The sequence below is a fragment of the Streptomyces sp. NPDC048337 genome, from assembly GCF_043201175.1.
Taxonomy (GTDB): Bacteria; Actinomycetota; Actinomycetes; order Streptomycetales; family Streptomycetaceae; genus Streptomyces.
In genome coordinates this window covers 25,444-140,786 of the sequence record NZ_JBICYR010000014.1, presented here as the reverse complement: position 1 = coordinate 140,786, position 115,343 = coordinate 25,444, and the positions used below count along the sequence as shown (strand labels likewise).

85 protein-coding genes and 2 pseudogenes are annotated in these 115,343 nt (G+C 72.1%); 35 read left to right on the top strand and 52 right to left on the bottom strand.

Annotated features, from left to right (window positions below):
• Nucleotides 1–80: 80 nt before the first annotated feature.
• From ACGFYU_RS22750 to ACGFYU_RS22705, 10 genes are all read right to left on the bottom strand, one after another.
• The gene (locus ACGFYU_RS22750; protein ID WP_393829131.1) at nucleotides 81–770 is read right to left on the bottom strand and encodes a response regulator; all 690 of its coding nucleotides are present in this window, start codon (nucleotides 768–770) and stop codon (nucleotides 81–83) included.
• Entirely contained in the window at nucleotides 770–1,855 is a 1,086-nt protein-coding gene (locus ACGFYU_RS22745) for a sensor histidine kinase (RefSeq protein WP_393829130.1), read from the bottom strand. Before ACGFYU_RS22745 ends, ACGFYU_RS22750 begins: the two co-directional genes overlap by 1 nt.
• A gap of 474 nt (nucleotides 1,856–2,329) precedes the next feature.
• Nucleotides 2,330–3,220 carry a DUF5936 domain-containing protein gene (locus ACGFYU_RS22740; protein WP_393829206.1) on the bottom strand — a complete coding sequence of 297 codons (891 nt, stop codon included), beginning with the start codon at nucleotides 3,218–3,220 and terminating at the stop codon, nucleotides 2,330–2,332.
• A 16-nt stretch (nucleotides 3,221–3,236) separates the two neighbouring features.
• On the bottom strand, nucleotides 3,237–4,175 hold the full coding sequence (locus tag ACGFYU_RS22735) for a type II secretion system F family protein (RefSeq protein WP_393829129.1): 939 nt from the start codon (nucleotides 4,173–4,175) through the stop codon (nucleotides 3,237–3,239).
• The gene (locus tag ACGFYU_RS22730; protein WP_393829128.1) at nucleotides 4,172–5,572 is read right to left on the bottom strand and encodes a CpaF family protein; all 1,401 of its coding nucleotides are present in this window, start codon (nucleotides 5,570–5,572) and stop codon (nucleotides 4,172–4,174) included. Before ACGFYU_RS22730 ends, ACGFYU_RS22735 begins: the two co-directional genes overlap by 4 nt.
• A gap of 2 nt (nucleotides 5,573–5,574) precedes the next feature.
• Nucleotides 5,575–5,958, bottom strand: a complete 384-nt coding sequence (locus ACGFYU_RS22725) for a TadE/TadG family type IV pilus assembly protein (RefSeq protein WP_393829127.1) — start codon at nucleotides 5,956–5,958, stop codon at nucleotides 5,575–5,577.
• A gap of 1 nt (nucleotide 5,959) precedes the next feature.
• A complete protein-coding gene (locus ACGFYU_RS22720) occupies nucleotides 5,960–6,319 on the bottom strand; it encodes a TadE/TadG family type IV pilus assembly protein (RefSeq protein WP_393829126.1) in 360 nt (119 codons plus the stop codon).
• Between the two features lie 3 nt (nucleotides 6,320–6,322).
• Nucleotides 6,323–7,591: a CpaE family protein gene (locus tag ACGFYU_RS22715; protein ID WP_393829125.1), complete on the bottom strand. Its 1,269-nt coding sequence runs from the start codon at nucleotides 7,589–7,591 to the stop codon at nucleotides 6,323–6,325.
• 10 nt (nucleotides 7,592–7,601) lie between these two features.
• A complete protein-coding gene (cpaB, locus tag ACGFYU_RS22710; protein WP_393829124.1) occupies nucleotides 7,602–8,303 on the bottom strand; it encodes a Flp pilus assembly protein CpaB in 702 nt (233 codons plus the stop codon).
• 7 nt (nucleotides 8,304–8,310) lie between these two features.
• Entirely contained in the window at nucleotides 8,311–9,210 is a 900-nt protein-coding gene (locus ACGFYU_RS22705; RefSeq protein ID WP_393829123.1) for a hypothetical protein, read from the bottom strand.
• Nucleotides 9,211–9,515: 305 nt separating this feature from the next.
• On the opposite strand from ACGFYU_RS22705, the gene ACGFYU_RS22700 reads away from it, so the two are divergent.
• Both ACGFYU_RS22700 and ACGFYU_RS22695 read left to right on the top strand, forming a co-directional pair.
• Complete coding sequence (locus ACGFYU_RS22700) at nucleotides 9,516–11,210, top strand: chitinase (protein ID WP_393829122.1); 1,695 nt, start codon at nucleotides 9,516–9,518, stop codon at nucleotides 11,208–11,210.
• Nucleotides 11,211–11,338: 128 nt separating this feature from the next.
• Complete coding sequence (locus ACGFYU_RS22695; protein WP_393829121.1) at nucleotides 11,339–12,670, top strand: M14 family metallopeptidase; 1,332 nt, start codon at nucleotides 11,339–11,341, stop codon at nucleotides 12,668–12,670.
• Nucleotides 12,671–12,737: 67 nt separating this feature from the next.
• Here the strand turns inward: ACGFYU_RS22695 and ACGFYU_RS22690 are convergent, their stop codons facing one another.
• The gene (locus ACGFYU_RS22690) at nucleotides 12,738–13,148 is read right to left on the bottom strand and encodes a RidA family protein (RefSeq protein ID WP_393829120.1); all 411 of its coding nucleotides are present in this window, start codon (nucleotides 13,146–13,148) and stop codon (nucleotides 12,738–12,740) included.
• Nucleotides 13,145–13,909: an IclR family transcriptional regulator gene (locus ACGFYU_RS22685; RefSeq protein ID WP_393829119.1), complete on the bottom strand. Its 765-nt coding sequence runs from the start codon at nucleotides 13,907–13,909 to the stop codon at nucleotides 13,145–13,147. Before ACGFYU_RS22685 ends, ACGFYU_RS22690 begins: the two co-directional genes overlap by 4 nt.
• Nucleotides 13,910–14,335: 426 nt before the next feature.
• Between ACGFYU_RS22685 and ACGFYU_RS22680 the strand changes: the two genes are divergently transcribed.
• The 5 genes from ACGFYU_RS22680 (at nucleotide 14,336) to ACGFYU_RS22660 (ending at nucleotide 19,146) form a co-directional block, all read left to right on the top strand.
• Nucleotides 14,336–15,622 carry an amino acid deaminase gene (locus ACGFYU_RS22680; RefSeq protein WP_393829118.1) on the top strand — a complete coding sequence of 429 codons (1,287 nt, stop codon included), beginning with the start codon at nucleotides 14,336–14,338 and terminating at the stop codon, nucleotides 15,620–15,622.
• A gap of 10 nt (nucleotides 15,623–15,632) precedes the next feature.
• Complete coding sequence (locus tag ACGFYU_RS22675) at nucleotides 15,633–17,216, top strand: amidohydrolase family protein (protein ID WP_393829117.1); 1,584 nt, start codon at nucleotides 15,633–15,635, stop codon at nucleotides 17,214–17,216.
• A 5-nt stretch (nucleotides 17,217–17,221) separates the two neighbouring features.
• Nucleotides 17,222–18,229, top strand: a complete 1,008-nt coding sequence (locus tag ACGFYU_RS22670) for a YdcF family protein (RefSeq protein WP_393829116.1) — start codon at nucleotides 17,222–17,224, stop codon at nucleotides 18,227–18,229.
• A gap of 87 nt (nucleotides 18,230–18,316) precedes the next feature.
• The gene (locus tag ACGFYU_RS22665) at nucleotides 18,317–18,502 is read left to right on the top strand and encodes a hypothetical protein (RefSeq protein ID WP_393829115.1); all 186 of its coding nucleotides are present in this window, start codon (nucleotides 18,317–18,319) and stop codon (nucleotides 18,500–18,502) included.
• Nucleotides 18,503–18,675: 173 nt separating this feature from the next.
• Entirely contained in the window at nucleotides 18,676–19,146 is a 471-nt protein-coding gene (locus tag ACGFYU_RS22660; RefSeq protein WP_393829114.1) for a nitroreductase/quinone reductase family protein, read from the top strand.
• Here ACGFYU_RS22660 and ACGFYU_RS22655 read toward each other — a convergent pair.
• The 6 genes from ACGFYU_RS22655 to ACGFYU_RS22630 form a co-directional block, all read right to left on the bottom strand.
• Complete coding sequence (locus ACGFYU_RS22655) at nucleotides 19,143–19,559, bottom strand: hypothetical protein (RefSeq protein WP_393829113.1); 417 nt, start codon at nucleotides 19,557–19,559, stop codon at nucleotides 19,143–19,145. The genes ACGFYU_RS22660 and ACGFYU_RS22655 overlap by 4 nt on opposite strands.
• 186 nt (nucleotides 19,560–19,745) lie before the next feature.
• Complete coding sequence (locus ACGFYU_RS22650) at nucleotides 19,746–20,300, bottom strand: GNAT family N-acetyltransferase (RefSeq protein WP_393829112.1); 555 nt, start codon at nucleotides 20,298–20,300, stop codon at nucleotides 19,746–19,748.
• 992 nt (nucleotides 20,301–21,292) lie between these two features.
• Nucleotides 21,293–25,894, bottom strand: a complete 4,602-nt coding sequence (locus ACGFYU_RS22645; RefSeq protein ID WP_393829111.1) for a putative T7SS-secreted protein — start codon at nucleotides 25,892–25,894, stop codon at nucleotides 21,293–21,295.
• Entirely contained in the window at nucleotides 25,894–26,541 is a 648-nt protein-coding gene (locus ACGFYU_RS22640; RefSeq protein ID WP_393829110.1) for a hypothetical protein, read from the bottom strand. The genes ACGFYU_RS22645 and ACGFYU_RS22640 overlap by 1 nt, the downstream gene beginning before the upstream one ends.
• Nucleotides 26,538–27,035 (bottom strand): hypothetical protein, encoded by a 498-nt coding sequence (locus ACGFYU_RS22635; RefSeq protein WP_393829109.1) that lies wholly within the window; start codon nucleotides 27,033–27,035, stop codon nucleotides 26,538–26,540. Before ACGFYU_RS22635 ends, ACGFYU_RS22640 begins: the two co-directional genes overlap by 4 nt.
• 186 nt (nucleotides 27,036–27,221) lie before the next feature.
• Nucleotides 27,222–27,698, bottom strand: a complete 477-nt coding sequence (locus ACGFYU_RS22630; protein ID WP_393829108.1) for a macro domain-containing protein — start codon at nucleotides 27,696–27,698, stop codon at nucleotides 27,222–27,224.
• Between the two features lie 117 nt (nucleotides 27,699–27,815).
• Here ACGFYU_RS22630 and ACGFYU_RS22625 point away from each other — a divergent pair, with 117 nt between their 5' ends.
• Nucleotides 27,816–28,400: a TetR/AcrR family transcriptional regulator gene (locus ACGFYU_RS22625; RefSeq protein WP_393829107.1), complete on the top strand. Its 585-nt coding sequence runs from the start codon at nucleotides 27,816–27,818 to the stop codon at nucleotides 28,398–28,400.
• A gap of 27 nt (nucleotides 28,401–28,427) precedes the next feature.
• The gene (locus ACGFYU_RS22620; RefSeq protein WP_393829106.1) at nucleotides 28,428–28,958 is read left to right on the top strand and encodes a dihydrofolate reductase family protein; all 531 of its coding nucleotides are present in this window, start codon (nucleotides 28,428–28,430) and stop codon (nucleotides 28,956–28,958) included.
• On the opposite strand, the gene ACGFYU_RS22615 is transcribed toward ACGFYU_RS22620, so the two are convergent.
• Nucleotides 28,955–29,167, bottom strand: a complete 213-nt coding sequence (locus ACGFYU_RS22615) for a hypothetical protein (RefSeq protein WP_393829105.1) — start codon at nucleotides 29,165–29,167, stop codon at nucleotides 28,955–28,957. The genes ACGFYU_RS22620 and ACGFYU_RS22615 overlap by 4 nt on opposite strands.
• Before the next feature lie 34 nt (nucleotides 29,168–29,201).
• Nucleotides 29,202–29,348 carry a hypothetical protein gene (locus tag ACGFYU_RS22610; RefSeq protein ID WP_393829104.1) on the bottom strand — a complete coding sequence of 49 codons (147 nt, stop codon included), beginning with the start codon at nucleotides 29,346–29,348 and terminating at the stop codon, nucleotides 29,202–29,204.
• A gap of 268 nt (nucleotides 29,349–29,616) precedes the next feature.
• On the opposite strand from ACGFYU_RS22610, the gene ACGFYU_RS22605 reads away from it, so the two are divergent.
• Nucleotides 29,617–30,828, top strand: a complete 1,212-nt coding sequence (locus tag ACGFYU_RS22605) for a pyridoxal phosphate-dependent aminotransferase (protein WP_393829103.1) — start codon at nucleotides 29,617–29,619, stop codon at nucleotides 30,826–30,828.
• Between the two features lie 99 nt (nucleotides 30,829–30,927).
• Entirely contained in the window at nucleotides 30,928–31,359 is a 432-nt protein-coding gene (locus tag ACGFYU_RS22600; RefSeq protein WP_393829102.1) for a hypothetical protein, read from the top strand.
• Between the two features lie 197 nt (nucleotides 31,360–31,556).
• Here the strand turns inward: ACGFYU_RS22600 and ACGFYU_RS22595 are convergent, their stop codons facing one another.
• Both ACGFYU_RS22595 and ACGFYU_RS22590 read right to left on the bottom strand, forming a co-directional pair.
• Nucleotides 31,557–32,000 carry a hypothetical protein gene (locus ACGFYU_RS22595; protein ID WP_393829101.1) on the bottom strand — a complete coding sequence of 148 codons (444 nt, stop codon included), beginning with the start codon at nucleotides 31,998–32,000 and terminating at the stop codon, nucleotides 31,557–31,559.
• A 322-nt stretch (nucleotides 32,001–32,322) separates the two neighbouring features.
• Nucleotides 32,323–32,574 (bottom strand): hypothetical protein, encoded by a 252-nt coding sequence (locus ACGFYU_RS22590; RefSeq protein WP_393829100.1) that lies wholly within the window; start codon nucleotides 32,572–32,574, stop codon nucleotides 32,323–32,325.
• A gap of 305 nt (nucleotides 32,575–32,879) precedes the next feature.
• Here ACGFYU_RS22590 and ACGFYU_RS22585 point away from each other — a divergent pair.
• Both ACGFYU_RS22585 and ACGFYU_RS22580 read left to right on the top strand, forming a co-directional pair.
• Nucleotides 32,880–34,307 (top strand): annotated as a pseudogene (locus tag ACGFYU_RS22585) (substrate-binding domain-containing protein); the annotation flags it as partial.
• 13 nt (nucleotides 34,308–34,320) lie between these two features.
• Complete coding sequence (locus tag ACGFYU_RS22580) at nucleotides 34,321–34,917, top strand: hypothetical protein (RefSeq protein WP_393829205.1); 597 nt, start codon at nucleotides 34,321–34,323, stop codon at nucleotides 34,915–34,917.
• Nucleotides 34,918–35,068: 151 nt separating this feature from the next.
• On the opposite strand, the gene ACGFYU_RS22575 is transcribed toward ACGFYU_RS22580, so the two are convergent.
• Nucleotides 35,069–36,913 (bottom strand): phosphoenolpyruvate carboxykinase (GTP), encoded by a 1,845-nt coding sequence (locus tag ACGFYU_RS22575; RefSeq protein WP_393829099.1) that lies wholly within the window; start codon nucleotides 36,911–36,913, stop codon nucleotides 35,069–35,071.
• A gap of 211 nt (nucleotides 36,914–37,124) precedes the next feature.
• Here ACGFYU_RS22575 and ACGFYU_RS22570 point away from each other — a divergent pair, with 211 nt between their 5' ends.
• Complete coding sequence (locus ACGFYU_RS22570; protein WP_393829098.1) at nucleotides 37,125–37,802, top strand: hemolysin III family protein; 678 nt, start codon at nucleotides 37,125–37,127, stop codon at nucleotides 37,800–37,802.
• Nucleotides 37,803–37,806: 4 nt separating this feature from the next.
• Here the strand turns inward: ACGFYU_RS22570 and ACGFYU_RS22565 are convergent, their stop codons facing one another.
• The 7 genes from ACGFYU_RS22565 to ACGFYU_RS22535 form a co-directional block, all read right to left on the bottom strand.
• Entirely contained in the window at nucleotides 37,807–40,245 is a 2,439-nt protein-coding gene (locus tag ACGFYU_RS22565; protein ID WP_393829097.1) for a galactose oxidase-like domain-containing protein, read from the bottom strand.
• A 23-nt stretch (nucleotides 40,246–40,268) separates the two neighbouring features.
• On the bottom strand, nucleotides 40,269–41,408 hold the full coding sequence (locus tag ACGFYU_RS22560) for a glycosyltransferase (protein WP_393829204.1): 1,140 nt from the start codon (nucleotides 41,406–41,408) through the stop codon (nucleotides 40,269–40,271).
• Between the two features lie 69 nt (nucleotides 41,409–41,477).
• On the bottom strand, nucleotides 41,478–43,175 hold the full coding sequence (locus tag ACGFYU_RS22555; RefSeq protein WP_393829096.1) for an ArnT family glycosyltransferase: 1,698 nt from the start codon (nucleotides 43,173–43,175) through the stop codon (nucleotides 41,478–41,480).
• Nucleotides 43,172–44,491 (bottom strand): glycosyltransferase, encoded by a 1,320-nt coding sequence (locus tag ACGFYU_RS22550; protein WP_393829095.1) that lies wholly within the window; start codon nucleotides 44,489–44,491, stop codon nucleotides 43,172–43,174. The genes ACGFYU_RS22555 and ACGFYU_RS22550 overlap by 4 nt, the downstream gene beginning before the upstream one ends.
• A gap of 252 nt (nucleotides 44,492–44,743) precedes the next feature.
• A complete protein-coding gene (locus ACGFYU_RS22545; RefSeq protein ID WP_393829094.1) occupies nucleotides 44,744–46,810 on the bottom strand; it encodes a thioredoxin domain-containing protein in 2,067 nt (688 codons plus the stop codon).
• A gap of 204 nt (nucleotides 46,811–47,014) precedes the next feature.
• On the bottom strand, nucleotides 47,015–48,649 hold the full coding sequence (locus ACGFYU_RS22540; protein ID WP_393829093.1) for a recombinase family protein: 1,635 nt from the start codon (nucleotides 48,647–48,649) through the stop codon (nucleotides 47,015–47,017).
• A 244-nt stretch (nucleotides 48,650–48,893) separates the two neighbouring features.
• Complete coding sequence (locus ACGFYU_RS22535; RefSeq protein ID WP_393829092.1) at nucleotides 48,894–49,730, bottom strand: helix-turn-helix transcriptional regulator; 837 nt, start codon at nucleotides 49,728–49,730, stop codon at nucleotides 48,894–48,896.
• Nucleotides 49,731–49,910: 180 nt separating this feature from the next.
• On the opposite strand from ACGFYU_RS22535, the gene ACGFYU_RS22530 reads away from it, so the two are divergent.
• The 5 genes from ACGFYU_RS22530 (at nucleotide 49,911) to ACGFYU_RS22510 (ending at nucleotide 55,901) form a co-directional block, all read left to right on the top strand.
• Nucleotides 49,911–51,092: an MFS transporter gene (locus tag ACGFYU_RS22530; RefSeq protein WP_393829091.1), complete on the top strand. Its 1,182-nt coding sequence runs from the start codon at nucleotides 49,911–49,913 to the stop codon at nucleotides 51,090–51,092.
• A gap of 54 nt (nucleotides 51,093–51,146) precedes the next feature.
• On the top strand, nucleotides 51,147–52,520 hold the full coding sequence (locus ACGFYU_RS22525; protein ID WP_393829090.1) for a PLP-dependent aminotransferase family protein: 1,374 nt from the start codon (nucleotides 51,147–51,149) through the stop codon (nucleotides 52,518–52,520).
• Nucleotides 52,521–52,627: 107 nt separating this feature from the next.
• Entirely contained in the window at nucleotides 52,628–53,761 is a 1,134-nt protein-coding gene (locus ACGFYU_RS22520) for an NAD(P)/FAD-dependent oxidoreductase (RefSeq protein ID WP_393829089.1), read from the top strand.
• Between the two features lie 22 nt (nucleotides 53,762–53,783).
• Entirely contained in the window at nucleotides 53,784–54,713 is a 930-nt protein-coding gene (locus ACGFYU_RS22515) for a hypothetical protein (protein ID WP_393829088.1), read from the top strand.
• A 27-nt stretch (nucleotides 54,714–54,740) separates the two neighbouring features.
• On the top strand, nucleotides 54,741–55,901 hold the full coding sequence (locus tag ACGFYU_RS22510; protein WP_393829087.1) for a cytochrome P450: 1,161 nt from the start codon (nucleotides 54,741–54,743) through the stop codon (nucleotides 55,899–55,901).
• A 6-nt stretch (nucleotides 55,902–55,907) separates the two neighbouring features.
• On the opposite strand, the gene ACGFYU_RS22505 is transcribed toward ACGFYU_RS22510, so the two are convergent.
• On the bottom strand, nucleotides 55,908–56,660 hold the full coding sequence (locus ACGFYU_RS22505; protein ID WP_393829086.1) for a DUF4344 domain-containing metallopeptidase: 753 nt from the start codon (nucleotides 56,658–56,660) through the stop codon (nucleotides 55,908–55,910).
• 101 nt (nucleotides 56,661–56,761) lie between these two features.
• Between ACGFYU_RS22505 and ACGFYU_RS22500 the strand changes: the two genes are divergently transcribed.
• Nucleotides 56,762–60,001 (top strand): tetratricopeptide repeat protein, encoded by a 3,240-nt coding sequence (locus tag ACGFYU_RS22500; protein ID WP_393829085.1) that lies wholly within the window; start codon nucleotides 56,762–56,764, stop codon nucleotides 59,999–60,001.
• 209 nt (nucleotides 60,002–60,210) lie between these two features.
• Here the strand turns inward: ACGFYU_RS22500 and ACGFYU_RS22495 are convergent, their stop codons facing one another.
• Nucleotides 60,211–60,435, bottom strand: a complete 225-nt coding sequence (locus ACGFYU_RS22495) for a hypothetical protein (protein ID WP_393829084.1) — start codon at nucleotides 60,433–60,435, stop codon at nucleotides 60,211–60,213.
• A gap of 2 nt (nucleotides 60,436–60,437) precedes the next feature.
• The gene (mca, locus tag ACGFYU_RS22490) at nucleotides 60,438–61,319 is read right to left on the bottom strand and encodes a mycothiol conjugate amidase Mca (RefSeq protein WP_393829083.1); all 882 of its coding nucleotides are present in this window, start codon (nucleotides 61,317–61,319) and stop codon (nucleotides 60,438–60,440) included.
• 119 nt (nucleotides 61,320–61,438) lie between these two features.
• Between mca and ACGFYU_RS22485 the strand changes: the two genes are divergently transcribed.
• Together ACGFYU_RS22485 and greA are read left to right on the top strand one after the other, a co-directional pair.
• On the top strand, nucleotides 61,439–61,852 hold the full coding sequence (locus tag ACGFYU_RS22485; protein WP_393829082.1) for a DUF4307 domain-containing protein: 414 nt from the start codon (nucleotides 61,439–61,441) through the stop codon (nucleotides 61,850–61,852).
• A 154-nt stretch (nucleotides 61,853–62,006) separates the two neighbouring features.
• Nucleotides 62,007–62,504, top strand: coding sequence for a transcription elongation factor GreA (gene greA, locus ACGFYU_RS22480; RefSeq protein ID WP_393829081.1), 498 nt, complete (start codon nucleotides 62,007–62,009; stop codon nucleotides 62,502–62,504).
• Between the two features lie 86 nt (nucleotides 62,505–62,590).
• On the opposite strand, the gene ACGFYU_RS22475 is transcribed toward greA, so the two are convergent.
• The 3 genes from ACGFYU_RS22475 to ilvA form a co-directional block, all read right to left on the bottom strand.
• The gene (locus tag ACGFYU_RS22475) at nucleotides 62,591–63,457 is read right to left on the bottom strand and encodes an ABC transporter permease (protein WP_393829080.1); all 867 of its coding nucleotides are present in this window, start codon (nucleotides 63,455–63,457) and stop codon (nucleotides 62,591–62,593) included.
• Complete coding sequence (locus ACGFYU_RS22470) at nucleotides 63,454–64,473, bottom strand: ATP-binding cassette domain-containing protein (protein WP_393829079.1); 1,020 nt, start codon at nucleotides 64,471–64,473, stop codon at nucleotides 63,454–63,456. Before ACGFYU_RS22470 ends, ACGFYU_RS22475 begins: the two co-directional genes overlap by 4 nt.
• 192 nt (nucleotides 64,474–64,665) lie before the next feature.
• The gene (gene ilvA / locus ACGFYU_RS22465) at nucleotides 64,666–65,898 is read right to left on the bottom strand and encodes a threonine ammonia-lyase (RefSeq protein WP_393829078.1); all 1,233 of its coding nucleotides are present in this window, start codon (nucleotides 65,896–65,898) and stop codon (nucleotides 64,666–64,668) included.
• A gap of 260 nt (nucleotides 65,899–66,158) precedes the next feature.
• Between ilvA and ACGFYU_RS22460 the strand changes: the two genes are divergently transcribed.
• The 3 genes from ACGFYU_RS22460 to ACGFYU_RS22450 all read left to right on the top strand — a co-directional run bounded on the left by ACGFYU_RS22460 (nucleotide 66,159) and on the right by ACGFYU_RS22450 (nucleotide 67,444).
• Nucleotides 66,159–66,680 (top strand): MarR family winged helix-turn-helix transcriptional regulator, encoded by a 522-nt coding sequence (locus ACGFYU_RS22460; RefSeq protein ID WP_393829077.1) that lies wholly within the window; start codon nucleotides 66,159–66,161, stop codon nucleotides 66,678–66,680.
• Nucleotides 66,681–66,761: 81 nt separating this feature from the next.
• Nucleotides 66,762–67,193 carry a sigma factor-like helix-turn-helix DNA-binding protein gene (locus tag ACGFYU_RS22455; protein ID WP_393829076.1) on the top strand — a complete coding sequence of 144 codons (432 nt, stop codon included), beginning with the start codon at nucleotides 66,762–66,764 and terminating at the stop codon, nucleotides 67,191–67,193.
• Nucleotides 67,190–67,444: a hypothetical protein gene (locus tag ACGFYU_RS22450; RefSeq protein ID WP_393829075.1), complete on the top strand. Its 255-nt coding sequence runs from the start codon at nucleotides 67,190–67,192 to the stop codon at nucleotides 67,442–67,444. The genes ACGFYU_RS22455 and ACGFYU_RS22450 overlap by 4 nt, the downstream gene beginning before the upstream one ends.
• A 16-nt stretch (nucleotides 67,445–67,460) precedes the next feature.
• Here ACGFYU_RS22450 and ACGFYU_RS22445 read toward each other — a convergent pair whose 3' ends face one another.
• Nucleotides 67,461–67,955 (bottom strand): hypothetical protein, encoded by a 495-nt coding sequence (locus tag ACGFYU_RS22445; RefSeq protein ID WP_393829074.1) that lies wholly within the window; start codon nucleotides 67,953–67,955, stop codon nucleotides 67,461–67,463.
• Between the two features lie 112 nt (nucleotides 67,956–68,067).
• Nucleotides 68,068–69,228 (bottom strand): cystathionine gamma-synthase, encoded by a 1,161-nt coding sequence (locus tag ACGFYU_RS22440; protein ID WP_393829073.1) that lies wholly within the window; start codon nucleotides 69,226–69,228, stop codon nucleotides 68,068–68,070.
• Nucleotides 69,229–69,315: 87 nt separating this feature from the next.
• Between ACGFYU_RS22440 and ACGFYU_RS22435 the strand changes: the two genes are divergently transcribed.
• From ACGFYU_RS22435 to ACGFYU_RS22415, 5 genes are all read left to right on the top strand, one after another.
• Entirely contained in the window at nucleotides 69,316–70,425 is a 1,110-nt protein-coding gene (locus ACGFYU_RS22435) for a hypothetical protein (RefSeq protein WP_393829072.1), read from the top strand.
• 164 nt (nucleotides 70,426–70,589) lie between these two features.
• Nucleotides 70,590–71,069: a hypothetical protein gene (locus tag ACGFYU_RS22430; protein WP_393829071.1), complete on the top strand. Its 480-nt coding sequence runs from the start codon at nucleotides 70,590–70,592 to the stop codon at nucleotides 71,067–71,069.
• A 90-nt stretch (nucleotides 71,070–71,159) separates the two neighbouring features.
• A complete protein-coding gene (gene msrA / locus ACGFYU_RS22425) occupies nucleotides 71,160–71,828 on the top strand; it encodes a peptide-methionine (S)-S-oxide reductase MsrA (protein WP_393829070.1) in 669 nt (222 codons plus the stop codon).
• Between the two features lie 92 nt (nucleotides 71,829–71,920).
• Nucleotides 71,921–72,325, top strand: coding sequence for a hypothetical protein (locus ACGFYU_RS22420; RefSeq protein WP_393829069.1), 405 nt, complete (start codon nucleotides 71,921–71,923; stop codon nucleotides 72,323–72,325).
• A gap of 25 nt (nucleotides 72,326–72,350) precedes the next feature.
• The gene (locus tag ACGFYU_RS22415) at nucleotides 72,351–72,845 is read left to right on the top strand and encodes an SRPBCC family protein (protein WP_393829068.1); all 495 of its coding nucleotides are present in this window, start codon (nucleotides 72,351–72,353) and stop codon (nucleotides 72,843–72,845) included.
• Between the two features lie 10 nt (nucleotides 72,846–72,855).
• Here the strand turns inward: ACGFYU_RS22415 and ACGFYU_RS22410 are convergent, their stop codons facing one another.
• The 6 genes from ACGFYU_RS22410 to ACGFYU_RS22385 form a co-directional block, all read right to left on the bottom strand.
• Nucleotides 72,856–73,503, bottom strand: coding sequence for an NPCBM/NEW2 domain-containing protein (locus ACGFYU_RS22410; protein WP_393829067.1), 648 nt, complete (start codon nucleotides 73,501–73,503; stop codon nucleotides 72,856–72,858).
• A gap of 81 nt (nucleotides 73,504–73,584) precedes the next feature.
• A complete protein-coding gene (locus ACGFYU_RS22405) occupies nucleotides 73,585–74,559 on the bottom strand; it encodes a GNAT family N-acetyltransferase (RefSeq protein ID WP_393829066.1) in 975 nt (324 codons plus the stop codon).
• 33 nt (nucleotides 74,560–74,592) lie between these two features.
• A complete protein-coding gene (locus ACGFYU_RS22400) occupies nucleotides 74,593–75,270 on the bottom strand; it encodes an ABC transporter ATP-binding protein (RefSeq protein ID WP_393829065.1) in 678 nt (225 codons plus the stop codon).
• An 82-nt stretch (nucleotides 75,271–75,352) separates the two neighbouring features.
• On the bottom strand, nucleotides 75,353–76,849 hold the full coding sequence (locus ACGFYU_RS22395) for an ABC transporter permease (protein WP_393829064.1): 1,497 nt from the start codon (nucleotides 76,847–76,849) through the stop codon (nucleotides 75,353–75,355).
• Between the two features lie 150 nt (nucleotides 76,850–76,999).
• Entirely contained in the window at nucleotides 77,000–78,262 is a 1,263-nt protein-coding gene (locus ACGFYU_RS22390; RefSeq protein ID WP_393829063.1) for an Ig-like domain-containing protein, read from the bottom strand.
• 133 nt (nucleotides 78,263–78,395) lie between these two features.
• A complete protein-coding gene (locus ACGFYU_RS22385; RefSeq protein ID WP_393829062.1) occupies nucleotides 78,396–78,698 on the bottom strand; it encodes a hypothetical protein in 303 nt (100 codons plus the stop codon).
• Nucleotides 78,699–78,844: 146 nt separating this feature from the next.
• On the opposite strand from ACGFYU_RS22385, the gene ACGFYU_RS22380 reads away from it, so the two are divergent.
• Nucleotides 78,845–79,156, top strand: a complete 312-nt coding sequence (locus ACGFYU_RS22380; protein ID WP_393829061.1) for a hypothetical protein — start codon at nucleotides 78,845–78,847, stop codon at nucleotides 79,154–79,156.
• A gap of 91 nt (nucleotides 79,157–79,247) precedes the next feature.
• Here ACGFYU_RS22380 and hutH read toward each other — a convergent pair whose 3' ends face one another.
• From hutH to ACGFYU_RS22355, 5 genes are all read right to left on the bottom strand, one after another.
• Nucleotides 79,248–80,789 (bottom strand): histidine ammonia-lyase, encoded by a 1,542-nt coding sequence (hutH, locus tag ACGFYU_RS22375; protein WP_393829203.1) that lies wholly within the window; start codon nucleotides 80,787–80,789, stop codon nucleotides 79,248–79,250.
• Between the two features lie 503 nt (nucleotides 80,790–81,292).
• Complete coding sequence (locus ACGFYU_RS22370; protein ID WP_393829060.1) at nucleotides 81,293–82,408, bottom strand: diguanylate cyclase domain-containing protein; 1,116 nt, start codon at nucleotides 82,406–82,408, stop codon at nucleotides 81,293–81,295.
• Nucleotides 82,409–82,925: 517 nt separating this feature from the next.
• A complete protein-coding gene (locus tag ACGFYU_RS22365; RefSeq protein WP_393829059.1) occupies nucleotides 82,926–83,726 on the bottom strand; it encodes an enoyl-CoA hydratase/isomerase family protein in 801 nt (266 codons plus the stop codon).
• A 61-nt stretch (nucleotides 83,727–83,787) separates the two neighbouring features.
• On the bottom strand, nucleotides 83,788–84,936 hold the full coding sequence (locus ACGFYU_RS22360) for an adenylate/guanylate cyclase domain-containing protein (RefSeq protein ID WP_393829058.1): 1,149 nt from the start codon (nucleotides 84,934–84,936) through the stop codon (nucleotides 83,788–83,790).
• 212 nt (nucleotides 84,937–85,148) lie between these two features.
• Nucleotides 85,149–86,015, bottom strand: a complete 867-nt coding sequence (locus ACGFYU_RS22355) for a biotin--[acetyl-CoA-carboxylase] ligase (protein ID WP_393829057.1) — start codon at nucleotides 86,013–86,015, stop codon at nucleotides 85,149–85,151.
• A gap of 132 nt (nucleotides 86,016–86,147) precedes the next feature.
• Here ACGFYU_RS22355 and ACGFYU_RS22350 point away from each other — a divergent pair, with 132 nt between their 5' ends.
• From ACGFYU_RS22350 to ACGFYU_RS22340, 3 genes are all read left to right on the top strand, one after another.
• Complete coding sequence (locus ACGFYU_RS22350) at nucleotides 86,148–87,734, top strand: acyl-CoA carboxylase subunit beta (protein ID WP_393829056.1); 1,587 nt, start codon at nucleotides 86,148–86,150, stop codon at nucleotides 87,732–87,734.
• 18 nt (nucleotides 87,735–87,752) lie between these two features.
• Nucleotides 87,753–87,962 (top strand): acyl-CoA carboxylase epsilon subunit, encoded by a 210-nt coding sequence (locus ACGFYU_RS22345; protein WP_382644672.1) that lies wholly within the window; start codon nucleotides 87,753–87,755, stop codon nucleotides 87,960–87,962.
• Between the two features lie 225 nt (nucleotides 87,963–88,187).
• Nucleotides 88,188–89,036: a BTAD domain-containing putative transcriptional regulator gene (locus ACGFYU_RS22340; protein ID WP_393829055.1), complete on the top strand. Its 849-nt coding sequence runs from the start codon at nucleotides 88,188–88,190 to the stop codon at nucleotides 89,034–89,036.
• Here the strand turns inward: ACGFYU_RS22340 and ACGFYU_RS22335 are convergent.
• The 3 genes and pseudogenes from ACGFYU_RS22335 to ACGFYU_RS22325 all read right to left on the bottom strand — a co-directional run bounded on the left by ACGFYU_RS22335 (nucleotide 88,925) and on the right by ACGFYU_RS22325 (nucleotide 114,574).
• Nucleotides 88,925–95,395: a type I polyketide synthase gene (locus ACGFYU_RS22335; RefSeq protein WP_393829054.1), complete on the bottom strand. Its 6,471-nt coding sequence runs from the start codon at nucleotides 95,393–95,395 to the stop codon at nucleotides 88,925–88,927. The two genes, ACGFYU_RS22340 and ACGFYU_RS22335, sit on opposite strands and share 112 nt — an antisense overlap.
• Before the next feature lie 70 nt (nucleotides 95,396–95,465).
• A pseudogene (locus ACGFYU_RS22330) lies at nucleotides 95,466–100,820 on the bottom strand (SDR family NAD(P)-dependent oxidoreductase); the annotation flags it as partial.
• A 62-nt stretch (nucleotides 100,821–100,882) separates the two neighbouring features.
• Nucleotides 100,883–114,574 carry a type I polyketide synthase gene (locus ACGFYU_RS22325; protein ID WP_393829053.1) on the bottom strand — a complete coding sequence of 4,564 codons (13,692 nt, stop codon included), beginning with the start codon at nucleotides 114,572–114,574 and terminating at the stop codon, nucleotides 100,883–100,885.
• A gap of 279 nt (nucleotides 114,575–114,853) precedes the next feature.
• Between ACGFYU_RS22325 and ACGFYU_RS22320 the strand changes: the two genes are divergently transcribed.
• Nucleotides 114,854–115,234 carry a YybH family protein gene (locus tag ACGFYU_RS22320; RefSeq protein WP_393829052.1) on the top strand — a complete coding sequence of 127 codons (381 nt, stop codon included), beginning with the start codon at nucleotides 114,854–114,856 and terminating at the stop codon, nucleotides 115,232–115,234.
• Nucleotides 115,235–115,343: the final 109 nt, after the last annotated feature.

The following is a 115,343-nucleotide window of genomic DNA, read 5'->3' as shown; positions in this document are numbered from 1 at the left end:
CGATTCGCGGACGGTACGACTGAACACCAGCAGTTGCAAAGGGCCCCGGGACCCAATTACGGACCCACTGCGCACTCCGTCTACCCATGGCCACTCACCCCTGGACGGGTGGTTCCCAGCCAACGCGCTATCGCCTCGCTCCGCGTAGCGCTCTGGAGCTTCGCGAAGATGCGGTTGATGTGGTTCTTGACGGTCTTCTCACTGATGAAGCAGGTGGCCGCGATCTGCTGGTTGCTCATCCCGGTCGCGATGAGATCCATGACCTCCTCCTCACGCGAACTCAGCCCGAATTCAATGCGGTTGAGACGGTAGCGCTCAGACGACTGTGCCACAGTTCGTTGCGGATGCGAAGAGGTCCGGAGTTCCGCGAGTACCGCGGTCGCCGCCGTCGGGCTGAAATGTGCCCGTCCCGCACGTACATCACGTACGGCCGCCACGAGATGGTCTGGCGTGAATTCGCCGTGGACCAGGTAGCCGCCCGCGCCCAGGAGCAGGGCCTCGCGGACAATGTCCGCTTCCTGGCTGTAGGTCAGCATCAGGACCGGTGCCAGCTGGACGAGGTGCGGCAGGGCGGAGATGCCGTCGACTCCCGGCATGCGGACGTCCAGGAGGATCACGTCGGGCTCGTGGAGCCGGGTCAGGTGGAGGGCCTCGCGGCCGTCCGAGGCGCAGGCCGCCACCTCTATGTCGGGGGTGGTGGTCAGGAGGGCCGCCAGGCCCGCGCGGACGACCGGGTTGTCGTCGGCGATCAGGACGCGGATCGGTGCCATCAGCGGCCTCCTTCCGCGAGTGCGGACAGGGGGAGTGCCAGGTGGACCCGGGTGCCGGGGGCGCCGGCGGGGCGGGGGCCGATGCGGAGGGTGGCGCCGATCGCGGTGGCGCGTTCCCTCATGCCGAGGAGGCCGAAGTGGCCCGGGGCGGGCGGTTCGGCGGGGAGGCCGCGGCCGTCGTCCTCGACCGTGAGGTGGAGGTGGGAGGCGTCGGTGGCCGCCTCCACCGTGATGCGGGCGGTGGTGCCCGCGTGGCGGTGGGCGTTCTCCAGTGCCTCCGCGGTGACCGCCAGGAGGTGGTGGGCCAGTGGGGTGGGTACCTCGGGCAGGGGGCCGGAGAGCCGTAGCTCGGCGGGGCCGGGCGCGGTGGCGATGCGGGCCTGGAGTTCGGTGGCCAGGGAGGTGCCGGGTGCGTCCGGGGCCGGGGCTCGGCGGAGGTCCGTCAGGAGTTCGCGGGACTCCGTGGCCGCGCGGCGGGCCGCGTCGGCGATCAGGTCGGCGTGGCGGCGGATCGTGTCCGGGTCGGTGGTGCGGGAGAGGGCGTCCGCGGCCAGGGCCAGGCCGTGCAGGGTCTTGGAGACCGAGTCGTGCATCTCGCGGGCGAGGTGGTCGCGTTCGGCGCGTGCCGCCTCCGCTGCCGCGAGCCCGGCCCTGGCCGCGCCGAAGCGGAGCAGGAGGTCGCGTAGGGAGGATCCGGCCGCGCCCGCGAGGAGGCAGAGCAGGGCCAGCATCAGGGCCGGGGCGGAGGCGGAGCCCAGGGCCGTCACCGCGCAGGCCTGGACGGCCGCGTAGACCGCCGAGCCGTGCCACCCGTAGACCAGGCCGGCGAGGAGTGGCGTGCAGACGGCTACGAAGCCGAGGGGGGAGGCGGGGGTGGCTGTGGCCAGGAGGAGGGTGCTGACGGCCATGTCCACGGCCAGGAGCCAGCGGTGGCGCAGCAGGAGCGGGCCGAAGCGGGGCCAGTCGCGGAACAGTACGTACGAGAGCATGAAGGTGAGGACGATGGCGGCCGCGACGAGGTACGTCGGGGCGCCGGGGGTGGTGCGGCCGAGGGCCAGGGGGGCGCCTAGGGCGATCATGGCCATGCGGAAGGCACAGGCTTGGCGGCACAGGACCCTTACGGCGTTCGCCTGTAGCCGCAGGGTTGGGGTGGGGGTTGGGCTGCCCTGCGGGCCGCCGCTTCCGGGCTCTGCCCGGACCCGCGCCTCAAGCGCCGGCGGGGCTGGATGTGCCCCGCCTGAGTCCGCCGGTGCGGCTACAAGATCGGGGCTCCGCCCCGCGCCCCGCGCCTCAAGCGCCGGCGGGGCTGGATGTGCCCCGCCTGAGTCCGCCCGTGCGGCTACAAGATCGGGGCTCCGCCCCGTACCCCGCGCCTCAAACGCCGGCGGGGCTGGATGTGCCCCGCCTGAGTCCGCCCGTGCGGCTACAAGATCGGGGCTCCGCCCCGCGCCCCGCGCCTCAAACGCCGGCGGGGCTGGATGGTGCGGCGGCGCTGCCGAGTTGGAGCCCGGCACGGCAGGGGTCGGCGCGGCGGGGATCGGGGGTGGGTTGGGCATCGGTCAGTCGCCCCCGAGCATCGCGGTGAAGTCGACGTTCGCGCCGTACACGAAGCCGCCGATCAGGAGGATCATCGTGCCCGGCAGCATGAACATCGTGACCGCCAGGGTCGCCCTGGGGACGGCTCGCGCGGCCCGGCGGCGGGCGTTCTGGGCGTCCGTGCGGCGCATGTCCTCCGCGATGGCGATCAGGGTTTCCACGATGGGCGAGCCCAGTTCCTCGCCCTGCTGGAGGGCCGTCACGAACTGCGCGACCTGTTCGCTGTCGTTGCGGCGGCGCAGTTCGTCGAAGGCCTGGCGGCGGCTTACGCCCATCGCCATCTGTTGCAGCGTGATGCGGATTTCGTCCGACCAGGGGCCCTTGTACTTGTCCGCCACCCGCTCCAGCGCCGGGCGGAAGCCGAGCCCGGCGCTGACCACGACCGCCAGCACATCCAGGAAGTCCGGCAGGGTCCGCTCGATGTGGTCGCGGCGGATCCGGATGGCCGACCACAGTCCGACCTCGATCCAGAAGAAGCCGAAGGCGACCATGAGCAGGGCCAGGACCAGTTGGCCGTTCAGGAGCATCGAGAAGGCGCCCAGGCCGCCCAGGAAGGCATACACGGCGCGGCGGGCCGCGTAGCGGTCGATGGTCAGGCCCGACGGGTTGCCGGCGGTGTCGATCTGGCGGCGCTTGCGGGCCACCCGATCGGGGCCCATCATCCGCAGTATCAGCGGGGCGTAGCGGATGCCCGCGCGGTCGACGAGGGAGCCGACCACGGTGGTGCGGGTGGCGCCGACTTCCAGGGCCAGCGCCAGGTCGGTCGGGAGTTTGACCTCGGCGCGGTAGAGGCGGATCCCGTGGAAGGCGCCGAGGACCGCGAGGCCCGCGGCCAGGGCAAGGAGCAGAGCGATCATCTTCCCCGCCTCCTCAGACGTCGATCTTGGACAGGCGGCGGATGAGGACGAAGCCGAGTGCGAAGAGGCCGAGGGCGACCAGGACCGCGGTCTGCCCGATGACCGAGCCGGTCATACGGTCCAGGGCGCCCGGCATCAGCGTGTCCACGAGGAGGAGGGAGCCGACTCCCATCGCGGGGACGAGGTAGGCCGTGACCGTGACCTGCGACAGCTGGGTGCGGATCTCACGGCGGGTTTCCTTGCGCTGCTCCAGGGTGACCGTGAGATTGCGCAGGCTGCCTACGATCGCGCCGCCCGCGCGGGAGGACAGGACCAGGGTGGTCACGAGGACGACCAGTTCCCGAGACGGGAGGCGTTCGGCGATCTCGCCCAGGGCTTCTTCCATGGAGTGGCCGACGGCCAGCCGGTCGGCGACGCGCGCCAGCTCCTCCCCCGCGGGCGCCTCCAGCTCCTCGGCCGCCATGCCGATGGCCGTACGCAGGGCCAGCCCGGCCTGGGTGGCGTTGGCGAGGATGCGGGCCAGGTCGGGGAGCTGGTTGATGAACCGCTCGGTGCGGCGCGCCCGCTGCCAGTTGAGGAACGCGTTTGCCGCCCAGAGGCCGAGGAGTCCGGCGACCGGGCCGAAGAACGGGGCCAGGAAGGAGGCCGCGATCAGCCATATCCCGGTGACGGCGGCCAGCATGTAGACGAAGAACTCGCCCACGGTCAGGTCCAGGCCGGTCACCGCCAGCTTGATCTCGATGCGGCGGCCGAGGGCGGTCTTGCGCAGGCGCCGGTCGATCTCCCGGAAGCGGCGCACCCGGCCCGGGGGTTCCGGTACCCCGCTCGCCGAGAGCCGTTCGATGAGGGCGGCGCGCTGGGCGCGGCCGGCCGCGTACGCCTGGAGGCCTACGACCACGAACACGCAGGCCAGCAGGGTGGCGCCGAGGGTGAGGAGGATCAGTGGGTTCACAAGGCGGTCCGGGTGATACGGGGGGCGAGGGGATCGGCCGGTACGGGGGATGCGGGGAGCGGGCCGGTGAGCGGGTCCGCGGTCAGCGGGTCCGGGGGCGCGACCCCGAAGGCCTGCGGGATGGGCTGGTTGCTCATGTAGAGGCGCTCGGCGATCCGGCGCGGCAGCGGGTAGTACGCGAAGTGCCCGTACACGCGCCCGTCCGCCCCCATGGGCTGGGCGACGAAGCGGCAGACCGTGGTGATGCGGAACGGCTCGCGGCCGTGCGATTCGAGGACGGAGATCTCCGTGATGCGGCGCGAGCCGTCGCCGAAGCGGGTGAGCTGGACGATGACGTTGACGGCGCTGTTGATCTGGTCCTGGAGCGCCTCGAAGGGGATCTCGACCTCTGACATGGAGGCGAGGGTCTGGAGGCGCATCAGGGCGTCGGAGGAGCTGTTGGCGTGGACGGTGGCGAGGGAGCCGTCGTGGCCGGTGGACATGGCCTGGAGCATGTCGAGGGTCTCCCCGCCGCGGACCTCGCCGACGATGATGCGGTCGGGGCGCATGCGCAGGGAGTTGCGTACGAGGTCGCGGATGGTGATCTGGCCCTTGCCCTCGACGTTCGCCGGGCGGGATTCGAGGCGGATGACGTGCGCCTGCTGGAGCTGGAGTTCGGCGGAGTCCTCGATGGTGATGATGCGCTCGCCCTCCGGGATCAGGCCGGAGAGGGCGTTGAGGAGGGTGGTCTTGCCGGTGCCGGTGGCCCCCGAGACGATCAGGTTCATCTTCGCCGCCACCAGCCCGGACAGCAGCAGGAGCATCTGCTCGTCGAGGGAGCCGAGGGCGATCATCTCGTGCAGGGTGAAGGCGCGCGGGAAGCGGCGGATGGTGAGGGTGGCGCCGGTCAGGGAGAGCGGCGGGATGATGACGTTGACCCGCTCGCCGCTGGGCAGGCGGGCGTCGACCATCGGATTGGCCTCGTCCACGCGGCGGTTGACGGTGGAGACGATGCGCTCGATGGTCTGCATGAGCTGCTCGTGCGAGGCGAAGCGGAGCGGGAGCTGTTCGACGCGGCCGGCCCGCTCGACGAAGATCTGGTCGGGGCCGTTGACCATGATCTCGGAGATGGAGGCGTCTTCGAGGAGCGGTTCGAGCACGCCGAGCCCGAGGGCCTCGTCGACGACGCGGCGGATCAGCTGGGCGCGCTCGACGGTGGAGAGGACCGGTCCCTCGCGGCTGATGATGTGGCCGAGTACGCGCTCCAGTCGGGCCCGGCGCTCGGCGGGCGCGAGCGCGGACATCTCGGCGAGGTCGATCTCCTCCAGCAGCTTGGCGCGGTAGGAGGAGACCAGGCGGCCGTCCTCGCGGGGGTTGTGGTGCTCGTCCGGGGTGTTGACCCGGGAACGCAGGCTCATGGTCAGGGTCCCTTCGGGTCGGGGTCGTCGTTGGGCATGGTGGCGGTGCGCGTGACGGATGTGCCGCCGACTCCGGGCACGATGGATTTGATCGGGATGGTGACGGTCGCCGTGACCGCGTCCCCGGGTTTCGCGATGGAGATCTGGGTTCCGCCGCGCAGGCTCTCCCTGATGGCGAGCTTGCCCGCCGCGGCTCCCTCCCCCGGCTTACGTGCCTCTACGCGCGCCGCCGTACGGGCCGCGGTCTGCGCCTGCTGGACCACGTACGCGGCCCAGCCGAGCTGGATCCCGCAGACCGCGACCAGGAGCAGGATGGGGATGAAGCCGACGTACTCCAGGACCGCCTGGCCCCGGTCCCGGCCCTGTTCCTTTCGCTGCCGGTACATGTCACTCCCTCTCCTTCGAGGAGCCGCCCTCGCCGACGATGGGGACGCCGATGTCGAGGCCCGGGTAGAGGATCGGGAGGTTGAGGGTGACCGTGGCCTTGTAGACCTCGCCCTCGGCGCCGCAGGTCGAGGTCATGTTCCAGGCGCCGCCGACGTGCTTCTTCGCCGCCGTCGCGCACGCCGCGTCCCCGCTCACCGCCCCCACCCGCGCCCCCTCGTCCGCCGCGTTGCCCGCCAGGGAGAACGCGTACCCGATCAGGACGCACTCCCACACCGCCGCCACGAGCAGCAGGATCAGCGGCACCGTGCCGGCGAACTCGATCGCCAGCTGGCCCCGGTCCCCCCGGCAGAGGCGCCGCATCCGTCAGCCCTCCCGGCCGCGCCGCAGGCGGGCCACCGGGCCGGAGGCGCGGACCGCGAGGGCCGCGCCCGCCGGAGCCGGAGCGGGTTCCTCCGGCGTCGACAGCAGCCCCAGCTCCCCCGCCAGCGTCCACAGGGCCTGCTTCACCGTGGAACGGTTGTCCAGGTCCTGGACCCGGCCCGCGTCCACCACCCCCTGGAGTTCCTTGAAGGCGGCCGGGACCGGGGTCCGGGTGGCGCGGGTCTTGGTGATCTTCTCGATCAGGGCGGGCTGGATCTCGGTGTGCTTGCTCCAGCGGTTGACGACCACCGAGGTCTCCTCGGCCTTGCGCACCTGGAGCCGCTCCCACATCCGGACCATCCGCTTCGCCGCCCGCACCGCGACCACGTCGGGCGTCGTGACCAGCACCGCCACGTCCGCCATCTCCACGGTGGTGGCGGTCGCGCCCGTGACCTGGGTTCCGCAGTCGACGACGACGATCTCGTAGCGGCTGCGCAGGGCGCCGACGATGTGCCGGGCGGCCCGGTCGTCGACCTCCTCGCCCCGTTCGCCGTCGGCCGGGGCCAGCAGCAGCGCGAGCCCGGTGCGGTCCTCGTAGACCGCGTCCTGGAGGACCCGCGGGGAGATGTCCTGGATCCCGGCGAGGTCGGCGATCGAGCGGCGGAACTGCACGTCGAGGTACGAGCCGACGTCGCCCGCCTGGAGGTCCATGTCGACCAGTGCGGTACGCCGTCCCGAGGCGGCCGCGGCCAGCGCGAACTGGACGGCGGTGAAGGTGGTGCCGACGCCGCCCTTGGCTCCGGTGACGGTGACGACCCGGCCGCCGGGCCCGGTGAAGACCTCGGCCGACGCGCCCCTCCCGAGGTGGCGGCGTACGCCCACGGCCCACTGGGCGGCGGCCTGCACCCGCGCGGCGAGCTCCTCGTAGGAGAGCGGCAGGCCGATCAGGCCGCGCGCGCCGGAGTCCATCGCGGCGGAGAAGAGCGCGGGGCCGGCGTCCGAGGAGACGAGGACGACGCCCACCGCCGGGAAGCGCAGGGCGACCTCGCGGATGAGCTCCAGGGCCGGCACCGGGCCGATCCGCTCGTGGACGAGGACGACCTCGGGGAGTTCGTCGATGGAGTCGGCCGCCAGCCGGGCCAGGGTGTCCAGCAGCGAGGTGGAGTCGGGGACGGGGGCGGCCGGTTCCGCCGACGGGAGCTGGCTCAGCAGCGTCACGATGGCCCGGGCGGCGTCCGGGTCGCCGGCCGCGGGGAGGATTCGAGTGCTCATCCGGCCGGCCTCACTTGTCGCCGTCGAGGGTGTACGTACGGTCGCCCGCGCCGGGCGCCGAGTCGGTGCCGGGGGCCACGAGGGCCAGGCGTACGTGCTCCGCGAAGGACTCGGCGTACGCGACGCGCTGGGTGTCCTTGGTGTTCAGCGCGAAGGTGATCGGGACGGCTTCGGCGGGGCCCTTCTTGTCGCTGTCCTTGTCAAGGGAGGTGAGCTTGCCGACGCCCAGGACGCGGGCGTTGGCGACGATGATCACGGAGCGCGAGGGGTCGGAGTCCTTGGCGCCCTTGAAGGTGGCGATGATGTTGACCTTGGCCCCGGAGGTGATCTTGCCCGCCACGCCGGTCGCCGCGTCGATCATGATGGCGATCTCCTGCTCCCCGGGCTGGAGCTGCGGCCGGTCGACGAACATGTCCGCCTGGAGCAGCGAGCCCTTCTTCAGGGTGGTCAGCGCGATCTTGTCCTTGAGCGCGCCGAGGTCGGTCACGGCGGTCTCGGACAGCCACCGCTTGGGGATCCTGACCTCCTCGAACTGGCCTGCCGCGAGCGGGCTGTACGGGGCGATGTCGCCCTTCGCCCGGTAGGCGACGACCTCGGACCCGACCTTGGAGTTGACGTCGCCTATGACCACGAGGACTCCGGCGAAGGCCCCGAGGGCGCACAGGACCGACAGGAGCAGCAGGATGACGCCGCGGCGCTGGCGTGAGTTCATGGCCGTACTACCTCGCCGTTCTTCGTTCGTTCGATGCGGTCAGGGGCTGGCTCGGGGTCTGGCTCTGGCTCTGGCTCTGGAGCGGCGCGGCGCAGAAGCCGCAGCGGTCGCCGATGAGTTCGAAGCCGCACCAGCGGCACTCCTCGCGGCGGACCGAGGCGACGAGCTGGTAGAGCACGGACAGGTCCGGGATGCCGGCGGCGAACTCGACGAGTTTCTGCGTGCCCCACCAGCCCGGGGAGTCGGCGGGCAGCGGGTTCTCCATGACGCCCTGCACCTGCCAGGCGGGGGCGAGTTCGGCCGTCACCCAGTCGGAGGTGAGCTGGCCGCAGGCGAAGGTGAGGTGGGTGGCGAAGGCGGGTCCGGCCGGGAGCGCCGCCGTGCCCTGCGCCCCCGAGGTGCCCAGCCGGGCCAGGTGCGGCTTCGGGTGGGCCAGTACGGCGAACTGCGCGCTCGGCGACCAGGACCTGGCGTGCGCCTTCAGCCCGACCGGGATCCGGTCGAGTTTGGCGACCGAGCCCAGCAGGGCGCCCGCGTAGATGTAGTGGGAGAGCAGGCGGGCGGCGGAGGCGATGACGCCGGGGCTGAAGTCGCAGACGCTGAGCTGACGCAGCTGACGTACCAGCAGGGCCAGGCCCAGGGGCGGCAGATCGATGCCGAGGAGCGCGATCCGGTCGGTTTCGAGGATGGCCCGTACGGTGTGCAGCCGCTGGACGGTGGCCGCGGGCAGCCAGGGCGGTACGAGGGCCACGAGGTGGCCGTGGCGCTCCAGCAGGGCGGCGGCCTCGGCGAGGGCGCCGTCGAGGGCGAGCTGCTCGGGCGGGTGCAGGACGGCGGCCCCGGGCGTGTGCCGGTCGGGGGCCGGCAGCACCAGGTCTGCGCTGGTGACGGCAATGGCGGTCGGCACGCGAATCCCCCTGTTCACCCCGTACTCACCCTGCGCGAGCGCAAACGATCGCCGCACGTCCCCCCTTGCCTCAGCACCATATCCGCGTCGCCCCTGGCAGGGCAGGGCCTTGGGAATTCCCGTGCCGCCAGCACATGTCACAGGTGATCAGAAACCCGTACAAGCGGGATCGGACGGCCGATCAGTTCAAGCCATATCGCAAAGAGTATTGACACGAGGATTGGTCTGGACCAACTTGGCCCACGGGCACCCCACTTGCCCTGAGCCCTCCTTCCCCACCCCTTCCTCCCCCCACCGGAGCCCACGTGAACCGCATACGCTCCCTCGCCCTGCTGGGCGCAGCCACCCTCGCCGCCGGCGGCCTCACCGCCCTCGCCACCGGTACCGCGCAAGCCGCCGACGTCAACGTCGCCCGCAACGGAGGCTTCGAGTCCGGCCTCGCCAACTGGTCCTGTACGGGAGGCAGCGGCGCCGTCGTCTCCTCGCCCGTATACGCCGGGGCCGCCGCCCTCAAGGGCACCCCGGCCGGTTCCGACAACGCCCGCTGCAGCCAGACCGTCACGGTCAAGCCGAATTCGACCTACACGCTGAGCACGCAGGTCCAGGGCAGTTACGTGTACCTCGGCGCGACCGGGACCGGCACCCAGGACGTCTCCACCTGGACCCCGGGCTCCGGCAGCGGCTGGCAGAAGCTCTCCACCACCTTCACCACCGGCCCCAGCACCACCCAGGTCACCGTCTACACCCACGGGTGGTACGGCCAGCCGGCCTACGTCGTGGACGAGTTCAGCGTCTTCGGCCCGGACGGCGGCGGGGGCACCGACCCCGGCCCGAGCGTCCCCGGCGCCCCGGGCGGGATGGCCGTTTCCGGCCAGAGCGCGAACGGGCTCACCCTTTCGTGGAACGCGGTCAGCGGGGCCACCGGCTATTACGTGTATCAGGACGGCGTCCGCGTCCAGACCGTGACCACCGCCTCCGCCCAGATCACCGGACTCGCCGCCGCCACCTCGTACTCCTTCCAGGTGAGCGCGTACAACGCGGCGGGCGAGGGCCCGAAGTCGGCCCCGGTGACCGGCACGACGACCGGCGGCGGCAACCCGAACCCGAACCCCTCGGTCCCCAAGCACGCACTGACCGGCTACTGGCAGAACTTCAACAACGGCGCGACCGTCCAGAAGATCTCCGACGTCCCGGCCCAGTACGACATCATCGCCGTCTCCTTCGCCGACGCCACGACCACGCCCGGCGCCATCGCCTTCAACCTCGACTCGGCCGGTCTCGGCGGCTACACCGTCGCGCAGTTCAAGGCGGACATCGCCGCGAAGAAGACGGCCGGAAAGTCGGTCATCCTCTCCATCGGCGGCGAGAAGGGCACCATCTCGGTGAACGACTCCGCCTCCGCGACCAACCTCGCGAACTCGGCGTACGCCCTGATGCAGGAGTACGGCTTCTCCGGCATCGACATCGACCTGGAGAACGGCCTCAACCCGACCTACATGACGCAGGCGCTGCGCGCCCTGTCGGCGAAGGCGGGCCCCTCCCTGGTCATCACGATGGCCCCGCAGACCATCGACATGCAGTCCACGCAGGGCGGCTACTTCAAGACGGCCCTGGGCATCAAGGACATCCTCACCGTCGTCAACATGCAGTACTACAACAGCGGCTCGATGAACGGCTGCGACGGCAACGTCTACTCCCAGGGCTCGGTGGACTTCCTCACCGCGCTCGCCTGCATCCAGCTGGAGGGCGGCCTCGACCCCTCCCAGGTGGGGATCGGCGTCCCGGCCTCCCCCAGCGGCGCGGGCAGCGGCTACGTCTCCCCGACCATCGTCAACAACGCGCTGGACTGCCTGACCAGGGGCACGAGCTGCGGATCCTTCAAGCCGTCGAAGACCTACCCGGGGCTGCGCGGTGCGATGACCTGGTCGACCAACTGGGACGCCAAGGCGGGTAACGCCTGGTCCAACGCGGTGGGTCCCAAGGTCCACGGGCTCCCGTAGGCGGTAGGTGTGTGGGGGTGGCTGATTCGGGACCGGGGAACGCAGCGGGTTCTTGACCTGAACATGCCACGAGAGCACGCTGTGCGCGTCCGCACGGCTACCCCCACACTCCCCACCCAGGAGAACGCATGCGGCTCCACACCCGCCGAAGGGCCGCCGTCACGGCGGCCCTGCTGGCGCTCGCGCTCGGCGCACCCGCCTACGGCATGAGCGCGACGGCCTCACCACCGCCCACCCCGTCCACCGCCACCCAGGACGAGGCGATCGTCCAGTACGAGATCCAGGGCCCGTCCACGCCGACCGAGCGCACCGCCCTGCTGCGCACCGGCGTCTCGATCGACGAGGTCGACGCCCGCTCGGTCGTCGTCAGCGCCGACACCATGCAGGCCAGGAAGCTGCGGTCGCTCGGCTACGAGCTCACCGCGCTGGCCGGACCGCCGGACCGCTCGCTGCCCGGCATCGCGGCGAGCCCGATGGACTTCCCCTCGGCGGACTCCAAGTACCACAACTACGCCGAGGCGAACGCGGAGATCGACCAGCGCACCGCCCAGTACCCCTCGATCATGAGCAAGAAGGTGATCGGGAAGTCGTACCAGGGCCGCGACCTCATCGCGATCAAGATCAGCGACAACGTCGCGACGGACGAGGCCGAGCCCGAGGTGCTCTTCACGGCGCACCAGCACGCGCGCGAGCACCTGACGGTCGAGATGGCCCTCTACCTGCTCAACGAGTTCGGCTCCAAGTACGGCACCGACGCGCGCGTCACCAATGCCGTCAACGGCCGCGAGATCTGGATCATCCCGGACCTCAACCCGGACGGTGGCGAGTACGACATCGCCACCGGCTCCTACCGCTCCTGGCGCAAGAACCGCCAGCCCAACTCCGGCTCCTCCTACGTCGGCACCGACGAGAACCGGAACTGGAACTACAAGTGGGGCTGCTGCGGCGGCTCCAGCAGCAGCAAGAGCTCCGAGACCTACCGGGGTTCCGCCGCCGAGTCGGCGCCCGAGGTGAAGGTGGTCTCGGACTTCGTCCGCAGCCGCGTCATCGGCGGCAAGCAGCAGATCACCGCCGCGATCGACTTCCACACGTACAGCGAACTGGTCCTGTGGCCGTTCGGGTACACGTACAACGACACCGCTCCCGGCATGACCGCCGACGACCTCGCCGTCTACAAGAAGATCGGCACGAGCATGGCCGCCAGCAACGGCTACACGCCGGAGCAGTCGAGCGACCTGTACATCACCGACGGCACGATCGACGACTGGCTGTGGGGCAACCAGAAGATCTTCGCCTACACCTTCGAGATGTACCCGGAGAGCGGCGGCGGCGGCTTCTACCCGCCGGACGAGGTCATCGACCGCGAGACCGCCCGCAACAAGGACGCGGTGCTCCAGCTGCTGGAGAACGCGGACTGCATGTACCGCTCGATCGGCAAGGAAGCCCAGTACTGCGCGTAGGCACGGATGGTCCGGGGCGCCCCACCGCCAGGGGGGCGCCCCTCCCGTGTGCGCTATCCGCTATCCGCTATCCGAGGACGGCGAGGGCGTCGATCTCGATGAGCAGCCCGGCCGGCAGCCCCACGTAGACGGTGGTGCGGGCGGCGGGGGCCTCCTTGAGGCCCTGCTCCTCGAAGTAGGCGTCGTAGAGCTCGTTCATCTCGGCGAAGTGCCCGGTGTCCGTCAGGTAGACCCGGATCATCATCACGTCGTCCCAGCCCGCGCCGCCCGCCTCCAGTACGGAACGGACGTTCTCCAGCGTCTGGAGGGTCTGCTCGCGCAGGGTCGGACCGGCGAGGGTGGGCGGCTGCCCGTCCACGTGCGGGAGGAAGCCGACCTGGCCGGCGACCTGGAGGATGTTCCCCTTGCGGACGCCGTGCGAGAACTTCGCGGGCGGGGTGGTGTGGGTGTCGGGGGTGATGGCGATCTTGTCGCTCAACTTCTCTCCTCTGCCTGTGTTCCGGATCCGGAATAGTCCCGGCTGATGTCATCGGCGGTACGCAGCACCAGGGGCAGCAGCTCGATCAGCCCCTCGGCGGTGAGGACCACGCTGGGCGCGGAGACGGACAGCGCGGCGACGACCCGCCCGTCCGGCCCGTGCACGGGCGCCCCGAGGCAGTTGATGGACTCCTCGTGCCCGCCGAGGTCGGTGGCCCAGCCCTGTTCCCGTACGAGTTCCAGCTCGCGGAGGAACGCGGCGGCGTCGGGGGTGGAGCGGGCGGTGTAGCGGGGGTACTCGATCCGCTCGGCGAGTGCGCGGCGCTCGCCTTCGGGAAGGTCGGCGAGGAGCAGTTTCGCGACGGCGGCGACGGTGAGGGGGACGGGCTTGCCGATGCGGGAGTACATGCGGACCGGGTAGCGGCTGTCGACCTTGTCGATGTACACGACCTCGTCGTCCTGGTGGAGGGCGAGGTGCACGGTGTGGCCGGTGGCCTTGTTCAGCGCCACGAGGTGGGGGTGCGCGACCTCGCGGACGTCGAGGTTCTCGATGGCCTCGGCGGCCAGGGCGAACAGGGTCGCCCCGAGCCGGTAGCGTCCGTCGGCCTGCCGGTAGACGAAGCCGTGCTCGCGCAGCGTGCGGAGGAGTCGGAGCGCGGTGCTCTTGTGCACGCCGAGCCCCTCGGCGACGTCGCCGAGCCCCGCCGGCCCCCCGGCCAGCACCGGCAGGATCCGCAGCGCCCGCTCCACGGACTGGCTCATCCCTCTTCCTCTCTTCGCCTCCGGCGGCGCCTCAATCGCCGGCGAGGCTGGATGCGCCGGTGCGGCGCCGTTCCCGGGGGCGCTGCCCCCGGACCCCCGCGCCTCAAACGCCGGCGGGGCTGGCTTGCCTCCGGCGGCGCCTCGAACTCCCCCAGCTACCGCTGGGAGGTGCCCCCAGGCGGGGCTGAAATTGCCCTCCGGGCAATCCAGCCCAGCTGGACAGACGGCATCAGCCAAATCCAGCCCCGCCGGCGTTTGAGGCGCGGGGTCTGGGGCGGAGCCCCAGGTCCCGGCGGAGCCGGGCTCCCCCGCCCCCGCTTCCGCGGCGGGCGGCACCGGCGTTGACCCACCGTCACCCGGGATGTTAGACAGCATGCAGCGGCACACGCAACGACCATTGCACACAATGCAACCGGAGGCATCCGCATGGCCAGCGCCAGCGACCCCGTCCAGGAACTCGCCGACGAACCGGTCGACCACCGGTTCAAGGGCCTCCCGCCGGACGCCCAGACCGCCGGCCTCACCGTCGGAGCGCTCGCCGCCCAGCGCCGCGGGATCCACACCGGCGGGTTCACCACCCCCGTCCTGACCCTCGACGCCGACGCGCTGGAGCACAACCTCACCACCCTCGGCACCTACGCCGCCCGCCACTCCCTCGCCTTCGCCCCGCACGGCAAGACCTGCATGGCACCGCAGCTCTTCCGCCGCCAGCTGGAGCACGGCGCCTGGGGCATCACCGCCGCCGTCCCCCACCAGGCGCGCGTCTACCGCACCTTCGGCATCCAGCGGATCTTCCTCGCCAACGAGCTCGTCGACCCCGCCGCCCTGCGCTGGGTCGCCGGCGAGCTCGCCGGCGACCCCGACTTCCGCTTCGTCTGCTACGTCGATTCCGTGCGCGGGGTGCACCTCATGGACCGGGCCCTGCGGGACGCGCCCGCCCGCCTCGACGTCGTCGTCGAGCTCGGCGCCGGCGAGGGGGCCCGTACGGGAGCCCGTACCGACGACGACTGCCGCGCCGTCGCCGACGCCGTGGCCGCCACCGGCACCCTGCGCCTCGTCGGCATCGCGGGCTACGAGGCCGAGGTCCCCGACGCCGACCCGGCCCGCGTGCACGCGTACCTGCGCCGCCTCACCTCCCTCGCCGTCGAGTTCGACAAGGCCGGCCGGTTCCCGGCAGACCTCGACGAGATCATCGTCAGCGCGGGCGGCTCCTCCTGGTTCGACGCCGTCGCCGACGTGTTCGCCGAGATCCCCGAACTCTCCCGCCCCGTCCTCAAGCTGCTGCGCTCCGGCGCGTACGTCTCGCACGACCACGGCTGGTACACCCGCCTCACCCCCTTCAACCGCCACCCCGAAGAGGGCGGCCTGCGCCCCGCGTTCCGGCTGTGGACCCAGGTCGTCTCCCGCCCCTCCCCCACCCAGGCCTTCGTCAACGCCGGCAAGCGCGACATCGCCTACGACCTCGGCCTGCCCGAGGCCGAGCTGGTCCGCGACGCACTCACCGGGGAGGAGCGGCCCGCCGCCGGCGTCCGCGTGGTCAAGCTCTCCGACCAGCACGCCTGGCTGGAGACCGATTCCGCCGACGCCGTCGAGGTCGGCGACTGGGTCGCCCTCGGCATGTCCCACCCCTGCACGATCTTCGAGAAGTGGCCGCTGATCCCGGTGGTCGAGGCCGACGGCACCGTCACCGACTACGTCCGCACCTTCTTCTAGGGCCGCGGCCGTGGACCTGGTCATCCGCGGGGCCCGCGTCGTCGACGGCACGGGCGGGCCCTCGTACACCGCGGACGTCGGCGTGCACGAGGGCCGGATCGTCGAGATCGGCCGCCTGCCGGGCGGCGGGCGCCGGACGCTCGACGGGCACGGCCTGGCCCTGGCCCCCGGCTTCGTCGACATGCACGCCCACAGCGACCTCGCGCTGCTCCGCGACCCGGACCACAGCGCGAAGGCCGCGCAGGGCGTGACCCTCGAAGTCCTCGGCCAGGACGGCCTGTCGTACGCGCCCGCCGACGATCGCACCCTCGGCGAGGTGCGCGCCGCCATCGCCGGATGGAACGGCTCCGGGGACGACGTCGACTTCGACTGGCGCACGGTCGGCGAGTACCTCGACCGGCTGGATCGCGGCATCGCGGTGAACGCCGCCTACCTCGTCCCCCAGGGCACGGTCCGCGCGTACGCCCTCGGCTGGGACGACCGTCCGGCGACCCCCGCCGAGCTCGGCCGGATGCGGCAGCTCGTCGCCGACGGCCTCGCGCAGGGGGCCGTCGGCCTGTCCTCCGGCCTCACCTACACCCCCGGCATGTACGCCTCCGGCGCCGAACTGGCCGAGCTGTGCCGGGTGGTGGCCTCGTACGGCGGCTACTACTGCCCGCACCACCGCTCGTACGGGCGCGGCGCGCTGGCCGCCTACGCCGAGATGATCGGGCTCGCCCGGGAGGCCGGCTGCGCGCTGCACCTCGCGCACGCCACCATGAACTTCGCCGAGAACGAGGGCCGCGCCCCGGAGCTGCTGGCCCTGCTGGACGCGGCGCTCGCGGAGGGCTGCGACATCACCCTCGACAGCTACCCGTACACCCCCGGCTGCACCACGCTCGTCGCCCTGCTGCCCAGCTGGGCGAACGAGGGCGGGCCGGAGGCGGTCCTGGCCCGGCTGCGCGACGACGCCACCGCCGAGCGGATCCGGTACGCGCTGGAGGTCACCGGGGCCGACGGCTGCCACGGGGTCCCCGTCGACTGGCCGACGATCGAGGTCTCGGGGACCGCGGACCCGGCCTTCTCCGCGTACGTCGGCACGCGCCTGGACGGCTGGGACACCGCCCGGCGGCTCCTGCTCGGCGACCGGCTCGCGCCGACGATCCTCCAGCACGTCGGCCACGAGGAGAACGTCCGCGCGATCATGCGCCACCCCGCGCACACCGGCGGCTCCGACGGCATCCTGCGGGGCGCGAAGCCGCACCCGCGCGCCTACGGAACCTTCCCGCACTACCTCGGCCACTACGTGCGCGAGCTGGGCGTGCTCTCCCTGGAGGAGTGCGTGGCGCACCTGTCCGGCCGCCCGGCGGCGCGCCTGCGCCTGCCCGACCGGGGCCTGGTCCGCGTGGGCCACCGCGCCGACCTGGTCCTCTTCGATCCGGCCACGGTCGCGGCCGGGTCCACGTACGAGAACCCGCGCGCCCTGCCTACCGGCATTCCGCACGTCCTGATCGACGGGCGCTTCGTCATGCGGGACGGCCGGCGCACGGACGTCCTGGCCGGCCGATCGGTGAGGCGAACCCCTCTTCGTGCGCCTGTCCGACATCTACGATGATCAGCATGGTCGCCTTCGCCCTTGCTGCCCTGTTTTTCCTCGCCTTGTGCCTCAGCGCCCGAAAGGACCGCCGCCGCTTCCGCAACGCCGTCCTCTTCGGCCTGACCTTCATCACCCTCTCGTTCGCCCTGCTCCTCCAGGTGACCAAGCTGCCCGGCTGGGCCGGCACGATCGTCCTCGCGATCGTCTTCCTCGTGCCCGCCCTCGGCATCCTGGCGCTCGGCGTCTTCCTCATCGCCAACGGCGTGACCATGGTCCGCAAGGAGGGCCGCCGGCCGGCGAACCTGCTGTCGATGCTGGCCGGGCTCGGGATCTTCGGGATGATCGCGCTGCTGGCCACGGTCGGCCGGCTCGGCTCCCCGCTGGTCGACGCCGCCGTGGCGGCCCTGACGCTGATCGTCGCGTACGTCTCCTTCGTCTTCATGTGCTTCCTCGGCTACGCCTTCCTGTACGGGCGGATCAAGGTGCGCGGCGACGTCGACCACGTGGTGATGCTGGGCTCCGGCCTGATCGGCGGGGACCGGGTGCCGCCGCTGCTGGCCTCGCGGCTGCGCAAGGGCCAGGAGATCTACGAGGCCCAGCTGGCCCGCGGCTCGCGGCCGCCGGTGCTGCTCACCTCGGGCGGGAAGGGCGGCGACGAGAAGGTCGCGGAGGCGCGGGCGATGGCGGACTGGCTGATCGAGCGGGGCGTGCCGGCGGAGCACGTCGCACTGGAGGACCGGTCCCGTACGACCGAGGAGAACATGCTGTTCAGCCGGGAGATCATGACGGCCGCCGATCCCGGCTACCGGTGCGTGGTGGTCACCAACAACTTCCACGCCTTCCGGGCGGCGATGATGGCGCGCAAGGCCGGGGTCAACGGGCAGGTCCTGGGCTCGCCCACGGCGCGCTACTTCTGGCCGAGCGCCACGATCCGCGAGTTCGTCGCCGTCTTCTGGGAGCACAAGGCCGTCAACCTCTCGATATGCGGGCTGCTGGCCGCGGCGGTGGCGCTGGGGGCGGCGACGTCCTGAAACGGAGCCGGGCCCGACGTGCGTTCATGGGGCAGCCGCCGGAGGATGGGGCCAGGGGGAAGCCGGAGCACCCGGAGGAGGTACACGATGGACAGTGAATCGGCCGAGCAGCCGACCCGGTCGGACCGGCTCCACACGGGCGGGGACCGACCGTACGACCCTGAGGACCTCGTGATGGCGACCGGACACGACCCGACTCCGGAGCAGGTCGAGAAGGCGCGCAAGCTGATCGCGAAGGAGGGCCCGCAGGTCATCGAGCGCTACCTGCCGTAAGGCTGCGTAACGCTCCGCAAGGATGCCGCCGACGCCCCAAGGCCCCGGCCCCTGGTACATGCCAGGGCCGGGGCCTTTTGCCGTACGCACGGACGTGCGCGACCGGCCTCCCGCATCCAGAATCGATGAATGCTCGTTGTCCGCCGGGGGGCGAAATCCCTAAGGACAGGTAAATGCACATGCAGCACGCAGTCGATGTGGACTGGGACTGGGACCACCCCACGGACCCGCTGCCCGGCCCGAGACTCGACCACGTCCGCTCGTACGTGGCCACGGCGGGCGCCGACGGCCACCTCTGGCACGGAGTCCCGACCCTCCTCCTCACGACGGTCGACCGCGAGACGGGCCGCACCGTCCGTACCCCCCTCATCTACGGCGAGGACGCCGACGCCGGCCGCCTGATCCTCGTCGCGGCGGCCTACGGCGCTCCGCACCACCCCGCCTGGTACCTCAACCTCGTCGCCCACTCCGAGGTCCGCGTCCAGCTCGGCGCCGCGTCCTTCAGGGCGACGGCCCGCACGGCCACCCCCGTCGAACGGGAGACGTACTGGGAGGCCATGACGGCCCTCTGGCCCGCCTACGACGACTACCAGGCGGCGGCCGCCCCCCACCGCGAGCTCCCGCTGGTCCTGGTGGAGCGCTAGCGGATACGAGCTCGACGGCGGTCGAGGAACCGGATCACCAGGTGGGTCAGGACCACGGCGGGGACGAGCATGCCCACCATCCACAGCACCCTGTTCCGGAAGTCGTGCCAGGTCAGCACGGACCACCCGTTGTGCGGCGCCCCCACGATCACCCCGGTGACGAGCAGACACAGCCCGAGGGAGCACACCAGCCCGGCACCCGCGTACCGGACCCACTCCGGAACCGGCAGCCGCTGCCACCGCCGCGTCCGCGCGAGCGCGAAGGCGGGCGCCACGCAGGCGGCACTCACGTAGAGCGCGGCGAACGGAAGCAGGTAGGGGGCATGCAGCCCGGCCCCCACCCACACGGGCACGAGCATGACGCTGAGCACGGCACCGCCGACCAACACCACGCGCAGGAACACCCGATCCACGCCGGCCGCCCCCCTCGATCCCCCTGATCCTCCATCAGGTGGCGCAAGTGTCCACCGGGGGCGGCAGGCAGGGAACCGGCGGCGCCATAACGCTTCGGCCCTACGCACCGCCCCTCACATCACACAGCACCGACCGCGAGCACCGACCGCCGGCACCGGCCATACCTCAAGGCCCGTCACCCGCGCCTACCCGCCCACCGGGGCGCCGACGGCCCGATATCCGCGCCCACCCACCACATACCGCCCCAGCGGCGTCATCCCGAACCCCTCGACATGCACCTTCCACGAGGGCAGGTTCCCGTCCTCGATGAACGCCACGATGACCTCGGCCCGCCCGACGGCCTCCGCGACGGCCATACGGAACAACCCCCGGGCCACCCCGCGCCCCCGATAGGCGACATCCACCACCACGGGCCCATAAAGCAGCCAAGGCACCTCCCCCAGCGCCCGCCCGCCCCACTCCAGCTGCCCCTGCGCCTCCAGCAACCCCACCACCGCCGGCGACGCCTCCCCCAACGCCCCGGGCTCACAAAGCCCCAACAACCCGGCGACCCGCCCCGAGTCATCCGCGACGAGCAGCGCCCGCTCCCGGACCATCCCGGTCAACGCACCGGCCCCGAAATCCCCCTGCACAAACCCGTACTCAGCCCGCTGCCGCTCAGTCAGCGCATCCCGCCGATTGGCCGCAAACAACGCGGCCATCTGCCCCACATCACCCTCACCGGCATACCGATACTCCATGCCCGGATCCTCCCACGCCCCCACAACTTACCGAGGCACCGTCACGCAGCCACTGGGCAGATGGGCGATCTGCGCGCTACCGGCTACATATCCGGCGACGCTTCATCTCGAACTGAGATCTCCTTCACAGAAGACACAAACAAACCAACCATCTCGCACAATATTAAGGCCCTCACATTTCTTGCACGTCCGGAAAATGATCTCTTGGGTAAATCGCCCTGGGTGGCGAACTCCGGCACCATCCAGAGCTCGCGCAACAACCGGCCAGGACGTTACGTCAGGGCAGTAGCCCGTGGACTGGTTGCTGACTTCACTGACAGTCCACCCCTCAGCGTCTCTCGCAAACTGGATTTCCCCGGCACTCAAGACAGGCTCTCCCCCAGCACAAACCACGTGCTCGCTGCGGCGGGGCGCCAGCCGAAGAGCTCCGCTCCTGTCAATGACGAACGTGTGATATTCACCCAGATCGTTCGGCGTGAGATCCGCCTGAGACCGAATGAGGCGGCCCTTCCCATCAGCCCGGACAAGCCGCATCAGCTCCGGCGGTCCCACATAGACGAATTCGAGCGAATAGGTCACGTTTCAGCAATTCCGTTCACGAGTTCCGAGAGTCCATCAGGCCCAAAAGTCCTTATCGGCCAGCAACTCCCCCAAGGTGGCATTTACCACCATAGGCGCTTCACCCCGCACTCCGCCACCCGGGGGACCCGGAGTTCCGGGACCCCAAGATGTCCAACCATCGAAGAAGTAATGCTCTTTCAACGCAGGCCCAAACGGTCCGTCAATCATTCCCCCTCCTTCCTCAATCGCTACCGCTAGCCGCTCTGTGAATTCCTTGAAATCACTAGCCGAATCGACGGAAATCGGGCGACTCCACGACCCGAGGCCAACCCCCCTGTCCCCGCTCTTGAGCGTCACCCATACACTTCCGTCCACCAGCGTGCAGCTCAATACGCAACCCTGCCCTGGCAGCTCAATACAATAGGTAGACATCATTTCCTGATCGCGAACTCAATGAGGACGCCTGGGTCGAATTCTCCTGTTGAGATGCGGCGCACTATTTCTGCAGTCCTGTGATGCCCTCCCGTGATGTGGATCTGCGACCCAGGATATTGGATCGAATCCGAAGCAGCCCAGTCCCTGAACCCGCTGATCGGGTCATTTCCCTGAGGCCCTCCAAATCTCACCAGCTCATCGTTGGTCAGATTCCTGACACCGCCGTGTCCCACAACGTCGCCGCCATGCATCTGCACGTCCGTCAATGGGTGGCTCGCAATCCGGTTTTCGACTAGTTCGCCGGCCCGGACGTAGAAGCGGTCCAGCTCTGTGTGGACGGGTAGATCCCCAAGGTGGGCGTTGGGAGGACAGGCAGAAAGCCCTAGGGGGTCAAACCAGGTGAACGGGTTGTGGACGTAGGTGGCCGGGTTCGGGGCCGGGGCCAGGCCCAGGGGGTCTGGGGAGAGGTAGCGGGCCGTTTCGGGGTCGTAGGTGCGGAAGAAGTTGTGGTGGAGGCCCGACTCCGGGTCGAAGTACTGGCCCGGGAAGCGGAGCGGGGTGTAGGCCGTGGCGTCGCGGGTCCAGGTGGTCGAGCCCCAGAGGGTGGAGCGGGTGCGCCAGGCGATCTCGCCCGACTCGTCGATCAGCTCCTTCGGGGTGCCGATGAGGTCCGTGACGATGGCGAAGAAGCGCTCGTCGGTGGTGCCGAGGACCCGTTCGGCCTGGGTGAGCGGGTGCAGGCCGTCGTGGGTCCAGGTGAGGGTGACCGGGCCGGTGGTCTCCTCGCAGAGGGTGGTTTCGTCCCAGGTGAAGAGGGTCTCCTCCGCCACCTCGCCCGTCGGGGTGAGGCGCTGCTTGGCGGTGCGGCGGGAGAGGGCGTCGTAGCGGTAGCGCCAGACCGTGCCGTCGGGGGTGGTGACCCCCGTCATGCGGTCTTCGGCGTCCCACGTGTAATGCCAGGTCTCCGGCTTGCGGGAGAGGCGGGTCCGTTGGCGCAGGACGGTGCGGCCCAGCGCGTCGTGCTCGTAGCGGACGGTGCCGGCTCGGGTGATGCGGGTACCGGAGTAGGACCGCTCGCCCTGGGCTTCCGAGCCCGGGTGGCGCTCCGGCCAGGAGGCCGAGGTCTGGTTGCCGGCCTCGTCGTAGGCATAGCGTTCCGACCAGTTGGCGGCGTCGACCGCCGTGACGCGGGCTGCCGCGTCCAGGGTGAAGGTGCGGACGCCTGAGAGTGCGTCGTCGATCGCCGTGAGGGAGCCGTCCGCGCGGTAGCTGTAGCCGCGGCGCTGGAGGGTGCGGCCGTCTTGGCCGAGCACGTGCTGGGCGGTGACGCGGCCCAGTGGGTCGTACTCGTGGAGGAGGGCCAGGTCGGGGCCGATCGTGCGGGTGAGCTCGCGGCCCGCCGCATCGCGCTCGAAGGCGATCGTGCGGCCCGAGGTGGTGAGCGCGGTGCGGTGGCCTGCCGCGTCATACGTCCAGGTGGATCGTGCCCCGGTGGGGGTGGTGCGTCCGGTGCGTCGGCCCAGGAGGTCATAGGTGTACGAGACCGTTCGGCCGTCGGTGGTTTCCGAGACGAGGTGTCCGTGCGGGTCGCGCTCCCGTGTCAGGACGGTGCCGTCCGGGGAGACGGCCCGCGCGAGCTCGCCGAAGGCGTCGTACTCGTAGGAGGTGATGCCGTCCGCCGTCTCCTTGCGGAGGAGCTGGGAGAGGGTGTTGTGCTCGTACGTCGTCGTGGCGCCGAGTGCGTTCGCACGGGCGAGCAGGCGGCCCGCCGGGTCGTAGGCGTACGTGAGGGTGCGGGCGTCGAAGTCTGTCTCCTCGGCCAGGCGACCTGCCGGGTCGTAGGCGTAGGTCCAGGTCAGGCCCTGGGGGTTGGTGACGCCGGTGAGACGCAGCTCGGTGTCGTGGGTGAAGGAGTAGCGGACGCCGTCGGGGCCTGTGCGGGCCGTGAGGAGGTCGAAGTCGCCGTATTCGGAGACCGTGGTCGCGCCGAGGGCGTCGGTGTGGAGGGTGCAGTTGCCCTCGCCGTCGTAGGTCCAGGATTCGGTGCTTCCGTCTGCCCCTTCCCGGCGGAGCAAGCGTCCTTCGATGCTCCAGGTGAGGTGGGTGGTGTGGCCGAAGGGGTCGGTGACGGTGGCTGGGCGGCCGAAGGCGTCTCGGGTGTAGGTGGTCGTCGCGCCCATGGGATCGGTGGCTTCCAAGAGGAGTCCGGCCGGATCGCAGCGGACGCTGGCGACCGCCCCCAGGGCGTCCGTCACAGAGGCCAGGTGGCCGTGGGCGTCGTAGGTGAAGTGGTTCGTGGCACCGGCGGGTCCGGTTACCGAGGTGCGGTTGCCTCGGGCGTCGTACGTCAGCCGGGTGACCCGGCCGTCCGGCTGGATCACCCGCAGCGGCAGGCCCAGGTCGTCGTACTCCGCCCGGACGGCGCGGCCGTCCGGGCGGACCACCGTCGTGAGGCGCCCCTGCTCGTCGTAGTCGAAGCGGGTCGTGTGGCCGAGCGGGTCCGTGCGGGTCAGCAGGCGGTTGTACGCGTCCTGGGTGAACTGGGTGACGGCTCCCGTCGGGTCGATCTCCGCGGTGATCTGGGCGCGGTCGTTGACGAGGTAGCGGGTGACGTGGCCGAGGGAATCGGTGAGGGTGGTGACGCCGTCCTCGTAGGTGAAGCGGACGTTCAGGTGGCCGTTGGTGCCGGACTGGGCGATACAGCGGTGTCGCTCGTCGTAGACGTAGTCGAAGTGGCGGTCGTTGGTGTCGGTCCACGAGGTGATCCGGCCGAGGTCGTCGTAGCCGAAGCGGAGCGGGCGGCCGGAGGAGTTGGTGACGTGGGTGAGGTGGCCGTCCGTGTAGGCGTAGCTCAGGATCTGGGTGCCGTCGGCCAGGGCGAGACCGGTTATCCGGCCTTCGGAGGAGGTGAGGGTGAGCTCGTAGCCGCCGCTGTGGGACAGGGCGGTGGGGGTGCCGGCCTCGTCGTACGTGAAGGCGATCCAGGCGCCGTTGCGGTCGTCGAGCTGGCTGAGCAGGCCCTCGTCCGTGAAGTGGCGGACGTGACCGGTCTCGGGGTCCGTGACCGTGTACCCGCCGTCCGCGTCGAGGGTCAGCGGCCAGCGCTGGCCGTGGTCGGGGAGTACGGGGGGCCCGGGCTCGGCGGGGTTCGGGTTCGGGTGCGGGTACGCGAGCAGGCTGCCGTCCTCGCGGACGAGGACGATGCCTTCCTCGTCGATCTCCAGCCGCTGGTCGACCGTGGACGCCCAGGTCGGGCCGAACCATCGGCCCGTACGGTAGGAGGACTCGAAAGTACGGTTGAAGACGAGTGGCAGTGAGCCCGGGAGGACCAGGTCGGTCTGCGGCAGGACCATGCGGCCCGTCGCCATGTCCACGGGGTCCTCCCTGCACGTCCGCTCGGAGCAGGCGCGGGACCTGTCGTGGGGCTCGGTCTCGGCCGCGCCGCGGGCCGTGCTCTTGCGGCCGGCGGCCTCCGCGGCGTCCTCCCCGAGGCGCACGGCCGTCCGGGCGGGGCCGAAGCCCTTCGTGCCGAGGAGTTCGGGGATGAGACGGCCTACGAACTCGCCTCGGTCCTCGTTGAACTTGTCGATCACCGGGCCGGGGATGCGCTCGGGGTGGGAAGCGGCGGAGATGAACCCGGCGAGGGTCGTGCTGACGTTCTGTCCGTACTCGGCCGGGTGCGTCAGGTTGTACGGATCGAACGGGTTCAGCCCGCGTCCGAAGTTCAGCAACCCGGCCGTGCCCTTGACCACTCCGCCCGCGACATGGGTGAGCTCCATGGCCCGGCCGGCCTCGCTGTCCCACAGCGTGAACAGCGCCTGCTTCGCCGCCGATGGCGCGGCCGGCGCGTGTTCCATGGCGGCGCTGAGGGAGCTCTCGACCTCCGCCGCCGTGCCATTTCGCTGTTTGCGGGCCTCGTTCAGGATCTCGTGGGCCCGCTGGCGGGCCTCCTCGCCCGGGTCGGCACCCTCCACCGGCTTCGGGCCGGGATCCCGGCCGGCCTGCACCTCCGCGTCATACGCGCGGGCCTTCTCGATGTGGGCCGCGTGGGCGTCCTTCGACGCTTTCTCCGCCGCCCTGTACAGGTCGATGGCCTGCTGTGCCTGCTTCTGTGCCCAGCGCACCATCTCCGCGTAGCGGAGGAGCGCGTTCCCGGCCGCCTCACAGGCGTCGGCGGCGTGCAGCCAGTCGGTCGGATGCATCGCGAACTTCTCGCGGAAGGCGTCGGCGGCCTGGCCCTTCCACTGATCCGAGTCGAGGGCCTTCATGCCCTGGCCGACGCGGTCGAAGGCCGCCTTGAAGTCGGTGAAGTGCCCGGCCGACTCCTCTATCGCGGAGGGCTTGCCGTGGATCAGCTCATCGGCCCGCTCCGTCTGCCCGAGCTGCCGCTCGCCGACCGAGACCCCGTGGGCGGCGGCGTAGTTGTCACCGAACGCCTCGACCGCGTCCGCCAAGTCGTGCGCGCCGACGCGCTCCAGGCCCTCCCCGAGCCCGTCGGTGACCTTGTCGACTCCCTGCCCGATGACCTTCCCGGCGGAACGGAACGTGTCCCCGACCTTGCCGATACCGTCGCTGAGCGCCTCGCCCCAGTCCGCCATCAGCCTTCACCGCCGGACTTGGACGGCTCGGACTGTTCCCCGGGCGCCGGACCGAACACCTGCTCCACCGCGGCGTCCCTCTCGCCCCGAAGACCTGCGGCATCGACGACCTGGTTCGACAGCAGCATGTCGGAGCTGTTCACGTCCCGCGCCGTGCCCCTCCATGCCTCCTTGATGTTCTCCGAGGCCTGGCTGAAGGACTCCCGGCTGTACTCCGCGTCCCTGACCTGCGTGTAGGGATTGTCGGAGAGGACCCCACCCCAGTCCTTGTCGATGACCTCCTGCTCCGAGGCGTACGGATTGCCCAGCGCGGCGTTCGTCAGCACTTTGAAACTGCCCTGGACGTACTGGTCCTGTTCATGGATCAGCCCCGCGGAAAGGCCGACGTCGAAGGCGAACTCGTTCGCCTGCTGCACCAGCGAGCGCACGCCCCAGCCCCAGCGTTCGCAGAACGTGCTCAGCGTGGACGTCAGACTGTCGTGTCCCGTCTGCGTCCTCGACAACGCCAGTTCCGTGAACCCCCGGCCCATGACGGCCGAGGCCTCCGGCCCGAGCTCCTTCAGCTCGGCCAGGCTGTCCGTGATCCCCTGCGCGATCTGCGCCAGCGCCTGCTTCGAAACGTCGAGGTCCGCACCGTCCCTGCTCATGCCGCTTCCTCCGCATCGATCGCGACCGCGTCCGGCACGATGCCGCGCATCGGCGGAAGGACCATGCCGTCGGGTCCCGCCGCGTTCAGCGCCACCCCGCACGGGAAGTCCAGCGCCGGAATCACCTCGTCCAGCAGCCGCGCACCGATCACCCGCCGGTACGGCCACTCCCGCTCGGCCTCGCCCCGGGCCTCGGCGAACCGGGCCAGCGCCTCCTCCCCCGAGAACGCGCAGATCCATGCCAGTCCGCCGAGTTCGGCAGTCCAGAGGCCGCCGCGTTCGTCCATGGGCACAAGCACCAGACGGTTGCGGAAGTCCGCGAACCGCTCCAGCACCGCCTTCCGGGCTGCGGCCAGCGGATCGGCTGCCGACGGGTGAGCGACCGGTTCGGCCGTCGGCTCAGTTGCCGGCTCGGCCAACACGGCGTGCGGAACCGCTACCGCGCGCTGTGCCGCCTCCGCCCGCAGACGGCCCCACTCCTCGTCGAACCCCATCCGTGAACTCCCCCCACTGGTCCGCTGATCCGCCGCGCCCCCGCCTGATCGAATCGAACGCACATTTGCACGGCTTGACCATGTGTGCCAATTTCATCGTTCGACAGTGCTCACATTCGGCCAGCTCCGTGGGCGAACTTGCTCGTCAACCAGCACGCCGCGCGCGTTGCGTGAGCAATCGACGGCTCAGCCGTGGTCGTAGACGGTCACCTCGACGTCGCGTGCGCACAGTGCGTCGGTGATCAGCGGTTCGATGCGTGACCAGGTGCCGCCGGCCAACCCGCAGCCGATGCGGGGCATGTGGACGGTCGCGCCCAGCTCGACGGCGTGATCGGCCAGCGCGGCGAGGCAGCGCGCTACGGCGTCGTACCGGATCGGCGGGCCGCCGCTGCCGGTGCGTATGCCGCGCTGGCCGACCATGTTGGCCACCCAGGTGTCCGGCTTCACCCGCACCACCTGTACGGCGCCCAGCCCGAAGTCGTTCCCGCTCCGCCCCCGGTGCCAGGCACGGAAGGCCGCCTCCGGCTCGGGCCACCGTTTCGAGACGGCGAGGACAAAGCCCTTCCCCCACCCCCCTAGGTCGTTGCAGACATGGGCGATGACCTTGGGCCCCTTGGCCTGGGGGCTCGTCGCGTCACCGGGGATGATCCTGATCGGCTTCATGGGGGAACGGTAGGCGGGGGGACCGACAGCCCCCCTCGCAATACCCCGCCCTTGCCTGGATCCGCCCCTCCCGGTTTAATGAATGAGCAGTCATTTATTAATGCGGAGGTGTTGAGCGTGGCCGGACGTCCTCGGGGGGTCGATGACGCCGCGATCCTTCAGGCCGCCGTGCGTGTCATGGGGCGGACCGGGCCGGGGCGGATGACGCTTGCCGCCGTGGCCGGTGAGGTGGGGCTCGTGGCCGGGACGCTGGTGCAGCGGTTCGGGTCCAAGCGGGGGATGCTGGTCGCGCTCGCCGAGCACAGTGCGCGGGAGGTCGGGGAGCTGCGCGTACGGGTGCGGGCCGAGCACGCCTCGCCGCTGGCCGCGCTCGCTGCGCTGACCGCCGGGGCCTGGAGTGCGGTGGCGACCGCGGAGGAGTTCGCGAATCATCTGGCGTTCCTGTGCGCCGATCTGGCGGACCCCGAGCTGCGGCGGCTCGCCCTCGCCTCCCAGGAGGCCGAAGAGGCCGCCGTGCGCGCTCTGCTGGAGGAAGCGGTCGTCGCCGGCGAGTTGAGGCCCGGGACCGATGCCGATCTGCTGGCCCGGGCGGTCCAGGGCGCCACGACCGGGGCCGGGGTGCTGTGGGCCGTGGACCGGGAGGGGACCCTCGCCGGGCGTCGGCTCGTCGCCCTTGATACCGCCCTGCACCCGCATCGTTGACATCCCCATCGTTGAGAGGAAGAGATCTTGAGCGCGCTTGCCTTTCATACCGCCACCACCATCGGCGTCAGCCTCGACGGGTTCATCGCCCGCCCCGACGGCGACATCGAGTGGCTGACCGGGTACGGCGAGGAGGTCGGGAACACCGGCTACGAGGAGTTCATGGCCGGGATCGACACCCTCGCCATGGGGCGCAACACCTACGAGAAGGTGCTGACCTTCGGGTTCTGGCCGTACGAGGGCAAGCGGGTGGCCGTCCTGAGCACCACGCTCAACACGGAGGACGAGCGGATCAGCGTCTACCGCTCCCTCGACGAGCTGCTCGCCGGGCTCACCGCCGCCGGGGCGAAGGGCGTCTACGTGGACGGCGGGCGGATGGTGCAGACGTTCCTGCGGGAGGGGCTGCTGGACGAGCTGACCGTCACCACCGCGCCCGTGCTCATCGGGACCGGCATCCCGCTCTTCGGCGAGCTCGGCGGGCGGGACGTCAGGCTCACCCTCCGGTCGGCCAGGGCGCTCGGCGCGGGGTTCACTCAGGCTACGTACACCCCCGCCTAGAGGTACTCGCGGGCGAACTCCACCGCCCACTCCACCGCGGCCACCGGGACGCTGCCCGACTCGGGGCCGATGCTGAGCCGGGCGGTCTCCCAGCCCTGGCCGTGTTCGCGGTGGATCGCGAAGCGGCCCTCGTCGGTCGCGCCCGGCGGCGTGACCAGGAACTCGATCGCCCGGTCGTCGCCGTCCGTGCCGACCGTGGTGATCGCCATGTCACCGACTGTGAATCGCACCGTCTCGCGCCCCTCAGTAGATGCCGTGCAGGGAGAGCAGCAGGAGCCCCATGAAGGCCGCCCCCGCCGCCAGGAGGCCGCCGGCCGTCGCCACGATCACCGTGCCGACCCGTTCGGTGCGGCGCCGGTAGTGCGCCGGTTTCCACTCGCCCTGGTTCATGCGCCCAGCCTCTCCGGCGCCCCCGCCGGCCGCATGAGCCCGCGTACTCAGGACTCGTACTCAGCCCCCCGGAGTGACGAGCGCAACACCGCCGGACGGCCCCGATCCCGCCCCCACCCATTCCGCAGGCCGGAACGGCGGCCCGGCCCCCGTTTCCAAGGGCATAGCGCGCCGCCACCCTCCCATCGCGCGAAACGGGACATTTCGCTCCCGCCCCACCCGCCGAAATGCCTCGGCGGGCGCGCACCGGGGCCCGTAAGCTCCCGTCATGCAGGTGATCCAGTCAACGAAACTCGCCAATGTCTGCTACGAGATCCGCGGCCCCGTGCTCGAAGAGGCGATGCGGCTCGAAGCAGCAGGTCATCGCATCCTCAAGCTCAACACCGGCAACCCCGCGGCCTTCGGCTTCGAGTGCCCGCCGGAGATCCTTGAGGACATGCTCCGCAACCTGGGCACGGCCCACGGGTACGGGGACGCGAAGGGGCTGCTCTCCGCGCGCCGCGCGGTCATGCAGCACTACCAGACCAAGGGCATCGACCTGGACGTCGAGGACATCTACCTCGGCAACGGCGTCTCCGAGCTGATCCAGATGTCGATGCAGGCGCTGCTCGACGACGGCGACGAGGTGCTGGTTCCGGCGCCGGACTACCCGCTGTGGACCGCCTCCGTGTCGCTCGCCGGCGGCACCGCCGTGCACTACCGGTGCGACGAGCAGTCCGACTGGATGCCGGACCTCGCCGACATCGAGCGCAAGGTCACCGACCGCACCCGCGCGATCGTGATCATCAACCCGAACAACCCGACCGGCGCCGTCTACGACGACGAGATGCTGCGGGGCCTGACCGACATCGCCCGTCGGCACAACCTCGTCGTCTGTTCGGACGAGATCTACGACCGGATCCTCTACGACGGCGCCACGCACACGAACACCGCCGCCATCGCGCCGGACCTGCTCACCCTCACCTTCAACGGGCTGTCCAAGAACTACCGCGTGGCGGGGTACCGGGCGGGCTGGATGGCCGTCTGCGGGCCGAAGAAGAACGCCTCGTCGTACATCGAGGGCCTGACGATCCTGGCCAACATGCGGCTGTGCGCCAACGTGCCCTCGCAGCACGCGATCGCCACCGCGCTCGGCGGCCGCCAGTCGATCACCGACCTCGTGCTTCCGGGCGGGCGGCTGCTGGAGCAGCGCGACACGGCGTACGAGCTGCTGACGCAGATCCCGGGCATCACCTGCGTGAAGCCGAAGGGGGCGCTGTACCTCTTCCCGAAGCTCGACCCCTCGGTCTACAAGATCAAGGACGACCGGCAGATGGTCCTCGACCTGCTGCGGGCCGAGAAGATCATGGTCGTGCACGGTACGGGCTTCAACTGGCCCGAGCCCGACCACTTCCGGATCGTGACGCTGCCGAACACCAAGGATCTGAGCGATGCGGTGACGCGGATCGGGAACTTCCTGGACGGGTACGGCCAGCCGTGACCGGGCGCTAGGGACACGCTCAAGGCTGTCCAGGATCGAACTCAACTTTAGAACGGATCCAATGTAGGATGGTCTCCTGACCACGCAGGAGGCCACCTCATGTACGAGCCGATCCGCCCCAAGTCGGTCGTCCACCGCATGGGTGGCAGCCCGACCACCGAGCCCGACTACCCGCACCGCAGCCGCGGCGAAGCGCTGGACATCCAGCTCGCCGGGCACCTCGCGGCCCTGCTCGCCGTGACCGACGAGCTCGGGCTCGGGCTCGACGAGGGCGCCACCCGCATCGCCGCGCAGGTCGCGCGGCTGCGCGGGGCCCAGCCGACGCGGGTGACGCAGCAGGGCCCGGCTCCGGCCGGGGACGGTGCGGTCGCCCTGCACCGGCGTGCGCATGATCTTGCCGCCCGTGCGCTGCTCGTCGCCGCGTCGCGCGCCGACACCACCGTTGCGATCCTCGCCGCCGAGCGGATGGATGCGCATGCCGCCGCCCTCGGGTCCCTGGACTCCTCCCTGGACCTGGCCGGCGCCCACTGACGGCCCCGGTCCGGGGCCGCGGAGGCTCCGGACCGGGTGCCATGCCCCTGCGGGGGGCTTGGCGGATGTGCGGGTGCGGCTCAAGGATCGGGGCTCCGCCCCGGACCCGGCGCCTCAAACGCCGGCGGGGCTGGATGTGGCCCGCCTGAGTGCACGGGTGCGGCTCAAGGATCGGGGCTCCGCCCCAGACCCGCGCCTCAAACGCCGGCGGGGCCGGATCTGGTGAAGGTCGCGGAGGCGACTCCGCACCAGGGGGTGGTGGCCGGGGGCCAGACCGGGCCGATGGCTTCCGCGTATTCGGTGGCCCCCGCCGCCACGCCCGGGACTTTCACCAGGGACTCCGCCGTGCGGGAGCCCGGGTCCGGTGGGGCCGCGTCGCGGAATTCCACCGTCACGATGTACTCGCCCGGGCCCTCGGGGCGGCCCGTCGCCTCCACCCCGGCCACCACCCGCCGGCTCGCCGGATCGATTCGGCAGCCGGTGACCCGTACGTACTCCACTGCCGCCCGCTCCGCGGCGACCGGGCCGCCGCCGCTGGCCCACACGTACAGGCCCAGCGGGGCGAACACCAGGAGTCCGGCCAGTGTCACCAGACCCACCAGCCACCCCTGCCACTTCAACGCGCTCGTGCTCACGCCCATGGCACGATCCTCCTCGCGTGCCGCCCCTCCCACCAGCACCCACGGGCTCACACAGCATTTCGAAGTGGGACCGCCTGGACACCTGACGTTCATTCAACTCGTCACGGAATGTGGGTTTCCGCGAGCACCCTGCACCCGTGAGACGCAACCTAGGAATCGTCCTGGGCCTCCTCCTGATCGGCGGCGTTGTCTTCGTCGCCTTCTTCAAGGGGCAGGAAAACCCCGGACCGCCGGCAACGAAGACCGTGCGTGGCGTCATCGGCTCGGAGAAGTCCGAATTCTTCCGCGACCCGGACGTCGTCAAGGCCCTTGCCGCCAAGGGCTACACCGTGAAGACGGAGACCTCGGGCTCCTGGGCGATGGACCAACTCGCCCTCAAGGACTTCGACTTCGCCTTCCCCAGCAGCAGTGAACCGGCCAAGGAGGTGGAGGCGGCCGCCGGGGTCAAGGGGGCCCAGGAGACCAAGCCGTTCTTCTCCCCGCTCGTCGTCATCGCCCGCTCCAACGCGGCCAGGGTCCTCGCCGACAACGGCCTCGTGAAGATGGGCGGGAAGAACTCCGGGACCCTGCTCATGGGGCCCTTCCTCAAAGCCGCCGGCGAGGACCGGACCTGGCAGCAGCTGCCCGGTTCCGCCGCCCACGCCGAGCTGACCGGCACCGTGTTCATCAAGACCACCGACCCGGCCACCTCCAACTCCGGCGCCCTGTTCCTCGCCGCCACCTCCAACGTCGCCAACGGCAACACCATCGTTTCCGATGACGCCGGGATCGCGCGGACCGCGCCCCTGCTGCGCAAGCTGATCTCCGTACAGGGCGCCCTGGAGCCCAGCACCGACGACCCCTTCCGGGCCTTCATCAGCGGCAGCGGCGAACCGCTCATCCAGGAAGGCGACCGGGGTCACCGTGGACCTCACCTGGTCCGGGACCCTCGATGCCGCCGAGCAGGTCGCGTCCGGGAGGGCCGACGGGAAGTACGACGCGATCTGGCTGTCCTCCAACGACTACCTGCGGCTGCGCCCCGAGGCCTCCGGGAAGCTCGCCAACGAGACCCCGGTGATGTCCTCACCCGTGGCCCTCGGGGTCAAGCCGGAGGCGCTGGCCCGGCTCGGGTGGAAGCCCGAGGAGGTGACCTGGTCGGCGGTGCACCAGGCCGTCGCCGCCGGGAAGCTGACGTACGGGATGACCGATCCGGTGCGGTCCAACTCCGGGTTCTCCGCGCTCGTTTCGGTGGCCTCCGGGCTGTCGGGGGCGCAGGCCGCGCTCACCGATGCCGATGTGAAGACCGCCGCACCCAGGCTCAAGGAGTTCTTCGCCGGGCAGAAGCTGACCTCCGGGTCCTCCGGCTGGCTGGCGACCGCGTACGGAAAGCGCGGGGACGTGGACGCGCTGGTCAACTACGAGTCCGTACTGCTGTCCATGAACCGGGACGCGAAGACGGGGCTGACGGTGATCAGGCCGAAGGACGGCGTGGTCACCGCGCACTACCCGCTGACCCTGCTGACCTCGGCCCCGGCCGGGGCCCGCGAGTCGGGGCGGGCGCTGACGGAGTACCTGCGCGGGGCCGAGGCGCAGCAGGCGATCACCGGGCAGACCTTCCGCCGGCCGGTGGCCGCCGGGGTGACGCCGGCCGCCGGGCTGGACGGGGAGAAGCGGCGCGAGCTGCCGTTCCCGGGCTCGCGGTCGGTCGCCGACGGGCTGCTGGCCTCGTACGAGAACGAGCTGCGCCGACCCTCGCGGACGGTGTACGTGCTGGACACCTCGGGCTCGATGGCCGACGGGGACCGTATCGGGCGGCTGAAGACGGCGCTCACCGAGCTGACGGGAACCGGGAGTTCGGGGACCGGGGAGCGGTTCCGGGACCGTGAGGAGGTGACGCTGCTGCCCTTCGGTGACCAGGTGAAGAAGGCGCTGACGCACGTCGTCGAGCCCGGTAATCCGGGGCCGGCCCTGGAGGCGGTCCGGGGCGACGTGAAGTCGCTGGAGCCGGAGGGGGGTACGGCCATCTACAGCAGCCTGGAGGCGGCCTACCAGCACCTGGGGCAGGGCAACGCGGACGCGTTCACCTCGATCGTGCTGATGACGGACGGGCAGAACACGGCGGGCGCCGGGGCCAAGCACTTCGACTCCTTCTACGCGGCGCTGCCCGAAGGGCAGAAGCACACTCCGGTCTTCGCGGTGCTGTTCGGCGACTCGGACCGCAAGGAGCTCACCCACATCACCGAACTGACCGGCGGGCGGCTCTTCGACGCCACCGACGGGAAGGGTTCGCTCGACGGAGCCTTCGAGGAGATCCGTGGCTACCAGTAGAGCCGACAGAGCCGTGAGAGTGCGCGCGTATCTTGAGTCGAAGAAGAACCTCGCCGGCTCCGCCTGCGGCGTGGCAGGTCTGGGCCTGAGTCTCGCCGGGGTGGCCGGGTCGTACTGGCCGGTGGTGGTCGCCGGGCTGTACGGGGCGGGCGCGCTGATCGCCCCGCCGGACGTGCCGGTGAAGCCCGATCCGCCGGACCTGAGCGAGGAACTCGGCGTGCTGCGGGAGGACTTCGCGCGGCTGCGGGAGTACCTCGACGAGGTGGAGCTGCCGCCCGCGGCGGGCGGCAAGCTGAGCGAGCTGCTGGAGCTGTACGGTGCGCTGCTCGATCCGGGCTGGGTGGCCGATGTCCTGGCGGGCGACGCGGAGTCGGTGCACGTGCTGTCGCGGGCGATCCGGCAGGACCTGCCGGACTGCGTGGACGCCTACAACCGGGCCCGGTGGTGGAACCGGCTGACCCCGGGGACGGAATCGCCCGAGCGGCACCTGGAGCGTCAGCTGTCGGTGCTGTACGACGAGGCGGAGCGGCTGACGGCGGCCCTGCGCGATGCGGACACCCGTCGGCAGCAGACGCACACGACGTATCTGGAGGACCGGGGCAGGTCCTGACCCCCCGCCTGAAGAACAGGCACATGAGAACGCGCCCGGCGGAAGGCCCCGCCGGGCGCGTTCTACGTGTACCGGCCCGGGTGTTCGTGCACCCGGACCGGAGGTTCCCCGACCCGGGTGTTCGTGCACCCGGGTCGGGAAGATCACATCATCAGCCCAGGCGCTCGACGAGCGCGTGGTACTGGTCCCACAGCTCCTTGGGAGTGTGGTCGCCGTAGGTGTTCAGGTGCTCGGGGACCAGGGCGGCCTCCTCGCGCCAGACCTCCTTGTCGACGGTGAGGAGGAAGTCGAGGTCCGCGGCCGGGAGGTCCAGGCCGTCGAGGTCGAGGGAGTCCTTGGTCGGCAGGATGCCGATGGGGGTCTCGACGCCTTCGGCGGTGCCGTCGAGGCGGCCGACGATCCACTTCAGGACGCGGCTGTTCTCGCCGAAGCCGGGCCACACGAACTTGCCCGCGTCGTTCTTGCGGAACCAGTTCACGTAGTAGATCTTCGGGAGCTTGGCGGCGTCCGCGGAGGCGCCGACCTTGACCCAGTGGGCCATGTAGTCGCCCATGTTGTAGCCGCAGAACGGCAGCATGGCGAAGGGGTCGCGGCGCAGCTCGCCGACCTTGCCCTCGGCGGCGGCGGTCTTCTCGGAGGCGATGTTCGAGCCGATGAAGACGCCGTGGTTCCAGTCGAAGGACTCGGTGACCAGCGGCACGGCGGAGGCGCGGCGGCCGCCGAAGAGGATCGCGGAGATCGGGACGCCCTTGGGGTCCTCCCACTCGGGGGCGATCGTCGGGCACTGGGAGGCCGGGACGGCGAAGCGGGCGTTGGGGTGGGCGGCGGGGGTCTCCGAGTCCGGAGTCCAGTCGTTGCCCTTCCAGTCGATGAGGTGCGCGGGCGCCTCTTCGGTCATGCCCTCCCACCACACGTCGCCGTCGTCGGTGAGCGCGACGTTGGTGAAGACGGTGTTCGCGTACATCGTCTTCATGGCGTTGGCGTTGGTGTGCTCGCCGGTGCCGGGGGCGACGCCGAAGAAGCCGGCCTCGGGGTTGATCGCGTAGAGGCGGCCGTCCTCGCCGAAACGCATCCAGGCGATGTCGTCGCCGATGGTCTCGACCGTCCAGCCGGGGATCGTGGGCTCCAGCATGGCGAGGTTGGTCTTGCCACAGGCGGACGGGAACGCGGCCGCAATGTACTTCGGGGTGGCCTCCGTCTCGCCCTCGCCCTGCGGCGGGGTGAGCTTGAGGATCAGCATGTGCTCGGCGAGCCAGCCCTCGTCACGCGCCATGACGGAGGCGATGCGCAGCGCGTAGCACTTCTTGCCGAGCAGGGCGTTGCCGCCGTAGCCGGAGCCGAAGGACCAGATCTCGCGGGTCTCGGGGAAGTGCGAGATGTACTTGGTGGTGTTGCACGGCCACGGGACGTCGGCCTGGCCCTCGGCGAGCGGAGCGCCGAGGGTGTGGACGGCCTTGACGAAGAAGCCGTCGGTGCCGAGCTCGTCGAGGACGGGCTTGCCCATGCGGGTCATGGTGCGCATGGCGACCGCGACGTAGGCGGAGTCGGTGATCTCGACGCCGATCGCGGAGAGCTCGGAGCCGAGGGGGCCCATGCAGAAGGGGACGACGTACATCGTCCGGCCCTTCATGGAGCCGCGGAAGATGCCCTGCTCCCCCGCGAAGATCTCCTTCATCTCGGAAGGAGCCTTCCAGTGGTTCGTGGGGCCCGCGTCCTCTTCCTTCTCGGAGCAGATGAAGGTCCGGTCCTCGACGCGCGCGACGTCGGACGGGTCGGAGGCGGCGTAGTACGAGTTCGGGCGCTTGGCCGGGTCGAGCTTCTTGAAGGTGCCCTTCGCGACGAGCTCCTCGCACAGGAGCTCGTACTCGGCCTCGGAGCCGTCGCACCAGACGATGCGGTCCGGCTGGGTGAGGGCTGCGATCTCGTCCACCCAGGAGATCAGCTCCTGGTGGTTCGTCGGGACGGAAGAGGTGGGAGCCGCGTTGTCGCGCGCCACGATTGCTCCTTGTTGAGGGGTTTGTTTGGTGTATGCCCCGTGGGGGCCGCGACCCGGACGCTTCGCGCTCCGCTCATCCGGTGTCGACCGCACTCATCTGATCATCCGGTGCGTGTGCGCATATGTCCAGGGGGCCTCTCACGTGAGCATCGCCACGTCCGTCAATCTTCCGTAAAGAGGACTAACCGAAACCTACGGACCCGTAGGTAGCATGTGGACCATGACTTCTGACGCCGCCGCCGCACCGGCCGAGCCGGAGGCCAAGCCGCTCATGCGCGGCTGGCTGCACACCGGGATGTTCCCCGCCGTGGTGGTCGCGGGCCTGGTGCTGATGGCCTTCACCGACTCGACCCGGGCACGCGTGGCCTGCGGGGTCTACGTCCTCACGGCCTGCCTGCTCTTCGGCGTCAGCGCGGTCTACCACCGCGGCACCTGGGGCCCGCGCGGCGAGGCGATCCTGCGCCGCCTCGACCACGCCAACATCTTCCTGATCATCGCGGGCACCTACACCCCGCTGACCGTCCTGCTGCTCCCGCCCTCCACCGGGCGGACCCTGCTGTGGGCGGTGTGGATCGCGGCCGCCGCCGGCATCGCCTTCCGCGTCTTCTGGGTCGGCGCCCCGCGCTGGCTCTACACCCCCTGCTACATAGCCATGGGCTGGGCGGCGGTCTTCTTCCTGCCCGACTTCATGCGGACCGGCGGCATCGCCGTCCTGGTCCTGGTGATCGTCGGCGGACTGCTGTACAGCGTGGGAGGGGTCATCTACGGGATGAAGCGACCCAACCCCTCCCCACGCTTCTTCGGCTTCCACGAGGTCTTCCACTCGCTGACCCTCGCGGCCTTCGTCGCGCACTACGTCGGCATCTCGCTCGCCGCGTACGCGCACTGATCTCCTAGCAGGCGTACCCGTCCCGGTCGGGGTCCAGGCGCAGCGGGTCGCTGCCGTTGACCTTCATGCGCTTCGGGTACTGGTGGGCGGCCAGCCAGTCGCAGCGGGCCTTCGTGGTCTCCTTCACCTCCGCCGGGAAACGGGTCGGCACGCACAGGTTGACCGTGCCGTAGTGGCGGTCGCAGCCCGCCACGCTGGGCGCTACCGGGACCGAATCCCGCTTGGCCCCCTCTTTATCGGACACAGTCTCCTTGGCGGGGCCCAGCTTGTCCGCGAAATTGTGCTCGTGCGCCGAGGGCTGCTCCTCGGCGGCGGCGGCCAGGGCCGGGGCCCCGCCCAGGTGCACCCACTGCGCGATCGACGGGATGCCGTTCGCGTCGACCGCGAAGAGCATGTACCAGCCGGGCGGCGCCAGGTTCGGGTTGCTGGTGACGTTGAGGTCGACGGTGGTGTTGTTGACGACCGTCATCGGCAGGTCCACGAACCGCTGGTTCGGGTCCGAGGAGTGGGTGACCGCCGCCGGACGGATCAGCTCCGCCTTGGCGATCGGCCGGTTAACGGTGATCCGCTGCGTGTCCCCGTACACCCACTGCGCGTCGATCACCGAGGTGATCTGCGGGCGCGCCCCCTTGAAGAGGTAGGGCGGGGTGTAGATCGACACGTTGTGGTTGTAGGTGCCGTTGCCCGGGTTGTCGCCGACCGACATGACGCGGCCGTCGGGCAGCAGGAACGCTCCGGAGTGGTACGTCCGCGGGATCGGGTCGGCGGCCAGGCCCGCCTGGTAGGTGTTGGTCGCCGGGTCGAAGAACGAGGCCTCGTACACCGGGTCGGCCCGGTCGTGCAGGCCGCCGCCCGTCTCCAGCACCTTGCCGTCGGGCAGCAGCACGGCGGACACGTACATCTTGCCCTCGGCGCCGGTCTGCGGCCGCTTGCCCGTACCGGTGTCGACCAGGCCCTGCGGGAGGTCCGGGCCGGCCGTGTAGGCGGGGCTCGGCTTCTTCAGGTCGATGATGTCGGTGATGCGGTTCGCGGCCGGGTTGGTCTCGTTGTTGCCGCCGCCGATGGTCAGGACCCGCTGGTCCTGCGCCGGGGGCAGCAGCACGCTCGCCGACTCGTCGCGCTCGTCCTTCTTCCGCAGTCCGGGCACGTCGGTGATGGTGTTGGCGTCGTAGTCGTAGATCGAGGAGCCGGAGCCGGCGGTGTTGTTGCCGAAGGTGTGACTGCCCGAGTAGAAGAGCCTCCCGTCCTGCATGAGGATCATCGACGGGTACAGGCCCCAGTAGGACCAGGTCTGGTTGACCTCGTTCATCGGCAGCCACTTGTTCTGCGCCGCCGAGAACTTCTCCGCGGTCACGTTGCCGGTCGAGTCCTCCTTCAGACCGCCGAAGGAGATCACGTCACCGTTGCCGAGGATCGTCGCCGACGGGTACCAGTGCCCGCCGTTCATGTCGTTGGTCTTCGTGTACTGCTCGGTCGCCGGGTCGAAGACGTAACTGTCCTTCAGCCCCTGGTAGCCGATCTTGCCGTCGGCGGACGGATAGCCCTTGTTGCCGCTCATCACCAGCACCCGGCCGTCCGCCAGCTGCACGTGGCCCGAGCAGAACATGTCCACCGGCGTGGGGATCGTCTTGAAGGAGCCGTTCGCCGGGTCGTAGACGGCCGAGGTGAAGGTACCCGCGTTGAACTGGGCGATGTCGTTGCCCGAACCCGCGATCAGCAGCACCTTGCCGTTCTTCAGGACCACGGCGTGCATCGAACGCACCGGGTTCTTGGCGGGGATCACCTCCCACTTGCCCTTGGCGCACTCCTCGGCCGTGCCCGAGCAGGTGGGCTGCGGCGGGACCGCCCCCACCTCCTGCAGCGCGTAGTCGTCGGTGGTGAGCGTGCCCACCCCGTAGACCGACAGCCCCCACGCGATCTTGTCGGTGCCCGGCGGGACGGCCGGCGTACGCACCTCCGTGCGCGCCCACGCGGCGCTGACCGGCGGATTCTGCAGGTCGGTCCAGTACTGCCAGGTCCCCGTCGTGGCCTCCCGGCGGAACACCGTCACCGAGACGTCCGGGGTGTTCGACTTGTACCAGGCGGACAGGTCGTACTGCTTGCCCGGCGTGACCGCCGGGGCGCAGGTGGTGTTCTCGGTGACCAGGGCCTTGCGGTCACCGTCCACGCGGCGGGTGAGCGAGACCTTCATCGCCTTGGTGCCGCTGTGCGCGTCGGCGACGGTCGTGAAGGTGAAGTCGTTGTCGCCCCAGCCCGATTTGGACCAGCAGGACGGCATGTCGGCGCCGGGCGCGCCGGCGGTCTCGAAACCGGGATTGGTGAGCAGATTGGGCGGTCCGGCCGTGGCCTGCTGCGGTGCGGTGAGCAGCAGGCCCGCGGTCATCGCCCCGACGGCCAGCAGGGCGGCCCGCCGCCCGGCCTTCCGCCGGATCTTCAGTCGCATCGAAAGGTTCCCTTCTGTGCGGCTCAACTCTTGGGAGTGCGCCCGGCGTTGTGCACCTTGCGCTCCTTGTTCCCCTTGCGTGGCAGGTAGACGAGCGCCTCGGTGGCCGCGAACCGCAGGACGAAGGTGGTGACCAGCGCCAGCGCGGTGGCGGGCAGCACCGCCATCCCGAACTTGGCGACGAACACGGCGATGAGCGGGATCCGCAGCAGCAGATCGGCATTGGCGAGCAGCGCGAAGCGCCCGACCCGGTCCGCCCAGTGCCGGTGCCGGCGCCGGTCGCGGAAGAGCAGGGTCTCGATGAGGAGGAAGTTCCACAGCACCCCGGCCTGGTTCGCGACGATCTCCGCCGGGAGGTAGTGCATCCCGGCGTGCGTGAGCAGCCACAGCGCGGCCAGGTTCGGTACGAAACCGGAGAGCCCGATCAGCCCGAAGCCGATCATCCGGGCCAGCGGGGCCGCGGAGCGCAGCGCGGCCAGGTGGGTCAGGAAGCGCATGCCCTCGCGGGCGGTGGACTTGGACTCGCCGGAGTAGCGGTCCTGGAAGACGAACGGGATCTCGGCGACCTTCGCCGGGCGGCAGCGCACGGCCAGCTCCAGCAGGATCTTGTAGCCCAGCGGCTTGAGCGCTTCCGCCGTGACCGCCGAGCGGCGCATCGCGAAGAAGCCGCTCATCGGGTCGCTGATCCCGCGCAGGGCGCGCGGGAAGAGCCCCTTGGTCAGCCAGGTCGCACCGCGCGAGACGGCGATCCGGTAGCTGCCGGCGAGCCCGGCCCGGCTGCCGCCGCTGATGTAGCGGGAGGCGACGACGAGGTCGGCGCCGGTGCGCTCGCCCTCGCCGACGAGCTCGGGCACCAGGTGGGGCGGGTGCTGGAGGTCGGCGTCCATGACGACGATCCAGTCGGTGTCCGCCCGCCTGATCCCTTCGACGACCGCTCCGCCGAGGCCGCCCTCGGCCACCTCCCGGTGCAGGACCGCCACGGGAAAGGGGTGGTCCCCGGCCGCCTTCTCGATGACGGCCGGGGTGTCGTCCGTGGAGTCGTCCACGAACAGCACCGCGCAGGGCAGCTGCTCGGGGAGCGCGTCACCGAGCCTGCGCAGCAACTCGCCGATGTTCCCCGCCTCGTTGAAGGTCGGGATGATGAGGGTGACGCTGCCGGTCATAGCCTGCGGAGCGGTCAATTCCGCATCGATCGGGGCAGGGAGGGACCACAGGTCCTCGCTCATGGCGGATCAGCTCCCACTCTCGCGGTCGGTCCGGCGTATCTCGATGCGGTCCTCACCGGAGCCGAAGACGGCGACCGCCGTCGAGTGCTCCAGCGCGGCCTTCACGTTCGGCAGGTCCACCGCGTCCCGGCGCACCGTGGGCGAGGAGACCACGTAGTCGATGTCCCGCCAGCCGCCCGGCAGGGTCTTGGTGACGGCTGGGTCGAGATCGGCCTTGTAGAACCAGATCGCACCGAGCCCGGGCTCGAAGCCCCGGTGGACGGCGTCCAGCCACAGCGCGTCGTCGAGCAGGACCCGGGTCTTGCCCGGCTCGGCGACCTCGCTCCCCAGCCAGGCCGCGGCCTGCCGGTACGGGGCGTTCGCGTCGACCGTGAGCGCGGTGCGGTTGCCCTCGTACCAGCGCGGCAGCACGTACACCGCGGCGGCCGCGGCCAGTACGCAGACCAGGACCCGGCGCGCCCACACCAGCTGCCGGCGCTCCCCGGCCGAACGGCGGCGGCGCAGCACGGCGTGCGTGATGCTGGCCGCGCCGCCCGCGAGGACCAGCGCCAGGAACGGCAGCGCCTGGATCACGTACATCGCCGGGAGGTAGCCGGAGGGCCGCATCGCGACGAGGCCCAGGATCACGGCGGCCAGCGCGGGCCCGGCGAGCGCGCGGGCGGTGACCGACCACCGTACGGTGACCAGCAGCAGGACGGCGCCGGCCAGCCCGCCGAGCGGCAGGACGGTGTCGTAGTAGAGCCAGGACCGGAAGACCCCGTTCGAACCGGAGCCCGGGGTGAGGATGAAGCCGGAGCCCGGACGGCTCATCTGGTAGGTGATGCCGTCGACAAGCGAGACGTGGCCGGAGCCGGGCAGCAGCTCGCTGTTGAGCAGCGCGAACAACGGATACGCCAGCCCTATCAGCGCGCAGGCGGTGATGGCTCCGGTGACGGCGAACTTGCGGGTGTCGCGGTGGCTGTGGCGCCACATGGTCACCAGCAGCGCCGGGAGCACCACCAGCATCGTCTCCTTGGTCAGGACGGCGGTCGCGGCCGCCAGTCCGGACCCGAAGTGGTGCCACAGGTGGCGGCTGGGCGACGCGGCGAGGCAGAAGGCCAGCAGCATCCACATCACGGCGAGGTTGTCGAGGAAGATCTCCCGCTGGAGCACGACGGACAGCGGCGACAGCCCGAAGAGGGCCATCGCGAGTCCGGCGGCCCAGCGCGGCAGCCACAGCCGGCGCGCGAGGACGTAGATCAGGACCGAGCTCGCGGCCGAGACCGCGAGCATCGAGAACCGCATCGGCGCGACGGTCATCCAGTCGGGCACGAAGAGGGACGGCAGGTAGGTCAGGCCCGCGATCTGGATCCAGCCGAGCGGCGGGTGGTCGTACCAGTACGTGTAGTGGGCGAGGCCGTCGCCCTGCTGGACCGCCCACGCCTGGGCGAGGTAGGTGCCCTCGTCATCGCTGAGGGTGGGGAAGTTGGTGATGTTCCAGCCCTGGACTAGGACGATCACCAGCAGCAGGGCCCCGCACAGGAGCAGGTCGGGGCGGGAGCTGCGGAATCGGACCAGCGGTCTGGCGGGCGCGGGCGGGCGGACGCCGAGTCCGCCGGAGCCTTCGCCCGGCAGGGGCCGGACGGGCAGGAGCTGCGCCTCGGTGGCGGTGGCCGTGGCGGTCGCGGACTGGGGATCAGTGGCCGTGGGCAGGGTGGCGGTCACTGGTGGCTGTCCTCTCGGATCGCGGAGGCGGAGGAGGTGGCGGCGGCCGGGGCGGCGGCGGTGGCCGTCGTCAGGTGGGCGCCGGTGTGGCTGGTCAGTTCCCACTCGTTGCGGCCGCGCTGCTCGCGCCAGACGGCGCGGATCGCGGCGCCGGCGAGCATCACCTGGTAGAAGGGGCCGCCGACCACGAGCTTGACGTAGTGCACGAAGCGGACGCGCAGCCCGTACTGGCGGCCGAAGTCGTGCAGGCCGACGATCTCGAAGACGAAGGTCACCATCGCCGTGATCATGGGGAGGAAGGTGATGATCGCGATGCCGACCGGAACGTCGAGGAAGACCGCGACGGCGAAGTTGACCGGGATGATCACCCCGGAGGCGGCCTGCATGAACGGGGTCATCAGCGTGTAGCGGGCCAGCCAGCGCTGCCCGCGGCCGGGCAGCTGCTGCCAGTCCTTCTTCCGGTACACCTGGAGGAAGCCCTGGTTCCAGCGGGTCCGCTGCTTGAGCAGGCTCATCAGCGAGCCGGGCGTCTCCTCGCGCGTGACCATGTCGGAGTCGTACGCGACGACCACCTTCTTGCCGACCGACGACAGCCGCACCCCGAGGTCGCAGTCCTCGGCGAGGCAGTTCTGGTCCCAGCCGCCCGCCTCGCGCAGCACCTCGGTGCGGACGAAGACGGTGTTGCCGCCGAGCGGGATGAAGCCCTTCTCGGCGTGCAGGTGCAGCCGGGAGCGGAACCAGAAGAAGTACTCCAGGCAGTTGCGCAGGCTGTACCAGCTGGAGTGGAAGTTGATGAGCTGGACCCCGCCCTGGACCACGTCGGCGCCGGTGGCGCGGAAGGCGTGGTCGACGTGGGCGAGCAGCTCGGGATGGACCTGGTCCTCGGCGTCGAAGACCCCGACGATGTCGCCCCGGCAGTGCGGCAGGGCGGTGTTGAGTGCCTTCGGCTTGTTCTTGGTCTCGTGGTGGTCGACGACGACGCGTACGAGGCCGGGCGCCCGTTCGGCGGCGCGGGCGGCCGCGCGCTCGGCCACGGCGGCGGTCTCGGGGTCGTCGTGCCCGACGATCACGATGATCTCGTAGTCGTGGTGGCTCGACTCCAGCAGCCGGTCGATGGTGTGCTCCAGGACCGCCTGCTCGTGGCGGGCCGGCAGCAGCAGGGAGAAGGCCAGCCGGCCGCCCCCGTCAGGGCGGTCGAACCGGGTGGACGCCAGCGTCTCGGGCGTCCGCCACGCGTGCATCTGCCACCACAGCGTGAAGGCCGCGATCCCGAAGAGCGCGAGCGAAATCATGGAAATGAACACAGAGGTGTACAAACGTCCCCCCACAGACGTGCCGCAACCCCGAGCGGCGAACCGTGAAACCCCCTGGAGGCTCACGGCGGGCCCCCCGGCCCGCCGTCCTCCGCTTCCCCCCTGCGCACCCCCCAGCGCGCCGTGTCGATGTGTCGATGACTCCCGAACGACACGAGACTAGGCATCGGGAATGAAAGTCAGGAGCCGTCCCGATAAAAACTGTGTTTCTGAACAAAAGTCCGAGCAACCGGAATTGACGGTACTCCGGTCGGTTCAGGGACGAACCGCACCCAACTGCTCCGCCAGCTCGACCGGATCTGTCGTAGGCCGCGTGCAGACGAAATGTCGACACACATACGCCGTCGGAAGGTCGCGTACGAGTGTGCGCTCGGCCAGAAGGGGGAACTCGCCCCCGCTCCCGTCCGCCGCACGCGGCATGCCCGTCGCCACGACAGCACCGGGAGCCGTCCCCAGCAACGCCGTTCGGTGCAGCAGGACCCGGGCCGGGTCCTCCGGATGACCGACCACCGCCACCTCGCGCGGACCGTCGAGGAGCGCCTCCGCGACCGCCAGCCCGTGCCCGATGAACCGCGGGGCACGCGGCCCGAGGGCGTGCACCACCCCCAGCGCCCGCTCGGCCGCCGTCCGGTGCGCCTCGGAGCCGGTGTGCGCGGCGTACGAGAGCAGCGCTCCGGCGGCCGCGGTCCAGCCGGAGGGAGCGGCGTTGTCAGTCGGGTCCTGGGGCCGCCTGATCAGCTTCTCGGCATCGTGCGCGGTGTCGTAGAGGGATCCGTCCTCGGCGGTGAACCGGTCCAGCACGAGATCGACCAGGAACCCGGCGAACTCCAGCCACACCCCCTCCCCGGTGACGGAGGCCAGGGTCAGGAACCCCTCGGCGACGTCCCCGTAGTCCTCCAGCACCCCGGCATTCGCCCCGACCTGACCGTCCTTGCTGGTCCGCGCCAGCCGGGCCCGCCCGTCCATGTGCACACGGACGAGCAGATCGGCGGCCTCGGTGGCCCGCTCGACGAGATCCGGCCGCTCGAAGAAGGCCCCGCACTCGGCGAGGGCGGCGATGGCCAGCCCGTTCCACGCGGCGACGACCTTGTCGTCCCGCCCGGGCGCGGGCCGCGCCTCCCGCGCGGCGAGCAGCCGCGCCCGGATCGACGCGATCCGCCCGGCGTCCGCCGCCGGCCCGTCCTGGGGCAGCTGCAGCACGGACTTCCCGTGCTCGAAAGTCCCCTCCTCGGTCACCCCGAAGCAGGCGACGGCCAGCTCCCCGTCGTCCTCCCCCAGCACCTCCCGCAGCTGGGCGGGGGTCCACGCGTAGTACGCCCCCTCGACGTGCTCGCCGCTCAGCGGATCCTCACTGTCGGCATCGAGCGCGGAGGCGAAACCACCCTGCTCGGTCCGCAGCTCCCGCACCATGAAGTCAGCGGTCTCCAGCGCCACGCGCCGCGCCAGATCCGACCCTGTGGCCCGCCACAGATGCGCGTACACCCGGCACAGCAGAGCATTGTCGTACAACATCTTCTCGAAGTGGGGTACCAAAGATCCATTGGGACGCGCGCGGAGCACGTAACGATGGAACCCGCCCCCCACCTGGTCGAACAGGCTGGACCGCACCATGGCCTCGCAGGCGCCTTCCGCCATCTCGCGAGCGCCCTCGGAGCCGGTCCGTGCATGGTGGCGGAGGAGGAACTCCACGACCATGCTCGGCGGAAACTTCGTGTCGCCTCCCCCGAACCAGCCGCTCACCGGGTCATAATCGCGGGTCAACTGGAGCAGGGCGTTGCCCTGGGACTCGGCGGTCGGCAGACCCTTACCCCCTGCCCCGAGTGCACGGTCGGCCAGGTCGCGGGTGATCTTCCGCGCGACCTCTGCCACCTCCTCAGGCCGGCCGACCCAGGCGGTCCGCACGCCTTCGAGGACCTGCATGAAGGCGGGCATCCCGTGCCGGGTCTCGGGCGGGAAGTAGGTGCCGAAGTAGAACGGCTCTCCTTCAGCCGTCATGAAGACGGACATCGGCCAACCGCCCTGCCCGGTCGCCGCCTGCACCGCCTCCATGTAGACGGCATCGACGTCCGGCCGCTCCTCCCGGTCCACCTTGATGTTCACAAAGTGCTCGTTCATATAGGCGGCCGTCAGCTCGTCCTCGAAGGACTCGTGCGCCATGACATGACACCAGTGACAGGAGCTATAGCCAACGCTCAGGAACACGGGCACATTGCGCCGGCGGGCCTCCTCGAACGCCGCCGGCTCCCACGGCCACCAGTCCACAGGATTGTCCGCATGCTGGAGAAGGTACGGGGACGTGGCGTGCGCAAGTCGGTTGGGCATACCCCCATCCTTGCGCACCCACCGAAGCGCCGCCCACATGCCACGAGGGGACAGAATCGGCAGAGCGAAGCGCTGATCATCTCGTGCCCCGCCAGCTGCCGTGGGGGTGGTTCCGAAGCTCCACATCTCGTCACTTCATCACCAGGCGGAAGGCGCGGCCCCCACGGCCCCGCATTGGCCATCTCAGACTTCGGCAGCTCCCCTCTACGAGAGCCAGTCGAACTCAAGTCGTTCAAGAATCGGCGTGGGGTCCCCCTGCCGTACTGCCGGCCTGACCGTGATCCCCTTCTTCCCAAGAGCGCACTTCAAGAGCATGCGCTTGTCCGCCATGTCAGCCTCCCCCCACGCTTCCCGCAGATTCTCGATCTGCATGAGGGGGGTGAGGTCGGCTTCAACGTGCAGGACTTCCAGAGTGGCGGTCGTGCTCTCGATGACGGCGCGCTGCCCATCACTCAGTTCCTCGAAGCGCTCTTCGTCCATCTTCCCGAACACGTAGAAGTCCTCTTCGAGCTTCTTCACGCGTTTCTGGGCGGCTTCAAGCGCCTTCTGAGCCTCTTCCTTCCTCGCCTGCGTCTCAGGGTCCGCGAAGGCGAGCCACCGGCGGGCTATCTCCGTGATCACCGGGTCATCCGGCTCAAGCGCGGTGATGTGGTTGACCCACGCCTGCCCAACCGCGTGGTCGATACGATCGGCGAGCGTCACAACGCCCTCACAGATGGACTTGCCACGTGTTTGCCGGACCTCGCACCGGTAGCGCCCTCCGCGGTGACTCATCGAGCCACCACACCGCTCAAGCTCCCCCGTGCCGTTCTTGTCTCGCATCCGGCCGCACCGGTAGCTGCCCGTGCCCAGGTACTTCGCCTCCGGCTTCCCCTTCGCCCAACGGTCATCGGTCCGCTCGGCAATGAGTGCCTTGATTCTGAACCACTCCGCGGGGGTCACGACTCCCTCGCCACACATGATGATCTCGCCCCCTTCATTGCGCAGGGGCTCTCCGTAACCCTCCCAACTGTCCAGGGGATTGCCATGCTCGTCCGTCTTGCGTCGCCGGACCGGGGCCATGCCCGCGAACAGCGGGGACTGCGCGAGCTTACTCACGGCCGTGGGTGACCAGGTGGCCCCGCTACGGGTTCGGTGGCCCTCCTCATTGAGCTTGTGGGCCGTGTCCTTGGTGGTCTTCTTGTCGAGCAACAGATCCGCGAGCCGACGCGCGGTCTCGTACTCGTCCCTGTGGTGTTCGACCGTGCCACTTCCTGGAGCGCTATAGAGCCCGAACGGCGGTCTACCCGTTCCGCGTCGCCCCTCTGCCTTGTGCGAGTCGTGGCCGATCTTCACGCGCTTCGCGATGTCCTTCGCCTCCTCCCTGGCGCGCTCGCTCAGGATGGCGAAGACCATGCGCCCGCCCCTGGACGAGTCCAGCCCCTCGGAAACAGACACGAGTCGGGATTGCCGGCGGTCGAACTCGTCGAGCATCCGACCGACAGCCCCCATGCCCCGACGGTCGAAGCGGTCCGTCTTCCACACCCCGAGCGTCTTGGACCTGCCGTCCATGACTGCTTGCGTGGCCTTCTCGAACTCCTGCCGTCGTACGTAGGCCTTGGACGCTGAGAGCTGTTCGAACCAGACATGCCGGATCTGGAGCCCGTCCGCCTGCGCCCAGCGCACCAGGTCACGCAGATGCCCCCGGAGGGTGGCCAGGTCTTCCTTCTTGTTGCTGCGTCGCAGGTAGGCATCCATCAGCCCGGACGGATCCGCCGTTACGGGCTTGTCCAGCCCCATGGCTTCCAGTTCCTCTTGACTGAGCCCCAACCCGACCAGCGTCGCGTGATCCTCGCGCACCTCAACCCCCTTCGCTTTCAAGCAAAAGGGTACGGAAGGAATGGACCTTAGACGTTTACTTTCTCGAAGTGCGGCACGATCCACTCGCGATCCACGGAGTACCGCGCGAACCCGCCCCCGAGCTGGTCGTAGATGCCGCCCCACCAATGACACGCGGAGGGTACGCTCCGCCGCTTCGCCTCCTCGAAGGTCGCCTGCTCCCAGGGCCACCAGTCCACCGGAGGGGCTCCGCAGCGTCACCGTGTCACGAAATGGACCGCAGCCGGCCGTGGGACTGGCGCTGGAGTTGATCGATGGCCTGGGCCGTTTGGTCGCACTCGGGGAGGAAGATGACGAGCTGCTGGTCGTCCATGGGCAGTTCGAGCGTCTCGCGGAGCAGTCGCAGTCGGTGCCCGGCCGGGTGGTTGAGCCTGAGGACGCCGCGGCGCGGTAGTTCATGGCGGCAGAGACGGTTGGTGAACTCGGGCCCGGCGATGGGGAGGAGCTCGGAGATGAGCCATTCGAGGTTTTCGAGGGACGGCGCCTGCCACAGGTCGAAGCCGTGCTCGTCCGCGACCTCGTCCCAGTCGGCGAAGAACGTCCGGGCTCGGGGGTCGGTGAACAAGTAGCGGTTGAGGTTGGGCTCGGCGTCGTCGAGCAGTCCGGTGCCGCTGGTGATGGCCTGGTAGCCCGTGGTGTGGGCGAGGATGTCACCGAGCCGGTTGGTCACGACGGCGACGCCGGGTTCCAGCAGGCAGAGCGTCTGCAGGACGGACGGCCGCACGCGTCGGGGCGGTGGCACGGGCCTGATGTGGACCGAGCACGCGTCGCCGGAGATCTTCGCGAGGTAGCGCAGGTGGTTGCGCTCCGAGGGGTTGAGGCAGAGCGCGTCGGCGAGCGAGTTGATGACCGTGGGCGATGGGTTGCGGTCGCGCCCTTGCTCGATACGGGCCAGGTATTCGACGCTGATACCGGCTCGGGTGGCGAGGTCCAGGCGGCGCAGCCCGGGCGATCGGCGGCGGCCGTCCCTCAGCAGGCCGAGGAATTCCGGCTGGATGCTGTCACGCTTGGCCCGGATGAAGTTCCCTAACGGCGTTCCCATTCCGCCAGGTTAGCGGTGTCGACGGGGTGGCCGAGGCGGCTCGCGAGGACTGAGGGTGGCCCTGCGGGGGCTAGCTTCAGTACGGCCTGGTTAGCCCCACTGTGGCGCTTGATGATGACGGTCATGGACAACACATCGACACGCCGGTCCGGACAGGTGTTACTGGTGTGGGGGTTGCTCGTGGCAGCGGCCAACCTCCGGGCGAGTCTGACCGGTGTCGGGCCGTTGCTGGACCGCGTGCAGGCCGACCTGGGGTTGGCCCCGGTCGCCCTCGGCCTGCTGAACACCCTGCCGTTGCTGGCGTTCGCGGCACTGTCTCCGATGGTGCCCCGGCTTGCCGTGCGGTGGGGACAGGAGCGGCTCCTGGGCGGTGCGCTCGTCGTGCTGACACTGGGGATCGCGGTTCGGTGGGTGCCCTCGGCGGTCGGCCTGTTCGCGGGAACCGTGCTGATCGGGGCGGGCATCGCCGTGGGCAACGTCCTGCTGCCGAGCCTCATCAAGCGTGACTTCCCCACCAAGGTGGGGCTGCTCACCAGCGCCTACGCGACGGTGATGGGTGGTGTCGCCGCGGTCGCGTCCGGGGTGGCGGTGCCGATCAGCGAGATCGCTCCGGGCGGCTGGTCCACCGCCTTGGGCTGCTGGGTCCTGATCGCGCTGGTGGCCGTACTGCTGTGGCTTCCCCAGATGCGCACCGCGCCGCCCGCCCCGCAGGCGGCGCGCGGGCAGCACCGGCTGCCCTGGGGGTCCGGCCTCGCGTGGGCGGTCACGGCGTTCATGGGGTTGCAGTCCTTCGGCTTCTACGTGGTCGTGACGTGGCTGCCCCAGATCTTCCAGGACAACGGTGTCAGCCCGGCCACGGCCGGATGGCTGCTGTTCCTGTTCCAGGCGGTCGCGGTGCTGACCAGCCTGGCGGTGCCGGGCGCGCTGCGCTGGGCACGTGACCAGCGGGCGCTGGCGACGATCTGCTCGGCCATCCTGCTCCTCGGCTACCTCGGGCTCCTGGTGGCCCCCGGCCTGGCGCTGCTGTGGAGCATCGTCCTGGGCCTGGGCGGCGGGGCCTGCCTCGTGCTCGCGCTGGCGTTCCTCGGCATGCGTGCCCAGGACGCGGCCGGGGCGGGCGCGCTGTCCGCGATGGCGCAGTCGATCGGCTATCTCCTCGCCGCCGCCGGCCCCGTGGTCATCGGGCTGCTGCACAGCGTCAGCTCCGGCTGGCAGGCCCCACTGGTGCTGACGTGCGTGGCCGCGGCCGCTCAGACGGCGGTCGCGCTGGTGGCCGGACACGGCACGGTGCGGCGGGCCGAGGTCCGGGAGCCCGGCCCGGTCCCTGCGGCGCCGGAGCGCGCCTCGTCACCCGGGCACTGATCGTCCGGCGAAGGCCGGCGAAGGCCGGCGAAGGCCGGCGCCAACGGGGGAAGAATGTTACCGATCGCCATAAACCGGAAGTTATCGCTACCCATAACCACGCAGATTCAGGCGGCCATCCGCGAACGCATAAAAGACGGGACCCTGCATCCGGGTGTCCGATTGCCATCGAGCCGGAATCTCGCCGGAGATCTCGGGGTATCGCGCAGTGTCGTGGTCCAGGCCTACGAGCAGCTGGTGGCCGGAGGATATCTGCGGTCCACCCAGGGCTCGGGCACCAGGGTGGCGACCCACCTGCCGCGCCGCGACCGCGGCGCGGCCGAGCCGGCCCGGCGCGCGGAGGCCCGCTACGACCTGAGGGTCGACGCGACGAGCTCGGCGCTGTTCCCGTCCCGTGAATGGCTGCGGGCCTACGAGTACGTGGGGCAGTCGATCGGCGGCGCCGGCACCCGGCGCTACCCCCTCGGTGTTCCGGAACTCCGGGAAGAACTCGCGGCCTACCTCGGCCGTTCGCGGGGGGTCCTGACGACCGCCGCCGAGATCGCCGTCACCGCCGACTTCGACCACACCGTCGACGTGGTGTGGCGCGTCCTGCACGACCTCGGTGTCGACCACATCGCCGTGGAGAGCCCCGGCGCGCCCCGGCAGGCCCGGATCGCCGAGCGGGCGGGGCTGCGGGTCAGCGGAATCCCCGTGGACGACGCGGGCATCGACGTGGACGCCCTCGCCCGGTCCGGAGCCCGCGCCGTGCTGGTCACCCCGGTGTCGCAGGTGCCGACGGGGGCCGTGCTGTCGCCGGGGCGCCGGGAGGCCCTGCTGCGCTGGGCGGCCGACGTCGACGGCTGGGTGATCGAGTACGACCGGGACGGGCACTTGTGGTTCGGCGCCAGCAGCGGCCCCCTCGCCCTGCAGCGGCACCGTCCGGAGCGCGTGGTCTACGTCGGCACGACCGGGGCCGTCTTCGGCCCGTGCATACGGCTCGGCTGGGTGGCGGCGCCCGAGCCGGTGGCGGAGCGGCTCGGCCGGACACCGCTCGGCGTCCCGGACCCGCTCACCCAGCTGACCTTCGCCCACTTCATCTCCTCCGGCATGCTGGACCAGCACATCCGGGAGATCCGGACCCTCCTGCGGGCACGGCGCGCGGCGCTTCGGGACGCCGTCGAAAAGCACCTGCCGGGCGCCCGGATGACCGGCGAGCCGACGGGCATCCACGCCTACGTCCGGTTGCCCCAGGGCGTCGATGACGTCCGCCTCGCCGCCCTCGCACGGGCCAAGTCGGTTCTCGTCCATCCCGGCAGGCACTTCCAGCTCGGCCACCGGTCGCCCTCGTCGGGGATGGTGCTCGGCTACGGCGCGGTGCGCCGCAGCCTGCTCCCGGAGGCGGTCGGTCTGCTCGCCCGGGCCATGGGCCAGGTCAACGCCCGGTAATTCGGCAAACAAGAAACGAATGTCGGCCAGACCATTGGCCACTCCATCGACCGGGCCACTCCGGGAATTCGTTGCTCCCCGGACGGAGATCGTGTTGGTCTGCGTCCATGACGAAAACCGTAGGGGTCGTGGGGGCCGGCGTCATCGGGGCCTGCGTGGCTTTCAGTCTCGCCCAACGCGGAATGCGGGTGCACTGCGTGGAACGCGCGCAGCCCGGACGCCTGACCACCGATGTCAGCTTCGCGCGGCTGAGTGCCTTTCAGCAGCCCACGTACGCGAGGTTCGAGCTGAGTCACACCGGAATGATCGAACACCTCCGGTTCGCCGGGCAGTTCGACTCCGCCCCCTGGTGGCACCCCACCGGAAGCCTCGCCTGGGGCGACGACGAGGACGGCGGCGACGGCAGCGGCCCGTCGTTCGCGGACGTGGCCCACCGCCTCAGCGCCTGGGGCTACCGGACCGTGTGGAGTGACGCGGCCCGGGTGAACCGCGAATGGGAGCCGGGCATCGCGTTCCCGCACCCCCGGACACCGGTCGCGCTGTTCCCGGACGAGGCCTGGATCGACGGGCCGAAGCTGGTCTCCAAGATGCTCGCGGCGGCCCGGGACACCGGGCTCCTGACGCTGTGGAACGGCGCGGTCGACGGCATCGAGGTCCACGACGCAGAAGTGCGCGCCCTTCGCCTCGAAGCCGGCGACCGCATCGAGGTCGACGCCGTCGTCAATGCCGCCGGGCCGCAGGCGCCCACTGTGGCCGCGATGCTCGGAGCCGCCCCGCTCCGGGGCGTCGCGACGCGCAGCAGCCTCGTGATCGACCTGCTCACCGAAGGCGATCCGGTGCGCCACGCCCTGCGCGGCGCACAGGCCCACGCCAGGTCGGCGGGGCCGGGGCGGGTGCGCGTGCGGTCCGAACAGGTCGACGCCCGCCTCCCGGCCGGAATGCGGTCCGATCCCGGCGACGAGCTCGTCAAGGACCTGCTGGAGCGCGCGTACCGCACGGTTCCGGCGCTCGAGTCGGCCAGCGTCGACCGGGTGCGCATCGGTACCGCCGTGTTCCCGGCGGACGGATTTCCCAGCGTCGGCGCGGTGTCCGCCGTTTCCGGCTACTACGAGGCTTTCGCCAACAGCGGTATCACCCTCGCCCCGCTCATCGGGCGGACCCTGACCACTCACATCGCCACCGGGGAGATTCACCCGGCGTGGGCCCGGTCCTCTCCTGACCGGCTGAGGACGGCACCGTAACCATTACCGAGAGAGGGAAGCAATGTCTGCATTTCCGGAGCTCCGTAAGCTGATCGAGAGCTACGTATCCCAAGAACCCCCGGAGATCCATGAGATACGCACGGGAACCCTTCCCGAGCTGCCCGGGTCGTACGGCCAGTACTTCACCGCCTGGGATTTCGCGAACAGCATCGTCCGCGACTACTCGATGAACCTCTACCAGTTGACGAGGATGGCGACGGACGAGAGCCTCTCCGTCGAGAACGTGCTGACGGTCTTCCGCACGCTGGACCCCATCTACAGCACCTTCCTCGGCTACAACGGATTCCCGACCCTGGCGAAGTACGCGGAAGAGGTCGGGCAGCCCGCGGACAGCCGTGGCGAGCTCGTGGACAGGCTGGCCACGTTCACCGAATACGCGAACCGGCTCACGGCCTGGTCGCACCACTACTTCCCGTGGGACCTGGGCGAGCACTACCGCTACCCGACGAACGGTGCCTCGGTGCCGCCCGAGTACACCCCCGCGCCGGTCTCCGTCGAGGATTCGCTCCAGCGGATTCCGGTCAGGCTCACCTGGCAGCCCCTGGGCGTGGAAGTCGAGGCCGAGCTCTACGGTGATCTCAATCAGCAGCTCTGCATGGACGTCCTCAAGGCCCTGCCGTTCACCGTCCTGCAGGACCACGCGGTGGTCAGCGGTGAATCCATGTACGCCTGGGCTCCCTTGGTGAGCGTGGCGCCGACGCCGGTGCGCGAGCGCATCTGCGACGCGCCGGTCGGCCGGCTCAGGTTCAGCCAGGCGACGGGCAACAAGGTCATCGTCCAGTACGGGCCGACCTCGGAGACGCTCAGCAGCCCCGTCCTCGGCAAGGTGATCGACCGTCACACCGACAGGCTCGCCGAGGTCGGCAAGGCCGTATGGGAAAGCACGTTCAGCACGAAGGAGCCCATCTGGCTCACGGTGGAACGTATCTGACCACGGCCGGCCGGAAAGGGTGAAGGAATGACGAGCACACCGAGCAAACCGACCAGGGACCTGCTGTTCCCCGAACTGGGCGACTCCATCGAATCGCGGATCGCCTGGTTCCAGCACATGCAGAAGAACGAGCCGTTACGCTTCCGTCCGGAATACAACCTGTGGGAAGTGTTCCGGTACGACGACGTGCAACACGTACTCAAGAACCCCACCGACTTCTCGGTGACCAACAAGACCCACATGGGGCTGCCGTTCTCCTTCGGCAGAGCGGACATACCGGACCACCGCTATCTGCGGGGGTTCGTGGCACGCTCGTTCCAGCCCGGCAGCATCGAAAAGATGGCCCCCGAGTTCACGGCCATGGTCGACTCGCTCCTGGAGCCCGCCCGCACCTCCGGAAGGATGGAGCTGCTCGGCGAGCTCTGCTACCCGATCATGGAGCGTGCCGTTGCCCACATGTTCGGCCTCCGGATCCCCGGCGCCGACCGTTTCCGGGAATGGTCCGACCAGATGTTCGGCCAGCTCATCGGGGTCCGCTCCCCGGACCACGCCGACGTGGTCGACCTGTTCCAGGAGCAGCTCGACGAACGCAAGCGCAACCCGCGCGACGACCTCATGAGCGCGCTGCTCGCGGAGCGGCGCAAGGACGGACGACTGGCCGAGGAAAAGATCATCCACATGTGCCTGGACCTGGCGACCGCCGGGAACGCGCCCATGGCCCTCATGCTCGGCTACGCCTTCGACCGCTTCTGCCGGGACCCGGAGTTCTTCCAGACCCTGCGGCGCGACCCCTCACTGATTCCGGGGGCCATCGAGGAGATCCTGCGCTTCGACTTCTCGTGGTTCAACCTCTGGCGCACGGCCCGGCACGACACCGTACTGGGCGGGCAGGAGATCAAGGCGGACCAGTACGTGGTGGTCTGGGACTCGTCGGCCAACTTCGACGAGAGCCACTTCCCCCGGGCCGACCGGTTCGACATCAGGCGCTCCCCCAACCCCCATATGACCTTCGGGCAGGGCATGTACATCTGCCTCGGCCTGCCCCTGGTCCGCACCCTGGGGCGCGTCGTGCTGGAACGCGTCGTCGCCACCTTCTCCGACATGCGCTCCGACCCGGAGAACCCCATGCGGACCCTGGACCGGATGAAGGACTACATCGTCTCCCTCGACGTGGTCCTGACACCGTAGACCGGATCAGTGCCGGAGGAGCGGGGCCAGGTCCCGGGTCCAGCTGTCACGCGTGCGCGTCCAGACCGCGGAGCAGTCGGCCCGGGCCGGGCCGGCGAGCTCCGGGTGGCGGGCGGGGCCGGCCCCGTAGACCGCGCAGCGGTGGGACGCGGCGCGGGTGGCGGGCGGGGCGTGTTCGTCCGCGGGGTCGGGGGCGGGGTCGGCGGCCGCCTCCGCGTCGTAGGAGCGGGCGGCGGCGAGGAGGGTCTGCTCGCCTTCGGGGTCGCCGGCGCGCAGGAGCATCACCTGGGCGAAGCGGTCGGCGGCGTCCTCTTCGGCGCGGTCGTCGAGGGTGCGGTGCAGGGCGTCCAGGAGGGCGTGGCCCGCCTCGTGGTAGAGCGTCTCCCGGACGATGTGGGACAGGTCCTCGTCCGGGTGGGCGGAGCCCGATCGGCCGATCAGGTCCCGCTCCTCGGCGAGGTCGTCGTAGCAGAGCTCGATGCGGTGTTCCTCGGGGTCGTAGCCGGTGCCCCCGCCGTCGCAGGAGCGGGCTACGACCTCCACGCCGCGGGGCAGGGCGAGGTGGCCGTTGAGGTCCGCGAGGACCGCTTCGGCGGGGGCCCGGTCCTTCAGGAAACGGTGGTGGTCCCGGTCGGCCGCCGCGGGCTCCTCGTAGCGGAGGGTGAAACCCTTGCCGCTGCCGGGCGGGTCCTGCTGCCCGCATGCGGCGGCGAGCAGGAGCAGGACTGCCCCGAGCATCGCTCGGTGACGGGTGATCATAAGCGCCAACTCCCTCTGAACTAGCTCAGATTCTCTCGCGCTCTCGGGCGTCCCGACGGACACTTGTGGCACGTTGCCGGAGCTCTCTGAGGGGATTGCCGATGCGGGACAGCCATCGCAGTGAGGCCGAGCGGCTGTTGGGGCGGGCCGTGGACGAGGAGGCCCGGCGGGCGGCGGCGGGGGTGCCGGTCGACAAGGCGGTGCTGCTGGCGCGGGCGAGGGAGGCGCTGGATTCGCTCGCCGCGAGCGCGGCCCACGAGTACGAGGCGTACGTACGGGCCCTGGACGAGGCGGCGGCCGGGGAGCAGTCGCTCGGCGAAGCCTTCCAGCGGGGCAACTCCTCAACCGCCTTACTGGTGGCGGCTGTTGCCGCGGCCGCGGCCGTCGGGGCGGATCTGGCGCTCGGTGTGGCGGCCGGTACGGCGCTGGCCGCGGGGGCGGTGACGGGCGTCGCCGGGGCGGTGGCGACCGTGGCGAAGGTGACGGCACTGCACCTGCCGGCCGCGAACCGGCGGGCCGGCGAGCGGGGTCGGCCCGGCGGTCCTGAGCAGTTGAGGCTGCAGTGGCTGTCGGCGCTGGAGGTACGCGGGATACGGCCCTTCCTGGAGCAGCAGCGTGCGGTGGCCGCGGCGGCGCGGGCACCCCGCGGCGCGGCCCGGACGGCGCCGCCGCGTCGCGGGACGGACCGCAGCGCGGAGGCCAGGCGGCGCAGTGTGCTGGAGCAGTCCTTCGGCCAACTTCCGGAACCGGCCGGGCTGTTCGCCGGACGGAAGGCGGAGCTGACGCGGATCGCGCAGTGGGTGCAGGCGGCCCGGGCCAGTACGGAGACGCGCCCGGTGGTCGTGGTGCTGCACGGCGAGCCGGGGGTGGGCCGTACGGCGCTCGCGCTGCGGACGGCGCACGGGCTGCGGGACCAGTTCCGCGGTGCGTGCGTGGTGGATCTGCGGGGCGGGGACCTGGGCGGTGCGCCGCTGTCGACGCGGGAGGCGCTGCTGCACCTGCTGAACCGGCTGGGTGCGCCACGCGAGCAGTTGCTGTTCCGCGAGGGGTCCTCGGCGGAGCAGCAGGTGCGGCGGCTCGGGGAGCTGTACCACCAGCACCTCCAGGGGTTGCCGGTGACGGTGGTCCTGGATGACGCGGTGGACCCGGCGCAGGTGCGGATGCTGGTGCCGGAGCGTTCCGAGAGCCTGGTGCTGGTGACGGCGCGGGAGCCACTGGAGCTGCCGGCGGATCTGGCGGCGTGGGTGTACCAGTTGCCGGTGGAGCCGTTGCCGGAGGCGGAGGCGGCGGAGCTGGTCCGTGCGGCGGCGGCCACCCCGGAGTCGGCCCCGGGTCCGGGCGATGACGCCGACCTCGGCGCCGATGCCGAGGACGCCCTCGCCACCGCCGTATCGGCGGCCGTGGAGTCGGGCGGCGGGCTCCCCCTCGCGCTGCGGATGCTCGCTCCGGCGGCCCGTGAGGGCCACGCGCCGGACGCCGGGGAGGGCCACCCGGTGGAGCGCGCCCTGCGGGCCGCCGACGCCCGGCTGCCCGCGCCCGCCCGCCGGCTGCTGCGGCGGCTGCCCCTGGCCGGGCGGGCCTCCCTCGGCGGCGCGGCGGCGGCCGCGCTGGCCGACGTACCGGAGCAGGCGGCGCTGCGCGCGCTGGAGGAGTTGTGGGAGGCCGGGCTGATCGAGCGGGTGCGCGGTCAGCGGTTCCGCATGCACGACGCGGTCCGCGCGTACGCCGCGGGCCGACTGGCGCAGGAGGAGGACCGGGCGGAGGCCGTGGCGGCGCACGAGCGGCTGATCCGCAACTACGCGCAGCTCGCGGACTCGGTCATCCGGATGGTCGACGGGAAGATGTCGACGCGGGCCAATCAGTTCGGGGGCCACGGTTTCACCTCGCTGGACGCGGCGCTGCGCTGGCTGGACGACGAGTCGAGCTTCATCACGGCGGCGCTGCGGCAGTCGGAGGGGGTGGACCAGCAGGTGGTGCTCGACCTGCTGGGCGCGTTGTGCGACTTCTGCCTGCTGCGCGGGGACCTGTACCGGCTCGGGGAGATCGACGAGCTGACGCAGGCGGTGGCGGCGGGCCGGCAGGGCGAGCAGGGCCGGCTGGTGCGGTCGGTGCAGTGGCGTACGGGTATCGCGGCGCGCCAGCTGGGCGAGCTGGACAAGGCCCGCACGACGCTGACCTCGGTGGTCGACGGGTACATGGAGGCGCACCAGGAGGCGGGGGCGGCGATGGCCCTGGTCTCGCTCGGGATCACCCTGCACCACCAGGGGAACCTCCCGGAGGCCGCGGCCCGCATCCGCGAGGCGCTGGCGCTCCAGGAGCCGGCGGAGCTGGCCGGCGACCGGGCGTGGGGCCTGCACGCGCTGGCGGCCGTCGAACGGGACCGGGCCCGCCTGGCGGAGGCGATGCGGCTGCTGGAGCAGTCGCTCGCGCTGCACCGGGAGAGCGAGAGCGTGCACGGCGAGGCGTGGGCGCACTTCCAGCTGGGCCAGGTGTACCTGCGGGTCGGCGACGTGCCGCGGGCGGAGGCGGAGCTGCGCCTCGCCCTGGACCTGTACGGGCGCACGCGCGACGGCCGCGGCGAGGCGTGGGCGCTGACGCAGCTGGGGCGGGCCCGGGTGGTGGACGGGGATCCGGGGCCGGCGCTGGAGCGGCTGCGGGAGGCGCTGGCCCGGCACCGGGAGCAGGAGGACGCGCGCGGTGAGGCGTGGACGCTGTACTACCTGGGCCAGGCGCTGGAGGAGGGCGGCGAGCGCGATCAGGCGGTGCGGGAGCTGGAGCGGGCGCGGACGATGTTCTCGCGGATGCGGGACGTGTACGGGCTGGCGCACGCCCGGCACCATTCGGGTCGGGTGACGCGGGACCAGCGGGCGGCGCAGACGGGGAACCTGAAGAACTCCGGTTTCGCGCGTCAGCTGCTGGTGGACGCGCGGGCGGACTTCCGGCGGATCGGGCTGGCCCACGGCGAGGCCTGGACCTGCCTGGAGCTGGCGGTGGTGGACGCGGGCAACGGCCGGGTCTCGCAGGCGCTGGGGCTGTGCGAGGAGGCGGTGCGGCTGTTCATCTCGTACGGGGACCGGCGCGGGGAGGACTGGGCGCGGTTCCTGCGGTGCACGATGCTGCCGTACGCGACGCCGGCCGCGCCGGAGGAGGCGCGGGCGGAGCTGGCCCGGCTGGCGCGGGCCCCGCATCCGGCGCGGGACGGGCGGCTGGAGGACGGCCTGGAGACGTACGGGGTGATCCTGGGCCGGGGCGTGGACCCGGTGGAGGGCTGGCAGGCGTGGCGGCTGGGCCTGGTGCCGAACCTGCACTCGCGGGAGATCATGGGCGTCCCGCTCCCGTGACGCCCGCGGCGGGCCGCGCCGTGATGCGCAGGACACCCCTGCGGCGACGGCGGCGAAGTGCCCGCCGCCGCCCGGGGGGTCGTCTCCGTAGGACCCGACGGCGACTCGTCGTCGAGGTCCCGCACCCGACCCGCGCCGCCGATGATCATGCACAGCGCGAGCCCGCCGCCCCACCGGTTCACGGGCGGGTGGCGGTCACGCGAAGGGTCCTACGGAGCCCGGGTGCCGTCCGCGCTCGCGGAACCCGGCTCCGGGGCCTCCTGGAAGTCGACGCGGCCCATGTGCCGGCTCATGGACTTCATCAGGCCCCACACCCCGAGGGCGAGGGCGGCGAAGACGATGAAGCCCAGGATTCCGGGGGTCACCTTGTTCTTGTCGAAGGTGTCCCCGGCCAGCGGGAGGAACTGGACGATTGCTGCCTGCGTAGCGCTCATGGCTACGCATTCTCCCGGATGCCCGAGAAGAGGTCGGACTCGGGGAGGGAAGTGTCGACGAGCGACTTGGCGAGCTCGTACTCCTCGGTGGGCCAGACCTCCTTCTGGATCTCCATCGGGACGCGGAACCAGCCGCCGTCCGGATCGATCTGCGTGGCGTGCGCGATGAGCGCCTTGTCACGGATCTCGAAGAAGTCCGAGCACGGGACGTGCGTGGTCAGGGTCCGCTCCTTGCGCTCGAACTCCTTCCACCGCTCCAGCCACTCCCCGTACGGGGAGTCCATGCCGCGCTCCAGCAGCGCCTCGTGCAGCGCGATGGTGCGCGGCTTGTTGAAGCCCTGGTTGTAGTAGAGCTTCTGCGGCTGGTAGGCGGGGCCGAATTCGGCCTCCGGGAACTTCTCGGTGTCGGCCGCGCCGTCGAAGGCCACCATCGAGATCTTGTGGGTCATGATGTGGTCGGGGTGCGGGTAGCCGCCGTTCTCGTCGTAGGTGGTGATCACCTGCGGCTTGAAGGCGCGGATCTTCTTCACCAGCTCGCCGGCGGCCTCCTCGACGTCCGCGAGGGCGAAGCAGCCCTCGGGGAGCGGGGGCAGCGGGTCGCCTTCGGGCAGGCCGGAGTCGACGTATCCCAGCCACTCCTGCTCGATGCCGAGGATCTGGCGGGCCTCGTCCATCTCCTTGGCGCGGACCTCGTGGATGTTCTCCTCGATGTACTTGTCACCCTGGAGCTTGGGGTTCAGGACCGAGCCGCGCTCGCCCCCGGTGCAGGTCACGACCAGTACGGGTACCCCTTCGGACACGTACTTGGCCATGGTGGCCGCGCCCTTGCTCGACTCGTCGTCGGGGTGGGCGTGGACGGCCATCAGTCGAAGCTGCTCGGTCAAGACGGGATCCTCTGCGATTCGGCGCGACGGTCGACCTCTATATTGACCGAATCGGGGGACGGAAAATTCCGGGGGCGGTCCGCAGGGATCCGGCCCCGCCCTCTCGGAAGGAACGATCGATGAGCGCGGTACGCGAGGGCCTGCCCGAGGGCCGTTATGGCCGGTCGGCGGACGAGCGTGCGGACCGGAAGCTCAAGGTCGTCGGGTCCGTGCTCGGGGTCGTGCTGCTGGGTGTGGTCGGCTGGATCGGCTGGGACTACGTCGCCGGGCAGAGCGTCAGCGCCGAGGTGATCAAGTTCCAGGTGGTCTCGGACGCCGAGGTGAAGGTGCACCTGGAGGTCCGCAAGGAGTCCTCGGTCACCGGGGTGTGCACGCTGAGCTCGCAGGACAAGGAGCACAACGAGGTGGGCCGAGCGGACTACACCTTCGCGCAGCCCGAGAGCCGGGTGGACGAGATGGTCTCCCTCAAGACGACCGGCCGGGCCACGATGATCGAGCTGGTGGGCTGCCAGCCCGCCACCGGCTCCCACTGACGGTCACCGAGAGTCACCGGGGGCGCGTTCTCGTCACCCGTGATGACACACTTCATACACATCACGTCCTCCCCCTTTTCCTGCCGAATTGTTAGGCTCGTGGTTTCGCCCGCCGCTGGCGGCCTGTAGTCCCCTGTACCGACGAGGAGCACCCGTGACCCAGACGAGCGAGAGCGTCACCTGGCTGACCCAGGCGGCGTACGACCAGCTGAAGGCGGAGCTGGACTACCTCTCTGGTCCCGCACGCACGGAGATCGCCACGAAGATCGCAGCCGCCCGCGAGGAGGGCGACCTGCGGGAGAACGGCGGTTACCACGCGGCCAAGGAGGAGCAGGGCAAGCAGGAGCTGCGCGTGCGCCAGCTGACCCAGCTGCTGGAGAACGCCAAGGTCGGGACCGCGCCCGCGTCCGACGGTGTGGTGGCCCCTGGCACCCTCGTCAAGATCGCCTTCGACGGCGACGAGGACGACACCCTGGAGTTCCTGCTGGCCTCCCGTGAGTACGCCTCCACGGACTTCGAGACGTACTCGCCGCAGTCCCCGCTCGGCAGCGGTGTGCTGGGCAAGGCGATCGGCGAGGACGCCGAGTACGAGCTGCCGAACGGCAAGAAGGCCTCGGTCAAGATCCTCGACGTCAAGCCCTTCACCGGCTGATCACCCACCCCTTTCGCACACGCCGATGCCCGGCCGGGTTCCTTCTCCGGCCGGGCATCGGCATGCGTACGGGCGTGCGTACGGGCCTACGCGGTGGCCGAGCGGTACTTGCGGACCGCCAGGGTCCGGAAGACCGCGATGATCAGCAGGGACCAGAGCACGGACGCCGGCACCGGGTGCTGCATCGGCCAGGCCTCCGGGACCGGATAGCCCTCCGGGAGGTTGCCGAAGAGCTCGCGGGCCGCCTGGACGGTGGCGCTGAACGGGTTCCACTCCGCGATGTGCCTCAGGAAGGTCGGCATGTTCTCGGAGGGGACGAAGGCGTTCGAGATGAACGTCAGCGGGAAGAGCCAGATCAGCCCGCCCGAGGTGGCCGCCTCCGGGGTGCGCACCGACAGGCCGATCAGGGCGCCGATCCAGGAGAAGGCGTAGCCGAGCAGGAGCAGCAGGCCGAAGCCGGCGAGCACCTTGCCGAGGTTCTCGTGGGTGCGCCAGCCGACGATGAGCGCGACGACGGCCAGCACGACCACGGTGAGCGCGGTCTGGACGAGGTCGGCGAGGGTGCGGCCGGTCAGGACGGCGCCGCGGGCCATGGGCAGCGAGCGGAAGCGGTCGATGAGGCCCTTGTGCATGTCGTCCGCGATGCCCGCGCCGGCTCCGGCGGTGGCGAAGGTGACGGTCTGGGCGAAGATGCCGGCCATCAGGAACTCGCGGTAGGCGGCGGGTGAGGTGTTGCCGCCGACGCTGATCGAGCCGCCGAAGACGTAGCTGAACAGGACGACGAACATCACCGGCTGGATCACGCCGAAGATGATCATCTCGGGGATCCGGGACATCCGGATCAGGTTCCGCTTGGCGATCACCAGCGAGTCGCTGATGCCCTGGACGATGCCCCCGCGCGGGCGGGGTGCGGCCAGGTCCGGGGTCGCGGAGGTGGTGGTCGTGGTGGTCACTTCGCCGTCTCCTTCCGCGCCGCCTTGCGGCTCTTGGCGTCCTGCGGGGCGGCCTCGCCGTTCTCCTCCGCCGTCAGCTCGGCCGCGTGGCCGGTCAGGGAGATGAACACGTCGTCGAGGGTGGGGCGGCGCAGTCCGATGTCGTCGATCTCGATGCCCCGGCCGTCCAGTTCCCGGATGACCTCGGCGAGCAGCTTGGCGCCGCCCGACACGGGGACGGTGAGCTTGCGGGTGTGCTCCTCGTAGGTGGTCTCGCCCTTGCCGAAACCGGCGAGCACCTCGCGTGCGGTGGGGATGTGCTCGCGCTCGTGGACGACGACCTCGACGCGCTCGCCGCCCGTGCGGGCCTTGAGCTGGTCGGAGGTGCCGCGGGCGATGACCTTGCCGTGGTCGACCACGCAGATGTCGTGCGCGAGGTGGTCGGCCTCCTCCAGGTACTGGGTGGTGAGCAGGAGGGTGGTGCCGCCGGCGACCAGCTCCTGGATGATCCCCCACAGCTGCTGGCGGTTGCGGGGGTCGAGTCCGGTGGTGGGCTCGTCCATGAACATCACGGGCGGGCTGACGACGAGGGCGGCCGCGAGGTCCAGGCGCCGGCGCATGCCGCCGGAGTAGGTCTTGGCGGTGCGGTCGGCGGCGTCGGAGAGGTTGAAGCGGTCCAGGAGTTCCTCGGCCCGGGCCTTCGCCGCCCTGGCCTTCATCTGGTAGAGCCGGCCGACCATTTGGAGGTTCTCGCGGCCGGTCAGGTACTCGTCGACGGCGGCGAACTGGCCGGACAGGCCTATCGCGCGCCGGACCTCGTTGGGGTGCTTGAGGACGTCGATGCCGGCGACGACGGCCTTGCCGCGGTCGGGGCGGAGGAGGGTGGTCAGTACGCGCACGGTCGTGGTCTTGCCCGCGCCGTTGGGGCCGAGCAGCCCCAGGACGGTGCCTTCGGGGACATCGAGGTCCACGCCGTCCAGAGCACGTACATCGCCGAAGGTCTTGACCAGACCTTCGGCGTAGATGGCGCCTGGCATATGGATTCTCCCAGTGTTTTCGGGTGTTTCCTACGCAAATCGTATGGGCGCCGGGCCTGCCTCGCCCGGCCGAACGGGGGACGCACCTCTGCCTCCCCTCCGCCCGGGGCGCACGCTATCGCGTTATATCGCGTACCGCCCATGGGGTCGCGGTGACGCCCTCGCCCGCCTCGCCGATCGGCGCCGGGCCGACTAGCTCATCACCCTGTACCCCGCGTTGTGCAGCGACCGCGCGACCTCCTTGCAGTGCTCCGGGCCCTTCGTCTCCAGGTGCAGCTCCACCTCCACCTCGGTGAGCCCGAGCCGCGGGTCGGTCCGTACGTGACTCACGTCCAACACGTTCGCATCCACCACTGACAACACCCCCAGGAGCCCGGCCAGGGCCCCCGGCCGGTCGGCCACGCGCAGCCGCAGAGAGAGGTACCGGCCCGCCGCCGCCATGCCGTGGCGCAGGATGCGCTGGAGCAGCAGCGGATCGATGTTCCCGCCCGACAGAACGGCCACCACCGGGCCTCCGCCGTACAGTTCGGGCTCGCTCAGCAGGGCGGCGACCGTACTGCACCCGGCCGGCTCGACCACGAGCTTGGCCCGCTCCAGGCAGAGCAGCAGGGCACTGGAGAGCGCGTCCTCGGAGACCGTACGCACGTCGTCGAGCAGTTCGCCAATGATTTTGAACGGGATGTCGCCGGGCCGGCCGACCTTGATGCCGTCGGCCATCGTGCTCGGGTTGTCGATCGACACCGGGTGCCCGACGAGCAGCGAGGGCGGGTAGGCGGCCGCGCCCGCCGCCTGGACGCCGATGACCCTGACGTCCGGCCGCAGCGCCTTCACGGCGACCGCGACACCGGCCGCGAGACCGCCGCCGCCGATGCCGACGAGGATCGTCCGCACCTCCGGGCACTGCTCCAGGATCTCCAGACCCACCGTGCCCTGGCCCGCGATGATGTCGCGGTGGTCGAAGGGGTGGATGAACACCGCCCCCGTACGGTCCGCGTAGTCCTGGGCGGCGGCGAGGGTCTCGTCGACGACCTGCCCCTCCATGCGCACCTCGGCGCCGTACTCCCGGGTCGCGGCCACCTTGGGCAGCGGCGCCCCGACGGGCATGAACACCGTGGAGCGGACCCCGAGGAGGGAGGAGGCCAGGGCCACGCCCTGCGCGTGGTTGCCCGCGCTGGCCGCCACGACGCCGGCGGCGCGCTGCTCGGGGCGCAGACCGGCGATGCGCACGTAGGCGCCGCGCAGCTTGAAGGAGCCGGTGCGCTGGAGGTTCTCGCACTTGAGGTGCACCGGGGAACCGGTGAGCGAGGAGAGGTGCCGGCTGCCCTCCATCGCGGTGACCCGGGAGACGCCCGACAGCATCTTCTGGGCTCCCCGGATGTCGTCGAGGATAACCTGCGGAACGGGCTGGGGCGCGCGGTAGCTCATGCCGCAAGTCTCGCACCCGGGCCGGGTCCGGACCCCCTGCCGGACCCCCTACCGAACCCCTGCCGAACCCCTGCCGGGCGGCCCGCACCACGGGCCCGTACGCGGGCCCGCAGTGGGGTGAAATCCGGCCATCCCGGACGGGGCTCCGGGCTCGTTCCCCGGCAGCCGTATCAGTTGTCAAACGGGGCGTACGAGCCGCCGCACGGCCGCGTACTCTGTCCCCCATCCTTGTCGGACCCACGCGAAGAGAGCCCACGGCCATGCCTTCCACCCCGGCCAATTCCGACCTGCCCACGGCGGCCGAAGCGCCCGCCGGAGGCGGTCTCCTCGACTCGCTCCAGCACCAGGTGGCGGTCTTCGCCCGCCGCGCCGAGCAGACCCGCCTGGGCGGTGTGGGCCAGGCCCGCAACTCGATGGACCGCGCCGCGTACCTGCTCCTGAACCGGCTCGACCTGGAGGGCCCGATGGGCGTCAAGGCGCTCGCCGGCGGCATGGGCATCGACTCCTCCACCGTGACCCGGCAGGTCGCGCCGCTGGTCGACAGCGGCCTGGTCAAGCGGACCTCGCACCCGGAGGACGGGCGGGCCGTGGTGCTCGCGCTGTCCCCGCGGGGGCTGGCGCGGCTGGAGGAGGTCCGGTCCTCGCGGCGGGAGCTGATGGCGCGCGTGACGGACGGCTGGAGCGAGGACGAACGCGAGTCCTTCACCTCTCTGCTGACCCGCTTCAACCTGTCGCTGTCGGAGCTGATGGCGGCCGTGGCCGAGGCCGGCCCGGCGTCCTGAGCCGGCCCCCACGTCGGGAGCCGAGCCGAGCCTGTCAGACCCCTTGACCAGGGTCCTGCGACTGCCCGCACTATGTGGACTATGCGAGCGGTCGGGCACGGGGGCCAACAGGCGGTCCCCTACGCGGAGTTCGAGGCCTTCGTCGCGGGTGCGGCGGGGCGGCTCCTGTACGTCGCGGTACTGCTGACCGGTGAACCGGAGTCCGCACGGCGGTTGCTGGCCGGCGCGCTCGCCCGTACGTACGCCAACTGGCGGCGGCTGCGCGGGGACGACCCGTACGACTTCACGCGCCAGGAGCTGTGCAGCGCCTTCGCCCGCACCGGCCGGCGCCACCACGGCGGCAGCGGGGTACTGGCCCGGCTGAGCCCGCAGGAACGCCTCGTCCTGGTCCTGCGGATCTACGAGGGGGTCGCCGAGGAGGTCACGGCGGCCCAGCTCGGGCTGCCCGTGGAGCGGGTACGGGTGCTGTGCAACCGGGCCGTGGCCGTGCTGCGGGCCCGGGAGGCGGCGTGAGCGGGGTCCCGGACCGCAAGGAAGCCCAGGCCAGGCGCCTGCTGGAGGGCCCCTACCCGGTGGTCCCGGCCGGCTTGGCCGCGGGCGCGGCGGCCCGCGGCGACCGCCTGCTGCGGCGCCGCCGGGTACTGCGGAGGTTCGGCTGGGCCGTCCTCTTCGCGGCGGCGGTGGCCTTCACGGTCTGGGCCGCCCTGACCCACCCCTGGACCACCCCACCGAGCGGCATCTCGCCGCCCCTGGAGGGCTGGTAGCCAGGAGCTTGAGTCCCTAGGGGGTGTCCGAGCCCACCGCGAGCTGCAGCGCGGTGGGGGTCTTGGTGACCCGCACGTTCACCTTCCCCTTGACGGCCTCGGTACCGGCCGCGGAGTCGTCCACCTCGAACCCGGCGGACTTGAGAGCGGCGGTGTAGGAGGTGAGCGCAGAGGCCGGGTCTGGGGTCGTGTACATGAGGACATAGGTGCCGTCGGCACCGGTGACCGAGGTCAGCTCACCCTGCGGCAGGGGGAGATCAGCCGGCAAGTCCGAGGGCTTCTGCTTGCCGTTGACGATGACGCCCGGTGTGGCGCTGGGGGCGGCGCTGGGCTTGGCGCTGCCGCCCGCCGCCGGGGCGCTCGCAGCCGCGGACGGCGAGGCCGCCTTGTCCTTCGACGTGTCGGAAGACGACTGCGAGCAGGCCGTGAGGCCGAATCCGGCGACGACCACGGCGACGAGCAGACGTGCGGCGCGCTTCTTGAGCATGGCCAGCCAATCTCGTGAGGGCATGAAGGGTTTACAAGCCAAGTGAGACTGACACATGAAATCCGCCTGCACGAGCGAAATCCGGACGTCCATCGTGACTGAGGCCGCAGCCCGGTCGGCTGCGGCCTCGTCGCGGTTACTCGCCCAGCGCCTGCGTCAGGTCCGCCAGGAGGTCGTCGGCGTTCTCGATGCCCACCGACAGGCGGACCAGGTCCGCCGGAACCTCCAGCGCCGAGCCCGCCACCGACGCGTGCGTCATGCGGCCCGGGTGCTCGATCAGGGACTCGACGCCGCCGAGGGACTCGGCCAAGGTGAAGATCTTGGTGCGGGCGCAGAGGGCGACCGCCTCCTCCTCGCCGCCGGTCACCTGGAAGGAGATCATGCCGCCGAAATTCCGCATCTGCTTGGCGGCGACCTCGTGACCCGGGTGCTCGGGCAGGCCCGGGTAGAGGACCTTGTGCACCTTGGGGTGCCGGGTCAGCATGTCGGCGATCTTCGTCGCGTTCTCGAAGTGCCGGTCCATGCGGACCGCGAGGGTCTTGATGCCGCGCAGCACGACCCACGAGTCGAACGGCCCGGCCACCGCGCCCATCGCGTTCTGGTGGTAGGCCAGCTCCGCGCCGAGCGCCGCGTCCGCCGTGACCAGCGCGCCGCCGACCACGTCAGAGTGCCCGCCCATGTACTTCGTCAGCGAGTGCACGACCACGTCCGCACCCAGCGCCAGCGGCTGCTGGAGGTAGGGCGACGCGAAGGTGTTGTCCACGACGAGCTTCGCACCGGCCGTGCGCGCGATGTCGGCGACGACGGCGATGTCGGTGATGCCGAGCAGCGGGTTGGACGGGGTCTCGACCCAGATGACCTTGGTCTTCGGGGTGAGGGCGGCCCGCACCGAAGCCGGGTCGGAGGTGTCGGCCACCGACCACTCCACGCCCCAGCGGGAGACGACCTTCGCGAAGAGGCGGAAGGTGCCGCCGTACGCGTCGTTCGGGATGACCACGTGGTCGCCCGGGGCCAGCAGCGTACGCAGCAGGCAGTCCTCGGCGGCGAGACCGGACGCGAAGGCGAGGCCGCGCCGGCCGCCCTCCAGCGCCGCGAGGTTCTCCTCCAGCGCGGTACGGGTCGGGTTGGCGCTGCGGCTGTACTCGTAGCCGCCGCGCAGTCCGCCGACCCCGTCCTGCTTGTACGTCGATACCTGGTAGATCGGGGGTACGACCGCGCCGGTCAGCGGGTCCGCCGTGTTGCCCGCGTGGATCGCGCGGGTCTCGAAGCTCTGGTGCTCGTGGCTGTCGTCGCTCATGGGCAGAGCCTATGCCCCGCCTGGGCTCCGCTCCTCTATTGGCCTGCCATTGGCCTGCGGGCACCCGAGTCTGGTTCGCTTGGCGGTATGGAGATTATCTGGGTCCTGATGGGGTTCGCCCTGCTCGCCGCCATGACCTTTTCGTACGTACGGGCCCGGCGCGGGGGCTCCATCCGTCTGGTCGCCCCCGGCAGCCCCGACGCCGCCGACCCCGCGAACTACGGATTCGACCGCCAGGAGGACCTCGACATCCGCGTCCCGGGGCCCGACCAGGACCTGATGGACGCCCTCGACAACGTCCGCCGCACCGGCCAGTGGCAGGCGGCCTCGCAGCTGCTCGCCGGCACCCCGAAGGAGGGCGAGCAGCGCTGGCAGCGCGTGCAGGCCTTCGGCGGCTCGGCGGCGCTGGAACTCGTACAGCAGCCGGGCACGGGCGCACAGTGGCTGAAGGGCTGGCGGCTGGAGGCGGAGAAGGACGCGGGCGGCGCGCAGGTGCACGCGGAGCTGCTGGTGCAGCAGGCGTGGCGGGCCTCGGGCGGTGTCGGTTCCGACGACCACCGGATCATCCTGGAGGAGGCGCGGGACGCCTGCCGCAAGGCGGCGCTGCTGTCCCCGGGCGACCCGGTCCCGTACATCACGGAGCTGGCGGTCGCGCGCGGCCTGGCCTACCCGGAGGCGGAGTTCGACGAGCTGTGGGCGAAGGTCATCGACCGGGCCCCGCAGCACATGGGCGCGCACCTGGCAGCGCTGCACTACTGGTGCGAGAAGTGGCACGGCTCGCGGGAGAAGGCCGACGCCTTCTCGCACGCGGCGGCGGCCCGCGCCCCGCAGGGCTCGCTGCTGGCGGCGCTGCCACTGTTCGCGCTGTACGAGAACCTGCCGGACGTGATCCTGACCGGGGGCTTCTACCAGAGCGCGTCGGTGACGCGGGCGGTGGAGGGCGCCCTGTACGCGGTGCACACGGCGCGGCAGGACGACCCGATGCTGGCGCACGTACGGCACCTGCTGCTGCTGTTCCTGGTGAACATGGAGCGCTGGGCGGAGGCGATGGAGCAGGTGCGGCACGTGGACGGCTACGTGGGCGCCCTGCCGTGGTCGGCCTCGGAGGACCCGGCGGCGCAGTACGCGATCTACCGGGCGCTGGCGGTGGCCGGGTACGAGGCGAACGGCGGCTCGCCGGCCACCCTTCCCCGGTAGGGGTCGGGCTCACCGGGGGCCGGGCGGGGCTCCGCGGTCCGGGCGTGGCTCTGGGCGGTGCGGCCCCCCACCAGCGGAAACGGCCCTCGGCGAAGTTGCCCTGGGCACCCCCGGGGCCGCATGATGCGGAACCGCACCGCACTTCGTCCCGGGGGGATCTGTACATGGGCGCTTCGCTGCGCGCTCTCCGCGCGCTCGTCCTGCTCGCCGGCTTCTACCTGCTCGGCGTCTTCCTGCTCGCCGTCCTGGCCGGCATCGACTACGCCGCCGTCGCGGCCGGCTCGGGCGCCACCGCCGGCAAGGTCGTCGTCTTCTCCGTCGTCCTCGCGATCCCGATCGTGCGCGGCCTGTTCATGCTGCGCACCCCCAAGGCCGAGCCGCCGTCCGGCGTCACCTTCACCGTCACCGAGGCCCAGGAGCCCGCGCTCTGGGAGGCCGTGCACGACGTCGCCCGGAAGGTCGGCACCGGGCGGGACGGCTGCGGCACATGCTGGCGTGGGTCCTGTACTGGCAGGACCGGTACGAGGAGGCGCTGGAGCAGTTCCGGGCCGTCGACGGGTACATCGGCGCAACCCCGTGGACGTACGCGGCGGACAGCAAGGCCCGCTACCTGCGGGCGCGGGACTTCAGCGTGCGCCAGGTGACGCGGAAGGCGTGAGGAACGCAGCGGGGGCGGGTCGGGGGGAATCCCTACCCGCCCCCGCCCGTTGAGGGAGTACCGAAGGAGGCGACCCATGTTCTCGTACCGCCGCACGCCCGAGCTCCCCACCCGCGAGGAGGCCCTGACGGGCCGCGCGGAGCCGCTGTTCTCCGTCCCCGAGCGCCACACGGTCCTCGGCAACCCGCTCGCGGGGCCCTACCCCGCCCACCTTGAAGTGGCCGACTTCGGTTTGGGCTGTTTCTGGGGCGCGGAGCGCAAGTTCTGGCAGACCCCGGGAGTGTGGACCACCCTGGCCGGCTACCAGGGCGGCTTCACCGAGAACCCGACGTACGAGGAGGTCTGCTCGGGCCTGACCGGCCACACGGAGGTCGTCCGCGTGGTCTTCGACCCCTCGCAGGTCTCGTACGCGACCCTCCTCAAGCTCTTCTGGGAGTCCCACGACCCCACACAGGGCTTCCGCCAGGGCAACGACGTCGGCACCCAGTACCGCTCGGCGATCTACACCCACTCCCCCGCCCACCAGCAGGCGGCGGAAGCCTCCCGCGCGGCCTACCAGCAGGTCCTGACCTCCTCGGGCTACGGCGACATCACCACGGCCGTCCTCCCGGCGACGGACCGCCCCTTCTGGCCTGCCGAGGCGTATCACCAGCAGTACCTCGACAAGAACCCCGGCGGGTACTGCGGCATCGGCGGGACGGGGGTGAGCTGCCCGATCGGCGTGGCCCAGGCGCCCGGGGTGTGACGCCGGGCTGATTTGACGCGCCGGTGCGGCAGGCGTACTCCGGGAGGAGGGGACTCATCCACAGCTCGGGAGGGCAGGAGAGGGGTCTCATCATGCTCGGCGAACTGATCGGCGAGGAACAGGGCGAGATCACCGGCACGCGAGTGCTGGCCACCGACGGCGGACACGCCGTCGTCGAGACCACCTTCCAGGCCGCCGGCACGCTGCTCGGCACGGCGGAGAAGGACATGGGGACGTACGAGGCCGTCATGCAGGCCGACGGCACGCTCTTCGGCGAGGGCCAAGGGGTGGTCATGACCCAGGACGGTGGCTCGCTCACCTGGCACGGCTCGGGCGTCGGCCGTTTCACCGACTCGGGCACCGTGCAGTGGCGCGGCGCGATCTACTACGAGACCACCGCCGCGGCCTTCGAGCGGCTCACCGGGATCGCGGTCGTGTTCGAATTCGATACCGAGGAGAGCGGGAAGACGGCCGCGCGGCTCTACGAGTGGAAGTAGGCCGCCCGCTGGGCGGAGGTGTGTGGTGACACTGTCCGAGATCACTGAGAGCGTTCACGTGGACGCGACGCCCGCCGAGGTGTGGTCCGTGGTGGCGGACGTGCGGCGGCACACGGAGTTCGCCGGGCCCAAGAGCATCACCAAGGAGATCGAATTCGACGGGCCGCTGGAGGTGGGGGCTCGCTGGATGGCGCACGAGAAGTTCGGGCCGTCGCGGTTCGACGCGCCGTCCGAGGTGATGGTGGTCGACCGCGAGCACGACTTCGCGTGGGTCTCGTTCCCTCCCATGAAGGAGGAGAAGCGCGGGGCCGGCGGGCGCGCGTACTGGGCCTACCACCTGGAGCCCGAGGACGGCGGCACCCGGCTCTCCCACCACATGCGGGTGGAGGAGCCGGCCAAGGGCGCGCTGTCGCTGAAGGCCATGTACAAGGTGCTGAACCTCCCCAAGAAGCAGCGCGCCGCCATCCTCACGACGCTGGGGAACATCAAGGAAGCCGCGGAGCACCACCCGGCCCGATGAGCCGGCCGCGTCAGACCACCGTCACGTAGGGCCGGGCCCAGGAGGTGTGGTCGAAGGAGGAGCGGGCGTTGGCGTCCTCGACCACCAGGTGGAGGAGGCGGATCCCGGTCACGTCCAGGTCGATCGGGATCGGGCCGCCCGCGCCCGTCAGGGTGGGCGTGGTGAGGAGGGTGCGGCCGTCGCCGCGGACGATGGCGCGGGTGGCGCCGGCCGAGGACTGCTTCGTCGAGAAGTCGTCGATGCCGACGAGGGCGGTGAAGCGCGCCGCGCGGCCGCCGAGGTGGTAGACGACCTCCGACGGGGCGTGCACGCCGAGGCCCTTCGGGTACGTCACCCCGTCGAAGGCGATCGGTGTGCCGTCGCCCGCCGCCTGCTTGCCGTTGGAACGGTCGATCTCCACCGGGCCCCAGCCGTTGGTCGCCGAGACCCACTGCAGGTCGCTGAGGTAGCCGTCCCGGGTGGGCGGTGCGGGGAGCGGGGTGAACCGTGCCGACGCGGTGAAGCGGTAGGCGGAGGTCGTGGCGGTGGCCGTCAGCAGGGCGGACGGCGCCGTCACGGGCGCGGTCACCGCCCAGGTCGTGGTCAGGGCGGCGCCGGGGGCCCGTACGGCGCTGGGCCGGGCCGGCCGGGCCGGTCGGATCGCCGAGGCACCGGTCACGCAGCGGTAGCGGACGCCGCTCGCCGGGCCCCGCTCGTACGCCTCGTTGACCTGGTCGGCAGCGAGCGGCCCGAGGTCGGGCTAGAGCTTCAGCTGGAAGACGGCCGCGCCGCGCTCCCGCCGGTAGCCCAGGGCCTCGTTCACCGCCCGCATCGGGGTGTTCTCGTCGGCCACCGTCGTGCCGATCTGCCGCAGGGCCGGGTACCGCCCGGCCGCTTCCGCCTCCATGTGGCGCTTCACCGCCCGGCCGAGGCCGTGGCCGCGGTGGCCGGGGACGACGACCGTGTCGTACTGGAGGGCGCGCGGGCCGGCCGGATCCGGGAGGACCAGTTCCGTGTACGCGGCCACCTCGCCCCGCGGTGTGACGGCGGCGACCGTGGTGAGCTCGCCGCCCCGGTCGAGGATCAGCCGCTGGATGGCGTGCAGCCGCTCGGCGGTCCAGGACGGGACCCGCTCGTCCATGTCGCCGCTCGGCGCGTCCTCCATCGCCCCGTGGGCGGCGGCCAGCGACTCCGCCCGGTCGTCGGGCGCCAGGCCGTGCCAGGTGCGCAGCTCGTACCCGGGCGCCACCGCGCCGTCCGGGGCTTCGGCCGCCGCTCGCCGGGCCGCGGCCGCCAGGTCCTGCACGTACCACGCCATGGGCAGGACGTTGTCGAATCCGAGGGACCGCGCGAACGCCTCCCCGGGGCCGCCCAGGTCGACCACCGCCGAGACGGAGCTCCGGCCCTGCGCGAGCAGCTCCTCGCGGACCCGCTGCCACAGGGCCGTGCCCAGGCCGCGCCGCCGCGCGTCCGGGCGTACGGTCAGCACGTCCAGGAACGCGGTGTGCGTATTGCCCTCGTCGGTGAACAGGAGCAGGCCCGCCACGCCCGCCTCGGCCGCCCAGAGCGCGGCGCGGCCGCGGGCGGGCGCCACGCACAGCCGGCCGGCGACCTCGACCCGGGACGGGGCGGCCGGCAGCTGCGGCAGGTCGGCGGCCTGGGCCGCGACCAGCACCGCCCGCCAGGCGTCCACGTCGGCGTCGGTCGGGGGCGCGGGGAGCTCACGGATCATCATGCCCCGACCCTAGGCGGGACCCACCGGACGCGCTCAGGGGTTTTCGGTCACCGTGACCCGGCCGCGGCGGATCGTCGCCACGCGCGGGGCCCGCTTCGCGAGGGCGCTGTCGTGGGTGACCATGACGAAGGTCAGGCCGTGTTCCTTCCAGAGCCCTTCCAGCAGGTCCATGACCTCGTCGCGCATGGACTCGTCGAGGTTGCCGGTCGGTTCGTCGGCCAGCAGCACCTTCGGCCGTTTCACCAGGGCCCGCGCGATCGCCACGCGCTGCTGCTGGCCGCCCGACATCTCGCCGGGGAGGTGGCCCATGCGCTCGCCGAGCCCCACCGACTCCAGTGCCTCGGCGGCCCGTTCGCGCCGCTCGCGGGCCTTGAGGCCGAGTGGGACGAGGGCCGTTTCCACGTTCTCCTGCGCCGTCAGGGTCGGGATGAGGTTGAAGGACTGGAACACGAAGCCGATGTTCTCCGCCCGGACCCGGGTCAGCCGGGCCTCCGAGACCGTCGCGAGGTCCAGGCCGTCGAGGACGACCTGCCCCTGCGTCGGCCGGTCGAGTGCGCCGAGCATCTGGAGCAGGGTGGACTTGCCGCCGCCCGTGGGGCCTTGGATGACGAGCCGGCCGCCGTCCTCGATGGTCAGGTCGACCCTGGCGAGGGCGTCGACGGCTTCCTTGCCGCGCTGGTAGCGCTTGGTGACACCGGTGAGTTGGTACATGTCGTTTCGTTCCCTCGGTCGCTGTGTGGTGCGTGCCTGCGTGCCGCGTACGTACGTGATCGCGTACGGGCGGACGTGCGCGTTATTCGACGCGGCGCAGGGCGTCCGCCGGCCGCAGCCGGGAGGCGCGCCAGCCGCCGAAGCCGCCCGCGATCAGTCCGCCCAGGACGGCGAGGCCCACGGCCAGGCCGATGGTGGCGAGCGAGACGGGCGCGGTGAGCGCGACGTCCAGGGCCTTGCCGGCCGCCTGGCGGGCGCCGGGTCCGGCCATGCGCAGGCCGCCCCCGGGGCCGCCGCCGCGCGACGCTCCGCCCGCGAGCTGTGCGGTGAGGGTGGGGCTGACGGCGGTGATCAGGTAGGCGGCGCCGAGGCCCAGGGCGATGCCGAGGGCGCCGCCGAGCAGGCCGTTGGCGAGGGCCTCGCCCGCGACCTGGCGGGTGACGCGGCCGCTCCTCCAGCCGAGCGCCTTGAGGGTGCCGAACTCGCGGACGCGGCGGCTGACGGCCGAGGAGGTGAGGAGCCCGGCGACGAGGAAGGCCGCGGCGAGGACGGCGTACGAGAGCCAGGTGCCGACGGTGGAGGCGAGCGAGGCGGCCGTGGACAGCGAGCCGGAGACGGTGTCGGCGAGGTCGGCGGAGGTGGTGACGGTGGTGTCGGGGACGTTCTTCTGGATGGCCTGCTTGACCGGGCCGATGGCCTGCGAGTCCTTGGCCTGCACGTAGACCGTGGTGATCTTGTCCGGGGTCTCGGCGAGGGTCTGGGCCTGCTTCAGCGGGATGTAGACGTTGGCGGCGGCGTCCCCGCTGTCGGCGGTGGCGATGCCGACCACCTTGAACTTGGTCTTCTTGACGGTGAGTTCGGAGCCGACCTCCAGCTTGTTCTTCTTGGCGTGGGCGCTGTCGACGACGGCGACGGCCGCGTCGGTCTCGCCCGCCTCGAACCCGCGGCCCGAGGTGATCTTGGAGGTGGTCAGCGGGCCCAGCTTCGGCTGGGTGACGTCCATCCCGTACACGGAGAAGGAGTTGACGTCGAAGTCGGCGCCGCCGCCCTGGACGGTGCCGCTCGGGCCGCCGGCGCCGCCGCCCGTCGCGCCGCCGGTGGCGCCCGGCTTGGCGGCCGTCGCGCCGCTGCCCTCGGCGCGCTGGAACTCGCCGCGCTTGAACTGGCCGTTCACCTTCATCACCTGGAGGCTGAGCCCGCCCACCGCCCGGGCCACCCCGCTCTGTCCGGCCACCTTCCCGACGGTGGCGGCGTCGAGGGTCTCGAAGCCCTGGGGCAGCACCATGTCGCTGCTCTGTTCGGCGTCGGCGCCCTCGTCCCCCTCGCCCTTGGCGTCGAACCTGAAGCGCGGCCGGGCGGCCGTCCCGCCCTCTCCGGGCGGGGTCTGGGCCTTGGTGACGGTCATGTCCGTGCCCACCCCGTAAAGGGACTGGAGGACCTTGCCCTGAGCCTGCGTCATGCCCGCCGAGACGGAGGTGACGACGATGACGAGGGCGATGCCCAGGGCGAGGCCGGAGGCGACGACGAGCGCCGCCTTCCGGCGGCGGCGCAACTCGCGCCGGAGGTAGGTGAGGAACATGCGGCCGAAGCTAGGGAGCAGCCGTGATGGCCGGATAAGGCCGGCGTGAGAGTCCCATGAGAACGGCGGGACGGAAAGACGGACGGCGGGGAGCCCCCGAGGGGCTCCCCGCCGTCCGTCACCATCAGGAGGTGGGGCGGGTCGGTCGGCTCAGACGGCCGCGCCGGCCTTCCACTCCGCCCAGCTCATGTTCCAGCCGTTGAGGCCGTTGTCCGGCTTGATGGTCTTGTCCGGGGAGTTGACGACGGTGACCACGTCGCCGATGAGCGAGTTGTCGAAGAACCAGGCCCCCGGCTGGTTCGGGTCGTTCGCGCCCTTGGCGTCGTTCAGGCCGACACAGCCGTGGCTGGTGTTGACACTGCCGAAGATCGAGTCCGAGCCCCAGTAGTTGCCGTGGATGAAGGTGCCGGAGGTCGACAGGCGCATCGCGTGCGGTACGTCCTTGATGTCGTACTCGCCCTTGCCCTCTTCGTTCTTGAAGCCGACGGTCGAGCCGTCCATCCGGGTCTCCTTGAACTTCTCGGAGATCACCATCTGGCCGTTGTAGGTCGGGTTCGCCGGGGAGCCCGCCGAGATCGGGATGGTCTTGAGGACCGCGCCGTCCCGGGTGACCGTCATCTGCTTCGTCTTCGCGTCGACCGTGGAGATCTGGCTGCGGCCGATCTTGAAGGTGACGGTCTTGCTCTGGACTCCCTGGACGCCGGGAGCGCCCTGGACGCCTTCCAGCGCCAGCTTCAGCGTGACGGTGGAGCCGGCCTGCCAGTACTGCTCGGGGCGGAAGTCCAGCCGCTGCGAGCCGAACCAGTGGCCGACGACCTCCTGGCCGCTGCTGGAGGTGACCGAGATGGCGGCCTGGACGGCCTTCTGGTCCTTGATCGGCTTGTTGAAGGTGATCGAGACCGGCATGCCGACGCCGACGGTCTGCCCCTCGTCCGGGACGAAGGAGCCGACGAAGCTGTTCTCCGGGGAGACCGTGGTGAAGGAGGAGTTCTCGTGCGCCTCGCGGCCGGCGTCGTCCTTCGCCGTCGCCGACAGGGCGTACTTGGTGGAGCGCTTCAGCGCCGCGTCGGGCTTCCAGCTCTTGCCGTCGGCTGCGATCTTGCCGGCGACGGCCGTGCCCTCGGAGGTCTTCAGCTCGACGTTGGTGAGCGTGCCGTCACTGACGGCCACGTTCGCGGAGTCGTTGAGGCCGACGTTGGTGGCGCCGTCCTTGGGCGTGATGGCTATTCGGGCCTTGGAGGCGTCCTTGGCCGCGGCCGCGTCGACATCCGCCTGGGCCTTGCCGGTCTCGGCCGCCTTCGGCTTGTCGTCGCCCCCGCACCCCGTGAGCACCAGTACCCCGCCGAGCACGGCGGACACGGCCGCCAGGGACCTTCTGCGCCGCTTGCTGTCCGTCCTCACACGCCACTCCATCGTTGCCGGAAACCCCGGGGCTGCCGTCCAGGGGTTGGCCGGGCAGGGGGAGTCACCCCCTGCCTCGCCAGTGACAACGCGTTAACGACGCGGATCGGTTCCACATTCCGTTGGGATGTGGGCCACCACACGGTCAGGCGTTGTCGGTCTGTTCGTCGAAGTCTCCATCTTCCTCGCCCAGGTCCCACTCCATGGACTCGGGGTCGTATTCCACGGGCTCGCTGCTCCAGGAGGCCTGCGCCAGCTCCACGCCGGGGATCTCCGCGACCAGGTCGGTGGGGTCGACCAGGTAGGCCAGGGCCTCCGATTCGTCCTCGCGGACGGCGGACTCGGCGTGGCCGCGCTCCTCGTCCGGCATGAACTCGTCGGCCTCGATGTGCGCGAGGGCGGCTCCGGTCAGTGCATCCGGATCCGGAACCTCCAGTACCAAATCCACCCGAAGGCGTACGAATCGTGATGTCTCAGAAGGGTTCATACGACGGAGAGTAAGCCCGCGGAACCCCCGGCTTTCCCACGACCCGCCCCTTTCCGTAGCATCACCGCACACGGCCAATTCGCTGCTGCCGCAAGGGGGATCGCACCGTGTCCGCACGCCGTCCGCTGCTCACCGCTCTCGGGGCGACCACCCTCCTCGGCGCCCTCTGGTTCGTGCCCTCGGCCAACGCCACCGCACCCGGGGCCGCCGAAGGCCGCTCCGGCGTGCCCGCGGCCGCGAACAGCGGGGGTGCGGAGGGGGCCGGGGCCGAGGCGCAGGAGGGTTCCGCTCCGGTTCCGCTCTCGCTCGCCGACACCGGCTCGATCGACACCACCCCGTACCTTCTGGGCGGTACGGTCTGCCTCGGCATCGGGGCCGGCTTCGTCACGTACTCCGTACGCCGCTCCCGCGCCCTGTAGGGCCGGGCCGGCGTACCGGGCAGGCGCACACGAAGAGGGCCGCCCCGGTCGGGGACGGCCCTCTTCGCTGAAGCTGGATCCGGGGGGTGGGTCAGGCCAGCGGGCCGGTGACGCCCTCCACCGCGGCGACGAGAGCACCCGTACGGATGAACTCGTCGGCGGCCGCCAGGTCAGGGGCGAGGAAACGATCCGGCCCGGGACCCTCCACACCCGCCGCGCGAGCGGCCTCGATCGCGGCCCGGCTGGCCGGGGCGGCGGTGAGCCCGTGGCGCAGCTCGATGGCGCGGGTGGCCGCGTACAGCTCGATCGCGATGATCCGGGTCAGGTTGTCGACGGCCGTACGGAGCTTGCGCGCGGCCGACCACCCCATCGACACGTGGTCCTCCTGCATGGCGGAGGAGGGGATCGAGTCGGCGGAGGCCGGCACCGCGAGCCGCTTCATCTCGCTGACCAGGGCGGCCTGCGTGTACTGGGCGATCATCAGACCGGAGTCCACGCCGGCGTCGTCCGCGAGGAAGGGCGGCAGGCCGTGCGAGCGGTTCTTGTCGAGCAGCCGGTCGGTGCGGCGCTCGGCGATGGAGCCGAGGTCGGCGGCGGCGATGGCGAGGAAGTCGAGCACGTAGGCGACCGGGGCGCCGTGGAAGTTGCCGTTCGACTCCACGCGCCCGTCGGGCAGGACCACCGGGTTGTCCACGGCGGCGGCCAGCTCGCGGGAGGCGACCAGGGCAGCGTGCGCCATGGTGTCGCGGCCCGCGCCGGCCACCTGCGGGGCGCAGCGCACGGAGTAGGCGTCCTGCACGCGCGGGGCGGACTCCTCCTGGAAGTGCCCGGTCAGGCCCGAGCCCTTGAGTACGGCGGCCATGTTGGCGGCGGAGGCACCCTGGCCGGGGTGCGGGCGGATGGCGTGCAGCTCGGGCTGGAGGACCTTCTCGGTGCCGAGCAGCGCCTCCAGGGTGAGCGCTGCGGTGATGTCGGCGGAGGTGTAGAGCTTGCCGAGGTCGGCGAGGGCCATGATCAGCATGCCGAGCATGCCGTCGGTGCCGTTGAGGAGGGCGAGGCCCTCCTTCTCGCGGAGCTCTACGGGCTCGATGCCGTGCTCGGCGAGCAGCTCGCCGGCGGGGCGGACGGTCCCGTCCGGGCCCTCGGCGTCACCCTCGCCCATGAGCGCGAGCGCGCAGTGGGAGAGGGGGGCCAGGTCGCCGGAGCAGCCGAGGGAGCCGTACTCGTGGACGACGGGGGTGATCCCGGCGTTGAGCACGTCGGCCATGGTCTGCGCGACGGAGGGCCGCACGCCGGTGTGGCCGGAGGCCACAGTCTTCAGCCGCAGGAACATCAGCGCGCGGACCACCTCCCGCTCGACGCGCGGGCCCATGCCGGCGGCGTGCGAGCGGACGATGTTGCGCTGGAGCTGGGCGCGCAGCTCGGGGCTGATGTGGCGCGAGGCGAGGGCACCGAAGCCGGTGGACACCCCGTAGACGGGCTCGGGCTTGGCGGCGAGCGCGTCGACGATCTCGCGTGCGCGGCCGAGCGCGGCGAGCGCCTCGGCGGACAGCTCGACCCGCGCGTTGCCGCGGGCGACGGCGATGACGTCCTCGGCGGTGGTCCCGGACGTCCCCACCACGACAGTGTGCATATCCATATTCAGCACCCTACGGATTGAATCGCTTCATGTCACCCCTTCACGAGCTTCCGCTGCGCGGGGCGGAGGCGTGGGCTTTGAGATATCCGGCCTCGGGGGTGTTTTAGGGGTGATCGCGTGGGGCGGGGGCGGGGTGCGGGGTGCGGGGTGGAGCCCCGGGCTTTGGCACATCCGGGCTCGCCGGCGCTTGGGGCGCGGGCGGCGGGGCGGAGCACCCGTCTTTGACACATCCGGGCTCGCCGGCGCTTGAGGCGCGGGGGCGGGGCGGAGCCCCGGGCTTTGGCACGTCCAGGCTCGGCGGCGCTTGAGGCGCGGGGGCGGGGCGGAGCCCCCGTCTTTGACACATCCGGGCTCGCCGGCGCTTGGGGCGCGGGGGCGGGGCGGGGCGGGGCGGAGCCCCGATCCTTGACGGACGGACGACCGGCCAGGCGCACCCAATCCAGCCCCGCCGGCGTTTGAGGCGCGGGGTCTGGGGCGGAGCCCCAGGGGGCCCGGGGTCACTGCCGACCCCGGAAGCGGCGGCGTTCGCCCGACGCGGCTTCGGCGGCCGCATCGGCAAGGCGCACCACCGCGGTGTCGCGCCCCGCGACAACCGGCTTGGGGGAGCGCGCCGCCTTCGCCTTGTACTGCGCGGCATCCGCGAGCCGGAACAGCCGCCGGGAGGACTTCACCAGCCCGATCGGATCCCCGGTGGAGGCCACCCCGCAGGCCACCCCCTCCCCCAGCTCCAGCTCCGCGGCCCGCGTACACAGCTCCTCGGTGACCCGTACGACCTCGTCCGCCGTCGGCCCGACCCCGACCAGGCAGAACTCGTCACCACCCAGCCGCGCGACCAACGCACCCGGCAGCATGGCCCCGCACAGGCTCAGCACCGACCCGAACCGCTCCAGCAGCCGGTCGCCCATGGCATGACCGAGGGTGTCGTTGACCGTCTTCAGGCCGTTCAGGTCGCAGACGACCAGGCTGACCACCGCCCCCGTCCGCCGGTGCTCCTCCAGGGCCTCGTCGAGCCGCATGTCGACGGCCCGCCGGTTCGCGAGCCCGGTCAGCGGGTCGGTGAAGGCGAGCCGCCGGGCCTCCTCCAGCCGTTCGTTCTGCGCGAGCCCGGCCGCGACCACGGCGGCGAGGACGGTCGCGAACTCGGCGTCGTCCTCGTCGAAGTCGGGCAGCCCCTCGTCGCGGGCGACGTACAGCTCGCCCCAGGCCCGCCCGCTGAGCACGATCGGCGCGACCACGCAGGTCCCGCGCCCGCGCCGGCGCAGGGCGTCGCCGCGACGGCCGGGCCGGTCGCCGACGGCGTTCTCGACCCAGGCGTGCGGGCCTCCGCCGCCCGCCCACCGCTCGTGCAGGAACTCGGTGATCTCCGGGAAGTCGTGCACCGGATAGGACTCGTCCTCGGGGAACTCCTCCTCCCCGGGCCGCCGCTCCCCCTCGTTCACGAGGACCCGCAGGCGCCCCCGCTCGCGTTCCCATGCGGAGATCGCGGCGAACGATCCGTCCAGCGCCACCCGCGCCCCCCGCGCGGCCGCCCGCACACTGTCCCGCGGCGCGTTGGCCGCGGCCATCGCCTGCGCGAGGCCGACCACGGCTCGCAACCGCCCGTCAACTCCCATCACCCCAGGTTAGGGAGTTTTGTCCGATTTGGTGACCGAAGGCGCGACTTCCGGTGGCGCCAAGATCACGAGGGGTGATCGGGGGTGGTTTGGGAGTGGTCGCGCGGGGCGGGGCCTACATCCCGGACGTGCGGGCCCGCTTCCCCAGGCCGGCCAAGCCCACCACCCAGGCCGGGCAGCGCCAGGGGCCCGGGCATCAGGCACACCGCCACCCGGGGCCCACATGCATGCTCCGCGCCGGGCGCGGCAGATCGCTACGCGCTCCTCCTTGACGGCGTCCGGCGGCCGTCTCGGGCTGGTCCCACATGGGGGCGGGATGGGCCCAACCCGCACCAGACAGCGGCGAGAAGCGCATCGGGGGGCGGGGCGCGGCAGATCGCTACGCGCTTCTCGCGTCTCGGCGTCCGACGGCCGTCTGGGGCTGGTCCGGCACGGACCGGGCGGTCCGGGCGGCCTCGGCGGACGCGCAGTCCCGGGGGGCGGTACCGGAAGCAGGGGCCGGAGGCCGGAAGCGGGGTTAGCGGGTCGGCCAGATTGGGGGGCGCTTTTCGTTGAAGGCTGCTACGCCCTCCGCGCGGTCGGCGGAGAAGGCCACCGTGCGCCAGGCCGCGTCCTCGATCTCCAGGCCCGCCGCCAGGTCCATCCCGTGGCCCAGGCGCAGCGCCCGCTTGGCCGCGCGCAGGCCCACCGGGGAGTTCGCCGCCATGCGGGACGCCAGGGCCAGTGCCTGCTCGCGGTCCTCGCCCGCCGGGACCAGCGAGTCCACCAGGCCCAGGGAGCGGGCCTCGGCCGCCTCCACGCGTCGGGCCGTGAAGATCAGCTCGGCCGCACGGGCCGCGCCCACGCGGCGCGGGAGGAGCTGTGTGCCGCCGCCGCCCGGGATCACGCCCACGGACACCTCGGGCAGGCCGACCACGGCCGTCTCGTCGGCGACGATCACATCGCAGGCCAGCGCCAGCTCGAAGCCGCCGCCGAGCGCGAAGCCGTGCACCGCGGCGATCGTGGGCATGGGGAGCTCCAGCACGCCTCCGTACGCACCCCGCGTGGTCGGCCGCTGCCGTACCAGCTCCGCGTCCGAGAGGGAGTTGCGCTCCTTGAGGTCAGCGCCCACGCAGAACGCCCGTTCCGCGGTGGAGGAAAGAACGACCACCCGTACGGAAGGGTCCGCCGCGAGCGCCGCGCAGGCCGCGCCGATGGAGCGGGCCATTTCGGTGGACACCGCGTTCATCGCCTTGGGGCGGTCCATCGCCAGCTCCGCGACGTGGCCGTCACCTTCCCGACGTACCGCGACGAACTCTCCGAAGCGCTGCTCAGACATGCCGACCCTCCCGGTTAACGAGCGTTATCGGCGCACTCTAGTCCGCGGGGCTCCCGCCGGGTCAAGGCTTGGGCTTGCGACGCGTCAGCGACCAGGGCTCCACGACACCCAGTCCACGCACCGGCCGCTGCCACATCGGCTGGAGCGCGAAGCGGTACCCGCCGCCGCCCTCCTCCGACTCGGCCTCCTTCTCCGAGACGGGCGCGGCCCCGGTCCGGCCCAGCTCCTCGGCCATCGCCCCGTCCACCAGGACCGCGTCCTTCGGGGCTATCGAGGTCAGCCTGCTCGCCAGGTTCACCGTGGTGCCGAAGACGTCGCCCATGCGGGTCGTCACCGTGCCGAAGGCGATCCCGACGCGCAGCTCCGGCATCTGCGCGTCCGCCTCCATCGTCTCGATCAGCCGCAGCGCGATCTCCGCCGCCGTCGCCGCGTCGTCGGCGCAGTACAGCACCTCGTCGCCGAGGGTCTTGATCAGCCGGCCGCCGTGCGCGGCCACCAGGTCCGCCGAGGTCGTCTCGAAGGACTCGACCAGCTCGCCGAGCTCCTCCTCCTCCAGCCTGCGCGTCAGCCGGGTGAAGCCCACCAGGTCGGCGAAGCCCACCGCGAGGCGCCGGTCGACCATCTCCTCGTCGTCCGCCGCCTGCACCACGCGCCCGGTGGCCGCCGCCAGCTGGCGCCGCCACACGTAGACGAGGAACTCCTCCAGCTCGGGCAGCAGCAGCTCGACGAGGGGGTACGTGACCTCCGTACGGGTCATGCCAGGCTCGGGCGGCTCCGTGAGCCCCTCCAGGAAGGAGTCGATCTGCCATTCGGCCAGCCGGGCGGTGGTCTGCCCGGTGGAACGGGCCACCTGCACGGCCATCGGCTCCGACAGCAGTCCGGCCTCCACCAGGCCGGCGAGCCGGCGCAGCGCCAGTACGTCGGCCTCCGTCAGCGCCTTGGCCTGGCCGATGTCGGCGAAGCCCATGGCCCGCCAGAAGCGGGAGGCGAGCTCCATCGAGACCCCGGCGCTGCGGGCGGCCTGGAAGGGCGTGTAGCGGCGGTCGGCGCCGAGGATGAGCTGCTCGAGCCGGATGGCGAGGGGGTCCGCGGTCGGCTGCGCCGTGTGGTCGACCTCGTGGTGGGGGGTGTGCTGGTCGCGCCCGATCGGGGTGCCGGGGCCGGTGGGCCCGGGGGCGGACGCGCTGGACGTAGGGTCGTCGACGGTCAAGGGCCGCCTCCTGTCCATTCCGTGCGCAATGCCCTGCGAACCGGTTGATCACCACGAGCACCGGGATCGCCTAAACCATACGGCAGGTGTGCCGTAGCTCACTCCCCCTCCCCGTGGAATTCAGCCCCTACGGCATTCGGGGCGCCGGGGGCTCGGGTGCGGGGCCGTCGCGGGGGCCCCGCACCCACGCCCGATCCGTGAGAACCCCGAGGTCAGTGGACTGACCGCAGGTGGACCACATCACCCGCACCGACGGCCTCGTGCGCCCCTTCGGCCGTACGGATCACCAGCCGTCCGTCGGCGTCGACCGCTTCGGCCGTTCCGGTGAGCGTGCGGCCGCCCGGGAGCTCCGCGCGGACGTGGCGGCCGAGGGTGGCGCAGCCCGCCGCGTAGGTCTCCTGGAGGCCGCTGGCGGCGGGGTCCCCGCCGGCCGCGCGCCAGTTCCCGTACCACTGCTCCAGGGCCCGCAGTACGGCCTTCAGCAGCGGGTCCCGGTCGGTCACGGCGGCCTTGGCCAGGGCCAGCGACCCGGCGGCGGGCACCGGCAGCTCGTCCTCGGTCAGCGTGACGTTGAGCCCGATCCCGATGACCACGCCGTCGGCGACGCGCTCGGCGAGGATCCCGCCGGTCTTGCGCTCCTCCCCGTCCACGGTGACCAGCAGGTCGTTGGGCCACTTGAGGGCGGTGTCCACTCCGGCCGCCCGGGACAGCCCGGTCGCGGTGGCCACCCCGGCCAGCAGGGTCAGCCACCCCCACCGCTCCTCGGGCACGGCCCGGCCCGGCTTGAGCAGGACGGAGAAGAACAGCCCGGACCGGGCGGGCGCGACCCAGCTCCGGTCGAGCCGCCCGCGCCCGGCCGTCTGCTCCTCGGCGACGAGCACGGCCCCCTCGGGCAGCTCGGGGGCCCGCGCGGCGAGGTCGGAGTTGGTCGACCCGGTGGCGGTCACCACCTCCAGGGAGGTCCACAGCCCTCCCTCGACGACCAGGGCCCGCTGAAGGCCGGCGGCGTTGAGGGGCGGCCGGTCCAGGCTCGACCAACGACCGGCGGAGGCACCTGCTGAAGCATCTGATGGCGTCATGCAAGCCAGATTAGGTGTGTCAAACGCCGCACTGCCGAGTGCCATGCCCGCCGATACGCTACGCACCAGTAGCCAGCCGTAGTCAGTCACATTGACCAGGCAGTTGACACCACGCAGGGAGCCGCGACCCCGATGTCACAACCGTCAGAGCCGATCGACATGCACACCACCGCGGGCAAGATCGCGGATCTGCAGCGCCGCATCGACGAAGCCACCCACGCCGGGTCCGCCCGGGCCGTGGAGAAGCAGCACGCCAAGGGCAAACTGACGGCGCGTGAGCGGGTGGCCCTGCTGCTGGACGAGGGCTCCTTCGTCGAGTTGGACGAGCTCGCCCGGCACCGTTCCACCAACTTCGGGCTGGAGAAGACCCGCCCCTACGGTGACGGCGTCGTCACCGGCTACGGCACCGTCGACGGCCGCCCCGTCGCGGTGTTCTCGCAGGACTTCACCGTCTTCGGCGGGGCCCTCGGCGAGGTCTACGGGCAGAAGATCATGAAGGTCATGGACTTCGCGCTGAAGACCGGCTGCCCCCTCATCGGCATCAACGACTCCGGCGGCGCCCGCATCCAGGAGGGTGTCAGCGCGCTGGGCATGTACGGGGAGATCTTCCGCCGCAACGTGCACGCCTCCGGGGTGATCCCGCAGATCAGCCTCATCGTCGGGCCGTGCGCGGGCGGCGCCGTGTACTCCCCCGCCATCACCGACTTCACGGTCATGGTCGACCAGACCTCGCACATGTTCATCACCGGCCCGGACGTCATCAAGACGGTCACCGGCGAGGACGTGGGCTTCGAGGAGCTGGGCGGGGCGCGCACGCACAACAGCACGTCCGGCGTCGCGCACCACATGGCGGGTGACGAGAAGGACGCCATCGAGTACGTGAAGTCGCTGCTCGCCTACCTGCCGTCGAACAACCTCTCCGAGCCGCCCGCCTTCCCGGAGGAGGCGGACACCGAGGTCACCGACGTCGACCGCGAGCTCGACGTCCTGATCCCGGACAGCGCGAACCAGCCGTACGACATGCACGCCGTGATCGAGCACGTGCTGGACGACGCGGAGTTCCTGGAGACGCAGGCGCTCTTCGCGCCGAACATCCTCACTGGCTTCGGCCGGGTCGAGGGCCACCCGGTGGGCATCGTCGCGAACCAGCCGATGCAGTTCGCCGGCTGCCTGGACATCAACGCCTCCGAGAAGGCGGCCCGTTTTGTACGGACCTGCGACGCCTTCAACATTCCGGTGCTGACGTTCGTCGACGTCCCGGGCTTCCTGCCGGGCACCGACCAGGAGTACAACGGAATCATCCGGCGCGGCGCGAAGCTGATCTACGCGTACGCGGAGGCGACCGTGCCGCTGATCACCGTCATCACCCGCAAGGCCTTCGGCGGCGCGTACGACGTCATGGGCTCCAAGCACCTCGGCGCGGACCTGAACCTGGCCTGGCCGACCGCGCAGATCGCCGTCATGGGCGCGCAGGGCGCGGTGAACATCCTGCACCGGCGCGACATCGCCGAGGCGGAGAATGTGGAGGAGACCCGCGCACGGCTCATCGCCGAGTACGAGGACGCGTTGCTCAACCCGTACACGGCCGCCGAGCGCGGTTACATCGACGCGGTGACCATGCCGTCCGAGACCCGGGCGCACGTGGTGAAGGGGCTGCGGCAGCTGCGCACCAAGCGGGAGTCCCTGCCGCCGAAGAAGCACGGCAACATCCCCCTCTAGTCCCTCCAGGAGGTCTCTGTGGTGATCAAGGTCGTCAAGGGCAATCCGACCCCGGAGGAGCTGGCCGCCGCACTGGCGGTGGTCCAAGCGCGCGCGGCGGCGCTGGCCTCCACGCCGTCGGGCGCGCCCCGGGTCGCGGACGAGTGGTCGACGCCGGCCCGGGTGGCACGCCGCCGGCTGCCGCGGCCGGGGCCGCGCGCGTGGGGTCGTACGTACTGGCCCGGCTAAGGCCTGCCCGGCCGCCTGGCCGCCCGGCCGGCTCTCTCCTTACAGATGGCCGTACCCCGTACCCGGGGTACGGCCATCTGGCTTACCCCGGGTACGGGCGGGAATCACACCGGAACCCGTCTGTCCATTGATTTTGCCGTCCCATGGCTTGACATGTAGTGGTCAGAATCGGACTTCTGCGAGTTCCCTCTATGCTCGAAGATCCAAAAAAAAAGGGGGAACCACGTGCTGAAGTTCCAGTTGCTGGGCCATTTCCAAGTCGTCACCGAGACCGGCGAGATCTGCCGTGTGGGCTCGCCCAAGGTCACTCAGACCCTGGCCGTCCTCCTCTCACGCGCCAACGAGTTCGTCTCCTCCGAGATGCTCATCACCGAGCTGTGGGGAGACTCTCCGCCCCGCTCCGCGCTCAACACCATCCAGACGTACATCCACCACGCCCGACGGTTCCTCGCCGCCGCCGACACCGGCGCCCCGGCCGCCGTACCCCCGGTGCTCTCCACCCGCTCCGCCGGCTATCTGCTCCGGGTCGCCGACGAGGACGTCGACTACAAGCTCTTCGAACTCCACGTCAGCCGGGGCGCCTCGGCCCTGCGGAACGCGCAGTACGAGGCCGCCTGCGACCACCTGCGGCAGGCGATGTCCCTGTGGCGCGGGTCGGTCCTGTCGAACATCGCGACCGGGCCGCTCCTCAAGAGCCACATCACCCACCTCGAAGACTGCCGAGTCCAGGCCCTGGAGATGCGCATCGAGGCACGCTGTGCGCTGGGCCTGCACCGCGACTCCATCCCGGAGCTGCGCACGCTGGTGCACGACTACCCGCTGCACGAGGGGTTCCACAGCCAGCTGATCAACGCCCTGCACCATACGGGCCGGCGGGCCGAGGCCCTGGAGGCCTACCAAGCCGTACGGGGTCTGCTGCGGGACGAACTGGGCCTGGAACCCTCCGCGCTGGTCCAGCGGGCTCACGAACGCGTGCTGTCCTCCGACGGCGGGGCGGACTGGGCGGAGGCGTGCGCGCCGCGCGTACCCGATACCGGCGGGAAGTGGCCGACCTCGACGAAGAACCGTACGTAGCGGGCGAAGAGTCCCTCGGTCAGCGGCGGGCAGACGATGCCGCTCTCCGCGAGGTCACGCTCCGTCTCCGACGTGTCGATCGGAGGGTAGAAGGCGTCGGTGTCCGACGTCATCATCTCGAAGGCGTGCAGCAGCGGCTGGAGCGCGTTGTCCCGATCCGCCTGAACGGATCCCTTCCAATCGGACCAGTCTTTTTCGGCCAATTCGTATCCGAGTGATCGCAGGTGGCCGACGCTCTGCTCCAGACTCAGCGAACTCTGATTGAAGAGGTGGAAAGTACGGCCTACGGTGCCCCCGCGCCCGGACAGGCCGATGATCGCAGCACTCACGTAGTCCACCGGCAGGAGATGGAAGCGGCCGCCGACGCCGACCGGCACCGCACCCGCCTGCAGAATGCCCTTGAGGCTCAGCCAGACGAAGTCCCGTGTCTGGCACGCGCCGTTCTCCGTGTCGCCCGAGATCACGTCGACCCGGTAGACGGAGACCGGCAGCCCCCGGTCCCGGGCCAGCCCGATCAGCTGCTCCGCCACCCACTTGCTCTGCAGATAGCCGCTGGGCAGTGCCTCGGCCGGGCCCGTCGGGTCCGTGACCTTCAGCGGGACGCCCTCCTCACGGACCCCGTCGAAGACGCCGACGGTCGAGACGTAGTGCACGGGGACCGTGCGGTGCCGGGCCGCGAGGCGCAGCACTTCCTCGGTGCCGGTCACGTTCGCCGCTCGCAGCGCCGTGTACGGCTCCAGCCAGTGCACCTTGGCGCCGTTGTGGTAGACGACGTCCACCATACGGGCGAGGGTGTCGAACTCCTCCTCGGACAGGCCGAGCCGCTCCTCGCCGAGGTCACCGAGGACGACCGACAGCCGGCTCTCGTCGACCTGGTCCGCCAGCCGGTACCACTCCATGTTGGAGCGGACCCGGCGCAGAGCCTCCGCCCGGTCCGCGCCGCGTACGAGGACGTGGACGGTGGCCGTGGTGGTGCGCATCAGGTCCCTCAGCAGGAAGGCGCCGAGGAACCCGGTGGCTCCGGTCAGCAGGACGTGACGGGGGTCGGTGGAGTCCCGGACCACCTCGGCCGCGGGCCGGATGTCCTCGGCGAGGGTCACCTCGGCGGCGAAGTCCACCGTCTGGCGGGCCCCTGCCGCGTCGGAGCCGGAGCCGTCGGACAGTTCCGCGAGCAGGTACCCGGCGAGGGCGCCCGGTGTCGGGTGGTCGAAGACCAGGGTCGCGGGCAGCCGGAGTCCGCTGATCCCGTTGAGCAGGTTGCGCAGCTCCACCGAGGTCAGCGAGTCGAAGCCGAGCTTGGTCAGCGGCTGGTCGGCTTCGATGCCCGAGGGGTCCGCGTGCCCGAGCACCGCCGCGATCTGGGCGCGTACGGCGTCCAGTACGGCCGCCGCGCGCTCCGCCGGGCCCGGCAGCCCGGCCAGGACGGCGGCGAGGGAGACGGCCGCGTCCCGGTCGCCGGCGGCGGTGCGGCGCAGCGGCACCCCGGCGAGCCGGGACAGGACGGCGGAGGTGCGGGCGCCCTGCTCGCGCAGCGCCGCCACGTCGACCGGGGAGACCACGGCCGTCGGCCGGCCGAGCCCGAGGACCAGGTCCAGCAGCGCGGGACCGTCCTGTTCGGGGACGGGCCGGAAGCCGCTGCGGGCGATGCGGAGCAGGTCGGTGTGGCCGAGGTGGCCGCTCATGCCGCCGGTCTGCTCCCACAGGCCCCAGGCCACCGAGGTGGCGGGCAGGCCGAGGGCGTGGCGGTGGTGGGCGAGGCCGTCGAGGAAGGCGTTGGCGGCCGCGTAGTTGGCCTGGCCGACACCCCCGACGACGGCGGCGATCGAGGAGAAGAGCACGAAGGCGGTCAGGTCGGCGTCGCGGGTGAGGGAGTGCAGGTTCCACGCGGCGTCGGCCTTGGGGCGCAGGACCGCCGCCAGGCGCTCCGGGGTGAGGGCGCTGATCAGGCCGTCGTCGAGGACGCCGGCCGCGTGCACGACCCCGGTGAGGGGGTGCGCGGCGGGGACGGCCGCCAGGACGGCCGCGAGCGCGTCGTGGTCGGCGGCGTCGCAGGCGGCGATCGTGACCCGGGCGCCCAGGGCGGTGAGTTCGGCCTCCAGCTCGGCGGCACCGGCGGCGCCGCGGCCACGGCGGCTGGTCAGCAGGAGGTGCTTCACGCCGTGCTCGGAGGCGAGGTGACGGGCGAAGAGCGCGCCGAGGCTGCCCGTGCCGCCGGTGATGAGCACGGTGCCGTCGGGGTTCCACACGGCGCCTTCCGGGGCCGGGGAAGAGGGCGCCGTGCGGGTGAGGCGGGGCAGGTGGACCCGGCCGGCGCGCAGGGCGGCCTGCGGTTCGCCGGACAGGGCGAGGCGGGCCAGCGCCCGCTCCTCGGCGGGGCCGCCGTGGGGGGTGTCGGTGTCGACGAGGACGATTCGGCCGGGGGCCTCCGACTGGGCGGAGCGCAGCAGGCCCCAGACGGCGGCGCCCGCGAGGTCGGTGACGTGCTCGTCGTCGGCGACGGCCACCGCTGCGGAGGTGACGACCACCAGCCGGGTCCGCTCCAGCCGCTCGTCCGCCAGGAACGCCTGTACGAGGGCGAGGGTGCGCCCGGTCCTCTCGTGGACCGCGGCGGTGCGGGAAGCACCCGGGGAGGGCTCGATGCGGGCCACGACGAAGGGGAGGTCCGCGCCCGCGGCGACGGCGTCCCCCACGGCGGCCACGGCCTCCGGGTGCGCGGCGCCTTCCGGGGCGAACGCGCCGAGGACGGCCCACGGGTGGCCGGCGGCATCGGCCGGGGCGGCATCGGCGGCATCGGTCAGCGGCGTCCAGTGGACCTCGAACAGCATGCCCGCGCGCCGCCCGGCCGCGACGTCCGGCTCGGCGGCGGAGACGGTGTCCACGGCCAGCGAGCCGACGGACGCCACGGACCGGCCGGCCGGGTCGGCGAGCCGGACCGCGTACGTGCCGGGCTCCTGCGGCCGCGAGGTCAGTCGTACCCGCAGGGCCGAGGCCCCGGTCGCGTACACCCGTACGTCGTCCCAGCGGGCGGTCCGCACGTCCGGACCGGGCAGCAGCGGGCCGACGGCCGCGTCCAGCAGCGCGGGGTCGAGGAGGAACCCGGCGGCGTCCGGCACGGTCCGGCCCTCGGGGAGGCGCACCTCGGCGTAGATCTCCTCGCCCTTGTGCCAGAGCGCGGTGATGCCCTGCCCCTCGGGGGTGGCCTCCACGGCTTCGGCCGGCGGCCAGGCGGTGAGGTCGAAGGGGGCGGCGGGGGCGGCGGCGCTGAGCCGGCCGTGGGCGTGCCGGGTCCACGGGGAGCCGGCGTCGCCGCGGCTGTGCACGGTGACCGACCAGTGTCCGCCGCCGGACCCGGCGAGCGGCTCGACGGTCACCTGGAGGTGGATCGCGCCGGTCGGCGAGAGCAGCAGCGGCCGCTCGATGACGAGTTCGTCGAGGGCGTTGGCGCCGGGCACGTCCCCGGCGCGGACGGCGAGTTCCACGAGGGCGGCGGCGGGCAGCACCGGGGTGCCGTGGACGAGGTGTGCGGCGAGCCAGGGGTGGCTGTGCAGCGAGAGGCGGCTGGTGAACACGGACCGGTCGGAGCCCGCGAGGGTGACGGCGGGGCCGAGCAGGGGGTGTCCGGTCGGGACGAGGCCCAGGTCGGCGGGGTCGGTGGTGGCCGCCGCCGACTCGACCCAGTACCGCTCGTGCTGGAAGGCGTAGGTGGGCAGGTCGACCCGGCGGGCGCCGGTCCCGGTGAAGTACGCCGTCCAGTCGACGGGGACACCGTGCTCGTACAGCCGCCCGAGGGCGTCCACCGTGGCGGCGGGCTCGGGTCGGTTGCGGCGCAGGACGGGCAGCGCGGTCGGGATCCGCTCCCCCGCCGCCCCGGCGACCAGGGCGGACAGCACCCCGTCAGGGCCCAGTTCCAGGGCCGCCGTGACGCCGAGGTCCGCGAGGGTGGCGACCGCGTCGGCGAACCGGACGGCGCCCCGGACCTGGGCCACCCAGTAGTCCGCGGAGCGCAGTTCGTCGCCCACGGCCAGGGTGCCGGTGAGGGTGGAGACCACCGCGATCCGCGGAGCCTCGTAGCTGACCGATGCGGCGACCTTGCGGAACTCCTCCAGCATCGGGTCCATCAGCGGCGAGTGGAACGCGTGTGACACCTTGAGGCGGGTCGTCTTACGGCCCTGCCCCTCGAAACCGGACGCGATCGCGAGCACCGCCGCCTCGTCGCCGGAAAGGACCACCGATCCGGGCCCGTTGAGGGCGGCGATGGACACCTGCTCCGACAGGAGCGGGAGGACTTCCTCCTCGGTGGCCTGGACCGCGACCATCGCACCGCCGGCCGGCAGGGCCTGCATCAACCGGCCGCGTGCAGCGACCAGTTCGGCCGCGTCCGCCAGCGACAGCACACCCGCGACATGCGCCGCGGCCAGCTCACCGATCGAATGGCCGGCCAGGAAATCGGGGCGCACACCCCACGACTCCACCAGCCGGAACAGCGCCACCTCCACCGCGAACAGCGACGTCTGCGCGAACACCGTCTGGTTCAGTAGCTCCTGGTCCCCACCCCACACGACCTCCCGCAACGGCCGCTCCAGATGGCGGTCCAACTCCGCCGCCACCGCATCGAAAGCGGCTGCGAACACGGGGAAAGCCGCGTGGAGTTCACGGCCCATGCCGATCCGCTGGGCGCCCTGACCGGTGAACACGAACCCCAGCCGGCCACCGCGCACCCCGACCGGAACACCCGCCGACGCCAGAGCGGCCAGCAGCTCTGGCCGGTCCGCACCCGTGACCACGGCCCGGTACTCCAGAGCCGCCCGGCCCGAAGCCAGCGACAGGCCCACATCCACCGGCCGGAGCCCCGCATCGGCCTCCGCCCACTGTCCCAGCCGCGCCAACTGCCCGCGCAACGCGTCCGCCGTCCTTCCCGACACCACCCACGGCACCACCGGGAGGGACGCCGGAGCGGGCTCGTCGGCCACGGCCTGTTCGGTGTGCGGCCGTTCCAGGATCACGTGCGCGTTCGTACCGCTGACTCCGAAGGAGGACACGGCCGCGCGGCGCGGCGCGCCGGTCTGCGGCCAGGTCCTGGCCTCCCGCAGGAGCTCCACCGCGCCCGACTCCCAGTCGACCATCGGCGTCGGCTCGTCGATGTGCAGGGTGCGCGGGAGCACCCCGTGTTCCATCGCCTGGATCATCTTGATGACACCGCCGACGCCGGCGGCGGCGACCGAGTGCCCGATGTTGGACTTGAGGGAGCCCAGGTACAGCGGCCGGTCCGCCGGCCGGCCCTGCCCGTACGTCGCCAGCAGCGCCTGCGCCTCGATCGGGTCGCCCAGCCGGGTCCCCGTCCCGTGCGCCTCCACCGCGTCCACGTCCGACGCCGACAGGCCCGCGTCCGCCAGCGCCGCCCGGATCACCCGCTCCTGGGAAGGCCCGTTCGGCGCCGTCAGACCGTTCGAAGCGCCGTCCTGGTTGACGGCGGAGCCGCGTACGACGGCCAGGACCCGGTGGCCGTTGCGGCGGGCGTCGGACAGCCGCTCCACGAGGAGCAGGCCCACGCCCTCCGCCCAGGACGTGCCGTCGGCCGCCGCCGCGAAGGACTTGATCCGGCCGTCCGGTGCCAGGCCGGACTGCCGCGCGAAGTCCACGAAGCCGCCGGGCGTGGCGGTGACGGTCGCGCCGCCCGCCAGCGCCAGGTCCGACTCCCCGGAGCGGACGGACTGCACGGCCAGGTGCAGGGCGACGAGCGAGGAGGAGCAGGCGGTGTCGACGGAGACCGCCGGGCCCTCCAGGCCGAAGGTGTAGGAGATCCGGCCGGAGGCGACGCTGCTGAGCTTGCTGGTCAGCAGGTAGCCCTCGAACTCGGCCGGGCCGTCGAGGCCCAGGTAGCTCTGCTCGATGACACCGGCGTAGACGCCCGTCCGGGTGCCCTTGAGGGACAGCGGGTCGATGCCCGCCTGCTCGAAGGTCTCCCAGGCGGTCTCCAGCAGCAGCCGCTGCTGCGGATCCATGGCCAGCGCCTCGCGCGGGGAGATCCCGAACAGTCCGGCGTCGAACAGCCCGGCGTCGTGCAGGAATCCGCCCTCGCGGGTGTACGAGGTGCCGGGCCGGTCCGGGTCCGGGTCGTAGAGCCGCTCCAGGTCCCAGCCGCGGTCGGTGGGGAAGTCGGTGATGGCGTCCGTCCCGGTCGCCACCAGCCGCCACAGGTCCTCCGGGGAGGACACCCCGCCCGGGAAGCGGCAGGCCATGCCGACGACGGCCACCGGCTCGGGCTCGGCCGCCTCCAGCTGGGCGATCCGGCGGTTGGCCTTCTGCAGATCGACGGTGACCCGCTTGAGGTATTCGACCAGCTTCTCTTCGTTGGACATCGGGGTTCCTGTTCTCTCCTCGTGCGGTGGGCCGTCGGATCGGCCGGGTCGGGGTGTGGTGCGCCGGGAATCAGTCCGCGGAACGCCCGAGTTCGGTGTCGATGAAGCTGAAGATCTCGTCCACGGAGGCCCCGGCGAGGACGTCGGCCACCTCGTCGGCGGCGTCGTCCGGGGCCGGCCCGGCCGCCTCCAGGCGGTTCAGGAAGGCGCGCAGCCGGGCGGTGACGGCGCCGCGGTCCGGGTCGTCGCCGGGGAGGCCGGACAGCAGCGGGTCCAGCCGGCCCAGTTCGGCGAGCAGGGCCTGACCCGGGTCCGGCTCCTTGGGCACGAGCCGGTCCCGGAGGTATCCGGCGAGGGCGGCCGGCGTCGGGTGGTCGAAGACCATGGTCGCGGGGAGGGTGATCCCGGCGGCGGTGCCCAGCCGGTTGCGCAGGTCGAGGGCGGTCAGGGAGTCGAAGCCGAGCTCCTGGAAGGGCCGTTCGGCTTCGATGCCGCCGGGTCCGGTACGGCCCAGGGCCGCGGCGGACTCGGCTGCGACCAGGGTGAGCAGCCGCTGCTCCCGCTCCAGCGGGCTGAGCGCGGCGAGCTGCCCCGCGAGGGTCTCGCCGGGCTGTCCGGGCTCCGCGGTGCGTGCCGTGGCGGCGCCGGTGCGGCCGCGCAGGCCGGGGAGCGCACCGAACAGGGCCGGGACCCGGGGCTGCGCCCGGAGGGCGGCGAGGCCCAGCGGTACGGCGACGAGCGCGGCGTGGTCCTCGCGTACGGCCCGGTCGTACAGCGCGAGCCCCTCTTCCCGGGTGAGGGGCCGCAGCCCCTCGTGGGCGAGCCGGTCCAGGTCCGGGCCGGTCAGGTGGCCGTTGATGCCCGGGGTGTCCTCGCCGGGCTGCCAGACGCCCCAGGCGAGGGAGGTGGCGGGCAGGCCGTGGGCGCGCCGGTGGGCGGCGAGGCCGTCGAGGAAGGCGTTGGCGGCCGCGTAGTTGGCCTGGCCGGGGCCGCCGAGCACGCCCACGGTCGAGGAGAACAGCACGAACGCGGTCAGGTCCGCATCGCGGGTCAGCTCGTGCAGGTGCCGGGCGCCGTCCGCCTTCGGGCGCAGTACGGATTCCAGCCGGGTGGGCGTGAGTTCGTGGAGCAGGGCGTTGTCGAGGACTCCGGCCGCGTGCACCACGGCGGTCAGCGGGTGCTCGGCGGGGATCGCGGCCAGCACGGCCGCGAGCGCGTCCCGGTCGGTGACGTCACAGGCCACGGCCTCGGCGTACGCGCCGAGTTCCTCCAGGTCGGCGATGAGCTGCTTGGCGCCGTCGGCGGTCTCGCCCCGGCGGGACAGCAGCAGGAGCCGTCGTACGCCCTGGTCGGCGACCAGCTGCCGGGCGACGGCGGCGCCGAGCATGCCGGTGCCTCCGGTGATCAGGACGGTGCCGGTGGCGGCCGGGGCTTCGGGGGCGGACTGCGGCTCGGCGACGCGGAGCAGGCGCGGGACGAGGACCGTACGGCCGCGCAGTGCGGCCTGCGGTTCCCCGGCCGCGAGGACTTCGGCGTACCGGTCGGGGTGCTGGTCGGGGTGCTGGTCCGGGCCGTCGTCGACGAGGACGATGCGGCCGGGGGCCTCCGACTGGGCGGAGCGCAGCAGGCCCCAGACGGCGGCGCCCGCGAGGTCGGTGACGTCCTCGCCGTCGGCGACGGCCACCGCTGCGGAGGTGACGACCACCAGCCGGGTCTGCTCCAGCCGCTCGTCCGCCAGGAACGCCTGTACGAGGGCGAGGGTGTCCCGGGCCGCGGTGTGCAGGTCCTCGCCGGCGGGCCGGGGCAGCAGCAGGGTCGCCCCGGGGGCGGCCGTGGCGAGGGACCCCGGGTCGCGCGGGTCCAGGAGGTGCCAGACGACCGGGCCCCGGCCGGCGGCGGGGAGGGTGAGGGGCTCCCAGCCGACGCGGAAGAGGGCGTCCCGGCCGGCGGCGGCGGAAACGGAGGCCGGCGTGAACTGCGCGCGGGGCAGGTCGCGGTAGACGACCGAGTCCACGGAGGCGACGAGCCTGCCGTCGGCGCCGGCGAGCTGGAGCGCGTACGTCCGGTCGTCGATCTCCGTGGCCCGGGCGCGGACGGCCGGGGCGCCCGGCGCGTAGAGCCGTACGCCGTACCAGTGGACGGGGGCGGCCCCCGCCCCGAGGCCGGGCAGGACGGCGTCGAGGAGCGCCGGGTGCAGGCCGTAGCGAGGGGCCTCGGCGGCCAGCTCTTCGGGGAGGGTGGCTTCGGGGAGCGCGGCCTCGAACCAGTCGGCGGCCGGGGCGGCGGCCACGGCCTCCTCCCGGTAGTAGCCCTGGGCGTGCAGGGTCCAGGGGGCGTCCGCGTCCGCGCCCGCCAGGTCGCCGGTGTCCGGGCGGGCGTACAGCCGGAAGCCGTATCGGCCGTCCGGGTCCGCGGCGGCCCGTACCTGGATCCGGACGGCGCCCTCCTCGGGCAGCAGCAGCGGGGCGAGCAGGTCGAGCTCGTCGACGACGGCCAGGCCGGCCGGCTCGCCCGCGTGCAGTGCCATCTCGACGACGGCGGCGGCGGGCAGCACCGGGGTGCCGTGGACGAGGTGTGCGGCGAGCCAGGGGTGGCTGTGCAGCGAGAGACGGCTGGTGAAGACGGTCTCGCCGGCCCCGGCGAGGGTCAGGGCGGGGCCGAGCAGGGGGTGCTGCCCGAAGGTGCCGCCGTCGGGACCGGGGCGGGAGTCCCGGGGGAGCCGGTCCACCCAGTACCGCTCGTGCTGGAAGGCGTAGGTGGGCAGGTCGACCCGGCGGGCGCCGGTCCCGGTGAAGTACGCCGTCCAGTCGACGGGGACACCGTGCTCGTGGAGCCGGCCGACGGCGGCGACGGCGGCCGCGGGCTCGGACTGGTTTCGGCGCAGGACGGGGAGCGCCGCCGGGATCCGCTCCCCCGCCGCCCCGGCGACCAGGGCGGACAGCACCCCGTCCGGGCCCAGTTCCAGGGCCGCCGTGACGCCGAGGTCCGCGAGGGTGTGGACGGCGTCCGCGAACCGGACGGCGCCGCGGACCTGGGCCACCCAGTAGTCCGCGGAGCGCAGTTCGTCGCCCACGGCGAGGGCACCGGTGAGGGTGGAGACGACCGAGACCTCGGGCGCGCCGTACGCGAGGGACGCGGCGACGGTGCGGAACTCCTCCAGCATCGGGTCCATGAGCGGGGAGTGGAAGGCGTGCGAAACCTTCAGCCGGGTCGTCTTGCGTCCCTGCTCCTCGAAGACACCGGCAACGGCGAGGACGGCGTCCTCGTCACCCGACACCACCACCGACTGGGGCCCGTTGAGTGCCGCGATCGACACTCGCCCCGTCAGCAGCGGCGCCACCTCCTCCTCGGTGGCCTGGAGCGCGACCATCGCCCCACCCGACGGCAGCGCCTGCATCAACCGCCCGCGCGCGGCCACCAGAGCCGCCGCGTCCGCCAGCGACAGCACACCCGCCACGTGCGCCGCCACCAGCTCACCCACCGAATGCCCGGCCAGGAAATCGGGGCGCACACCCCACGACTCCACCAGCCGGAACAACGCCACCTCCACCGCGAACAGCGAAGCCTGCGCGAACACCGTGCGGTTCAGGACCTCCTGGTCTCCGCCCCACACCACCTCGCGCAACGGACGCTCCAGATGCGTGTCCAGCTCCGCCACCACGGCGTCGAAAGCCGCCGCGAACACCGGGAAGGAGGCGTACAGTTCGCGCCCCATCCCGATCCGCTGCGCACCCTGACCCGTGAACACGAACCCCAGCCGGCCGGCCTTGGCGACGCCGCCGGACGCGCTGGTGAGGGCCTCCAGGAGCTCCGTACGGTCGGCGCCCGTGACCACCGCCCGGTACTCCAGAGCGGCCCGGCCCGCGGCCAGCGACAGGCCCACGTCCACCGGGGACAGCCCGGGATCGGCCGTGACCCGCTCCGCGAGCCGCGCCAGCTGGTCGCGCAGGGCCTCGGCCGTCTTGCCCGAGACCACCCACGGCACGACGGGAAGGCTCACGCCCGGCTCGGGGGCCGGCTCCGCCGTCGCGGCCGGTTCGGCGCTCCCTTCGTACTGTTCGATCACGACGTGGGCGTTGGTGCCGCCGAAGCCGAAGGAGGAGACGGCCGCGCGGCGCGGGGCTCCCGTCCGCGGCCAGGGGCGGGCCTCCTGGAGGAGTTCCACCGCGCCCGACTCCCAGTCGACCATCGGCGTCGGCTCGTCCGCGTGCAGGGTCCTGGGCAGCACCCCGTGGCGGATGGCCTCGATCATCTTGATGACGCCGCCGACGCCGGCGGCCGCCTGGGCATGGGCGATGTTGGACTTGAGGGAGCCCAGGTACAGCGGCCGGTCCGCCGGCCGGCCCTGCCCGTAGGTGGCCAGCAGCGCCTGCGCCTCGATCGGGTCGCCCAGCCGGGTCCCCGTCCCGTGCGCCTCCACCGCGTCGACCTCGCCCGCCGACAGGCCCGCGTCCGCGAGGGCCTGGCGGATCACCCGCTCCTGAGCCGGACCGTTCGGCGCGGTCAGACCGTTCGACGCACCGTCCTGGTTCACCGCCGAGCCGCGCAGCACCGCGTGGACCCGGTGCCCGTTGCGCAGGGCGTCGGACAGCCGCTCGACCAGCAGCAGGCCCACGCCCTCCGCCCAGCCGGTGCCGCCCGCGTCCGCCGAGAAGGACTTGCTGCGGCCGTCCGCGGCGAGGCCGCGGAGCCGGGAGAACTCCACGAACGCCACCGGGGTGGACATCACGGTCACACCGCCGGCGAGCGCCAGATCGCACTCGCCGCGGCGCAGCGCGTTCGCCGCCAGGTGCAGGGCGACGAGCGAGGACGAGCAGGCGGTGTCGACGGCGACGGCCGGGCCCTCCAGGCCGAAGGTGTAGGAGATCCGGCCGGCCGCGATGGAGCCGGCGCTGCCGCTGAAGAGGTAGCCCTCGTAGTCCTGCGCGGGCAGGTCGCCGCGGGAGCCGTAGTCGTTGTACATGACCCCGGTGAAGACCCCGGTCCGGGTGCCCTTCAGGGACAGCGGGTCGAGTCCGGCCCGTTCGAAGGTCTCCCAGGTGGTCTCCAGCAGCAGCCGCTGCTGCGGGTCCATGGCCAGCGCCTCGCGCGGGGAGATCCCGAACAGTCCGGCGTCGAACCGGGCGGCGTCGTAGAGGAATCCGCCTTCACGGGAGTACGAGGTGCCGGTCTTGTCGGCGTCGGTGTCGTAGAGCCGTTCGACGTCCCAGCCCCGGTCGGCAGGGAAGTCGGAGACGGCGTCCGTCCCGTTCTCCACCAGCCGCCACAGGTCCTCCGGGGAGGACACCCCACCCGGGTAGCGGCAGGCCATGGAGACGATGGCGATCGGCTCCTGGGCCTTGTCCTGGACCTCGCGCAGGCGCGTGCGGGCGTCGCGGGCGTCGGCGATGGCCTTCTTGAGGTACTCGCGGAGTTGTGCTTCGTCAGCCACGTGATTTCAGCTTTCGGGAGAGGTGGGTCCGGTCCGGGAGGGGCGTCGGGCCGCGGTCAGTCGAGGTCGTCGAGGAGCGCGAACAGCTCCTCGTCACTGGCGTCGTCGAGGCTGCGGCCGGCGTCGGCCGCCGCTTCCCCGTCGCCTGCCCCGGCCGGGGCGGTCCCGCCCTCGGCCGTCTTCAGCAGTTCCCGCAGCCGGGCCGCGACCAGGGCGCGGGCGCCGGTGTCCGGTGCCGCTTCGGCGAGGGCCGCCTCCAGGGCGGTCAGTCCGCTGAGGACGGGGTCGGCCACACCGGCCGGCGTGGCCGCCGCCGCTTCCCCGGCCGCCAGTTCCTCGCGCAGCAGGGCGGCGAGGGCCGCCGGGGTCGGGTGGTCGAAGACGAGGGTGCTGGGCAGCCGCAGCCCGGTGGCCCGGTTCAGGACGTTGCGGAGCTCGACCGCCGTCAGCGAGTCGAAGCCGAGCTCCTGGAAGGGCCGTTCGGCGTCGATGCCGTCCGGGTCTGGGTGGGCCAGGACGGCCGCGACCTGCGCCCGCACCAGGTCGGTCAGGGCCCGCTCGCGGTCCGGAGCGGCCAGGGCGGCGAGCCTCTGCGCGAGGGGGACATCGTCCGCGGCGGCCGCGGCGGCCGTGCGGCGTTTGGCGGGGCCCGCGAGGGCGCGCAGCACGGGCGGGAGCTCCGCGCCGCGGGCGCGCAGTGCCGCCGGGTCGATGCGGCTGACGGCGAGGACCGCTTCTCCGGTGCGGGGGGCCGCGTCGAAGAGGGCCATCGCGTCGGCCGTGGACAGCGGGAGCAGTCCGACCCGGGCGAGCCGGCGCAGGTCCGTGTCGTCGAGGCCGCCGGAGAGGGCGCTGGCCTCGGCCCACAGTCCCCATGCGAGGGAGCCCGCCGGAAGGCCCTGGGCGCGACGGTGGGCGGCGAGGGCGTCCAGGAAGGTGTTGCCCGCCGCGTAGTTGGCCTGGCCCGCGGTGCCGATCAGGCCGGCGACCGAGGAGTAGAGGACGAAGGCCTCCAGGTCGAGGTCCCGGGTGAGTTCGTGCAGGTGCCAGGCTGCGTCGACCTTGGGCCGCATGACCCGCTCCAGCTGCCCGGCGGTGAGCCGGGCGGCGACGCCGTCGTCGAGGACTCCGGCGGTGTGCACCACGGCGGTCAGCGGGTGCTCGGCGGGGATCGCGGCCAGCACGGCCGCGAGCGCGTCCCGGTCGGTGACGTCACAGGCCACGGCCTCGGCGTACGCGCCGAGCCCGGTGAGCTGCTCGGTCAGTTCGGCCGCGCCGGGCGCGGCCGGGCCCCGGCGGGAGAGCAGCAGCAGCCGTCGGGCGCCGTGCTCGGTGACCAGGTGCCGGGCCAGTACGCCGCCCAGCGCGCCGGTCGCACCGGTGATCAGCACCGTCCCCCGGTCCCAGGCGGGGGCCTGGGCGTCGGGGCGGTCGGTGGTGCGGGCGAGGCGGGGGGCGAGGAGGCGCCCGTCGCGGACGGCCACCTGGGCCTCCCCGGTGGCGACTGCCGCCGCCACGTCGGCGTCGGTGCCGTTGCCGTTGCCCGTGGCCGCCGGGTCGAGGTCGACGAGGACGATCCGGCCCGGGTTCTCGGCCTGGGCCGACCGGAGCAGGCCCCAGACGCCCGCGTGGACGAGGTCCGTGACGTCCTCCGGGCCGGCGGCGACCGCGCCGCGCGTGGTGACGACGAGGGTGCTCCCGGCGAACCGGTCCTCGGCCAGCCAGCTCTGGAGCGTCTCCAGTACCCGCCGGGTCGCGGCGCGGACCCGCTCCGGGAGCGCGCCCTGCGCGTCCGCGGCGGTGGCGGGCTCCAGCGCCAGCAGCACCACGGCGGGCACCGACGGGCCGTCGGCGAGGTCCGCGAGGTCCGCGACGCCGCCGACCGGCACCGGCCACCCGGCGGCCTCGGCGGGAGTTCCCGCCGAGGCGGACGGCAGCTGCGTCCAGACGACCCCGAACAGGCCGTCCCGGGCCGGGTTCGCGGCCTCCCGCAGCGCCTCCTTCGACAGGGGGCGCAGCAGCAGCGACTCGGCGGCGGCGACCGGGGCGCCGGCCGCGTCGGCCACGGTGAGGGCGGCGGTCAGCGAGCCGTCGCCCGGGGTGGCCAGGGCCAGGCGGACCCGGAGCCGGCTCGCCCCGGTGGCGTACAGGCTCACGCCCGACCAGGCGAACGGCAACCAGGACGTGCCCTCCGGCTCCACGACCCCCGGCAGCAGCGGGTGCAGCGCGGCGTCGAGCAGGGCGGGGTGCAGGCCGAACGCGGTTGCCCCGGCGCGCAGTTCGTCCGCGAGGGCGACCTCCGCGTAGAGGGCGTCGGCGTCCCGCCAGACCCGGTGCAGGCCCTGGAAGGCGGGGCCGTAGCCGTAGCCCCGGTCGGCGAGCCGGTCGTAGGCCCCCGTGAGGTCCACCTCGGTGGCGCCGGGCGGCGGCCAGGCCGTCAGGGTCCCGGCCTCGGCGGCGCCGGTGACCAGCAGGCCCTCGGCGTGCAGCAGCCAGGGCTGCCGGGCGTCGGAATCGTCCGCGCGGGAGTACACGGTGACGGGCCGGGCCTCGGTGGCGTCGGCCTCGCCGACGACCACCTGGAGCTGTACGGCGCCCCGCTCGGGCAGCACCAGCGGCGCGGCGAGGGTCAGGTCCTCGACCCGGTCGGCGCCGACCGGCTCCCCGGCCCGCAGCGCGAGTTCGAGCAGCGCGGTGGCGGGCAGCAGCACGGTGCCGTGCACGGCGTGGCCGGCCAGCCAGGGGTGGGAGCGCAGCGAGACCCGGCCGGTCAGCAGGTACGCGTCGCGGTCGGCGACCCGTACGGCCGCGCCGAGCAGCGGGTGCCCGGCGTCGGCGAGGCCGAGACCGGCCGCGTCGGCCGTGGCGGTGTCCGCCTCCAGCCAGTACCGGCCGGGCCGGAAGGCGTACGTGGGCAGGTCCACCCGGCGGGCGCCGGGGAAGACGGCCCGCCAGTCGGTGTCCGCGCCGCGCAGCCGCGCCTGGGCGACGGCGGCGGCGACGGTCGCCGCCTCGGGGCGCCCGGACCGCAGCATAGGAACGCTCAGCGCGGGCGCCTCGGCCAGGCAGTCCTGAGTCATGGCGGTCAGTACCCCGTCGGGGCCGAACTCGATGAATTCGGTGACGCCTTCGGCCTCCAGGGTGCGGATGCCGTCGTGGAAGCGGACGGCTTCGCGGATGTGCGTGGCCCAGTAGTCGGGCGAGGTGAGCTGCTCGGTGGTGGCGAGTTCACCGGTCACGTTGGAGACGACGGGGATGCGCGGTGCGCGGTATGTCAGCTCGACGGCGACGGCCCGGAACTCGTCCAGTACCTCGTCCATGTGCGGGGAGTGGAAGGCGTGGCTGACGGGCAGCCGCTTGGTCTTGCGGCCCTGCTGGCGGAAGATCCCGGCGACCTCGCCGACGATCGTGGCGTCGCCGGAGACGACGGTGGAGCGGGGGCCGTTGATGCCGGCCACGGCGATCGTGCGCGGGTCGTAGTCGGCGAGCACGGACCGGACCTCGTCCTCGCCCGCCTGGAGGGCAGCCATCGCGCCGCCTTCGCGGGCGGACTGCATCAGCCGGCCCCGCTCGGCGACCAGGACGCAGGCGTCGGTGAGGTCGAGTACGCCGGCCAGGTGGGCGGCGGTGACCTCGCCGATGGAGTGGCCGAGGAGGTAGTCGGGGACCAGCCCGTGGTGCTCGGCGAGCCGGAACAGGGCGACCTCGATGGCGAACAGCGCGGCCTGGGTGAAGGCCGTCTGGTCGATCAGGGCCGAGTCCGCGGAGTCCGCGGGGGCGAACAGCACGTGCTTGAGGGGGCGGACGAGTTCGGCGTCGAGGTGCGCGCAGACCTCGTCCAGGGCCCGGGCGAAGACGGGCGAGGAGGCGTAGAGCTCGCGCCCCATCCCGAGCCGCTGGCTGCCCTGGCCGGTGAACAGGAACGCGGTGCGGCCGCGCGGGCCGCCGCCGGCCCGGACCACGCCGGGCCCGCTCTCGCCACGGGCCAACGCCCCGAGACCGTCGAGGAGTTCGGTGCGGTCGGTGCCGAGTACGGCGGCCCGGACGTCCATCCGGGCCCGCCCGGTGGCGAGGGTGTGGCCGATGTCGCGCACGCTGGTGGCGGGGTGGCCTTCGACGTGGGCGGCGAGTGCGGCGGCCTGCCGGCGCAGCCCGTCCTCGTCGCGGGCGGACAGGATCCAGGTGACGGGGTCACCAGGGGCGCCCTGGTCGCCCGGCCCGCCGCCCTGGAGGTCCGCGCCGGCCGGCTCGGGCTGCGGGAGCGCCGCGTCCGGGGACTCCTCCAGGATCACGTGCGCGTTCGTGCCGCTGATACCGAAGGAGGAGACGCCCGCGCGCAGCGGGGCGCCGGTGCGCGGCCACTCGCGGTGCTCGGTGAGGAGTTCGACCGCGCCGGACTCCCAGTCGATGTAGCCCGACGGGTTCTCCGAGTGCAGCGTGCGCGGCAGGGAGCCGTGGCGCATCGCCTGGACCATCTTGATGATCCCGCCGACGCCGGCGGCGGCCTGGGCGTGGCCGATGTTGGACTTGAGGGAGCCCAGCAGCAGCGGGCGGTCCGCGGGGCGGCCCTGGCCGTAGGTGGCCAGCAGCGCCTGCGCCTCGATCGGGTCGCCGAGGCTGGTGCCGGTGCCGTGCGCCTCGACGGCGTCCACGTCCGCGGTGCCCAGGCCCGCGTTGGCGAGGGCCTGGCGGATGACCCGCTCCTGAGCCGGACCGTTCGGCGCGGTCAGACCGTTCGAAGCGCCGTCCTGGTTGACGGCGGAGCCGCGTACGACGGCCAGGACCCGGTGGCCGTTGCGGCGGGCGTCGGACAGCCGCTCCACGAGGAGCAGGCCCACGCCCTCCGCCCAGCCGGTGCCGCCCGCGTCGGCGGAGAAGGAGCGGCAGCGGCCGTCCTCGGACAGACCCCGCTGCCGGGAGAACTCCACGAAGGTGTTCGGGCCGGACATCACCGTCACCCCGCCGGCCAGCGCGAGGTCGCACTCGCCCTGGCGCAGCGCGTTCGCCGCGAGGTGCAGGGCGACGAGCGAGGAGGAGCAGGCGGTGTCGACGGTGACCGCCGGGCCTTCCAGCCCGAAGGTGTACGCGAGCCTTCCGGAGACGACGCTGGACAGGTTGCCCGCCAGCAGGAAGCCCTCGAACTGTTCGGGGCTCTTCGCGAGCCGCGACGCGTAGTCGTCGTACATGGCGCCGGCGAACACACCGGTGCTGGTGCCGCGCAGCACCGCCGGGTCGAGTCCGGCGCTCTCGAAGGTCTCCCAGGCCGTCTCCAGCAGCAGCCGCTGCTGCGGGTCGGTGGCGGTCGCCTCGCGCGGCGACATCCCGAAGAACGCCGGGTCGAACCGGTCGGCGTCGTGCAGGAATCCGCCGTGCCGGGTGTACGAGGTGCCGATGTGCTCGGGGTCGGGATCGTAGAGGGAGTCCAGGTCCCAGCCGCGGTTGGCGGGGAACTCGGTGATCGCGTCGGTGCCTTCGGCGACGAGCCGCCACAGGTCCTCGGGAGAGCGGACCCCGCCGGGGAATCGGCAGGCCATGCCGACGATGGCGATGGGCTCGTCCGCGGCGCCGGCCGGCCGGCGGCGGGCCGCGGGCGCGGCGGTGGCGGGCGCGGCGGCCTCGGCCGTGCGCTCGTACAGGTGTGCGGCGAGCGCGGCGGGCGACGGGTAGTCGAAGACGGTCGTGGCGGACAGGCGGAGTCCGGTGGCGGCGTTCAGCCGGTTGCGGAGCTCGACTCCGGAGAGCGAGTCGAAGCCGAGTTCGTTGAAGGACTTCGCGGGGTCGACACGGGTGGCGGCCGCGTGGCCCAGGACGGCGCTCACGACGGACCGTACGAGGTCCTGTACGGCGGCCTCGCGGTCGGCCTCCGGCAGCGCGGCCAGCTGTCCGGCCCAGCCGGAGCCGCCGGTCCCGGCGCCGCCGGCCGCGGGTGCGCTGCGGCGGGTCCGGACCAGGCCGCGCAGCAGCGCGGTGGGCGGGGTGCCGGCGGCGCGCAGCCGGGCGAGTTCGAACCGGGCGGGGACGGCGAGGGCGGCGCCGTCGGTGAGGGCCGCGTCGAAGAGGGCGAGGCCCGCCTCGGGGGTGAGCGGGGCGACACCGGCCCGGGTCCAGCGGGCGAGGTCGCCGTCCTCCAGCTGGGCGCCCATGCCGTGGGTGGCGTCCCAGAGGCCCCAGGCGAGGGAGGTGGCGGCCAGGCCCTGGCCGCGGCGGTGTGCGGCGAGGGCGTCGAGGTAGGTGTTGGCGGCGGCGTAGTTGGCCTGTCCGGCGGTGCCGGTGATGCCGGAGACCGACGAGAACAGCACGAACGCGGCGAGGTCCAGTTCCCGGGTCTGCTCGTGCAGGTGCCAGGCGGCGTCGACCTTGGGGCGCAGTACGGCCGCCAGCTGTGCTTCGGTGAGCTGTTCGACGGTGGCGTCGTCCAGGACGCCGGCGGTGTGCACGACGGCGGTCAGCGGGTGCCGCGGATCGACGGCCGCCAGCAGGGCCGCCACGTCGGCGGGGTCGGCGGCGTCGGCGGCCACCAGGTCCACCTCGGCGCCCAGGGCGGCGAGTTCGGCCGCCAGGGTGTCGGCACCGGGGGTGCCGGGGCCGCGGCGGCTGGTCAGCAGCAGGTGCTTCGCACCGTACTCGGTGACGAGGTGGCGGGCGAAGAGCGCGCCGAGGCCGCCGGTGCCGCCGGTGACCAGGACGGTGCCCTCGGGGTCGAGCGCGGGAGCCGCGGCCTCGGCGGAACGCTCGCGGTCGCGGGCCAGGCGCGGGAGGTGCAGGGTGGTGCCGCGGACGGCGATCTGGGGTTCGCCGGTGGCGATGGCGGCGGCGAGCAGCGTCTCGGCGGCGGGGGTTCCGTCGAGGTCCACGAGGGTGACCCGGTCGGGGTGTTCGCTCTGCACGGACCGGACCAGGCCCCAGACGGTGGCACCGGCCAGGCCGGTGACCTCCTCGCCGGGGGTGACGGCGACGGCCCGGGTGGTGACGAACACCAGCCGGGAGTCCTCGTTCTCGGCGTCGGCGAGCCACTGGCGGGTGACGGCGAGCGCGTCGGCGGCGGACTGGTGGGCGGCCTGCGGGGTGTGCGGGGCCGGTTCGGGGACCCGCATGACGAGCGGGCCCGCGTCGGCGCCCGTCTCCGTGCCGGCGTCGGCCGGGGCGGCCACGGCGGGCCAGGCGACGTGGAACAGGTCGTCGTGGTGGGCCGCTGCGGCCGGGGCGACGCGGTCCTTGGCGACCGGCCGCAGGGTGAGCGACTCGACGGTGGCGACGGGCGCGCCGGTCCGGTCGGCGAGGTCGAGGCGGACGGTGTCGGCGGCGGTCTCGGTCAGGGTGACCCGCAGGGCGGTGGCCCCGGTGGCGTGCACGGCGGCGCCGCTCCACGCGAACGGCAGCCGGATGGTGTCCGTCTCGCCGGGCCGGGCCGCGTTCAGCACCAGGGGGTGCAGGGCCGCGTCGAGCAGGGCGGGGTGGACGCCGAACCGGGCGGCCTCCTCGTAGCGCTCCTCGGGGAGCGTCACCTCGGCGTAGGTGCGGCCGTGATCGCCCTGCCAGAGGGCGGTCAGGCCCTGGAAGGCTGGGCCGTACTCGTAGCCGAGGCCGTCGAGCCGCTCGTACAGACCGGCCGTCGGCTGGGCCACGGCGTCCGCGGGCGGCCACACGGAGGCGTCCGCGGCCGGGGCGGCGGGGGTCGGCGTGGCGTCGAGGGCGCCGGAGGCGTGCCGGGTCCAGGGTGCGTGGTCCTCGGCTTCGCCGGAGTCCGGGCGGGAGTGGATGGTGAAGGAGCGCAGGCCGGAGCCGTCGGTGGGGGCGACGGCGACCTGGATGCGGACCGCCTGCTGCCCGGTGAGCGCGAGCGGCGCCTCCAGGGTGAGTTCGGTGACGCGGGCGGCGCCCGCCTGGTCGCCCGCCGCGACGGCGAGCTCCAGGAACGCGGTGGCCGGCACCAGGACGGCACCGCTGATGGCGTGGTCGGCCAGCCAGGGGTGCCCGGCGACGGAGAGCCTGCTGGTGAGCAGGAGTTCCTCGCGGTCGGCGAGGTCGACGGCGGTGGCGAGCAGCGGGTGCCCGGCCGGGTCCAGGCCGAGGCTGCGGGCGTCGGTACGGGTCTCCGGCAGCAGCCAGTAGTGCTCGCGCTGGAAGGCGTACGTCGGCAGGTCCAGCAGGGTCGCACCGGGGTGGAGGGAGGCCGGGTCGAGCGGCGCGCCGAGGGTGTGGGCGCGGCCGAGGCCGGCGGCCAGGGTGGCGTCCTCGGGGTGGCCGGCGCGCTGGAGGGCGACGGCGGTCGCGGCGCCGGTGGTGAAGGAGCCCGCGGCCATGGCGGTCAGTACGGCGTCGGGGCCGAGTTCGACGAGGACGGTGGCGCCCTCGGTCTCCTCCAGGGTGCGGATGGCGTCGTGGAAGCGGACCGCCTCGCGGATCTGGGAGACCCAGTAGGCGGCGGTGGTCAGTTCTGCGCCCGCGCGCTCGCCGGTGACGGTGGAGACGAGCGGGATGCGCGGCGCGTGGTAGGTCAGCGACTCGGCGACCTCGCGGAACTCCTCAAGGATCCCGTCCATGTGCGGGGAGTGGAAGGCGTGGCTGACCTGGAGCGCGCGGGTCTTGCGGCCGCGCTCGCGCCAGCCGGCGGCGACCTCCTCCGCGGCGTCGGCGTCACCGGAGATCACCACGGCCGAGGGGCCGTTGACAGCGGCGACGGCGAGCCGGCCCGGGTGGGCGGCCAGCGTCTCGGTGACCTCGTCGCCGGTGGCCTGGATCGCGATCATGGCGCCGCCGGGGCGGGCGGCCTGCATCAGCCGGCCGCGGGCGGCGACCAGGCGGGCGGCGTCGGCGAGGGAGAGCACGCCCGCGGTGTGGGCGGCGGCGAGCTCGCCGATGGAGTGGCCCGCCACCAGGTCGGGGGTCAGGCCGTGGTGTTCGAGGAGGCGGTACAGGGCGACCTCAAGGGCGAACAGGGCGGGCTGGGTGTAGCGGGTCTCGTGCAGCAGCGCGGCGTCGGCGGTGCCCTCCTCGGCGAACATCACCTCGCGCAGCGGCCGGTCCAGGAGCGGGTCGAGGGCGGCGAGGACCTCGTCGAGGGCGGCCGCGAAGGCGGGCCGGGTGGCGTAGAGCTCGCGGCCCATCCCGGCGCGCTGGGCGCCCTGGCCGGTGAAGAGGAACGCGGTGCGCCCGGCCCGGGCAGCGCTGCCGGTCGCGGTCTGCGGGGCGTCGGTGCCCGTGGCGAGGGCGTCGAGGCCGGCGGTCAGTTCCGCGAGGGTGGAGCCGGTGACGGCGGCGCGGTCGTCCCAGGTGGCGCGGGTGGCGGCGAGGGAGAGGCCGATGTCGGCGGGCCGGGCGGCGGGGTGGTCGGCGAGGTGGTCGCGCAGGCGGGCGGCCTGGGCGCGCAGGGCGTCCTCGCCGCGGGCGGACAGCGTCCACAGGTGGTGCCGGCCGGGCGCGGTGTCCGATGCGGTGTCCGGCGCGGTGTCCGGCGCCGCGACCGTTTCGGTGGGCGGCTGTTCGAGGATGACGTGGGCGTTGGTGCCGCTGATCCCGAACGAGGACACCGCGGCACGGCGCGGGCGGCCGGTGGCGGGCCACGGGCGGGAGTCGGCGAGGAGTTCCACGGCCCCGGCGGTCCAGTCGACGTGCGGGGTCGGCTCGCCGACGTGCAGGCTGCGGGGCAGCACCCCGTGCCGGATCGCCTGGACCATCTTGATGACGCCGCCGACGCCGGCCGCGGCCTGTGCGTGCCCGATGTTCGACTTGAGGGAGCCCAGGTACACCGGGTCACGGTCACCCCGGCCGGTGCCGTACGTGGCGAGGACGGCCTCGGCCTCGATGGGGTCGCCGAGCCGGGTGCCGGTGCCGTGTGCCTCCACGGCGTCCACGTCGGCGGCGGCCAGCCCGGCGTCGCCGAGCGCCTGGCGGATGACGCGCTGCTGCGAGGGGCCGTTGGGGGCGGTCAGCCCGTTGGAGGCGCCGTCCTGGTTGACGGCGGAGCCGCGCAGCACGGCGAGGACGTGGTGACCGTTGCGGCGGGCGTCGGAGAGCTTCTCGACGACGAGCAGGCCGACCCCCTCGGACCAGGAGGTGCCGTCCGCGTCGGCGGAGAACGACTTGCTGCGGCCGTCGGGGGCGAGGCCGCGCTGCCGGGAGAACTCGACGAACATGCCGGGGGCGGACATGACGGTGGCGCCGCCCGCGAGGGCGAGGGTGGTTTCGCCGCTGCGCAGCGAGCGGATGGCCAGGTGCAGGGCGACCAGCGACGAGGAGCAGGCCGTGTCGACGGTGACGGCGGGGCCGAGCAGGCCCAGCTGGTAGGCGATCCGGCCGGACATGACGCTGCTGGTGGAGCCGGTGAGGAGGTGCCCCTCGACGCTCTTGGGGGCCTCGTGCAGCCGGGGCCCGTAGTCGAGGGCGGTGGCGCCGACGAACACGCCGGTGCGGGTGCCGTTCAGGTCCTGCGGGTCGATGCCGGAGCGCTCGACGGCCTCCCAGGCCGTCTCCAGCAGCAGCCGCTGCTGCGGATCCATGGCGAGGGCCTCGCGCGGGGAGATGCCGAAGAAGCCGGCGTCGAAGAGGGCCGCGTCGTGCAGGAACCCGCCCGCGCGGACGGAGCTCTTGCCGGAGCGCTCGGGGTCCTGGTCGTACAGGTCCTCGCCCCAGCCGCGGTCGGTGGGGAAGCCGGAGATGACGTCGGCCTCGTCGGCGACGAGCTTCCACAGTTCCTCGGGTGAGGACACGCCGCCCGGGAAGCGGCAGGCCATCCCGACGATCGCGATGGGGTCGTCGTCATCGGCGCCGGCGGCGGGCAGCGCCTCGTCCTCGGCACGGACGCCGGCGAGTTCGCCTCGGAGGTGGGCGATCAGCGCGGCGGGCGTGGGGTGGTCGAACAGCAGGCCGGTGGGCAGCCGCAGGCCGGTGGCCTCGCCGAGCCGGTCGCGCAGCTCCACCGACATCAGGGAGTCGAAACCGAGCCCCTTGAAGGGCGTACGGAGGTCCACGCGACGGCCCGGCGCGTATTCGAGGACGGCCGCGACGTGCGCGGTGACCAGCTCGTCGACGGCGGGCCCCGCGGGGGACACGGCGGCTTCGGCCGCGGCTTCGACGGGTGCCGCGGGCGCGTCGGCGGCGGACACCGGCCGGGGTGCGGGCCGGCCGCCGACCCAGTGCCGCTCGCGCTGGAAGGCGTACGTGGGCAGCGGGACGCGGCGTGCTCCCATGCCGGCGAGCAGCGCGGTCCAGTCCACGACCGCGCCCCGGGTGTGGAGCGTGGCCATGGCGGCGAGCAGGGTCTGGACCTCGTCGCGGCCCTTGCGCAGGGCGGGCACGGCGCCGCCGCCGGCGAGGGCGGACAGCACGCCGTCCGGGCCGAGTTCGAGGAGCGCGGACACGCCCGCGCCGGTCATGACGGCCACGGCGTCCGCGAACCGGACGGCGCCGCGGACCTGGTCGGCCCAGTAGCCGGGGGTCCGCAGGTCGTCGCCGGAGGCGAGGGCGCCGGTGAGGGTGGAGACCACCGGGATGCGGGGGGCGTGGTACGTCACCTCGGCGGCCGCGGCGCGGAACGCGTCGGCCATGGGGTCCATGAGCGGCGAGTGGAAGGCATGGCTGACGGTGAGCCGCTTGGTCTTGCGGCCTCGTGCCTCCAGCTCGGCGGCGACGGCGAGCGCCGCCTCCTCGGTACCGGAGATCACCACGGCCTCGGGGCCGTTGACGGCGGCGACCGACACCTCGGCCTCGCGGCCGGCGAGCAGCTCGGCGACCTCGGCCTCGTCGGCCTGTACGGCGATCATCGCGCCGCCCTCGGGCAGCGCCTGCATCAGCCGCGCGCGGGCGGCCACCAGACGGGCCGCGTCGGCCAGCGAGAAGACGCCCGCCACGTGCGCGGCGGCCAGCTCACCGATGGAGTGCCCGGCGACGAAGTCCGGGGTCACGCCCCACGACTCCACGAGGCGGTACAGGGCCACCTCGACGGCGAAGAGCGCCGGCTGGGTGTAGCCCGTCAGGTCCAGGCTGCCGTCGCCGGAGGCGATCACCTCGGCGAGCGGCCGGTCCAGCAGCGGGTCGAGCTCCGCGGCGACCGCGTCGAACGCGGCCGCGAACACCGGGAAGGCGACGTGGAGTTCACGTCCCATGCCGATCCGCTGGGCGCCCTGACCGGTGAACAGGAAGCCGGTGCGGCCGTCTTGGACCTCGCCGGTGACGACGCCGGGCGCGGGCAGGCCGGCGGCGAGCGCACCGAGCCCGTCCAGCAGGGCTTCGCGGTCTTCGCCGAGGACGACGGCCCGGTTCTCGAAGGCGGTGCGGGTGGCGGTCAGCGACCAGGCGACGTCCGCCGGGGTGTGGTCGGCTCCCCGCCCGCCGTCGGTGAGGTACGCGTGCAGGGCGGCGGCCTGGGCGCGCAGCGCCTCGGGGCCGCGCCCGCTCACCGCCCACGGCAGCCGCCCGTCGGGCACGGTGTCCCGGGCGGCCTCGGCGGCCTCCGCGGGCCGGGCGGCCGGGGCCTCGGTCAGGACGACGTGGGCGTTGGTGCCGCCCATGCCGAAGGAGGACACGCCGGCGGTCAGCGTGCGGTCGGGACGCGGCCAGGCGGTGAGCTCGCGCGGCACGGACAGCCCGAGCCCGGCGAGGTCGATGCCGGGGTGGGGCGTCTCGAAGTTGAGGCTGGCGGGGATCTCCCGGCGGGTGAGGCTGAGCAGCACCTTGAGCAGGCCGGTGATCCCGGCCGCGCCCTCCAGGTGGCCGACGTTGGTCTTCGCGGAGCCGACCAGCAGCGGGTCGCCCGCCGCGCGGCCCGCGCCGAGCACCTCGCCCAGCGCGCCCGCCTCGATCGGGTCGCCCACCGGGGTGCCGGTGCCGTGGAGTTCGACGTACTGCACCTCGGCGGGGCTGATGCCGGCCTTCTCGTACGCCTCGCGCAGCACCAGCCGCTGGGCGTCCCCGCTGGGCACGGTCAGCCCGGGGGTGGCGCCGTCGTTGTTGACGGCGCTGCCCCGGATGACTCCGTACACGCGGTCGCCGTCGGCGAGGGCCCGGTCGAGGGGCTTGAGGACGACGACCCCGCCGCCCTCGCCCCGTACGAACCCGTTGGCGCGGGCGTCGAAGGTGTAGGCGGTGCCGTCGGGCGAGAGGCCGCCGAAGCGCTCCTCGGTCACGGCGCTCTCACCGAGGATGTTGAGGTTGACGCCCGCGGCCAGGGCCATGGTGGACTCGCCGGTGCGCAGTGACTCGCAGGCGAGGTGGACGGCGACCAGGGAGGAGGACTGGGCGGTGTCGACCGTCAGGCTGGGACCGCGCAGGCCGAGGTGGTAGGAGACCCGGTTGGCGATGATGCCCCGGTTCACACCGGTCATGGTGTGCTGGGTGATCGCCTGCGGGCCGAGCCCGCTGACCAGGCTCGCGTAGTCGTCGCGGAGCGATCCGACGAACACGGCGGTACGGGAGTCCCGCAGCCGGGCCGGGAGGATGCCGGCGTCTTCCAGGGCCTCCCAGGCCAGTTCGAGGACGAGCCGCTGCTGGGGGTCCATGGCCTGGGCCTCGCGCGGCGAGATGCCGAAGAAGGCGGCGTCGAACTCGCCGAGCCCCTCCAGGAATCCGCCGCGGCGCATGCCGGGGTGTTCGGGCGCCGGGGCGGTGTCCCAGCGGTCGGCCGGGGCTTCGGTGACGGCGTCCGTGCCGCTGCGCAGCAGCTCCCAGAACGCGTCCGGACCGGGCGCCTGCGGCAGCCGGGCGGCGATGCCGACAACGGCTATGGGCGTATTCTCGCGAGGGGTGTTCATCGCGCTCGGCTGCCTTTCCTGACGCTTTCGAATCCTGGCGCTCCTGAATGCCGGGGAAAACCCCGGCCCATTCACCCTAGGCGGCTGCACCCAACCCCCTCTAAACCCCTGGTCACCCATCGGTAACGGCAAATATCGGACTGCGGGATGGAGGTCCTGTTACTGGCGGATGAGCCTGAAGTGGGGAGCACCTGGATACGCTCGCCGCACACTGCGCACACAGTTCAGAGCTCAGAATTTCCCGGCCTTGTGCCCGATGAAAGTAGGAGCAGCCCCGCCATGTCCAATCTCACCAGCGATGTCGAAAAGCACACCGCGCTCTACGAAGCGGCATTCAACTCGGGTGACGCCGACGCGGTGAATGCGATGTACACCGATGAGGCCGTCGCGGTCTGGGAGCCGGGAAAGCCGCTCTCCGGAGAGGAGCGCAAGAACGCCGTCAAGGAATTCCTCGCCAACAAGCCGAAGATGCGGGCCAAGCCGCGCCAGACGTTCGTGACGGGTGACACCGCCCTGCTGATCGTGGACTGGTCCATCGCCACGGTCGACGCGGACGGCGCGCCGGAACTGCTCACCGGCGTCGGCGTCGACGTCCTGCGCCTCGGCGAGGACGGCAACTGGCGCTACGCGATCGACGACCCGTACGGCGAGCAGGAGTAACCCGACACGACGCCGAAGCCGCGGGGCGGGGGCGCGGGGGGGCGCCCCCGGCCCCCGGGCGGGGCGGGGGCGGCTTACGGCGGGGCGGGCGCGGGGCGCCCCCCCGCCC

Excerpts from the sequence above, each read along its gene's own strand:
- ACGFYU_RS22750 (WP_393829131.1), bottom strand. The coding sequence starts at position 770 with ATGGCACCGATCCGCGTCCTGATCGCCGACGACAACCCGGTCGTCCGC.
- ACGFYU_RS22745 (WP_393829130.1), bottom strand. The coding sequence starts at position 1,855 with ATGGCCATGATCGCCCTAGGCGCCCCCCTGGCCCTCGGCCGCACCACC.
- ACGFYU_RS22730 (WP_393829128.1), bottom strand. The coding sequence starts at position 5,572 with ATGAGCCTGCGTTCCCGGGTCAACACCCCGGACGAGCACCACAACCCC.
- ACGFYU_RS22725 (WP_393829127.1), bottom strand. The coding sequence starts at position 5,958 with ATGTACCGGCAGCGAAAGGAACAGGGCCGGGACCGGGGCCAGGCGGTC.
- ACGFYU_RS22720 (WP_393829126.1), bottom strand. The coding sequence starts at position 6,319 with ATGCGGCGCCTCTGCCGGGGGGACCGGGGCCAGCTGGCGATCGAGTTC.
- ACGFYU_RS22715 (WP_393829125.1), bottom strand. The coding sequence starts at position 7,591 with ATGAGCACTCGAATCCTCCCCGCGGCCGGCGACCCGGACGCCGCCCGG.
- cpaB (WP_393829124.1), bottom strand. The coding sequence starts at position 8,303 with ATGAACTCACGCCAGCGCCGCGGCGTCATCCTGCTGCTCCTGTCGGTC.
- ACGFYU_RS22695 (WP_393829121.1), top strand. The coding sequence starts at position 11,339 with ATGCGGCTCCACACCCGCCGAAGGGCCGCCGTCACGGCGGCCCTGCTG.
- ACGFYU_RS22685 (WP_393829119.1), bottom strand. The coding sequence starts at position 13,909 with ATGAGCCAGTCCGTGGAGCGGGCGCTGCGGATCCTGCCGGTGCTGGCC.
- ACGFYU_RS22680 (WP_393829118.1), top strand. The coding sequence starts at position 14,336 with ATGGCCAGCGCCAGCGACCCCGTCCAGGAACTCGCCGACGAACCGGTC.
- ACGFYU_RS22670 (WP_393829116.1), top strand. The coding sequence starts at position 17,222 with ATGGTCGCCTTCGCCCTTGCTGCCCTGTTTTTCCTCGCCTTGTGCCTC.
- ACGFYU_RS22665 (WP_393829115.1), top strand. The coding sequence starts at position 18,317 with ATGGACAGTGAATCGGCCGAGCAGCCGACCCGGTCGGACCGGCTCCAC.
- ACGFYU_RS22660 (WP_393829114.1), top strand. The coding sequence starts at position 18,676 with ATGCACATGCAGCACGCAGTCGATGTGGACTGGGACTGGGACCACCCC.
- ACGFYU_RS22650 (WP_393829112.1), bottom strand. The coding sequence starts at position 20,300 with ATGGAGTATCGGTATGCCGGTGAGGGTGATGTGGGGCAGATGGCCGCG.
- ACGFYU_RS22645 (WP_393829111.1), bottom strand. The coding sequence starts at position 25,894 with ATGGCGGACTGGGGCGAGGCGCTCAGCGACGGTATCGGCAAGGTCGGG.
- ACGFYU_RS22640 (WP_393829110.1), bottom strand. The coding sequence starts at position 26,541 with ATGAGCAGGGACGGTGCGGACCTCGACGTTTCGAAGCAGGCGCTGGCG.
- ACGFYU_RS22635 (WP_393829109.1), bottom strand. The coding sequence starts at position 27,035 with ATGGGGTTCGACGAGGAGTGGGGCCGTCTGCGGGCGGAGGCGGCACAG.
- ACGFYU_RS22630 (WP_393829108.1), bottom strand. The coding sequence starts at position 27,698 with ATGAAGCCGATCAGGATCATCCCCGGTGACGCGACGAGCCCCCAGGCC.
- ACGFYU_RS22615 (WP_393829105.1), bottom strand. The coding sequence starts at position 29,167 with ATGGCGATCACCACGGTCGGCACGGACGGCGACGACCGGGCGATCGAG.
- ACGFYU_RS22610 (WP_393829104.1), bottom strand. The coding sequence starts at position 29,348 with ATGAACCAGGGCGAGTGGAAACCGGCGCACTACCGGCGCCGCACCGAA.
- ACGFYU_RS22605 (WP_393829103.1), top strand. The coding sequence starts at position 29,617 with ATGCAGGTGATCCAGTCAACGAAACTCGCCAATGTCTGCTACGAGATC.
- ACGFYU_RS22600 (WP_393829102.1), top strand. The coding sequence starts at position 30,928 with ATGTACGAGCCGATCCGCCCCAAGTCGGTCGTCCACCGCATGGGTGGC.
- ACGFYU_RS22595 (WP_393829101.1), bottom strand. The coding sequence starts at position 32,000 with ATGGGCGTGAGCACGAGCGCGTTGAAGTGGCAGGGGTGGCTGGTGGGT.
- ACGFYU_RS22590 (WP_393829100.1), bottom strand. The coding sequence starts at position 32,574 with ATGAGCAGGGTCCCGGAGTTCTTCCCGCCCATCTTCACGAGGCCGTTG.
- ACGFYU_RS22570 (WP_393829098.1), top strand. The coding sequence starts at position 37,125 with ATGTGGACCATGACTTCTGACGCCGCCGCCGCACCGGCCGAGCCGGAG.
- ACGFYU_RS22565 (WP_393829097.1), bottom strand. The coding sequence starts at position 40,245 with ATGCGACTGAAGATCCGGCGGAAGGCCGGGCGGCGGGCCGCCCTGCTG.
- ACGFYU_RS22560 (WP_393829204.1), bottom strand. The coding sequence starts at position 41,408 with ATGACCGGCAGCGTCACCCTCATCATCCCGACCTTCAACGAGGCGGGG.
- ACGFYU_RS22545 (WP_393829094.1), bottom strand. The coding sequence starts at position 46,810 with ATGCCCAACCGACTTGCGCACGCCACGTCCCCGTACCTTCTCCAGCAT.
- ACGFYU_RS22535 (WP_393829092.1), bottom strand. The coding sequence starts at position 49,730 with ATGGGAACGCCGTTAGGGAACTTCATCCGGGCCAAGCGTGACAGCATC.
- ACGFYU_RS22525 (WP_393829090.1), top strand. The coding sequence starts at position 51,147 with ATGTTACCGATCGCCATAAACCGGAAGTTATCGCTACCCATAACCACG.
- ACGFYU_RS22520 (WP_393829089.1), top strand. The coding sequence starts at position 52,628 with ATGACGAAAACCGTAGGGGTCGTGGGGGCCGGCGTCATCGGGGCCTGC.
- ACGFYU_RS22515 (WP_393829088.1), top strand. The coding sequence starts at position 53,784 with ATGTCTGCATTTCCGGAGCTCCGTAAGCTGATCGAGAGCTACGTATCC.
- ACGFYU_RS22510 (WP_393829087.1), top strand. The coding sequence starts at position 54,741 with ATGACGAGCACACCGAGCAAACCGACCAGGGACCTGCTGTTCCCCGAA.
- ACGFYU_RS22505 (WP_393829086.1), bottom strand. The coding sequence starts at position 56,660 with ATGATCACCCGTCACCGAGCGATGCTCGGGGCAGTCCTGCTCCTGCTC.
- ACGFYU_RS22500 (WP_393829085.1), top strand. The coding sequence starts at position 56,762 with ATGCGGGACAGCCATCGCAGTGAGGCCGAGCGGCTGTTGGGGCGGGCC.
- ACGFYU_RS22495 (WP_393829084.1), bottom strand. The coding sequence starts at position 60,435 with ATGAGCGCTACGCAGGCAGCAATCGTCCAGTTCCTCCCGCTGGCCGGG.
- ACGFYU_RS22485 (WP_393829082.1), top strand. The coding sequence starts at position 61,439 with ATGAGCGCGGTACGCGAGGGCCTGCCCGAGGGCCGTTATGGCCGGTCG.
- ACGFYU_RS22470 (WP_393829079.1), bottom strand. The coding sequence starts at position 64,473 with ATGCCAGGCGCCATCTACGCCGAAGGTCTGGTCAAGACCTTCGGCGAT.
- ilvA (WP_393829078.1), bottom strand. The coding sequence starts at position 65,898 with ATGAGCTACCGCGCGCCCCAGCCCGTTCCGCAGGTTATCCTCGACGAC.
- ACGFYU_RS22460 (WP_393829077.1), top strand. The coding sequence starts at position 66,159 with ATGCCTTCCACCCCGGCCAATTCCGACCTGCCCACGGCGGCCGAAGCG.
- ACGFYU_RS22455 (WP_393829076.1), top strand. The coding sequence starts at position 66,762 with ATGCGAGCGGTCGGGCACGGGGGCCAACAGGCGGTCCCCTACGCGGAG.
- ACGFYU_RS22445 (WP_393829074.1), bottom strand. The coding sequence starts at position 67,955 with ATGCCCTCACGAGATTGGCTGGCCATGCTCAAGAAGCGCGCCGCACGT.
- ACGFYU_RS22440 (WP_393829073.1), bottom strand. The coding sequence starts at position 69,228 with ATGAGCGACGACAGCCACGAGCACCAGAGCTTCGAGACCCGCGCGATC.
- ACGFYU_RS22435 (WP_393829072.1), top strand. The coding sequence starts at position 69,316 with ATGGAGATTATCTGGGTCCTGATGGGGTTCGCCCTGCTCGCCGCCATG.
- ACGFYU_RS22430 (WP_393829071.1), top strand. The coding sequence starts at position 70,590 with ATGGGCGCTTCGCTGCGCGCTCTCCGCGCGCTCGTCCTGCTCGCCGGC.
- msrA (WP_393829070.1), top strand. The coding sequence starts at position 71,160 with ATGTTCTCGTACCGCCGCACGCCCGAGCTCCCCACCCGCGAGGAGGCC.
- ACGFYU_RS22420 (WP_393829069.1), top strand. The coding sequence starts at position 71,921 with ATGCTCGGCGAACTGATCGGCGAGGAACAGGGCGAGATCACCGGCACG.
- ACGFYU_RS22405 (WP_393829066.1), bottom strand. The coding sequence starts at position 74,559 with ATGATGATCCGTGAGCTCCCCGCGCCCCCGACCGACGCCGACGTGGAC.
- ACGFYU_RS22400 (WP_393829065.1), bottom strand. The coding sequence starts at position 75,270 with ATGTACCAACTCACCGGTGTCACCAAGCGCTACCAGCGCGGCAAGGAA.
- ACGFYU_RS22395 (WP_393829064.1), bottom strand. The coding sequence starts at position 76,849 with ATGTTCCTCACCTACCTCCGGCGCGAGTTGCGCCGCCGCCGGAAGGCG.
- ACGFYU_RS22390 (WP_393829063.1), bottom strand. The coding sequence starts at position 78,262 with ATGGAGTGGCGTGTGAGGACGGACAGCAAGCGGCGCAGAAGGTCCCTG.
- hutH (WP_393829203.1), bottom strand. The coding sequence starts at position 80,789 with ATGCACACTGTCGTGGTGGGGACGTCCGGGACCACCGCCGAGGACGTC.
- ACGFYU_RS22370 (WP_393829060.1), bottom strand. The coding sequence starts at position 82,408 with ATGGGAGTTGACGGGCGGTTGCGAGCCGTGGTCGGCCTCGCGCAGGCG.
- ACGFYU_RS22365 (WP_393829059.1), bottom strand. The coding sequence starts at position 83,726 with ATGTCTGAGCAGCGCTTCGGAGAGTTCGTCGCGGTACGTCGGGAAGGT.
- ACGFYU_RS22355 (WP_393829057.1), bottom strand. The coding sequence starts at position 86,015 with ATGACGCCATCAGATGCTTCAGCAGGTGCCTCCGCCGGTCGTTGGTCG.
- ACGFYU_RS22350 (WP_393829056.1), top strand. The coding sequence starts at position 86,148 with ATGTCACAACCGTCAGAGCCGATCGACATGCACACCACCGCGGGCAAG.
- ACGFYU_RS22335 (WP_393829054.1), bottom strand. The coding sequence starts at position 95,395 with ATGTCCAACGAAGAGAAGCTGGTCGAATACCTCAAGCGGGTCACCGTC.
- ACGFYU_RS22325 (WP_393829053.1), bottom strand. The coding sequence starts at position 114,574 with ATGAACACCCCTCGCGAGAATACGCCCATAGCCGTTGTCGGCATCGCC.
- ACGFYU_RS22320 (WP_393829052.1), top strand. The coding sequence starts at position 114,854 with ATGTCCAATCTCACCAGCGATGTCGAAAAGCACACCGCGCTCTACGAA.